Below are 112,225 nucleotides of genomic sequence, written 5' to 3'. Positions count from 1 at the left end.
ATATCGACGTTGCCGGCCTCGAGCAGCGGGATGTTCTCATTGGAGCCCTTGGTGTTGCGCGGCTCGATCGACAGCGTCGGGTCGGCCGCATTCATCACCTCGGCGAAGGCATTGCCATAGAGCGGAAAGCCGCCACCCGGCGTCGCCGTGGCGAAACTGATCGTGGTCTTGGAAATGGTCTTGCACCCCTCTTGCGCCGCCGCCCCGTCCGCGAGCAGCAGCGCGCCGGCGCACATCATAACAGCGAATTTCATCCCGAGCCTCAAGCATTCCACACGAACCCGACTATCGTCGCACGGGCGACGTCGTAGGCAAAGCCAGCGTTTTGTGAAACCATGCCGGCAACAGTCACAAGAAAATGACGGGAGAGACGATGATCCAGTTCGCGCGTGTCGCCTTGCTTGGTTTGATTTGCTGCCTCGCCTCGATTGCCCCCTCATCCGCATCCGACTATCCGAACCGCCCGGTGCGCTGGGTGATCGGGTTTGCCGCCGGCGGTCCGGTCGACATCGTCGCCCGCATCATGAGCCAGTGGCTGTCGGATCATTTCGGCCAGCAATTCATCGTCGAGAATCGCACCGGATCGGGCGGCAACATCGCCGCCGCGGCCGCTATCAACTCGCCGGCTGACGGCTATACGCTGTTGTTCGTCGCGCCCAACAATGCGATCTCGACCTCGCTCTACAAGAAGCTGCCGTTCGACTTCCTGCGCGATACCACCCCGGTCGCGAGCATCATGCAGCTCACCAACATGCTGGTGGTCTCGAACGCGATGCCGGTGAAGACCGTCCAGGAGTTCATCGACTACTGCAAGGCCAATCCGGGCAAGATCTCCTATGCCTCTTCGGGCAACGGCACCTCGGTGCACATGTCGGCCGAGTTGTTCAAGGCGATGACCAAGTGCGACATGCTGCATGTGCCGTATCGGGGATCCGCGATCGCCTTCCCCGACATCATCTCCAACAAGGTGCAGCTGATCTTCGACAATCTGCCGTCGGCGCTGGAGCAGGCCCGCGGCGGCAACGTCCGCGCGCTCGGCGTCACCTCGCCGAAACGCTGGGCGAGCGTGCCCGACGTGCCGGCGATCGCCGAGACCGTGCCGGGATTCGAGGCGGTCGGCTTCTACGGCATCTCGGCGCCGAAGGGCACCCCGCCCGAGATCGTCGATGCGCTCAACAAGGCGGTCGGCGAAGCGCTGAAGGACCCCAAGCTCGTGGCGCGCCTCGCCGAGGTCGGCGGCATCCCGAAGCCGATGGCCCCGGCCGAATTCGGCAAGCTGGTGGCCGACGAGACCGAGAAATGGCGCAAAGTCGTCGAGTTTGCCGGCGTCTCGGTGGATTGAGGCGCCGGTCGCCAGGGAAACGGAGGGCCAGGCAGGATGGCTGCCGGCCGCTGTTCCAGCGATGCCGGCCGCAAGACGTGGCTGGCCCGGCGGCGTCGGCACAGGGGTGCGGGCGGCATTGCCGAAACCGCAGTCAGCCTGTAAACGGAGCCCGCACCGTTGCCGGCCGCGCCCCGCGGCCCGCAAGGCGGCGGGGCCTGTAGCTCAATGGTTAGAGCCGGCCGCTCATAACGGTCTGGTTGCAGGTTCGAGTCCTGCCGGGCCCACCAGCAAATCAACTGTAAGTTCGTTATCGCAGCTTGCCGAGCCACAGCGCGGTGAGCGCCGAGCGATTACGCACGCCGAACTTGGCGTAGATCGACTTGACGTGGAAATGCGTGGTGTTCGGACTTTGGTCAAGCCTCTGCGCGATCTGCTTTTCCGTGTGCCCGTCGAGCAGTGCGAGCAACACCCTGCGTTCAGCAGGTGTCAGGGGTGCATTGGCGATGAGCAGGCCGTGGCTGAGCAGTTGCTGACGGTGAAACCATCTCAACCCGCGCATCACGAAGCCCAGACGCTGGCCGTCCTGTGCCGAGAAGCGAGGGGCCTCCGCATCGCGAAATACGAACAGGCGAATCCTCACGTCGTCGTTGAGCGCAATGCGCACGGAGATGCTGTCGGCGAATCCGACGTCCAGATAGTGCCGCCGATAGTGCTCGCCCTCGAACCATTCCGGCGGCAGCGCTTCGAACAGCAGGCGGACCCGGAACGGCTCATCTCCCGACATGGAAAGGATCTGAGACAGGTCGACGTCGCGGGACCAGAGCGTATCGAACTGCTTCTGCACGGATGCTGCCACCGCCGGTATCGGGTCCAGCACCCGGACGAGGCGCGGACGCCAACCGAGCAAGGGATCGGCCCGCTTCGGCGAAGGCAATCGCACGACCACACCCCATAGCACATTGCGTGCCGACAACATGGTACGCAGTGCGGCTAGCAGATGTATCAGTGCGGGCGTCGCCGTCGCCGACGGAGAACTCGGCCAGCCGATCCCAGAGTGCATAGACATCTTGATTCTGCGGATTGGTGGAATCCGTCGATAGATACATGTCCCCCCCCGAACCGAGTGCGCAGGTCACCGACCTTCGAGCAAGCATAGGAGACACCGGACCACCTTTCTAGGTAGTTCCCAGACGCATCAACTGGCGAGATATTCAGTGCGGGTGTTGGGAAGATTGGCCTTCTCACCGTCACGATATTCGGAGATTAACGATGCGCACAGCAACGGGCGCGCGCCGGCTTGACACGCCCGACGACGACCGGACGGAGCGGCGGTGGCGTCTCGGCTTTTTCATCGCCCTATTATGCGCCGTTTTGATTGCGCTCGCGGCCTTCACGCAGGAGCAACCTGCTAAAGCGTTGATCCGACCCACTGGCCCGCTGCCGGCGATCAACATTCCCTGATCGAGGCGCTGTTGGCGCACCATTTGCCAACTCCTGGAGATCATCATGCGGGCCGCTGCAATTGCTGCGATTGCAAACGCTTTTGTCCGGGTATTCCCCACATCGTCATTGCAGGCAAACGTCCTCAAGCAGACCGCGTTGCTCTGTGGAGCCGCCCTCTTGGTGTGGCTGCTGTCGGTGACTTATGGGCTGGATCTCAGTGCCGGATTCTTCTAGCCGATCAGCATCTGATTTTTGCGCTTGCTTCGGTATCCAAACCCGTTGAGCCACATGTACAGGGCTCGTCGCGCTCTTCAGGGGCAAGTTCATAGAAGGACGCGGAAATGCGCTGCTCAGATGTTTTGCTCTGCGGCTCGAAGTCCTGGGTTGAAGCCGCCGGCTATCTCGCATCTCTTCTCGTCTTCGCCACGTTTTGCATGAAGACGATGCTCCAGCTCCGGATCACGGCCATCTTGAGCAATGTCGCGTTCATCGCATACGCGTTCTTCGACGGCTTGTATCCAATCCTCATCCTTCACTCGGTTCTGCTGCCTCTTAACGCCGTCCGAACAGTCCAAATGCTCCGCATCAGGCGAGTTGTGGAGCAAGCATCCAAGGGCGAATTCACAACCGAACCGCTATGCCCGTTCATGATTGCAGGTTCGAGTCCTGCCGGGCCCAGCAATAAATCAATGGCTTGGCACTCACGATCGCCGGAGATCCTGTCTACTCCACGCAAAAAAGATGCCGCGCCCGAAGGACACGGCAAGTTTCAGGGAAGGTGAACCGGCAGACTTCCGGTGCATGCCTGAGACCCCGGCCCATCGTCAGTCAGGGCGCAATCTGAAAATCAGCGGCCGCCCACCACGGCGGTCACCATTTCAATGCGGCCGTGCGCACGGGATGATCCCAGAGCGCGGTGGTCTCGCTGTCGAGCAGGCTTACGGTGAGCGAGCAGCCCGCCATGTCCAGCGATGTGACGTAGCTGCCGACCAGCGAACGGGCGATGCGCAGGCCCCGCTCCTCGAGCATCCGGCGCGCCGTGTTGTACATCAGATAGAGCTCGATCGTCGGCGTGCCGCCGAAGCCGTTGACGAGCAGCAGCGCCTCGGAGCCCGCGGGCGCCGCGAGATCGCCGGCGATCGCTGCCGTCATTTCCGATGCGATCGCATCGGCCTCCGCAAGCTTGACGCGGCGGCGGCCCGGCTCGCCGTGAATGCCGACCCCCATCTCCATCTCGTCTTCGGCAAGTGCAAAGGTCGGCGTGCCCGCAGCCGGGACGGTGCAGCTGGTCAGCGCAACGCCCATCGAGCGCGTCTGTGCGTTGATGCGCTCGCCGAGCGCCACGCAGGTCTTGAGATCGGCGCCCTTCTCGGCCGCGGCGCCGACGATCTTCTCGACGATCAGGGTGCCGGCGACGCCGCGCCGCCCGGCGCTGTAGGTCGACTTCTCGACCGCCACATCGTCATCGGTCACGATGGTGGCGATACGACCCTCGGCGATCTCGGCTGCCATCTCGAAGTTCATGCGGTCGCCGGCATAGTTCTTGACGATGAAGAGAACGCCGGCATCGCCCGCGACCGCCTGTGCGGCCTCGACGATCTGGTCCGGCGTCGGCGAAGTGAACACCTGGCCGGGACAGGCGGCATCCAGCATGCCGTAGCCAACGAAGCCGGCATGCAGCGGCTCGTGCCCGCTGCCGCCGCCCGAGACCAGCGCGACTTTCTTCGAGTTCAGCTCGCGGCGGCGGACGAATTTCCGCTCAGGGCCGAGCATGACGAGGTCGGCATGCGCGGCGGCAAAGCCGTCGAGGCTCTCTGCGAGCACGTTGTCGACCGCATTGATGAACTTCTTCATTGTGTTCTCCCCGCTTCGTCCGTTTGGCGTTTCTCGCCTATTTTTCCCGCATGATGGCAATCAGTCGCCGCGTGAACTCCTGGAGCAGCGTGTCGAGCTCGGCGTTGCGCTTGGCGCTGCCGAAGTCTGGCAGATGCAGCGTCAGCGTCCGCTCGTGCGAGCCTTCGCTCAACCGGCCGACGCGGCGCGGATGTGCGCGCGCATAGGCGCGAAGGAAGGCTGTCTTCGCCTGTGGCGGGAAGTGGCAGACATCGAAGATCGTGTTGAGATGCTGCACCGGGATCGGCACCGGATAGGCCGGGTTGCTGATCTGGCTGACGAAGCTGCGGTTCTTTCCCATGGCATGGGCCAGCCGCAGCCGCATGCCGGACGGGCGGCTCTCAAGGACTTCCTTGAAGATGCGCTTGTAGACTGCGACCGCGCCGGCTTCGGGCGCGTCATCGGCCGCCGTGTCAGCCAAGGCCGCCTCCGCTGCTCAGCCGATCGATGGTGTGCTTGATCTGCGCCAGCGCCGATGCATTGACGGAGAGTTCGCGCAGGCCACAATTCAGCAGGGCCGGCAGGCAGCGCGGATCACCGGCCATGTCGCCGCACAGGCTGACGCTGATGCCGGCGCGGCGGCCGTGCTCCGCGGTCCGCGCGATCAGTTCGAGCACTGCGGGATGCAGAGGGTCCACCAATGGGGCGAGAGCTCCGTTGGAACGATCGCAAGCCAGGACATATTGCGCGAGATCGTTCGAGCCGATCGAGAAGAAGGCGGCCTTGAAGCTAGATACCGCAAGGGCCGCCGCCGGGACTTCGACCATGATTCCCAGCTCGGGAAGCATCGCGGCAATGCCGTCCGCCTGCAAGCGCTGCACGACATCGGCGAACAGCTTCCGTCCCGCCTCGAGCTCGTCCGCCGATGTGACCATCGGGAACATGACCTTGAGATTGCCGCGCACCGCGGCCCGCGCCAGCGCGCGGAGCTGAACCGCAAAGATCTCGGGCCGGGCGAGGCACAGGCGCAGGCCGCGCACCCCGAGGAACGGATTGGCTTCGCCGTCCACCGTGAAGCCCGGCACCGGCTTGTCGCCGCCCGCGTCGAACGTGCGAATGGTGACCGGTCGCCGGTCTGCCCAACGCAACACCGCATCATAAGCCTGAAACTGTGTCTCTTCATCGGGCAGACTACCGCGCTCCGTCAGCAGGAACTCGGTGCGCATCAGGCCGATGCCGTCGGCATATTGCGCGTCGGCATGCTCGAGATCCTCGACGCGCTGGATATTGATGAAGAGCTTGATCCGCTCGCCGCGCCAGGAGGCTGTCGGCCGCCGCAGGATTGCGCGCGCGGATGCCCTGCTCTTGAGATGGCTGTCGCGCCGCTTCTCGAAAGTACGGACCTGTTCGGCATTGGGATCGAGTTCCAGCGTCGCGCCTTCGCCGTCGAGCAACGCCATGGTGCCGATGTCTGGAATTGAACCGAGCTGCACCACCATCGGGATGCCGCGCGCCCGCGCCAGCATCGCGACATGGCTGGTCGGGCTGCCGCGCAACAGCGCCAGGCCGCCGCCGGACCAGTCGATCTCGAGGAATCGCGATGGCGGCAGATCGTCGGCGCAGACCACGCCCCCGCTCGGGACCTTCAGCGGCTGCCCCTGATCGCCACGCAGAATGTGGACCACGCGGTCGCGCAAATCCGCAAGATCGGAGGAACGCGCTTTCAGATAGTCGTCCGGTGCGGAATTGTAGTCGGCGATGTGCGCGTCGAGCGTCGAACGCCATGCGATATCGGCCGGACGTCCCTCGCCGATCGACGCGAAGATCGCCTCGATCAAATCCTCGTCCTCCAGCAGCGCAACCTGGAATTCGAGAATCTGGGCAGCTTCGCCGCCGGCGCTGGCGGCAAGATCCGCGATCTGGCCACTCGCGACGTCGATCGCATTGCGCAACGCCAGCGCCTCCTCGACCAGTGTGCCGGCCACACGCTCGCCGACCGCGCCCGCATCGACACGGACGAACGGGCCATGGGCAAAGCCGATCGAGGCGGTCCTGCCGCGGTAGGCCAGCCCTGCAGCGCCGCCCTGCATGCTATGGTGCTCCATCCGGAAAATCGCTTGCTATCAGACCGACCAACGCCGCGACCGCGGCCTCCGCATCGCTGCCGGAGGCCTTGATCTCGATCGTGCTGCCGTGTGCCGCGCGCATTGCCATGATCTTGGCCACGCTCTTGGCATTGATCCATTCAGGCGCGCCCGCGACCCGCACCGAGATCTGAGCCTGGAATTTCTTGGCGAGCTTGGTCAGCTTGACCGCGGGGCGCGCGTGCATGCCAACTGCGTGCACCAACCGCACATTGCCGGTGAAGATCTGTTCGTCCGCTTTATCAAGCATGCTCATCATCCATCATCGCTTCCCCGCCGGCTCAGTCGGCAGAGAGTTCCTCGGCCACGGCTCTGACCTGGGCCAGCGAGCTGCCGCCCGCAGCTTCCGTCGCCGCCATGACGGCGCCCTCGACGATCGGCGCGTTGCAGACGACAACGAGATCACGCCTCGCCGGCTCCAGCATTTCGACCGCCATTTCGCTGTTCGTCTCGGCGCCGCCGAGGTCGACAAGCACAGCAACGCCTTTCGACGACCAGGCATCGTTGATGGCGTCGATGATCAGCGGCACGCTGGTGCCGAGACCACCATCGGGATTGCCGCCGCAGAAGGCGACCTTGACCTCGCTGCCGACCATCTGCCGCACCATGTCCGCGGTTCCCTTGGCGATATCCCGGGAATGCGAGACGATCACGATCCCTACGGTATCGGTCATTGCCGCGCCTCCAGGCCAGCGCACACAGCGTGCAGCAGAACGCAGCTCGATCGTGCCCCCGGATCGACATGACCGACGCTGCGCGCACCGAGGAACGACGCCCGGCCCTTGGTGGCTTGCATCGGCACTGTGCGCTCAACCGCTTCAGCCGCGGTGATGCGCACCCGCTCGATCAGATCGGGCTGGCCGGCGCCCGCTTTCAGTGTCTCCAGCACCGGAACGAGCACATCGAGCATCGTCTTCTCGCCGGCCTGCGAGCGGCCCCGCGCGCTCACCGCGTCCACGCCGCTACCGAACACGTCGGCGAGATCGTCAGGCAAGTGTTTGTCTTGCGACAGCGCCTCGCCCGCGGCGAGAAAGAAACTGCCATAAAGCGGGCCGGAGGCGCCGCCGACCGTCATGACCAGGGTCTTGCCGATCGCCTTGAATGCCTCGTTGAGCGGCTGCGCCGAGATGGCATCGAGCTTGCCGAGCACGGCTTCGAAGCCGCGCTTCATGTTGGTCCCGTGGTCGCCGTCGCCGATCGCCTGGTCCAGGCTCGTGAGCTCCGGCGCGCTGGCGATGACCTGCTCGGCGGCCGCCTTGAGCAGCGACCTGAATGTCTCCGGTTGCACAGACATCTATCTGAACCTCTCGCTCCTCTATTGGACCATCGCGCCGATGCGTTGCCCCGCGCGGTCGAAACACAGCGGACGCACCAGTTGCAATTCAACCTCCTGGCCGGCCCGCAGCGGCTGATGCGGATCCGCCAGCGTCACCAGCGTTTCGCCCTTATAGTCGAGGTGAACGTGATTCTGCTCGCCGAGATGCTCGACGCGATGCACCCGACCGACCATCTGCCCGCCGTTGCGCGCGGCGATCTGGAGGTGCTCGGTGCGGATGCCGACCGTCTCCGTTTCCGGCGGTATCGCCACATCGGACAACAGCCGTGCGGGAAGGAAATTGATCTGGGGCGTCCCGAGCCGCGACGCGACGTAGCTGCTGGATGGATTTTCGTAGACCTCCCTCGGCGTGCCGAGCTGAAGCAGCCGGCCGTCCTTGATCACACCGATCCTTGACGCCATCGTCATGGCTTCGACCTGGTCGTGGGTCACATAAAGGATGGTCGCGCCGAGCTCGAGCTGGATCCGTTTCAGCTCGAGGCGAAGCTCGGCGCGAAGCTTTGCATCCAGCGACGACAGCGGCTCGTCCATCAGATAGATCGAGGGATCGCGCACCAGCGCACGGCCGATCGCGACCCGCTGCATCTCACCTCCCGACAGGCGGGTGGCACGATTATTCAGCTTGCTGGCGATGTGCAGGAGCTCCGCGGTCTGCTCGACACGCTTGCGGATCAGCGGCTCCGGCACGCGCCGTGCCGGCGAGCGCAGCGGGAATGCGAGGTTGTCATAGACCGACAGATGCGGATACAGCGAATATTGCTGGAACACGAATGCGATGTCCCGTGAACCCGGCGGATCATGCGTCACGTCGCGCCCGCCGATCATGACCGAGCCGGCGTCGGGGCTCTCGAGCCCGGTGATCAGCCGCAGCGTCGTGGTCTTGCCGGCACCGCTCGGCCCGAGCAGAACGAGGAACTCACCGTCGTTCACCGTCAACGAGAGGTCGCGCACCGCCTCCACCGCGCCGAAGCGCTTGCTGATGTTGCGCAAGCTGACGTCAACCATGGCGCCCCTCCTCCTCGCCGGCGGTCCTGATTGCAAGGCCGCTACCGGCATCGAACAGTGAGAGCCGACCGGAGTTGAATTCGAGGCCGACGGTCTCTCCGATCCGCACCGAGGCGCTCGACGGCAGCCGCGCCGCGACCCGTCCATAGGCGGTGTCGATTGTGACGATCTGCGTCGTGCCGAGATATTCCGCGCCGAACACCTCGCCGCGAACGGATCCGGCGTCGGTGAAGCGAATATGTTCCGGGCGAATCCCGAGGGCCAGCGCAGCGCTGGCGCGGTCCTCGCGAATCTCGGGCACCACGAGCCTGGTGTCGTGAAAATTGATCGCCCGGTCACCAGATCGCAGCCCGCCCTCGAAGCGCAGGAAGTTCATCGGCGGCGAGCCGATGAAGTCCGCGACGAACATGCTGGCGGGCCGGTCGTAGACCTCCTGCGGCGTGCCGATCTGTTCCACGCGCCCCTTGTTCATGATCGCAATCTGGTCGGCCATCGACATCGCTTCGAGCTGGTCGTGGGTGACATAGACCGTGGTCGCCTTGATGCGATCGTGCAAATCGCGCAGCTCGCCGCACATCAGATGACGAAACTCTGCGTCGAGTGCGCCCAGCGGCTCGTCCATCAGGAAGGCCTTCGGGCGCCGCACCATGGCTCGCCCGAGCGCGACACGCTGGCGGTCGCCGCCCGAGAGCTTCGATGTCTTGCTCGACAGCAGATGCTCGATCCGCAGCATCCGCGCGGTCTCCTGCACCCGCTCGCGAATCTCGTGCCGCGCCATGCCCTGGCACTTCAGCGGGAAGCCTATGTTCTGCCCGACATTCATGTGCGGATAGAGCGCGAACAGCTGGAACACGAACGCGATATCGCGGGCGGCGGCGCGGTGGAACGTGACGTCCTCCCCGTCGAGCAGGATCTTGCCCTCGGTCGGCAGCTCGAGGCCGGCAATCATGCGTAAGGTGGTGGTCTTGCCGCAGCCGGAAGGGCCGAGCAACGCGAAGAAAGTGCCGTCGTCGATGGTGAAGGTCGACCCTTCCACCGCGGTGAACTGATCGAACGACTTGCGAAGATTTTCGATGCGGATCTGAGCCATGGCCCTATTCCGGAAAGTGGCTGACGACGACGAAGCCTACCGTGCCGGCCAGAATCGTCACGAATGAATAGCTGTAGAGATCGATCGAGAAGGGCTGCACCAGCATGAAGATGCCGCCCCCGATCAGGGTCATCGCAACGGCCTCCCAGCGCCCGCGGCTGAAGAAGCGGTGCAATGTCCCCTTGGTTCCCTTGGCCTCCTTAACAACAGCTGAACCGCTCATTTGCGCACCGCTCCGAAGGTGATGCCGCGCAACAGATGCTTGCGGAGCAGCACGGTGAACATGACGATCGGGACGACGAACAGCGTGGTCGCGGCGGCAACCGCCGGCCAGTCCTGCCCGCCCTCACCGATGATGAAAGGGATGAAGGGCGGCATGGTCTGCGCCTCACCGCTGGTCAGCAGAACCGCGAAGGCGTATTCGTTCCAGGAGAAGATCAGGCAGAAGATCGCGGTCGCCGCGATTCCGGTGACGGCCTGCGGCAGCACCACCTTGCGCAGCGCCTGCAGTCGCGTGTAGCCGTCGACGAGGGCCGCCTCCTCGTACTCGCGTGGGATCTCGTCGATGAACCCCTTGAGCAGCCAGACCGCGAGCGAGACGTTCACGGCGGTATAGAGCAGGATCATTCCGAGCCTGGTGTCGGTCAGGTTGAGCTGCCGGTACATCAGATAGATCGGGATCGCGACCGCAACCGGCGGCATCATCCGCGTCGACAGAATGAAGAACAAGAGATCGTCGGCCAACGGAATGCGGAAGCGCGAGAAAGCGTAGGCCGCGAGCGTACCGAGGAAGACGGCGAGGAAGGTCGAACCGAACCCGATGATGAGCGAGTTGACGAAGCGCGGGACGACTTTGGACGGTCCGGCAATGACCATGTCATGCTTGCGGACCAGCTTGTCATACCAGGTCTCCGGGGGCGGCAACTTGGCGATGAAATCAGGTGTCTGGCGGGTGCGTACCGTGAACAGGTTGACATATCCTTCGAGTGTCGGCTCGAAGATCACCTTGGGCGGATAGGCGATCGCATCGCTTTGCGACTTGAAGGCGGTAGCAACGATCCAGACCAGCGGCAGGATCGTGATCAACGCATAGAGGATGACGAGAGCACCAGCGAATGCCTTGGTGCGCGGCGAGGCCTCGACGATCGAGTGTGCGCTGGATCTGGCCAGGACCGATTTGGCTACGGCAGCGGTCATCGTTGCTTCACCTTGTTGAGCGCTTTGACGTAGATGTTGGCGGCCCCGAACACGGTCACGAACAGGATGATGGCGAGCGCGGACGAATAGCCGGTGCGCCACTTCTCGAATGCCGCACGCTTCAGCGTGATCGATACGAGCTCGGTGGTCGACCCTGGTCCTCCGGACGTCAGCAGGTTGACCATGTCGAACATCTTGAAGTTCTCGATCGCGCGAAACAGCACCGCCAGCATCAGGAACGGCACCGTCATCGGCAGCGTGATCGACCAGAACTGCCGCCAGGCCGAGGCACGATCGACCTCAGCCGCCTCGTAGATGTAATCCGGGATCGAGCGCAGCCCGGCGAGGCAGATCAGCATCACGTAGGGCGCCCACATCCAGGTGTCGACGAGCACGATGGTCCATGGCGCGAGCGCGACCTGCCCTGTCATGCTGAAAGAGCTCGGCGGCACACCGGTGAACAAGCTGATCAGATAGTTGAACGGGCCGATCTGCGGCTGCAGCAGCAGCGTCCAGAAATTGCCGACGACCGCCGGCGACAGCATCATCGGCAGCAGGATGATCGTGGTCCAGAAACTATGGCCGCGGAACTGACGGTTGATCAGAAGCGCGAGCCCAAAGCCGACCACGACCTGCAAGGCGACCGAGCAGATCACGAATTGCGCGGTGGTCTGGAGCCGGAACCAGACGTCCTCGTCGTTGAGTATGTCGCTGAAATTGTCGAGCCCGACAAACCGCAGCGGCAGATAGGACATGCTGAGGTTGAGGCTGGTGAAGGACAGCCGGATCATCCAGACCAGCGGAAAGATGTTGATCGCGAGCAGCAGCGCAATCGTCGGCGCGACGAACAGCCACGCGATGGTCCGGTCGGACAGACCATGGCCGCGGCGCGCGGCGCGGGATTTGGCTGGCTCGCTCACGCCCGGGATCGTAGCATGGTCGGGTTGCAGGATCGTCGTCATCTTGTCCATCGGCTGGCTGGTTCGGCTTCCCCGAGGCTGACCTCGGGGAAGCCAGTTCAGTTGGGACGCGGCGTTCGGGCTATTGCGAGGCGACTTGCTTGCCCTGTTCCTTGAACACCTTGGTCCAGTCCTTGACCAGGAGATCGAGCGCCTGCTGCGCCGTGCCCTTGTCGGCGACGACGTAGTCGTGCACCCGCTTCTGCATATCAAGCAGCAGCTGGGCGTAGGACGGCTCGGCCCAGAAGTCCTTGACGATGCCCATCGACTCCAGGAATTGCGGCGCGAACGCCGCGCTCTTCGGGAAGTCCGGCGCGTCGACCACCGCCTTGAGCGCCGAGTAGCCGCCGATCTGCCACCATTTCTGCTGCACGGCAGGCTGCGCGAACCACTTGATATAGGCGAGCGCGTCGTCCTTGCGGTCGGAGGTCGCAACCACCGAGATGCCCTGTCCGCCGAGCTGGGTGAAGTGCCCGTTCGGGCCGGCCGGATTGACGAAGAAGCCGATCTTGTCGCCACCGACATTCGGATCCTTGTAGAGGCCGGGGAAGAAGGCGAACCAGTTCATCTGCATCGCCACCTGGCCCGACTTGAAGGCATCGAGCCCTTCCTGCATGTAGGCGTTGGTCATGCCCGGCGCGGTGCAGCACTTGTAGAGCTCCTTGTAGAATTCGAGCCCCTTGGCCGCCTCGGCGGAATTGACGATGCCCTGCATCTGGTACGGCTTCTTCGGATTGTCGTAGCTGAAGCCGTAATTGTAGAGGACGTTGGTCACGCCCATCGTGATGCCTTCGGAGCCGCGCTCGGTGAAGATGTAGGCGCCGTAGACCTTCTTGCCGTCGATCTCGCGGCCCTGGAAGAACTCCGCGATCTGCTTCAACTCGTCATAGGTTTTCGGCGGCGCCAGATCACGACCGTACTTGGCCTTGAAAGCCGACTGAATGTCGGGCCGCGAGAACCAGTCCTTGCGGTAGGTCCAACCCACGGCGTCGGCCATCGCCGGCAGCGCCCAGTAGTTCGCCGAGTTCTTTGGCCACTGCGAATAGCCGACAACGGTCGCCGGGACGAAGTCGTCCATCGAGATGTGCTCTTTGTCGAAGAAATCGTTGAGCTTGACGTACCACTTGTTCTCGGCGGCGCCGCCGATCCACTGGCTGTCGCCGATGATCAGGTCGCAGAGCTTGCCGTGGGAGTTGAGCTCGTTGAGGAAGCGATCCGCGTAGCTCGTCCAGGGGACAAACTCGTACTTCATCTCGATGCCGGATTGCTTGGTGAAATCCTTGCCGAGTTCGACCAGCGCGTTGGCCGGATCCCATGCCGCCCAGCACAGCGTGAGCTGCTTACCCTGGGCCGCAGCTTCGCCCCCGCCAAATATCCCCAGCAGCGCCGCCCCGAGAACCGTGGTGGCCGCTGAGCTTCTCAGCCAATTGAATGTCCGCATATCCGTTTCCTCTCTCGTTGAAGCGTCCAACCCGCTCAGCGCGCCCTGCCGGAGCGACGCCAAGACCCTGAAACCGAGTTTGAGGAGCGATGAGTGAAGGACGAGACGGACCGCTGCCGGAGACGGCTCCGGCATGGCTTGGGCTCCTCCTGCACATCGGCGCTCGATGCGCGATGTTTAGTTTTTTGTATTACTAAACGTAGTACTAAATTTTTTGGCCCGTCAAGTCGGTTCTCGCGACCTTGGCGAAAATATTCCCGACGCTCGCACGCGCACGCGTCGATGTTCGCAATGCAACAAATTGTCCGAGAATTGCAGCGAATGCGGCGAACAACGACTGCCGGCCTGGTCCAGCGGACGCAATTCGGCCCGTCCCGATAACAGGAAAGCCAGAAGGTCAGCCCCAGCCAGAATGTTTAGTATGTGACTTTACTGAACGTTCAACAAAGCGATTGAGCGCGCGAGCAGCCTCCGTGTCGGCCGAAATCTGCCATTGCCGCGAACTGCCGGGCCCACCATTCGTGTTATCGACCGGACACCGGGATCCTGAGGCTTGCGGTCAAAATGCACCCCATTGCCAACACCACGCCCACGCCTGCGACACAGGCGACCCATCCGAAGTGATCGAACAATTGACCAAGCACCGCGCTGCCGACCAGGCCGCCGAAGAAATAGCAGGCAAGGTAGGTGCCGCTGGCAACCCCGCGGTTTGTTCGCGCCGCTTGCCCGACGAAGCCTGTGGCGCAGGCTTGCGCAAAGAACGTGCCGATCCCCATCAGCACCATCCCCGCGAGCACGTCCGCAAGGTGCGATGAGAGCATCAGTGGCAGGCCTAGAGCGGCGATTGCGAGACCGCCCCAAAGTGATAGGCGCATGCCGAACAGTGCCACCGCTTTGCCAGCCAGCAGCGTCGTGACGACGGAGGGGAGAAATACGAAATAGACAAAACCCACCCCCATCATACCGAGCGACAGTGGGGCACGGACCAGGATGAAGTTGACGTAGGTAAAGGTGCCGATGAACGCGAACAGGATGCAGAAGCCAAGGCCGAAGGCCGCGCGTAGGGCCGGATCGTGCCAATGCTCTATCATTGCCGAAAGTGGCGATTGTGCTGGGCCGATGGAGTGCATGGGCTGGACGCGCTTGATTGTGGAGTAGACCAGCAGCGCGCCTGCGAGATTGAGCACGGCAAAGAAATAGAAATTCGTCGCCAGGCCCAGATTGTCGGACACGGACGCCGAGAGGAGACGCCCGATCAGATTGCTTGCGACGTTCCCGGTGATATAGGCGGCGAGGGCGCCGCCAGCATCCATTGCGCTGCACTGTTCGCCCAGATAGGCAAGGGTTAACGTAAAGGCTGACGCCATGCAGAGGCCCTGCATGATGCGAAGAATGGTGAAGACGGCAAGGTTCGGTGCGACGGCAAGCAAGCTCGTCGGAATCGCGAGCAGAAGCAGGCTTGCCAGAATGCCGGTCCTGCGATCGATGTGCGGGCTGAAGGATCCGACCACCAGTCCTGCGACTGCCATGCCGATCGTGCTGGCATTGACAGCGAAGCCCATCGCACCGGGCGTGACGCCGTAGTGCCGCGTCAGAGTTGGTAGAATTGCTTGAGTTGCGAACAGGTCGACGACGGTCAGGAATGCGGTGAGGCCGATCACCAGAGATCGCAGCGCCACGTCCGGCGAATGACCGTGCTCTTGCATTGGTTTCGCTGAGACTTCCATCGGCATATCAGTCATCGCCGCAGCTCCTGTGATCGAAGGGAGATGTAACGCCCGGGCGTGCGGGGCCAACACGTGGCTCCCGGGTCGTCACATCCGGTAACGAGGCGTGGGGCTGGAGCACTCGTTACATGTTGTGGTCAGTCGGATCCTTGCGGACATCACCCACGTAGAGAATGACGGTCTCTTTGCCGAGGTTCTTCCACCAGTGCGAGGTGCCGTAGACCTCCGGTCGCAGGTCGCCAGCCTTGTGCACAATTGGGTCGACGCAGTTGCTGGCGTATTCGACGACCTCGCCCTGCTGGACAAAGATCAGCGCCGGCCGATCGTCATGGCTGTGCCAGGGCACGATGCCACCGGGCTCGATGGTCAGCTTGCGGAAGCGCAGTTCGCGTCCCTCGATATGCGCGGGTTGCTTGCCGAGATCGATGGATCCAAGCGTCACGTCGGTAACACCAACCGGCTTGTAGTCCACCATCGAGCGGGCATTGGCCTTCATCTTGTCGGCGGGACATTCGCCGGCGAAAGCCGCGGATGCTGTCGCGAGCGAAATGGCAATGGCGCTCGCGACGCCGAGAGCTCGCCGGATCTTGCGCGAGGTTGCGATGTCATTGAACATGTTGTTGTCTCCTTGATGTCGCGGCCCCGAAAGGCTGGCCGGCGTGTCAGGAGCATCGCGCAAGGCCCTTGCTTCGGGAAATGCCGGTTGGCTGTTGAGTCGATAGCGGCGGGCTATGCGACTCAAGCGCGGCCGAGCATGTGCTTGATGTCGGACGCGAAGGTCGGACAGGCGGAGATGTGGTCACGAAGCTCGCTCCCGCGGGTGCCGAGTTTCATTGCAAGGCCGAACATATCTCCAAGTTCATGACCGGCATGGCCCACGATGGACATCAGGAAAGGAACGGTAGCGAATTTGCCAATTCACAGTACGTTATAGCGGGACATAGAAAACCCCTCGGGGGACGGCCATCCCCGCTCAGGCGTCCAACACGAAATGCGGGCCCGCTCTGATATCGATAGCCCAATGCTATCGTGCTTTGTGCAATGCTCCTGGCGGAGACAAAGGCGCCTCTGGTGGGCGGTCCGCGCAGGAATTGCCATCTGAAGGTCAAACATACGGGAGCAAGGGATGACATCGCTTTCCCCAGCCGACGCCGAGCGGCTCAAGGTCGCCTTTCAGCGCTGCCGGGAGATGGAAGGCACTCTCAACGAGCAGCTCCAAGCCTATGCGGCAGCAGGCCGGGAAATCTTTCCGGCCTATGGCGACGCAGTCGATCGCCTCGTTATCAGGGTCAACGAAAATGGCGGCGGCGAAAACGCGCCGCGTCCTGGCGAGCCGATGCCACCTTTCGTGCTACCCGACGAAAGCGGTCGCCTAATCGCCTTGCCCTCTCTGCTCGAGCGAGGCCCGGTGGCGGTGATGTTTTTCCGCGGCCATTGGTGCCCGTATTGCCGACTCAATGTCAGGGCCGTGATCAAGGCCTATGACCGCATCAAGGCTCTGGGGGCGGACGTCGTCGCCGTCATGCCCGAGACACAGGAATATGCGGCAGAATTCAAGTCCGAAGCCGGAGCACCGTTTCCAGTGCTGACCGATCTCGACAATGGCTATGCGCTGTCCCTCAACCTGGCGATCTGGCTTGGTGCAGAGATTGAGCGGCTTCTCTCTTATCTCGACATGCCGAGCTTTCACGGCAACGACGGTTGGGTGTTGCCGATTCCTGCGGCCTTTGTGATCGGATGCGATGGCATCGTCAAAACGCGTTTTGTTGATCCCGACTTCCGGCGCCGCATGGCGATCGAGGATCTACTCGGAGCTCTGAAGGACGCGAGGTAGGCGCTTCCGGGCGACCCGCGTGCATTGGTACTCTCACGCGGCTCGGCTCTTCTCCAAAAACTGCCGCCAATCCGTGCCACGCAGCATGCGCATGACGGCAGATGCGACCGCAGTTCGCTCGCGACCGGCGACGCCGTAGAGATTGACCGTGCGTCGGGCATCGAGTCCCTCGACCGAGGTACGTTTGAGCGTCTGCGGTATCCGCGAGGTGTCAGGAACCACGGCGATGCCGATACCGGCCTCAAGCAGCTCAATGAGATCGCGCTCGCTCGAGATTTCGTGGCAATGATCGACGTCTATGCCGTGCTCTCGCAAGACGGTGTTCAAGCGCGGGCCATACTCGCAGTATCCACGCGACAAAAGCTGTTCGGAACGCAGATCATCGAGGTCGATGCTGTCCTGATCGGCAAGCCGGTGGTCAGCGTTGACGACGAGCTGAAAGTCCTCCGTAAATAGCGGCCAAGTGTCGAGCCGCTCCCAATTCGGGTCGAGCTCAGCTGCAATTCCTAGCTCCGCCTCGCCTTTCTTCAGCATGTCTCCGACTTCGCGGCCATTGCCACGGAGAAAACGGAATTCCAGCCGATTGAACTGGCGCTTGATCTGATCGAGGAAGGGAATCAGCAGACACAGATCGATCGAGTGGGTGAGCGCGATTCTCAGCGCGCCGATCTCGCCGCTCTTGAATGACGAGGCGAGCGAGCGAGCGCCGGCGGCGGCCTCGTAGCATTGCTTCAGCAAGGGGTGCATGCGCTGACCAAGCTCGGTCAATCCGGCCGGACGCTCGCGGCGAAACAGGTCGCCGCCAAGCTCTGCCTCGAGCTGCTTGATTGCTCGCGTCAGCGATGGCTGGGTGACATTGCACTCATCAGCAGCACGCGTGAAGTTGAGCGTCCGCGCGACCGCGAGGAAGTACCGAACCTGATGCATTTCCATGGCCGAACTCCCCTGATCCGGCTCACAGTCTAGCCGATTGAGGGCCAAGGCGGCCATAGCGCGCACCTATGGTTTTGGAAGTCAAAGGGTATTTCCGTGAATCCATTTTGCGATGCAGATTTTGGGCGATCGTCGGATACCACCGACGCAAGCGGGATTGAGAAGATGAATGTCCAGATCAAATCGCATGCCGACGTTGACGCAAAATTGCTCGATGGCAGGGCCGCCCTGGTGACCGGCTCAACCAGCGGGATCGGGCTTGGCATCGCCCGCGCGCTTGCCGCGGCTGGCGCAAACGTGATGCTGAATGGCTTCGGAGCCGCGGCCGAGATCGCCAGGACGAAGGATGCGATAGAAGCCGATCATGGCGTCAAGGTCGGCTATTCAGCGGCCGATATGACGTCGCCAGATGCGATCGCCGAGATGGTCGCGGTGACGCTGGCCGACTTTGATCGGCTCGACATTCTCATCAACAATGCCGGTATTCAGCACGTCGCACCGCTCGACCAGTTTCCGGTCGAAAAATGGGATCAGATCCTTGCGATCAATCTATCGTCCGCGTTCCACACCACGCGGCTGGCACTGCCGGCGATGCGCAAACAAGGATTCGGCCGCATCATCAATGTGGCATCTGCGCATGGGCTGGTCGCCTCGCCGTTCAAGGGGGCCTATGTCGCCGCCAAACACGGCATTGTCGGCTTGACAAAGGTAGCGGCGCTCGAAATCGCCGAGGAAGGTATTACGTGCAACGCCATATGCCCTGGCTATGTCTATACCCCGCTGGTCGAAGCTCAGATCGATGGACAAGCCAAGGCGCATGGAATCTCTCGGGATCAGGTGATCCGCGACGTGCTGTTGGCCCAGCAACCGAACAAACGCTTTGCGACAGTCGAGGAGATCGGTGCGCTGGCGGTTTTCCTGGCGAGCGAAGCAGCCGCGTCGATTACCGGAATTGCTTTGCCGGTCGATGGCGGTTGGACAGCACATTGAGACGACGCTCGTAACAGAGCCGGGCGCGCTTGCGAATATTAGACCAGGCCGGAATGGGAGCACAACATGCAGGACAGAACTTCGTCGCGAAATATCAAATCGCTGGCCAAGGATCTCCCCGGCCAGGTCGTTCTGGTGTTGCAAGGCGGCGGCGCCTTGGGCTCGTACCAAGCAGGTGTCTATCAAGCCTTGCACGAAGCAGGCATCGAGCCGGACTGGATCATCGGCACATCGATCGGCGCCATCAATGCCAGCCTCATCGCCGGCAATCCGGTCGAGAACCGGCTGTCACGCCTGAAAGAGTTCTGGAAGCGGATGGAGCAAAATCCGGTCTGGAACATCCGGACGGCCTTTCCCGACTTCAATGACCGGCTATCCTACTGGGCGACCATCACCCACGGAATTCCCGGCTTTTTTCGTCCGAATGCCCTTGCTCATGCGGGTGACAGCTACCCGCTGGGTGCCGAACGGGCCGGCTATTACTCGACCGCGCCACTGGAGCAGACCCTGTGCGAACTCGTCGACGTCAAGCTACTCAATAGCTGTTCGCCGCGCCTGACGGTCGGGGCCGCCCACGTGCGGACCAGCCAGATGCACTATTTCGATAGCCGCGACGGGGAACTCACCATCAGGCATATTATGGCCTCCGGCGCATTGCCGCCGGCCTTTCCCGCCGTCCGCATCGACGGCGAGCTCTATTGGGACGGCGGTATTCTGTCCAACACGCCGACTGAAGTCGTGTTCGATGACAATCCCCGCAAGAACTCGCTGATCTTCGCTGTCCATCTGTGGAATCCTGCGGGCCTGGAGCCGACCACGATGGCGGAGGTGCTGAATCGACACAAGGATGTCCAATATTCCAGCCGCATCATGAGCCACATCGCACGCCAGCAGCAGGCGCATCGGTTGCGTCACATCATCAACCAATTGGCCGAACGGCTGCCCGACAGCGAACGCAACACCCCGGAGGTGCGCGAACTGGTCGGTTACGGCTGTCAGACACGCATGCACGTCGTGCGTCTGCTTGCGCCGCAGCTTGATCGCGAAACCCACACCAAGGACATCGATTTCAGCCCGCGCGGCATCATGCAGCGGTGGGACGCTGGTTACTCGCACACGAGAGCAGCCCTTGAACACGCGCCGTGGGTTGGCGAGTTTGATCCGCTGTCGGGCGTGATCCTGCATGAGCAGATGGAATTGATGCCGGTGGCGGCGGAATAAGGTGCGCGCCAGGAACAGGATTGCGCGATGGGGGAATTACTCGTCCGATCCAGCTTCCGCAGCGAAGAGGTCCTTGTCAGCAAGAGGGACCTCACCTAGCCACGCCGATCTCATCGCCTCGTGGACAAGCGAACCGACAGCCCACGAATAGGGCCTCCCCTTGACCGTGGTCAGGCTTATTTCCCGCCAGAACTCAGGATTGACCAGCGGGCTGGCAACGACGTCCTTATTGGATATCGAAGCTGCCGCTTTCGAGCATAGCCAGCATCCAGTCGTCTGTCTGGTGCCGGCGGGTCGGCTATTTTGACTGAAGTGTCACGACAGGTGACCACGTGTCGTCAACACCCGACTGCTCGAGGAGCTTGCAGCGGTCGAGCATCAGTTCAGTCGGCCTGTCGTGAGGACGCTGGCGCAAGACAGCCTCGAAGCAGCATATGGCGCTGGCGAAGTCGCGCTTGCGATATTCAAGTAGTCCCTGTTCGTAATCGATGATCCAGGCCGGGTAAGCGTCGCCTGCAGCCGAACCGATCAGTTCATGCACGGCGAGGCCTTCTGTCTTGCCGTAGACGGCTATGCGATCGATCTCGCGTGTGATCATCGCCCCCTGAACGAGGCGCTTGGTCTCGGCGCCGATCAGAATTTGCGTCTCATAGTGCTTGTTGGCGCCTTCGAGGCGGCTCGCCACGTTCACGGCATCGCCAATCACCGTGTAGTTCAGCCGCAATTCGGAGCCGACATTGCCAACCAGCATGCGGCCGGAATTGATGCCGATCCGGATTTGCAGGGGATGGCCCTGGTCGTCCCTGACGCCCGCGGCCTCAATGCCCTGGCGGCAGACGAGTGCTGCACGGCAACAGAGAAGGGCATGTTCGGCCTGCGCTGTCGGCGCGCCCCAGAATGCCATCACAGCGTCGCCAATGAATTTGTCGATGGTGCCGCCGTGGGCGACGATGACTTCGGAGGCGACGTCGAGATATCGCGACAACAGCGGCACAACCCGATCCCCCATGCGCTCGGAAAGCCCGGTGAAGCCGGCCACATCGATAAACATTACCGTCAGCTCCTGGATCGAGCCGCCAGGTTTCGCCTCGATGCCCTGGCGAAGGAGCGACCGGACCAGATCGGCAGGAATGAATTTGCGAAAAGCAGACAAGCCCTGCGCCATCTCGGCTATCGCGCCCGAAAGGCTCGAAATCTCGGCGAGCCGCGACGGGTGGCGGCGCACCTGTTCCAGCGCAAAACTTTCCACATGTCGGATTTCGCCGACCACACGGGCGAGCGGTGCGGCGATCACCGACCGCGCCAGCATCGCAGAGAACAGGGCGGCGAGCAGCGCACCGATGGCAAGACCGATGATGAGCCGTCGCAGCGTGGTTTCGACCGGGCCAAGAAACTCAGCCTCAGGGATCACGGTCGCCAGGCACCAGCCGGTAAATGGTAAGGGCGTCAGCCCAACCTCATAGGCTGCGCCATCGAGGGTAAGCCGCCGCCGCCAGGCTTCCTTGCGACCGTCCTCGCCGGCCAGTGTCAGAGCCATCCGCGCCAACGACAACAGATCGATCCGGCTGTGCGCGGGATGCAGTTCGTCGGCGTTCTTGTCGGGAGCCGCGATCAATTCGTCGCCGGCACCGAGGATGAAAGCCGTTCCGGTGCGGCCGACCTCGAGCTGGGCGAGGAAACGGGAGAGCCTGGTGTACTCGATGATGATCGCAAGGACGCCCTGACGTTCCTGATAGACATCGATCGGCCCCGCGAAGGCGATCGATGGGCGCGGGCCGATCGGATGGTCGACGACCCCGAACCACTGCGGGCCCTTGGCCTCCATGCCGATCTTGAACCAGTCCTGCATAGTGACGCTAAAGTCTGTGGGTTCGAAACGGCGGGATTCAAATTCGATGTCGCCGGGGATAACTTCATATTCGTCGATGCGGCGCTGGCCGACATGGTCGATCTTCGAGATCTCCATCATCTCGAGATGGCCGTCACCGAGCTTATGCGCGGCGAAGAAGGAACCGTCGGGCCACCCGAAGGCGACCCAGGAGATCGTCGCTTGCGACTGCAATTGTGATAGGAACACGAACTCGCGCTTGTCGGCCTCGCGGGTATCGAGCACGTTCTGCAGGAACAGCGTGCGCACGGCGGTGTGGGCGGCGCGCGCTTCATTGACGATCGCGGACACCTCTTTGCGAACGGCAGCAACGATCTGTTCGTTGATCGTCGAGGCGAGCTGCCGGCTGATCGATTCGGCCGTGCGCCACCAGAGCAGGCTCGAGGCGGCGGCGGTGAGCAGGATCGCCGTAAGGACCAGCGCCGAGACGGCAAGACGAATGCTGATCGTCAGCATCCTCGCCGAAGACGGTGACCGCGGTCGTTCGAGGGCGCTGGGGCGTTCAAAGGCGTTCATGTTGGCCTTCGCCGGCGGTCGGAGGGCTTGATGGCGATACGCTTGCGTCCGGCAGATTGTTACGTCCCGGAATTATGACAGGCGGAGCGTCGCCATCGCCAATGCTCGACCCGCCCGGTTTCCATAGCGACAAGGCATTGGAGGCTCCGGTCGATGCCAGCGTATTTGATCGGCACGCAGACGGCACAAGAGCCATTTGCGTGACACCTGCAGCGAAGTCACGGATTCGTGAGCTGCCAACACCGTAACGGCGGCAGCGAACGGAACGAACCTTTCGATGCGCCCCCGACGCCTCAGGAGGCGACGCAAAATAACGATGTGGAGAGATCTATGAAGAATGTCATCAGCTCGCTTGTCCTTGCCGGCGCCGTTTCGACCGCGCTTGCAACCCTTGCCACCGCCGCTCCCCTCACCAAGGCCGAGGCGGATGCAGCGACCGCGGCCCACAAGGAGAAGTGCTTCGGCGTCGCGCTGAAGGGCCAGAACGATTGCGCGGCCGGCCCCGGCACGACTTGCCAAGGCACCTCGACGGTCGACTTTCAGGGCAATGCGTGGAAGTTCGTGCAGGGTGGCACCTGCACCAGCATCCAGCTTCCGAACGGGAAGACCGGATCGCTCAAGCCGGTCTAGTCGCACCGCACGGCAGACGTTCACGATCATAGAGAAAGCGGAGAGACGACATGAACGCTGCGATCTCGTCCCGGTTGCTCGCAGCCGAGCCTCCCCGCTTTCCCGCGCTTGCCATACATGGCCTGGCTGGCACCAGCTTCAAGCCCGGGCACCTTGCTGCGATCCTTGGCGCGGGACGGCAGCGTGGCTTCTTCGAGGTGCATGCAGAGAATTACATGGGCGCGGGCGGGCCGCCGCATCGCGCGCTGGAAGCCGTGCGCCGCGATCATCCGGTATCATTGCATGGTGTGTGCATGTCGATCGGCGGCGAACGGCCGCTCGACAAGGCGCATCTGAAGCGCTTCCGCGATCTCGTCGAGCGCTACGAGCCCGCGCTGGTATCGGAACATCTCGCCTGGTCGACCCACGACACCACCTACTTCAACGACCTGTTGCCACTACCCTATACCGAAGCGACGCTCGCACGGGTCTGCGATCATATCGATCAAGTGCAAGACGCCATCTGGCGGCCGCTGCTGCTGGAAAATCCGTCGACCTATCTCGCATTCACCGAATCGACGATGAGCGAGACCGAGTTCATCCGCCGCGTCGCGGAACGCACCGGATGCGGACTGCTGCTCGACATCAACAATGTGTTTGTCTCGGCAAACAATCACGGCTTCTCCGCGCTCGACTATCTCTCCGACTTTCCGTTGTCACGCGTCGGCGAAATCCATCTCGCCGGTCATGCCGAGCAGCTCGACGATGAAGGCGACCTGCTCCTGATCGATAGCCATGACAGACCGGTCAAGGACTCGGTGTGGAAGCTGTTCGAGATCGTCATCTCGCGCTGTGGTCCCGTCCCGACGCTGGTCGAATGGGATAGCAAAATTCCGGACTGGCCCGTGCTGAAGGCCGAAGCGGCCGCGGCGCAAGCAATCCTCGACCACCACCAGCGGGAGATGCGCTATGCTGCCGCTTGAGGAGGAGCTCTCGTCCTACGCGGCGCGCTTCGCGGCTGCGCTGATCGACCCTGGGCGCGAGACGCCCTCGCTCGTCACCGGGCCGAACGGAAAGGCGGCGGTCCGGCGCTACAACGTCTATCGCAACAACGTCACGGTCAGCCTGATCGATGCGCTTGCCGCGGTCTACCCTGCGATCCAGCGCATCACGGGCGTCGAGTTCTTCCGTGCCATGGCGCGTTTCCATGTCCGGGCCTCGCCGCCAACATCGCCACTCTTGCTCGACTATGGCCGCGACTTTCCCGCGTTCATCGAAACCTACGAATATGCCTGTGCCATGCCCTGGCTAGCGGATGTCGCGCGGATCGAGCGGGCCTGGCTCGATGCCTATCATGCCGCCGATGCCGCGCCACTGTCACGGGATGCGCTCACTCTGGTTCCGCCGGAGCGGCTGGCGGATGTGGTGTTCACCGCACATCCTGCAGCAGGACTCGTCCGCTCGCCTTTCGCGGCGGTGACGATCTTCGCCACCAATCGCGGCGGAGAGATGCCGGGTCCGATCGACGCGGGAACGCCGGAAGATGCTCTGATCACCCGGCCCGAGATGGACGTCGCCGTGCGCCATCTGCCCGAGGGCGGCGCGGTGTTTCTGACAAACCTGATGTCGGGACGGCCGCTTGGCGACGCCGCAGCGTCGGCACTTCAGTCCTCGCCCGGCTTCGACATCGCGGCGAACATCGCGGGCATGATCGAGGCTGGCGCTTTCACATCAATCAATTTCGGAGAAGCATGATGGTCATCGATCAGCATTTTGGCGCCAGTGAACGCTACCGGCTGAGTCACCTCGCTGACAAGGCCGAGCGCCTGATCCAGACAGTGGCCTTGCCGTCGCTGGTTCAATTCGTGATGCGCGTGGCGCTGGCGGTGCCGTTCTGGAAATCCGGCATCCTGAAATGGACCGGCTTCCTCAAGCTTAGCGACACCGCGGTGACGCTGTTCACCGACGAGTTCATGCTGCACCTGCCAGGCGGGCCCTATCACTATCCGCTACCTGCGGTGATGGCATTCCTGTCCGGATGCGGCGAGATTACCTTTCCGGTGCTGCTGGTGCTCGGCCTTGGCACCCGCTTTGCCGCACTCGGGCTGTTGTTCATGACCATGATTGTCGAACTCACCGTGCCCGACGGCTGGCCGATCCACCTCACTTGGGCGGCGATGGCGCTCGGGATCATGGCTTGGGGACCGGGACGCATCTCGGCGGATCATCTGATACACGGATTCCTTCGGCAAGCGAACTGAGTACTCAAGCTAGCGTCCGCATCCCTTTTCCGGCCGCTCATGACGGTCTGGTTGCAGGTTCGAGTCCTGCCGGACCCACCAAGACACGTTGCGCCGTTACCATTTCAATAGGCGCGGGCGAAGTCGCCCTCCTGCTTGATGTCAGTGAATACAGGAAAGCGCGCCTTCCACGGCGTGCCCTTGGCCGTCGTCAGCTTGTTGAGCCGCTCAAGCACGCCGAGGCCGTCCTTGCGCAGGCTCGCCGAAACCGCCGCAAGGTCCGGGAAATTCTTCAGGACGGCATCGAGCCAGATGGTGCGGCCGGCCAGGAAACCGCCCGCGCCCGCGGCATAGGCGAAGTCGAGGACGCGCTCGAATTTTTCCGGCGCGGCGCCGCCCGACAGCAAGACCCAGGGAATGCTCCGCTCGCGGCAGATATCGCCGATCGCATCGAATTCCTTCTGCGCGGCCTTGGCTTCCGCGCTGCCGTCACGGGCCGGCAGACTGTTGGCCGCGAGAGGGCTCTCAAGCTTCAGGAGATCGACGCCGTATTCGGGCCTGGCAAACTCGCGCACGCTATCGATGACGAGGCCCGGCAGCTTGCCGGGCGATTCCACGTAATCGGCGGTGTGATTGGCGCTGCCAAGGAACGGATAGACCAGCAGTTCAAGAACATAGGGAACGTCGTGGCGGGCGCACTCCTCGCCAATCTCGCGCACGAAGCGCTTCTGATGCTCGTTGACCGCGGCGTCCGCATCCGGCCGATACCAGGCCAGCACCTTGACGGCGTCGCCGCCCATGGCGCGAATTTTCTCCACACTCCAGTTGGCGATCGCGCGCGACTTGCGACCGCCCGCGGTCTCCTCGACGCGATGCTCCTCCAGCGTCATGATCAGGCCGCAGCGCGGCGGCAACAGATCGATCGCTGCGGGCACGGCAAAATTCGGGTCGAACAACATCGAGCTGCAATGCGGTGCGAGGTTCTCCACGAGGAGCCGCTTGGCCGCCGTGACGTCGGAATATTCGACCTGATCCCGCGTGATTCCCTTCGCCTTCGCAATGGCATCGAACAGCGGCGGCCGCTGATCCAACGCCACCATGCGAAAGTGGCCTTCCGCGTCAGCAAGCCGTCCCAGCCCGCGGTTCTTTCCAATCGTTCTCATGGCTTCGTCCTCATGAATGCAAGACAGTCGTTGATGGTGGGGATTCCGTTGCGGCCACCGGCGTGGCGACATTTCATCGCGGCCGTGGCTGCGGAAAACGCCATGGCGTGGCCCACATCGAGGCCGACGCCGATCGCAAGGGCATAAGCGCCGTGGAAGACATCGCCAGCACCGGTGGTATCGACGACATCGACGGCATAGGCGGCGCGCCGGTGCAGCTGGCCATTCTCGTACCAACTGACGCCACCCTCGCCGCGCGTAGTGGCGATGACGCGGCAGCCGAAGCGCGCCAGTGCTGCGAGCGATTCGTCTTTGGCAGATCCGGCGAAAGAAGCGAGCGCGGGCTCGGAAAAGATCGCGTGGTCGGTCAGGGGCAGCAGTCGCTCGAATACCTCGGCATCAGCCATGTCGCCGTCGAGCACCGTCGGAATGCCGCGCGCACGCGCCTCGCGAAACAGCGTCGCGGCGCCCTCCACCCAGCGCGGATCGGCCAGCACCGAGGATGCGCGAGCGACGGCTTCAAGCGGAAGCCAATCGGCCGCTTCCGGAAACAGACCACGGAAGTTCACGATCTGCCGCTCGCCCGAACTGTCGACAATGATCCCCGAGACCGATGAGCGGCCATCGGGAAACAGCCGGAAATTCTCGACGTCGACACCTTCGGCCGCAAAAGCCGACCGCATCTCGTGCCCGGCGGCATCGTCCCCTGCCCGCCCCCAGAACGCGACGGAGGCACCGAGCCGCGCGACCGCGACCGCGGCATTGGCGGCCATTCCGCCGCCAAGGGTACCGTAGTCGATGGCCTTTATCTTCTCGCTGTTGCCCGCAAAGAGCCGATCGACGCGCCAGACCTGATCGAGCGCGGATAGCCCAAGGCAGATCACCTGGACGCCCCTGGCTCCCGACGCCACATCCGCGAGCGCCGAAAGAGCTGCTATGTTCGCCGATGCGCTCACCGCAAAACCTGCCCGTTCGCTGCATCGAACAAATGCGTCTTGCCCGGCTGCGGCCGCAAGCTGAGGCGGTCGCCGAGCTTTGGTCGCAACGACGGATCGACCCTTGCGATCGCGGAGACGCCCGCGAGATCGAAATGGATCAGCGTATCCGAGCCGAGCGGCTCGACCAGCTTGACTTTGATGGCGATGCCGTCGGCCGCATCGGTCGCGACGGCAAAATGTTCAGGACGAATGCCGAGCACGGCGTTTCCGGCCTGCCGCAGGCGGCTTGCGGCCTCGCCGTCCAGCGGCACCGCCGTTGCGCCTTGCGAGAGGATCGCGCGCTCCTCACGCCATTCGACCGGGAAGAAGTTCATGGCCGGCGAGCCGATGAAGCCGGCGACGAACTGGTTGGCCGGCCGCTCGTAGACCGTCTCCGGCGTGTCGTATTGCTGGATCGTCCCGTTCTGGAGCACCACGATCCGGTCAGCCATCGTCATGGCCTCGATCTGGTCATGGGTCACGAAAACCATGGTGGTCTTGAGCTCCTGCGATAGCGCCTTGATCTCGGCCCGCACCTGTCCGCGCAGTTTTGCGTCGAGGTTGGACAACGGCTCGTCGAACAGGAACGCCTTGGGATTGCGCACAATCGCACGGCCCATGGCGACGCGCTGGCGCTGTCCGCCGGAGAGCTGCTTCGGCTTGCGATCGAGATAGGGCTCGATGTGCAGGAGTGCGGCGGCACGCTTCACGCGCGCATCGATCTCCGCCTTTGGCGTTCCCCGCAGCTCCAATGCGAACGACATATTGTCGTAGACGCGCATGTGCGGATAGAGCGCGTAGTCCTGGAACACCATCGCAATATCGCGCTGTGCAGCTTGCACGCCGTTGACGCGCTTGTCGCCGATGTAGAGGTCACCCGACGTGATCGGCTCGAGACCCGCAATGATTCGCAGCAGGGTCGACTTGCCACAGCCGGACGGCCCGACGAAGACGACGAATTCATGGTCCGCGATCTCCAGATTGAGATCGGGGATCACGGTGAAACTGCCGTAGCGCTTGACGAGGTTGCGGATCGAGATCGAGGCCATGATCGCCTAACCCAGCGCCAGTACCGGCTTGATCAGTTCGCCCCTGGCAAAGCGGGCGAAATTCTCAGGCAGCGCCGACAGGCCGAACTCGCCGTCGACGAGGACGCGGTATTCGTCCTTGAACTTGCGCAGCAGCTCGATGTTCGGCTCGAAATCCGAGACCGGAAAGTAGAAGGTCCGGATCATGTAGAAGTCCTTGCGGCGGAACACCTTGCCCTCCTCGATGGTCCAGGGCGCGGCGTTCTCGCCGACCAGCACCAGCGCGCCGCGCGGCAGGACAAGCTCGATGCCGAGGTTGCGCGCCGCATGCGCGCCGGAGCATTCCATGATGAGAGCAAAGCGCTTCGAGGTGTCGCCCACGGGATGCGCCTTCGCGCCGAAGGATTGCGCGATCTTCAACCGCGTCGCATTGGGGTCGGCAACGTAGATGTCGTTGTAGCCGAGCGCACGGAGCGCCAGCACGACGCCGAGGCCGACCGGCCCGGCGCCCATGACAAGAACAGGTCCGGCCTCACCGGGCGGCACCACGCGGCTGACGAAACGCACGGCGTGGCCCGACGTGCCGATGGTGTCGAGCAAGAGCGGCGCAAGGCTGTCCTCGATGTCATCGGGCACCGGCAGCAGGCAATTTTCCGGCACCGGCACGTATTCGGCGTAGCCGCCCGGCCGGTTCCAGCCGATCAGGCTGGAGACCTCCAGGCACATCTGGGTATCGCCGCGCTTGCAGGCCGCGCAATGGTCGCAGTGGAGTGGAATATAGACGGCACAGCGGCGACCATGTAGCCGGTGACCGGGCTGCTCAACCACGCCGAAAATCTCATGGCCGGCGGTGAACTCTGCGCCCTTGTGCCAGAGCTTGAAGTCAGAACCGCACAGCGCGGTGCGCGAAACGCGCACGAGCACTTCACCTGTGCCGACGTCAGGCATTGCCACGCGCTCGATGGTGATGCGGTCGCCGCCGTGGAAGACCGCGGCCTGCATGATCGAATTCGGACGGGGTGACACGTTCATCAGATACCTAGCCTTTCACCGCACCGAGCGTCAGTCCGGACACCAGCCAGCGCTGAACCAGGGCAGCCAGCACCAGCGGCGGCAGTGCGATCAGCGTCGCCGCGGCCATGAGAGCGCCCCATTGCGTCGAGCCTTCGCCGATGAAGTTGAAGGCCGCCGCGATCAGCGTCTTGGTGTCGCCGTTGGAGAGCACCAGCGCAAACAGGAAGTAGTTCCATGAGAAGACGAAGGCGAGGATCGCCGAGACGGCGACGCCGGACGCCACCAGCGGCAGCGCGATGCGCCAGAGGATGCGCGTGACGCTGCATCCGTCGACCTGCGCCGCCTCGAAGACGCTGCGCGGGATGCCGTCGAAGGATGGCAGCAACACCCAGATCACGATCGGCAGCGTGATGACCGCGTGGCTCAGGATCAGCGCGGTGTAGGAGCCGATCATCCCGACCTGCCGGAACATGACGTACCACGGCAGCAGGAACAGCGTGCCCGGCGCCATGCGCGCTGCGAGCGTCAGGATCGCCGGCCATGAGATCCGTGTCCAGGAGACGGCGAAAGCGGCGGGGATGCCGAACAGTAAGCCGAGCGCCGTCGAGCCGACGGTGACGATGAGGCTGTTGAGCGCATAGCTGAGGAACGGCGTGGTCTTGGTCAGCTCGACATAATTGTCAAGCGTCGGCGTGAAGATCAGCGTCGGCGGATAGGCGGTGACCTCGAACGACGGCTTGAACGAGGACAACACCATCCAGACCGTCGGCGCCATGATGAGCACGCCGGCCAGCACGAGCTGCACGGTGTTGAGCCAGCGGATCCAGCGGTCGGTGTTGGCGGCATCCGTCATGACATCACCACGCCACAGCGCCGCGCAGGCGGTTGAAGGCGAGCACGGCGCCGAACACGATCGCCGTCAGCGTCAGCATCAGGGCGCTGGCGTAACCGATGTTGAAGAATTCGAAGCCGACCCGGAAGCCGTAGATGTTGAGCGTGTTCGAGGCGTTGCCGGGGCCGCCCTGGGTCGTGATGTAGATGATGTCGAAGAAACGCAGGAGATCGACGCTGCGCAGGATGGCCGCGGTGACGATGGTCGGCAAGAGCAGCGGCAAAGTGATGCGCTGGAAGGTCTTGAACGGCGATGCCCCGTCGATCTGCGCGGCCTCGTAGACGCTCGGCGGCAGGGATTGCAGGCCGCCCAACACGATCAAGGCGACGTAAGGCGTCCACTGCCAGCTGTCGATCAGAGCGACGGTAGGGATAACCCAGGTCGGCGACGCCAGCCAGTCCGACGGCGGCAGGCCGAACGACTGGAGGATGTAATTGGCCGCGCCCAGCGAAGGATCGAGGATCACCAGCCACATCATGCCCGCCACCACTGGCGGCATCATGAACGGGGAGATGAACAGCGAGCGCACGATTCCCGGCAAGCGCCTGGCGTGAAACAACACCAGAGCCAGCCACACGCCAAAGACGAGTTGGAGCACCAACGACAGCACATAGAGCGCTATGGTGATCCAGAGCCCGTGCCAAAACTCGTAGTCGAAGATCAGCTTTGAGTAATTGGCGAGGCCCGCAAAGGATTGCTTGCCGGTCGAGGAGAATGTCTGGAAGCCGAGCCAGATCGTATAGACGACCGGAAACGCGATCATCGCGACCGTGAAGATCACGGCCGGCGCCGAGAGCGTCGCCATTTCCAGCTTCTGCCGGTCCTGCGTGAGTGTCGCAGCCGCGTCCGACATGCGTCCGTTTCCTTGAGAGTGAGGCGCCGGCAGGCATAAGCCTGCCAGCATCAGGCGGTTACTTCTGGGCGATCAGCGCATCGAGCGCCTTGTCGGCATCAGCACAGGCCTGGTCGATGGGCTTCTGCTTCAAGATCAGGTCCTGCACGGCCTGGCCGATGAATTCGCGTGATTCCGGGTTGGCGATGATGGGATAGCCGACCTCGGAGGAGCCCTTCGTGGCCAGCACGTCGAGCGCAGCCTGCCATTCCTTGCGGACGGGTTCTTCGTCGATCCATTTACGGTACTCAGGATCCTTGGCAACCGACGGCCGCGGCGGGGCAATGCCCTGGAGCGCCATTTTCTTCTGCACCTCGGGGCTGGTTGCCCACTGCACGAAGTACCAGGCCGCGTCCGGCTGCTTGCTGTGCGAAGACACCGCCATGCCCCAGCCGATCGTGGTCGGCACCTGGCCGGCCTCGCCTGCCGGGAACGGCAACAGGCCGGTGTCCTTCAGGCGCGCGCCGCCCTCCATCACCGTGCGCAACTCGTTCGAGGATTCGAATGCCATCGCGGCGCGGCCGCTGCGGTAGAGCGCCGAAATCTGCTGGAAGCTGTAGTTGACCACACCCGGCGGACCGAAGTCGCGCAGCAGCCGGCTATAGGTGTCGAGTGCTTCCTTGCCCTTGGCCGAGCAGAGGTTCGACTTGCCGCCTGCGATGTAGCTGCCTCCGATGTTGTGCAGCATGTTGCTGAAGGTGTAGGCGACCGCGGGCTTGAGGCCACGCGAGACAAAGGGCGTGACAGCGCTGTCGCAGGTTTTGATCTTCTCGGCCGCCGCCTCGACATCCTTGATGGTCTTTGGCGCCTCGATGCCGCACTTCTTGAAGATGTCGGTGCGGTAATAGAAGATCGGACCTTCGATGTTCATCGGCATGCTGGTCAGCTTGCCCCCGAAGGTCGCAGCCTTGAGCAGGGCCTGGCTCAAGCCGGCCGGGTCGTATTCCTTGGCCACCTCGTTCTTGGCCATCGCAGTGAGATCGCCGTACCAGCCGGCCGCGGCGAACTGCTCGCCCTCGCGCGAAGGCAGCGTCATGAACACGTCGACCTCGTCGCTGTTCGCATTCATGACGGTGACCAGGCGCTGGCGCATCTGTTGTTCCTGATAGCCGTCGACCTTCAGGGTCATGCCGGTCAGCTTCTCGAAATCGGCCTTGTAGGTCAGCAGCGCCTGCGCGACGGGATTGTTATTGGCGAGAAAGGTGACGGTCCTGCCCTTGAATTTCATCCAGTCGAAATCGGCCGCATGAGCCTGCGCGCTGACGGCGACAATCGCGAGAACGGGCAACGCGACGTGCGTCGCGAGCATCCTGACCTTCATCGAACTCTCCTCCCGGCTGGCCGCCTTAAGCTGGCGGGCAATTTTGAACGCGGCTTGAAAACGGTTACAATTTAGACCTCACATCGGTTGTGTCAAGCAATGGACAAACCGGATATTCTGCGGCAAATTTACGAGATTACCGCTGCCACGCGGTTTACCCCATCGAATGTAACGTTACATTGATGCGATTGACCAACGCCAAATCCGTGAAACAGGGCATCCGCGCCGTCGCAGCCCGTGCCGGCGTCTCAACGGCCTCGGTGTCGCGCGCGCTCAACAATCCCGATGCGGTAAGCCCTTCCCTGCGGGTGCGCATCGAACAGGCCATCGACGCGCTCGGCTACATCCCGCATGCGCCGGCGCGCATCCTGTCGTCACGGCGCTCGCGCACTCTTGGCGCGATCGTTCCGACAATCGACAACACGATGTTCGCGCGCGGCATCGCCTCGCTACAGCAGTATCTCTCCTCGGTCGGATACATGCTGTTTCTCACCACGAGCGGCTACGATCTCGACGTCGAATTGCAGCAAGCGCGCAATTTGATCAGCCGCGGCGTCGATGGACTTGTGCTGCGCGGTGATTGCCATCACGAGGGACTGCGCAAGTTGCTTGCGGACAACGCGGTTCCCTTCATCAATGTCGGCATCTACCAGCCTGATCGACCCCACCCGTGCGTCGGAACCAACAACGAAGCGGCCGCCCATCGCGCCGCTGCGCATGTCATCGAGCTTGGCCACCGCCGCATCGGGATCGTCTCGGCGCTCCAGCGCAACAACGACCGCGCCAGCGCTCGCGTCGCCGGCTTTCGCCGCGCGCTCACCGAGAACGGCCTGGAGCTTCCGCCGCAATGGCATGTCGAGGTGCCCTACACGCTGGATGACGCGCGAGAAGCGGCTCGCTATCTCCTCAACCTGAAGGATCGTCCGACCGCCGTCGTCTGCGGCAACGATGTCATCGCCTACGGCGTCTTGCTCGAGGCGGAGCGCGATGGATTTTCGGTGCCGCGCGACCTGTCGGTGGTCGGCTTCGACGATCTCGACTGGAGCCGCCATTTGCGGCCGAGCCTGACCACGATCCACGTACCGACCGGAGAAACCTGGCAGCGCGCCGGGGAATATCTGGTGCGCAGCCTCGCCGGCGAGCAGACCATCATGCATCGCGAGATCGACTTCTCCCTGGTGGTCCGTGAATCGACGGCTCCCCCTCTCAAATCCTGAAGCGAGACCCCTGCAATGCGCTCAAATTTCTCTCTTGCGTCCGGCTTCCATGCCGTGGTGATCGGCGGCGCCGGCGACATTGGCGCCGCGATCAGCAATCAGTTTTGCGATCTCGGCGCGACGGTGACCGCAACGGCGGCCAACGAGACCGATCTGGCGCGCACCCTGCTGAAATCGCGCCCCGGACTCGCACTGGCGACGCTCGACGTCACGAACGACGCCGCTGTTGCGTCCTTTGCCCAACAACAAAAGCGCGTCGATGCGCTGGTCAACTGCGCGGGAATCCTCGCCCGCGACAAGGAATACGAGATCGAGACCTTCATGAAGGTGCTCGACGTCAATCTCACGGGCACTTTTCGAACCTGCATGGCGTTCCGCCCGCTTCTCGCCGAGAGCAAGGGCGCGATCGTCAATCTTGCCTCGATGAATGCGACATTGGCGCTGCCGCGAATCCCGGCTTATTGCGCCAGCAAGGGCGGTGTCGTGATGCTGACCAAGGCGCTCGCCTTGGCATGGGCCGAGCAAGGCATCCGGGTCAATGCGGTTGCGCCCGGCTATATCGAAACGGCGATCAATGCGGCCGGCCGCACCGATCGCGCGCACTATCAGCGCATCGCCGACCGCACCGCGTTCAAGCGCTGGGGTCAGCCGGAGGACATTGCGGGAGCCGTCGCATTCCTCTGCATGCCGGCATCACAATATGCGACCGGCACCGTCGTCGCGGTGGATGGCGGGTTTCTTGCCGGATGAGCCAGGAAACCAACGGATACGGCCTGCATAATGTCGCCGGAAATGTTTGGGAATGGTACGAGGACCGCCTCGCACCGTCGGGAGTCCCCTTGAATCGCGAGCCTGCACCGAACCGCTCGACGCGCGGTGAATCCTGCCTCGAGTCCCACGGCAGCCGCCACCGCTTCGCAGCGCGAAACCCGAACGCGCCGGTCGGCTCGTCGGGCACGACCGGCTTCCGTGTCGTGCGCACCGGGCAGCTGCGGGATCCGGCATAGGATGACGCTGGCGACAAATGCCGCGAAGCCGGCCCCTGCTCCCGGCACCCGTCTGTTGCCGCTGTTCTTGCGCAATTTCGTGCGCAATCGCGAGACCGGCCTCGTGCTGGTCGGCATTGTCGTCGGGTTGCTGAGCGGCGTCCTCGTTGCCGCGATCTCGGGCCTCAGCCAGGCTTCGCACGCGCTGCTGTTCGACATTCCCCTCGACGCACATCTGAGCGCCACCGGCGTGATTTCCTGGCAGCGCACGCTGCTGATCCCGGCAGTTGGCGGCCTGGTCCTGGCGCTGATCGGGCTGTACTTCGCGCGGCGCGTCAAGGGACAGCAGCTCGCCGACGCCATCGAAGCCAACGCACTCTATGGCGGCCGGGTGTCCTTCCGCGGCAGCCTGCTGATCTCGATCCAGACTCTGCTGTCCAACGGATTCGGTGGATCGGTCGGACTCGAAGCGGGATACACGCAGATCTGCTCGATGTTTGGCTCCCATGTCGGCCAGCGCCTCGCCGCCCGCCGCAACGACATGCGGCTGTTGGTGGCCTGCGGCGCGGCGGGGGCGATCAGCGCAGCGTTTTCGGCTCCGCTGGCCGGCGCCTTCTATGCCTTCGAGGTCGTGCTGGGAGCCTACACCTCGGCCGCTCTGGTGCCCGTCATCGCCAGCGCCGTCACGGCCTGGCTGGTGGCGCGGGGGTTGACGCACCAGTCCTTTCTGATGGTGCCCGGCTTCCCATCGCCCGTGTCCGTCGAGATGATCGGACAGACCGTGCTGATCGGCATCATTTGCGCATTCGTCAGCATCCTCGTCATGCTCGCGGTCGCATTCTCCGAACGTTGCTTTCAGCGCGTCACGCTCTTCAGCGGCTTCGTGCGCCCGATCCTCGGCGGCCTGCTGCTCGGCGGCCTCGCCCTGCTGACGCCGACCGTGCTCGGCGCAGGACATGGCGCAATGCAGATCCTGCTGGTCAGCAATCCGAGCTGGCTCCTGCTCACGACGACCATCGTGCTCAAGATCCTGGCATCGGCCGTCTCGCTCGGCTCCGGCTTTCGCGGCGGCCTGTTCTTCGCCTCGCTGCTGCTCGGCGCGCTGATCGGGCAGCTCTACAGCGTCGTGCTGACCGGCCCCTTCCCCACGCTCGCGCTTCAGCCCGGGACCGCCGCCATCGCGGCTCTCGCCGCACTCGGAACCGGTGTGCTCGGCGCACCGTTCAGCATGGTTTGTCTCGCGCTCGAGATCACCGGCGATTTCTCCGTGACCGTCGGGGCCGTGGTCGCATCATCGGTCTGCGCGCTGATCGTCCGCGAGTTGTTCGGCTACAGCTTTGCGACATGGCGCTTCCACCTGCGCGGCGAGGTGATCCGCGGTCCGCAGGACATCGGCTGGGTCCGTCAGATGAGCGCAGCGTCCCTGATGCGCGCCGACTTCGAGAATGCGCTGACGACCATGCCGATCGGCGAGGCGCAGAAGCTGTTCTCGCCGGCGCAGGTCCGACAGGTCGTGCTGCGCGATCCGAACGGCAGCTATGCCGGCATCGTCGCGGCGGCGACGCTGCATTCCGTCACCAATCGGGACGACGATCCGCTCGGGTCGCTGGCCCAGCAGCAGGATGAATACCTGCTTCCGACCACGTCGGTTCGCGAGATCCTGAAGGCCTTTGAACGGAGCGAAGCCGACGTCCTCGCGGTCATCGACCGTGCCGACCATCGCGTCACGATTGGCACCTTAAGCGAATCCCATGTGCTGCGCACCTATGGGGAAGAGCTCGAACGCCGGAACCAGGAGCTGTTTTCGCGGTGATGCTTGCGCGCTATGGCCTTAGATCCATATCGATCCGCACAAAGTCGCCGCGATAGGTGACTTCACCGAGATAGATCACGGTGCGATCGCTCGCCGTGAAGACACGGCGGACTTCGGCGACCGGCGAATTCAAAGGCACGCGCAGCAGCCGCGCCGCCTCGATGTCCGCGGTTCCGATGGTCAATGTCTGGCGGGCGCTGGCGATCGCCGGATCCCTGAGATCGTTGAGGATCGGGATCACCGTCTCGTTGCGAAAGCGCTTGGGAGACCTGCGAAAGATCTTCTCATCGAGATAGATGGAAATGACGCAATAAGGCTGCTTCTGGCGCGAGTGCAGACGGCGCATGAAGACATATTTCTCGGCCGGCTTGCCGTCTTCGGGAAGCAACGGCGCATCGCTCCGGCTTTCCGAGATGTTGATGATCTCCGGCGAGGTGTCGCGGTACATGTCCGCGAGATCGGACAGTGTGGTCTCGACCTTGAGCCAGCGGTCCTGTCGCACAGTCCCGGTGACGAAGGTGCCGCGGCCCTGCTGCGCCTCGATGACACCGTCGCGGGCGAGCAGTTCGACGGCCTGCCTGATGGTGACGCGCGAGACGCCGAACTCGGCCGCCAGATCCTCGTTGGCCGGCAGGCGAAAACCTTGACTCCAGACGCCGCGCGCAATCCGCTGGCGAAAGATATCGGCAATCTGCGCGTATTTGGGGACGTGACTGTCGGAACTCAATTCCATCTCGCCCTCCGGAAATCAAGCGGCCCAATCACGGCATGACAAGGGCTGCACCGCGTTCCCCGATCATCAGGCTCGCCGCATTGGTATTGGCCGAGGTGATCTGCGGCATCACCGAGGCGTCGATGACGCGCAGCCGCTCGACGCCGCGCACCCGCAGCTGCGGATCGAGTACTGCCCGCTCGTCGCTGCCCATGCGGCAGGTGCCCACGCAGTGAAACACCGTGCCGCCGGTGTTGCGCGCAAACTCCCACAGCCCGGCATCGTTACTTGCGGCCTGGCCCGGCACCATTTCGACGTCCCAGAGCGGGCGGAACGCCTTTTGCTGATAGATCTCGCGCAAGATCTTCAGGCCGGCAACAATGGTCTTGCGGTCGATCTCCTCGGCGAAATAATTGGGCGCGATCAGCGGCTGCTCGAACGGATCGGCCGAGCGGATCGCGAGCTGTCCGCGCGACCGGCCGTGGCATTGCCAGACCGAGGCCGTGAAGCCGGAATAGCTGTGGAGGGGTTCGCCGGGCTTGTCGACGGAGAGCGGCATCACGTTGAACTGCACGTCGGGACGGCCACCGACCGCATATTCGGTACAGGCCGCTCCGCCCACCTGTCCCGCCCCCACCGTCAACGGTCCCCGTCCGGCCAGCATCCATTGCAACCCCATCTTCGCGAGTTCGACAGGATGGCGGACCTGGTCATTGAGCGAGATCCGCTCCTTCAGGCGCACGATCAGCCGTGCCTGATAGTGGTCCTGCAGATTGGAGCCGACTTCGGGCGAATCGGTGACGACGGCAATACCGTGCTTGCGAAGCAGGTCGGCCGGACCAATCCCGGAAAGCTGGAGGATTTGCGGCGATTGCAGCGCGCCGCCCGACAGGATGACCTCGCGATTGGCTGTCGCGCGATGAACCTGCCCTTTGCTGATCCACTCGACGCCGGTCGCGACGCGGTCGTTGAAAGTGACTTTGCTCACCTGCGCATGCGTGATGATGGTCAGGTTGCGCCGGTCGGCAATCGGTCGAAGAAAGGCGGATGCCGAGCTGGTCCGCCAATGCCGCCCGATGCCAAGCTGATAGGCACCGACGCCAAGCGTCGTCGCGCCGTTGAAGTCGGGATTGCGCGGCAGGCCGAACTGCACGCCCGCCTCTACCCAGGCCCTCGACGCCGGGTTGTCGTTCCGGAGGTCGGAGACCTCGAACTCACCGAGGCCGCCGTGAAACTGGCTCTCGCCGCCGCGGTAGCGTTCGTAGCGCCGGAAATAGGGCAGAACGTCGCGATAGCTCCAGCCGTCGGCGCCGAGACGTTCCCAGTCGTCAAAATCCTCGTGCTGGCCGCGGATGAAGATCAGGCCGTTGATCGACGACGATCCGCCAAGCACGCGGCCGCGTGGCCAGACGATGGCGCGGCCGCCGCTTCCTTCCGACGGCTCGGTCTTGAACAGGCGCGAGAAGCGCTCGTCGTAGATGGTCCGGTAATACCCGACCGGCAGCTTGAGCCAGAAATTCCGGTCCGATCCGCCGGCTTCCAGCAGCAGCACGCGGCAGGCAGGATCGGCCGACAATCTGTTTGCGACCACACAGCCGGCCGACCCCGCACCGACGATGATGTAGTCGTAGCCAAGCCCCGACATCAGGCGGTCCGGTATTGTTCGATCGAGGCAAGATCGGGCGCAATGCCGAGACCCGCCTCGTCGCCGAGCTCGATCATTCCATCGCTGACGTGAAGCACGGGGCCGCAGAATTGATCCCGCAGCGGGTTCTCATTGCTGTCCACCTCCAGCAGTCCCTCGCCGCCGACGCCCGCCAGAAGATGCGCCGACGCCAACAGGCCGATGCCGGCGCCGAGATAGTGCGGACAGAACATCTTGCCTGACGTCAGGATGTCGCGGGCGATGCCGGCGCAAGCCGAAAGCCCGCCCCACTTGGCGATGTCGGGCTGGACGACACCGAGAACCGGCTCGCTCAGCACCTCGGCAAAGCCAGCGTGGCTCGCGATGTTCTCACCGGCCGCGAGCCGAAAACGGATCGTCTCGTGCAGCTGCTTCCATTCCTGCCGCGGACGGTCCGCGCGGATCGGCTCCTCGAGCCAGGCAAGGCCGAACGGCTCGAGCTGCGGCGCACGCTCGATCGCCTGCGCGATGGTCCAGCCCTGGTTGACATCGGCCGCAAGCATGCCATCGCCGACGAGGCGGCGCAGCGCGGCGAGATTGGCCCGGTCGCCTGCCGGATCGAAGCCGATCTTCAGCTTCAACGCGCGATAGCCGCGGCCGAGCGCTGCTTCCGCCGCCCGCTCCGATCCGACCGGATTGATGCCGCTGGCATAGACCTTGATCCGGCTCCGCGATCCGCCGAGCAGTTTCCACAACGCTACGTTCCGGCGGCGCGCATGGAGATCCCAGACGGCGAGATCGATGCCGGCGATCGACTGCGCGAATGGGCCCGCTTCGCCGGATTGCAACGCGAGCACCGAAGTTCCCTGCGTCAGCCGCTCGAATGCGGCACCAGGTTCGCTTGCCCTGAATCCGACAAGCGCCGGTGCCAGGACCTCATTGACCAGCCGAACACGATGCTCGGCGCCCGGCGCGGGAAAGTTGCACCAGACCTCGCCCCAGCCCACGTAACCGTCCGTGTCCTCGACCCGAACGAACACGGCAGGCCGGTCCCCCATCCGCCCGAACGAGGTGATGACCGGTGTCGTCAGAGGATAGCGAAAGCCAAAGGCCTGGACGCTCCGGATGTTGAAAGGCGGCGATGTCATGCGCGGAAAAGCCTGCGGCGCCTGCGACCAAAGCGGCGCTTGTATGGTCATCCTATTTATAATATGACTTGGGCAAACATCAACTGCAATCTGGGTGGACGCGTCGAATGGACGGAGCTGGCGTGAGACGCTTTGGTCTCGGGTTGATACCGTGGGTCGGTGCGATCCTGCTCTGGTATGCCGTGCGCTGGAGCGGCTTCGTCAACGCATCGCTGATCCCCGCCCCGCACCAGGTCGCCGCGAAATTCGTCGAGCTTCTCACCAAGGAAGGCCTCCTGATCGACATCTTCGCCTCGACCAGGCGCGTCTTTTTCGGCGTCTCGCTTGGAATTCTGGTCGCGGTGCCGGTCGGCTTTCTGCTCGGATGGTATCGCCCGGCCCGCACTTTCGCCGACCCCATGATCAATTTCTTCCGCGCGCTGCCGCCGATCGCGCTGATCCCGCTTGTCATCGTCTATTTCGGCGTCGACGAACTCGCAAAGCTCGTCATCCTGTTCTACGCCTCGTTCTTCTCCGGCGTGATCGTCATGTATGAGGGAGTCTCGCAGATCACGCCGCTCTATATCCGCGTGGCGCAGACGCTTGGCGCCAATCAGGCGGAAATCTTCCGCAAGGTGATCATTCCCCTCACCGTTCCGCACATCCTCACCGCGCTGCGGGTCGCGCTTGGGGTAGCCTGGGCGACGCTGGTGGCATCCGAACTGATCGCGGCCCAGCGTGGGCTTGGCGCCATGATCCAGAATGCATCGACCTACTTCCTGCTCGACGTCATCTATGTCGGCATCATCTGCATCGGCCTGATCGCGCTGATCATGGACATGATCCTGCGCAAGATCACGGCCCGGTTGCTGGTCTGGCAGGATCGGGCCATCGCATGACCACGCGTGCACAGTTCGACAAGGTTTCGCTTGCCTTCGAGACCCCGAAGGGACGCCTCAACGTCGTCGAGGATGTCAGCTACGATATCAACGATGGCGATTTCATCGCGGTGATCGGCCCTTCAGGCTGCGGCAAAACCACGATGATGAGCATGCTCGCGGGCTTCCAGAAGCCGACAACCGGAAGCGTGCTGTTCGACGGGCGGCCCGTCACGGGTCCTGGTCCCGAGCGCGGCGTCATCTTCCAGGAATATGGCGTCTTCCCGTGGCTGACGGTGAAACAGAACATCGCTTTCGGCCTGACGCTCCGAGCCAATCACGTCGCGGCCGGCGAGCGTGATTCGATCTGCGATCACTATCTCGGCCTGATGGGGCTGTCCGACTTCGCCAACTCCTATCCGAAGCATTTGTCCGGCGGCATGCGGCAGCGGCTCGCGATCGCGCGGGCTTACGCGGTCAAGCCGCAGTTCCTGCTGATGGACGAGCCGTTCGGTGCGCTCGACGCCCAGACCCGTTCCAACATGCAGAACCTGCTGCTCAAGGTGCTCCAGACCGAAGGCAAGACGGTCATGCTGATCACCCACTCCGTGGAGGAGGCGATCTATCTCGCGTCCCGTATCGTGGTGGTGACCGCGCGGCCGGCGCGGATCAGGCAGATCATCGACGTGCCGTTCGCCTATCCGCGCGATGAATCGATCCAGGAACGGCCCGAATTCGGCGAGCTGCGAAGCCATATCAAGCATCTGGTGATGGACGAGTATCGCGCCCAGCAGGCGCAGATGCGTCCGGTCTCATTCTCGGAATAACAACACAGCGGAGGACGACCTATGGATCGGCGACAATTTCTGACCACGACGGCCGGGCTTGCCCTGGGGTCCTTCACCGCCGCAGCCCCTGCGATTGCTCAGGCAAAAACAAAAGTTCGTGTCGGCTATCTGCACACCGTTGCCGTCGACGGCCAGATCTGGACCGGCATGGACCGCGGTTCCTTCGAAAAGCAGGGACTGGATCTCGAGCTGCGGCAGTTCAATACCGGCCTCGAAATCTTCCAGGCGCTGATCGGCGGCAGCCTCGACGTGCTGGCGACGGGCGCCGTGCTCTCGAACTTCCCCGCCCGCGGCCAGGGCAAGGTCTTCCTCATCAACGACATCGAGGTCGCGACCGCACAGCTCTGGGTGCGCGGCGATCAGGGCATCAAGTCATTCGAGGACCTGAAGGGCAAGCGGATCGCAACTGCGACCGGCACCACCGCGCATGTGTTCCTGGACACCGCGCTGCGCGCGAACAAGGTCGATCCCAAACAGGTCGAACTCGTCAACCAGACCATGCCGGCCGCCGTAACCGCCTTCATTTCAGGCGCGGTGCCTGCCGTCGCGCTCTGGGTGCCTTTCAACGTGACGGTTCGCGACAAGGTGCCGGGCGCGGTCAAGCTCGCCGACGCCTCAGCCTATTATCCAAAGGCCGCGATCATCGGCGGCTGGGCCGCGGCCAACGACTATTACGAGCCCAACAAGGAAACGCTGGCGAAGCTGATCCGTGGCTGGGCCGATGCCAATGACTACATCATCGCGAACAGCACCGAAGCGATGGAAAAGCTGCAGAAGGGCCATTACAGCCAGACGCCGATGGCCGACATCGACGAATCGTTCAAGGCGCAGAAGATGTTCTCGTCGCGGGACTGGAAGCGGATGTATTCCGACGGCACGGTCACCAACTGGCTGCAGCAATCGACCGACTTCTTCATGGCCAATGCCGGCATCAAGGACTTTACCCCGGCAAGCAAATATTTCGATCCGAGCCTGTATTTGAAAACGATTGCGTGACGCACCTGGACGCAAATCGCGTCCTAGAGGTAGCTCTCGAACGCGACCCGCTGCGCGGGCGTCAAGTGCAAGCCGTGCTTGGTGCGCCGGTCCAGGAAGTCGGCAGGCTGCCTTGCCCACTCATTCTCGCGGAGATACACCGCTTCGCATTCATAGAACTCGCCGCCGAAATGACGGCCCAGGTCTGCGGCGCTGCGGACCGGACCCAGCAGCTGGCGCGCGCGCGTCCCATAAAGACGGGCATAGTGATGAATGAGCGTTCGCGGCAAATCGGGATAGTCGCGTGCCAGCCGATTCGCGAATTCATCGAAACTGCCGCCGATGTCGCCGCCCGGCAGCGGCCGATCCGCGGTCCAGGCCGACGACAGCTTCGGAAACCACGGCGCGAGGCGCTGCAGCGCCTGCTCCGCCAGCCGGCGGTAGGTCGTGATCTTGCCGCCGAAGATCGACAGCAGCGGCGGCACGCCCTGCGCGCCATGAACCTCGAACACATAGTCGCGCGTCACGGCCGACGGATTGTCGGCGTTGTCGTCGTAGAGCGGCCGGACCCCGGAGAACGCATGCACGATCTCGCCGGCCTGCGGCGGCGTTCGGAAATAGCGGCGCAAGACCTGCAACAGGTAATCGGTCTCGTCCTCGCCGATCGCGACGTCCTCGGCGCGGCCGTGATAGGGAATGTCTGTGGTGCCGATCAATGCGAGATCGCCCTCATAGGGGTTGACGAAGATCACCCGGCGATCGCTGTTCTGCAGCAGATAGGCCTGCGGCCCGCTCCAGAATTTCGGCACCACGATATGGCTGCCCTTGACCAGCCGGACGCTCTGGGCCGAGTTCAGGCCCGCCACGCCCTGGATGACATCCTGAACCCACGGCCCGGCGGCGTTGACCAGCGCGCGCGACCGCACGACCTGCGTTGTGCCGTCGTCGCCGCGCATGTCGAGCAGCCAGGTCTCGCCGTCGCGGCGCGCGCGCACCGCCCGCGTGCGCGGCAGGATGCAGGCGCCGTTCTGCGCGGCATCGATCAGATTGAGGATCACCAGCCTGCTGTCATCGACCCAGCAGTCCGAATATTCGAAGCCTCGCCGGAACTCCTGACGCAGCGGCGCGCCCTCCGGAGCGCGGGACAGATCCAGGCTGCGGCTCGCCGGCAGCTGCTTGCGACCACCGAGATGGTCGTAGAGCAACAGCCCGGTGCGGACCAGCCACGCCGGCCGCTGCTCCGGCGAATGCGGCAGCACGAAGCGCATCGGCCAGATGATGTGTGGCGCCGACGCGAGCAGCACCTCGCGCTCGATCAGCGCCTCGCGCACCAGGCGGAACTCGTAATATTCGAGATAGCGCAGCCCGCCATGGATCAGCTTGCCCGAGCGCGACGAAGTGCCCTCGGCGAAATCATCCTTCTCGCACAGCAGCACCTTCAGGCCGCGGCCGGCGGCGTCGCGGGCGATGCCGGCACCGTTGATGCCGCCACCGATGATCGCGATATCGACCAGCCCGTGATCCGTACCTGCGACCGGCGCAGTGCCCGTCATCGCTTGCTGCTGCGCCGTTTCTCGGCGCGGCGCGGCGCTGCCTTTGCCGTTGCGCGCGCCTTGTTCGGCTTCGGCGCCTGCAGACCGTAAGTGGAGAATCCCTTCGCGGTGTCGGCAATCTCCTCGTCGGTCAGGATGACGCGCGAATCGAGCGCCAGCGAGAGGTAGTACTGACGCGCGATGGTCTCGAGCTCGACCGCGAGCCACATCGCCTTGTCGAGATTGGCGCCGAGCGCGATCATGCCGTGATTGGCGAGCAGGCAGCCATTGCGTCCTTCGAGCGCCGCGATCGCATGATCGGACAATTCCTTGGTGCCGTAGCGCGCGTAGCCGGCGCAGCGGATCTCGGTGCCGCCGAACGCCGCCATCATGTAGTGGCAGGCCGGGATCGGCTTGCGCGCGATGGCGAGCACGGTCGCGTAGGTCGAGTGAGTATGGACGATGGCGCCGACATCGGGCCGGGCGCGCGTGATGTCGAGATGGAAGCGCCATTCGGTGGACGGCTGCAGCGGCCCCTCCCACGCACCATAGTCACCCTCAAGCGGCATCGAGGCGATCATCTCCGGCTTCATCGAATCGTAGGGCGTCGCCGATGGCGTGATCAGCATCCGGTCCTTGTAGCGGGCGGAGATGTTGCCCGATGTCCCCTGGTTGAGACCCGACGCATTCATCCACCGGCACTTGGCGATGATCGCCTCGCGCAACTGTCGTTCCTCACGGGTCATACGAACTGCCTTTCTCTTCAGCACGGATTGCGTGGCGGCTCGCCGGCCAGGAAGCGGCGAACCTCTTCGGCCGCCTGCACGGCGGCCACGGTGACGGTACGCACGGAGGCGCCCGCGATGTGCGGCGTCAGCGTGACGTTGGGAAGTCGCAAGAGCGGCCAGTCCGCCGGAACCGGCTCGACCGCGAAGGTGTCGAGCATGGCGCCGCCGAGATGCCCCGATGCCAGCGCATCATGCAGCGCGTCGTAGTCGACCAGCGGACCGCGCGCGGTGTTGATCAGGAACGCGCCCGGCTTGATCCGCGCCAGCGCCTCGCGCCCGATGAAACGGGTGGTCTCCGGCGTCACCCGGGCGTGCAGTGTGACGACGTCAGCGCGGCCGAGCAATTCGCCGAGCGCGACATGCTCGACGCCGTCATTGCGGTCCTGGGCGCTGAGCTGGACATAGGGGTCGGCGACCAGGATCTTGCAGCCGAAGGCCTTCAGCAGCTTGACCACGCGGCTGCCGATCGCGCCGTAGCCGACGATGCCGACCGTCATCTCGCCGAGCTCGCGCCCGGTACGGTCGGCGCGATAGAGATCGCCGCGCCATTCCCCGCCACGCAGCGCCTCGTGACCGCTGCGGATCAGGCGCGTCTCGGCGAGGATCGCGCCGATGGTGAACTCCGCGACCGCACCCGCATTGCGGCCGGGCGTATTGACCACCAGCACGTTGTGGTCGCGCGCCGCCTGCATGTCGATGTTGACCGGGCCGCCGCGCGACACCGCGATGAACTTCAGCTTCGGCAGCCGCTCCAGCATCGACCGCGAGATCGGCGCCAGATGGGTGACGAGCAGTTCGGCATCGCCGATGAAGCCGATGATCTCGTCGGGCTGCCCCATGAATTCCTTCAGGCCGTCGAGCTTCGAGCCGGCGTAACCGTGCTCCATCGGCTCGTCCGGCCAGGGCTGCTCCAGGGTGCGGATATCGACGCCATCGCCGCAGGCTGATCGGATGTGCTCGGCGAACACCGAGGGCAGCATGAAGCGGTCGCCCACGATGGCGATGGACTTAGACATGATCGCCTCCAGCGCGCAGCGCGGCGAGTTGCTTCCAGACCGGCCGCGACGCCAGCCTTGCCTCGAGATAGGTCGGGAAGATGCTGGCATAGCGCTTCGCCAGCGCGGCGTCCGGCGATTGCGGCGCACTTAGATGCGGCGCGACCCACTGCTCGGCACAGGCGCGCATGTCGGGATAGGCATCGATCGCGACCGCCGCGATCATCGCAGCGCCTGCGGCGCCGGCCTCGGCGCGGCTGCAGATGCGGACGTCGCAATCCAGTGCGGCCCCGAGGATGGCGCCGAGCGCACGGCTCTTCGCCGCGCCGCCTGTGATCCTGACATCGCGCGGCAGCGACCCCATCGCCGCGTAACAATCCCGTGCGGCGAAGGCCAGGCCCTCCATCACGCCGCGCATCAAGTCGCCATAGCGGTGGCGCGAGCGCAGGCCGAAGAATTGCGCGCTGGCCTCATGCGCGACGAACGGACCGCGCTCGCCGGCATCGGAAATGAACGGGTGGAACAGCACCTCGCCGGGCCTGGCCCGGAGCACCTGATCGTCGAGCCGGCGGATCAGCTCGGCGCGTGTGCGCGTCACGCCTTCCGCCGCCAGCATGTCGCAGGCGAGATCGAGCATCCAGTCAATGTTCAGCGTCGCCGCCATGTTGGACTGCATTTGGGCATAATGACCGGGCACGGGGAACGGCATGGTGTAGCCGGTTGCCTCCCGATTCAGTGTCACCGCGTCGGCGCTCGGTACCAGCCGCATATGCATGCCGGTCGAGCCGATGATGGTGCAGCCGACATCGGGCGACGGATCGTAGAGCCCGGCGCCGAGCGCATTGCAGATCACGTCCACATAGCCGAGGCAGACCGGCACACCTTCCGGCAGGCCGATCTCGATGGCGGCGGCCGCGGTCAGCGGATGCGTCATGACCGCGCCGTCAACGACCGGCGGGAACAGGCGCGTCAGGTCGGCGATACCGATCAACCGCGCGGTCTCTGCGTCGAATGCTCGCTTGCGGAAATCGCCGCAGGAGAACGTGGCTTCCGACGGATCGGTTGCGCGTTCACCGGTGAGCAGGAAATAAAGCCAGTCCTTGCAGTGGAAGGCCGTGGTCGCGCTGGCGATCGTGTCGGGCATGTGGGCCTGCAGCCAGGCCAGTTGCGGCCCTTGCTGGCAGGCATTGAGCCCGGAGCCGGTTCGACGGTAAAGGATCGCGTTGTGCTCGCTGCCGCGAATCGCCTCGACCAGCCGCCCGGCGCGCGAGTCGAGCCACAGCAGCGCCGGCGCGACCGGCCGGCCGTCGTCATCGATCAGCCAGGTGCCGTCGCCCTGCCCGGTCACCGCGACGGCCGCGATCCGCGCCGACAGGTCAGGCACGGACTTCGCCAGCGCACGAATGACCGCGACCGTATCGCTCCAGGTCCGCGCCATGTCCTGCTCGACATGGCCGCTGGCCGGGCTAACGTAGGCGTTCGGCCGCGAGACATCGGCTAGTTGCTCGCCATTCAACGTGAACGCCACCGCCTTGATCAGGGAGGTGCCGGCGTCAATGCCGATGATCACGTCGCGGCTGGCGGAAGCGGTCATCGTCACGCTCCCTCCGCATGACGAATGCAGGTCCCGTCCCCGCCGAAGATGTGCAGGTGACGCGACTCCAGCGTGAACGAGATGATCTCTCCCGGCCGCGCGGCGACGCGGCCCGGCGTCACCGCGATCAGCATGCGGCCGCCGCAATCGCCGGCGACATGCGATTGATCGCCGAGCCACTGATTGGAGACGACCTTGACCCTGACGTCACCGATCCCGACCACGATCTTCTGCGGACGAATGCCGATCCGCACCTGCGGCGTGGCCGCGAGCGTCTTCGCCGCCTCAACGTCGAGTCCGGCGCCGGCGATATCGAAACGCATGTCGGTTCCGACCGACAGGCGGAAGCCGCCATCCGACCGCGTCACCTCCGCCTCGAGCAGGTTCATCGGCGGCTCGCCGATGAAGCTTGCAACGAACAGATTGGCGGGCCGGCCCTTCAGCTCCTTCTCGCTGGCGAACTGCTGCAGCACGCCGCCTTCCATGACAGCGATGCGGTCGGCCAGCGCGCTCGCTTCGGTCTGGTCGTGGGTGACGAAGATCGCGGTCATGCCGCGCTCGGCAAGCATGCTCTTGATCCGGCCGCGCAGCACCGCGCGCAGCTGCGGTTCGAGCTGCCCCATCGGCTCATCGAGCAGATAGAGATCGGCGTCGCGCACCAGCGCCCGCGCCAGCGACACGCGCTGCTGCTGGCCGCCTGAGATCGCGCGCGGATAGCTGTCGAGAATGTCCTCGATCTCGACCAGGCGGGCGATCTCGTCGACGCGACGCGCCACCTCGGTTCGCGGCAACTGGGCGGATTTCAGCGCGAACGCGATGTTCTCGCGGACCGTGAGCGGCGGATAGAGCGAGTAGCCCTCGAACGCCATCGCGACCTTGCGCCGCGCCGGCGGCAGCTCGTGGATCCGCCGCCCGCCGAGCGCGATCGACCCGGCAGAGACGTCCTCGAACCCTGCGATCATACGCAACGTCGAGGTCTTGCCGCAGCCGGACGATCCCAGCAGCGCGACGATTTCGCCCTTCTCGACCGCCATGTCGAGCGCGCGCACCGCATGCACTGGCTCCTTGCCGCGGCTGCGATAGACCTTGTCGATGCCTCGAAGCTCGAGCATGTCCATGACCATCCGCTCCTATGCCGCCTTGAGCCGGTGCGACGCCCCGATCCGCAGCCCGGTCGCGCGATCGAACAGCATCGCGGCGTCAAGCGCGAAGCGAACGAAAACGGCATCGTCAGCCGCGCCTTGCGGTGCATCCGGCGGCAGCGCCGCCAGCCATTCCGTTCCGTCGGCAAGCCGGAGCAGCAGCACCGCCTTCTCGTGCATCGGCGTGATCGCGAGAATGCGCGCCGGGACGGCGTCGTCGGTGGATGCGGACGAGACCGCGAGATCCTCGGGCCGGACGCCTAGCCAACATGCACCGGCGGGTGCTGCGCCATCGGCCGCGCCGAGCCGCATCCTGGCGCCGGCGACGTCAGCCGACAACATGCCGTGCTCCGCTACTGGCAAGACATCCGCGAGGTTGATGGTTGGATCGCCGAACAGGCGCGCGACCGCGACCGATGCGGGTTGGGCATAGATATCGGTCGGCGTTGCGACCTGCGCGAGCCGGCCGTCGATCAAGACCGCGATGCGGTCGGCGATCGCCATCGCCTCGCGATAGTCCTGGGTGACGTAGAGCACGGCGGCAGTGCCGCGGCGCAGCAGGTTCGGCAGCTCGAGCCGCATCTCGTAGCGCAGCTTGGCGTCGACATTGCGCAGCGGATCATCCAGCAGCAGAACATCCGGATTGCCGATCAGCGCCCGCGCCAGCGCCGTGCGCTGCTTCTGTCCGTTCGACAATTCGCGCGGCGCGTGACCGAGCACGTGCTCGATCTTGAGCAGCCTGCTGATCGCGGCAACGCGGCCGGCGACATCGCCGCCGCCGGCCCTGGCGCGCAGGCCGCTTGCGATATTGTCGCGGGCGGTCATGTGCGGGAACAAGGCAAAGTTCTGGAATGCCATGCCGATCCCGCGCCGCTCGGGCGGAGCACCGACCACCGAGCGGCCGCCGACCAGGATGTCGCCGTCGTCGGGCTCGAACATGCCCGCGATCATGCGCAGCAGCACGGTCTTGCCGCTGCCGGACGGTCCGAACACCGCCACGATCTCGCCGGGCTCGACAGCCAGCGACAATCCGTCGGCGGGCCGTGCCGCACCGAACGCCTTGCTCACCGAATTGATTTCGAGACGCGCCATCGGATCAGCCTTTCACCGCGCCGAGCGAGAGACCCTCGACCAGATAGCGCTGCGCATAGAGCGCAAGCAACAGCGTCGGCGTCACCGACAGCACGATCGCCGCCGCGATCTGGCCGTACTGAATACCGGACGCGGTGACGAAGGCGAGCGCGCCGACCGTCACCGGCTGCTTGTCGGCGGAGGCCAGGATCAGCGCGAAGACGAAATTGTTCCAGCAGAAGATGAACGACAGCAGTCCCGCCGCGGCGATCCCCGGTCCTGCCAGTGGCACCGCGATCCTGGTGAAGGCCTCGCGCCAGGAATGCCCGGCGAGCCGGTAGGCATGCTCGATATCAGGGCTGATATCTTCGAAATAACCGCGCACGATCCACAGGATCAGCGGCAGCGCGATCAGCTGGTAGACCCAGACGATCCCGAAGTAGGTGTCGTTGAGGCCGAGCTCCTGATAGTACAGCGACAGCGGCAGCAGCACGAGCAGCGGCGGCGCGAAGCGGAACGACAGCAGCGTGAAGGCGATGCTCTCGCCGAGGCGGAATTTGAAGCGCGCAAAGGCGTAGGCCGCCGGCACGCCGAGCAGCAGCGCCAGCAGCACCGCCGCGCTCGACAGCACGACGCTGTTGAACAGATTGCGCATGAAGGAGATCTGCAGATTGCCGGCCGCGGTGCGCAGCTGGCCGGAGATCAGCGCCTCGTAGTTGGCAAGCGTCGGCTCGAACAGGATACGCGGCGGGATCCGCAGGATCTGCTCGTTGGTCTGGAACGACATCAGGAAGATCCAGACGATCGGAAACATGAAGAAGATCAGGATCAGCGTGAGCGCCACACCGCGGAAGATGCGACCGGCAAGGCTGGAATGTTCCATCGCGCCCCTCCCCGTCACGCGTGGCCGTGCGCACGCGCGCGCAGCCGCAGCCAGTTCTTGATGAAGATGTTCGACAGGATGTTGGTGATGAGCCAGAGGATCATCAACAGCGCCGCCGATCTGCCGACATTGGTGTACTGGAAGAACTCCAGATAGGCCTGCACCTGGAACACCATCAGCCGGTCGCCCGGCCCGCCCTGCGTCATCGCATAGATGATGTCGAACTGCTGGATCGAATCGAGCAGCCGGAACAGCGACGCCGTGATGATGTAGGGCGCCAGCATCGGCAGCGTGATGCGGAAGAACACGAAGCTCGCCGGCACGCCGTCGAGTGCCGCGGCTTCGAACGGCTGCCGCGGCAGCGAGCGCAGCCCCGCCAGCAGCAGGATCATGATGAACGGCGTGTAGACCCAGACATCGACCAGCACGACCGTGAACAGCGCACTCGATGGATCAGAGGCCCATTTGAAATCGGTGACGCCGAACAGGCCGACCAGATAGGACAGGATGCCGAAGCTCGGATTGGTCATCAGCTTCCACATCAGCGCGGCGATCGCCGGCGCCGTCATCAGCGGCAGCAGCAGCATGATCGACACCGCGTTGTGGAAGCGGGTCGGCCGGCGCAGCAGCAGCGCGATGCCAAGACCGAGCAGCAGCTCGAGCACGACCGTGACCACGGTATAGGTGATCGAGACGCGGAACGTATTCCAGAACGCCGGGTCGGACAGGAAGTCGATGTAGTTTCCGGCGCCGATGAAGCCGCGCAGATGAGGCAGGTTCAGCCGGTAACGCTGCAGCGAGTAGACCGCCGCGGTCACGAACGGAACCAGGATCGCCACGCAGACGAGCAGCGCCGGCAAGCTGAGCAGATAGGGCAAGAGGCGCACGCGCGGCCTTGGTTTGGCCGGCGCTGCCTGCGCGTTCGTCTGGAGGAGTTGGACCATGCTCATGATGATAAGAGATCGCGTTCGGCTGGCAAACGCCGCCGGCTCGGATGGGACAAGGGTCCGAGCCGGCGGATGGGTGCGGTGCGGGGGATCAGGCACCGCACAGTTGATCCGTCAGCCGAGACCGGCCTGCTTGAGCTGGCGGTTGATGCTGTCGGCGAGCTTGTCGAGCCCTTCGTCGACGCTGACCTCCTTGGCCACCATCTTCTGCAGCGAAGCGGCCCATTCCGTCGTCAGGTCGAAGAACAGCGGCTGCGCCGTGAAGTAGATCTTGGCGCCGGGCGACGACATGTCGTGCTGCTCGAGATAGCCGGGATAGGATTTCGCGATGCGGTCGCGGAATTCGCTGTCCTTCCACACCGATGCACGCACCGGATTGACGAAGTCCATCTTGCGCGCGCCGAACAGATCGTGCTCGACGGATGCCGCCCACTGCATGAACAGCCAGGCCGCCTCCTTCTGCTTGGAGAAGCTCGACATCGCGAGCGACCAGATCCAGACGTTCGGGGTCGGCGCCTTGGCGGCCGGATTGGCCGCGAACGGCGCATAGCCAAGATGCCCCTTCTCCTTGTTGTCGCCGCCGTTCATGAAGTAGCCGAGGATGTCGGCGTCGAAAATCATGCCCGAGGCGCCGGCGCCGAGATCGGTGCCGACCTGGTACCAGGTGTAGGTCGACCAGTTCTTCGGGCCCGAGGTCTGGATCATCTTGACCCACTTGTCGTGGAAATCCTTCGAGGCCTTGGTGTTCATCGCGGCCTTCAGCTTGCCACCCTCCATCACGAAATCCTTCTGGCCGAAGTTCGAATAGGCCGACAGGAAGCCGGGATGGATGGTCGCCCAGGAGCGCGAGCCGCGCACGCCGACGCCGTAGGGACCGCCGGCGTCCTTGGTGATCTTGGCCGCGACCTCCAGCATCTCGTCGAGGTTCTTCGGCGGCTTGACGCCCACCTTGTCGAAGACGTTGCGGTTGTAGGTGATGTTGTTCAGCTCATAGCCCCAGGGGATGCACCACTGCTTGGCCTTGCCCGAGCCAAGCTCGGAGCCGGCGACGCCGTCCCACGCGGTCGAGGCGCGCAGGCCCGGCAGCACGTCGTCCCAGGCGAAGGCCGGATTGGTCTTGGCGGGGTCCTTGATGTAGGTGTTGAGGTCTTCGATCCAGCCCGCCGGACCATAGGTCCAGGTCATGTAGGCGCCGGTCATGAAGGCATCGTACTGGTCCGACTTCGACGACAGCGCCGCCGTCACCTTGTCGAAATAGACGTCCTCCGGGAAGATGTCGTAGGTGACGTTCATGCCGGTGAGCGTCTTGAACGCCTCGATGTCGCCGATCATCGCGTCGACATAGGGGTGCTTGTTGAGCAGCAGCTTGACGCTCTTGCCGCTCTGGGCCTTCCAGTTGAAGTCGGCGGCCATCGCCTTCGACATCGAGGAGGCGAAAGCGGCGTTGGCGGCGATCCCCGCGATGCCGAGCTTGGCGGCGCCGTCCAGGAGATCGCGGCGGCTGATGCGTTTGGCAGCGTAGGAGTCGAACAGATTCTTCTCGCGATCGAACATGTATTTCCTCTCCTTGTTGACGCTTTGTTTTATGTGTCCTTCCGGGTCTTGCTTCTTGTCTTGCCGGATGTGATCTCCGGCTTGTCGGTGGCGAGCGCCTTTGCGGTCGCTTCGTCGATGATGAGGCCGTGCAGAACGCCGCCGCGCAGCACGCCGCGCAGCGCGGTCACCTTGGCCGGCCCGCCGGCGATGGCGACGATCCGGTGCTTCCTGAGGTCGGGCATGCTCATGGAGGTAGCGCGGGCCGACAGATCGGTGTCCAGCACCGTTCCGTCGGCGCTGAAGAAATGCCCGAGCAGGTCGGCGCAGGCGCCGACACGCTTCAGCTCGACGACCTCGTCGGGCTTGATCATGCCGCTCGACACCAGGAAGCCGTCACGGCTGACCTGGCCGATGCCGACGAACAGCAGCGAGGCCTTGCGCGCCAGCGCGAACACGTCGGCGATGCCGAATTGCTGCATCAGCACGGCGCGGTCGGCGACCGAATTGGCGAACACCGGCACCGGCAGCAGATAGGCTTCCGCGCCGGTGCGCTCGGCGAGCTTGTGAATCACGTCGAACGGATTGGCGGCAAATTTCCGCGTCAGTCCGCCGAGCAGTGACACGAACTGCGCGTCGCGCGCCGGCGTCTGCGGCATCTGCTCCACGACCGCCGCGAGCGTGCGGCCATGGCCGAAGCCGATCACCTTGTCCTGGCCGCGCTCCAGGATCTGGCGCAGGAAGCTCGCGCCTTCCAGCGCCAGCGCCTTCAGCGGCAGCTCGCCCTCGCCGAGATCAGGCGCGACGCGGCAGAACGAGAGGCCGAAGCGCTGCGCGAGATCGTTCTCGAGCGCGACGCATTCGGCGACCGGCCCCTCGACGAACACGCGGATCATGCCCTCGCGGCTGGCGCGCGCGATCAGGCGATGCGCCTTGGTGCTCTGGATGTTGAGGCGGTCGGCGACCTCGGACTGGGTGAGCCCCGCCGCGAAATACAGCCACGCCGCGCGCGTCGCGAGCGACGCCTCGCCGTCGATCACCGGCAGCCTGTCGGGCGGGGGTGCCATATCAGGAAAAGTCCGCTTGCAAATTTCTTCACGTCCTGCAAAAAATTGCAGAGGCCGAACGGGGCGTCAATCCCCCAAACGTGCTGCAGCGCAACCAATGTCGACGCGCGCGCACCTGAGAGCGATGAGGTCGCATGGGAGGTTTGTATCTCGGTATCGATGTCGGAACCGGAGGCGTGCGCGCTTGTGCCATCGATGCGCAGGCCGCCATCCGCGGCTTCGCGTCCGTCGCGCTGCCCGCACCGCGCGTCGACGGCAACGCCATCGACCAGACACCGGAGCTGTGGTGGCAGGCCGCGACGGCGGCCATCCGCAAGCTCGGCGAGACCGTCGCTCTCGGCGACGTCACGCGCATCGTCGTCGACGGTACATCGGGCACGCTGCTGCTGGTCGACGCCGCCGGCCGCCCCTGCTCGCCCGGGCTGATGTACAATGATGCACGCGCCACGCGTGAGGCGACGCGCGTCGCGGCGGTCGCCCCGCGCGAGAGCGGCGCGCACGGCGCGAGCAGCGGGCTCGCCAAGCTGCTCTATCTGCAGAATGACGGCTATGTCGGCGATGCGCGCCACGCCGTTCACCAGGCGGACTGGATCGCCGGCCGGCTCGCGAACCATCATGGCATTAGCGACGAGAACAACGCGCTGAAGCTCGGCTACGACCCGATCGCGCGCGCCTGGCCATCCTGGCTGGAACAGCTCGGCGTGCGCGACGATCTGCTCCCCGAAGTGCTGGTGCCGGGCACGCCATTTTCCGAGATGGATCCGCAGGTCGCGCGGTCGCTGGGACTGCCGCCCACGGCGCAGGTCGCCGCCGGCACCACCGATGGCGTTGCGGCCTTCATCGCGACGCGCGCCGACCAGCCTGGCGACGCTGTCACATCGCTCGGCACCACGCTGGTGGTGAAGCAGCTTGCGACCCAGCCGATCTTCGCGGCCGACCAAGGCGTCTATTCGCACCGGCTCGGCGAGCGCTGGCTTGCCGGCGGCGCCTCGAACTCCGGCGGCGCCGCTTTGCTGGTGCATTTCACCGCCGCCGAGATGGAGCGGCTGACACCGCAGCTGACGCCGGACCAGCCGACCGGGCTCGACTACTATCCGCTGCCAAAACCCGGCGAACGCTTTCCGATCGCCGATCCGGCGTTGGCCGCGCGGGTCACGCCGCGTCCGGCGGAAGATTGCCGCTTCTTCCAGGGTCTGCTCGAGGGCATCGCCTCGGTGGAAGCCCTCGCCTACCGTCAGCTGGCGCGGCTCGGTGCGCCGCGCCTGCGTCGCGTCATCGGCATCGGCGGCGGCGCGAAGAACGACGCCTGGACCAGGATCCGGCACCGCGTTCTCGGCGTTCCCGTCTCGGTCGCCGAGCAGACCGAAGCATGCTACGGCGCCGCGCTGCTCGCGCTGAACGGAGGCCCGTCATGAAGGCCGACGCGACCGCGATCGCCGGCCTTCACGCCATCGCCGACCGCTTCGATCATGTGCTGCTCGACCAGTGGGGCACGCTGCATGAGGGGCTGGCGGTGTTCCCCGCGGCGCTGGAGTGCGTGGCGCGGCTGCGCGAAGCCGGCAAACGGATCCTGATCCTGTCCAATTCCGGCAAGCGCGCCGGCAGCAACCAGCGGCGGCTCGCGACGCTCGGCCTGCCGCCCGATGCCTATGACGGCGTGTTGTCCTCGGGCGAGGTCACCTGGCGCGGCCTGCATGCGCGCGAGCAGGCGCCCTTTGCCGAGCTCGGACGCGCCTGCTTCCTGATCTCGCGCGACGGTGACCGCTCGATCGTCGACGGCACCGACCTTGTGGTGGTCTCGAATATGCGCGAGGCCGATTTCATCCTGCTCGGCGGTCTCGACGATGACGCGGCCGAGCCCGAGCGATGGTGTGAGCCGCTGGCAACCGCTGCCGCACGCCAACTGCCGATGCTGTGCGCCAATCCCGATCTCGTGATGTTCGGCGTCGCGGGCCTGATCCCCGCGCCGGGCGCGCTCGCCGCATTCTACCATTCGCTCGGCGGCACCGTGCTGTTCGTCGGCAAGCCGCATCCGCCGATGTTTGCCGCCGCGCTCGATCAATTGGGGCATCCGCCGCCGGAACGGATCCTCGTCATCGGCGACTCCCTCGATCACGATATCGCCGGTGGACGCACCGCCGGCATGCTGACCCTGCTGATCGGCTCCGGCGCCCACCGCGCGACGCTTGCGCAGGCGAGCGATCTGCCGCGGGCGATCAAGACCGTGGCCGGCACCGCGGCGCGGATGCCGCACTGGACGATGGACCATCTGACCTGGTGAGAACAGCCCCGATGCGACCGCCTCAAATGCTGGATGAACTGCGCCGCATGTCGGCACGCGTCGGCAGGAATATCCTGCTGGTGCAAGGCGCCGGCGGCAACTCGTCGGTCAAGGATGGCGACGTGCTGTGGGTGAAGGCGTCAGGCACCTGGCTCGCCGATGCCGAGGACAAGGAGATTTTCGTGCCGGTCGCGTTGTCGGCCGCGCGCGCGGCGCTGATGCATGGCGACGAACGCGTGCCGCTGGCGCCGAACGCCGGGACGACGCTGCGCGCCTCGATCGAGACCTCGCTGCATGCGCTGATGCCGCAGCGGATCGTGCTGCACGTCCATTCCGTCAACACCATCGCATGGGCGGTGCGCACCGACGCCCGCGACGAATTTGCCCGGCGCCTGGACGGACTGGCGTGGCGTTACCTCGACTATCATCACCCGGGGCTGCCGCTCGCGCGCGCGGTTAGCGCGGCGATCGCCGATGATACGGTGGACGTTCTGATCCTCGGCAATCACGGCCTGGTGGTCGGTGCGGCTAGCTGCGACGCCGCCGAGGCTTTGGTCGCCGAGGTCGAGCAACGTCTCGCCCTCGAGCAGCGTAGCGCGCCGGCGGCAGATCATGACGCGCTCCGCACGATCTGCGTGGGCACCAACTATCGCCTGCCGCGGGATCCTCGCGGCCACGACATTGCCACCGACCGCTACAGCCGCGCGATCGCGACCAGCGGCTCGTTGTATCCTGATCACGTCGTCTTCCTTGGCCCGGGCCTGCCGGTCCTGGAGCATCGCGAGAAGCTGAGCGCCATGATCGCACAGACCACTGCGAACGGACTGCCGCCGCCGGTTGCCCTCCTCGTCCCCGACCTCGGCAGCCTTATCCGCGACGATGCGAGCGACGGCGCGGAGGCCATGCTGAGCTGCCTCGCACTGGTCACCTGCCGCCTGCCCCTGACCGCACGGGTCAATTATCTGACGGCAGAGAACGAGCATGCGCTGCTGAATTGGGACGCCGAGCGCTATCGCCAGCAATTGACGGCCGATCGCTGACCGCTGGTCGACAGAGCCGCTCGGCGCTTCATCCCTTCTCGGCGGAGAGAAACAGGCGATAGGCCGGATTTTCGCTCTCGTTCCAGTAGGGATAGCCGAGCGCATCCAGCGCTTGAACGAACCGAGCGCGCTCGTGAGGCTTGACCTCGATCCCCGCCAGGATGCGCCCATAGTCGGCGCCGTGATTGCGATAGTGGAACAGCGAAATATTCCAGTCGGGCGCCAGGCTCTCGAGGAATTTCAGCAGCGCGCCCGGACGCTCCGGAAACTCGAAGCGGTAGATGACCTCGTCCTTGAGCAACGGAGCGCGACCGCCCACCATGTAGCGCACATGGTCCTTGGCCATCTCGTTCTCGCTCAGATCGAGGATCGGATAGCCTTCGCGCCGAAGCAGCTCCATGACTTCCCGCTTCTCGACCTCGCCGCGGCTCAGCGCGATGCCGACGAACAGTTGCGCCGGCGCGGTGGTCTCGGCAAAGCGGTAGTTGAATTCCGTGATCGCGCGCGAGCCGAGGATGCGGATGAAGTGCCGATAGCTGCCCGGCTTCTCCGGCACGGTCACGGCAAGCAGCGCCTCGCGATGTTCGCCGACCTCGGCGCGGTCGGCAATGGTACGCAGCCGGTCGAAATTCAGATTGGCTCCGCTGTTGACGGCAATCAGGCTTCCGTCGCTGAGCGCGCCGCGCTCGGCGTAGGCCTTGAGGCCGGCCAGCGCCAATGCGCCGGAGGGCTCGGCGACCGATCGCACGTCGTCGAAGATGTCCTTGATGGCGGCGCACATGGCGTCGGTGTCCACCGTGACGACTTCGTCGAGCAGATCGCGGCAGAGCCGGAAGGTCTCGGTTCCCACCTTGCGGACCGCGACGCCGTCGGCGAACAGTCCGACCTGATCCAGCGCGACGACGTTGCCCTTGGCGAGCGCGGCCGCCATCGACGCGGCGTCCGCCGGCTCGACGCCGACGACCTTGATCGACGGGCTGAGGAATTTCACGAAAGCGGCCACGCCGGCCGCCAGCCCGCCGCCGCCGATCGGCACGAAGATCGCCTCGATCGGATCGGGATGCTGGCGCAGGATCTCCATCCCGACCGTTCCCTGGCCGGCGATCACATCGGGATCGTCGAACGGATGCACAAAGGTCAAGCCACGCGCAGCCTCGATCTCCCTGGCCTTGGTTTGCGCGTCGTCGAACGTATCGCCATGCAGGACAACATCACCGCCCAAACGCCGGACGGCCTCGACCTTGATAGCGGGCGTCGTCCTCGGCATCACGATCGTCGCCGGAATGCCGAGCTTGCGCGCCGACAGCGCGACGCCCTGGGCATGATTGCCCGCCGACGCGCAGATCACGCCCAGCCTGCGCTGCGCGTCCCGCAGCCTGACGATCTTGTTGTAGGCACCGCGAAGCTTGAACGAGAAGATCGGCTGGAAGTCTTCCCGCTTCAGCAACACCGTGCGCGACAATCGTTCGGAGAGCCGCGGCATCGGATCGAGCGGCGTCTCGACCGCCACGTCGTAGACCCGTGCGGTCAGGATGCTTTGGGCGTAGTCGCGGAGCGCGTTAGCGGTCATCGGGTCGCTTCTGTCGATGGGAGGCAATCCTTATCGGTTGCACCTGCCCATCGTCGGCGCCGACCTGGCGAGCAGACGGCACGGAGCCGCCGCTACATCCGGCTCGAAGCATCGCATGGCCGGAGGCTGGAGTGAAGCAAAGACAGCCGCTACCAAAATATCGAAAACAACCCCATGCAAAGGGGCCGGCGGCGGCCGGCATCGACCGGGCCAGGCATCGACCGGGCCACTGCATCGACCGGGCCACTTGACACGTCGGGCAACTCAGAGATATATTTCTAATATTCCGAAGTTCGGGCGCTGACCGCTTCACGCCATGAGACGCGATGAATTCCATCCCCTGCCATGGTCACCGGGCGCCTCCCAGCCCACCTCGGAGACTATCAGCGTGTCCTCGAGCTTGACGTAACCGCGCGCCGGATGCAGCAGCGCGGTCTCGATCGAGATCACCATCCCGCGTTCGAGCGGCCGATCAGCGTCATACGGCGAATAAGGCACCGGACCTGTCGCAGTCAGGCGCGGCGCTTCGTGGCTGACGAGCCCGATGCCGTGTGCGGTGAAGTCGAGCACGGCGCGATGCGGCGAGGCTTTGACGGCCGCCTCGCCCGCCGCGATGATGTCGCCACCCATGGCGCCCGGCCGGATCGCGCGCCGGGCCAACTGCTGGACGTCCTCGATTTCCTGTAGCAACTCGCGCAGCTCGCTGTCGGGTTCACCCAGGATGCCCATGCGGCTGAGGTCACCGATGTAGCCCCGGTAGTTTCCGCCGGAATCGATCGAGATCACGTCGCCTTGCACGAGACGCTGGCTGGAAGGCGCGCGGTTATGGCTCTTGCCCGCGGCAATCAGGCAATATTCGAAGACGAGATCGCGCTCCTGCTCCTCGCGGCGCAGACGGGCGACGACGTCGTGCTTGGTCATGCCCGGTGCGCAGCCACTGAACGTGGCCATCATCGCGTCGACGACCCGTTCGGAAGCCTCTCTGATGAGGTCCAGTTCGGCGAGAGACTTTACGGCACGCAGACGTTCCAGCGAGAAATGGGCCTCGCGGAACTCGACGTCGCCAAGGCCGGCATACAGATGATCCCTGGCGTCGGCCGGCAGGAAGCCAGCCTCGATGCCGACGCGCCTGGCCGAGCCCGCGAGCTTCTTCACATGATCAATCGCGAGGCCGATCGCATCGATCATTCCCCACGCCTCCGCCTTGACAACCGGCGTCCATATCCGTCCGAGCGCGTGCTCGAATTTTTCCATGCGGTTGCCGATGTAGGCGGAATTTTCCGGGTGTCCTTTCTGATAGACGAACACCGGCAGATAGCGGCTGGTGCCAATTGCCTCCATGACGTCGAAGAAGAAGAAACGATATCCACCGAGCAGATACTGCACATTGTGACGCGAGGTGACGATCAGGACGTCCAGCCCCGCTTGATCCATCAACCGATCGAGCTTTGCAGTATCGAACGGCGCCGCCGTTGCAATCGTGTCGAAAGCGTTGTCCATGGTATGACCTTTCGTCTTTCACTGTCCCGCTGCCGGTTTTGCGGCCAGCGATTTCGGTGCGGCGCTCGCGCCCGCGTTTTCGCCAAACAGAACCACCGGGCGCCCGTGCGGCTCGACGCCGAGGAACGTAAAGGCAAGGCCGATCAGGAGGCCCGCGCCAGCAAGAAAGCAGAACGCCGGCATCACCGCCGCAGCGGTCGCACTCGGATGCACGAGATTGTCAGCACCGGCGATCAATGCGAGACACAGGGGACCGACGATCTTGCCGATCCCGTTCGAGAGTTGGGCAAGGCCGACCGCGCGTCCCGACAGCTGAACCGGGAAGATTTCCGCCGGATAGGGCCCGATGTTCGAAAATCCACCGTCGAAGAACACGGCGCCGACGATCAGGAAGACCAGGAACAGCGGCACCGAGCCGGCAAAGTCGTTGTGAAAATAGGCGGCGAGAGCCAGCGACGCCGCGGTGCCATAGCCCATCAACTGGCCGCAGGGCTTGCGCCCGATCCGATGGGCGAGGAAGGCGAAGCCGGTCCGGCCGAACACGCCGGCGAGGCTGACATAGATGAACATCTTGGCTGCATCCTGGGGAGAGACGCCAAGCAGCAGCGCCACGATCGTCGGCCCCCACAGGAACACACCGTAATTCGCCGTGCTGGCGCCGAACCAGATCAGGACGGTCAGCCAGAAGCGCCGCTGCTCGGCAAAGAGATCGGCAAATGTCGCCGGGCTCGCCGGCGGCGGCGTGGGCAGAACAAACTCATCGCCGCCGACCCGATAGAGTTTTCGGATGCTCGCCTGCGCCTCGCGGACGCGGCCCTTGCTGATGAGCCAGCGCGGCGATTCCGGCATGATGATCATGGTCAGAATCCCGAGGATGATCGGCAGGAATCCGACCGCTGCCAATCCGCGCCAGCCGACCAGTGGCAGCAGGAAGCTCGCCGTCACCGACGCCGACAGCACGCCAAAAGCGACCGGGACGACCACGAGACTCGTGACCAGCGTGCGATGGCGGGTCGGCGCGAATTCGACGATAGCAGGAACCGCCGCCGCCGCGCCGGCGGCAAGGCCGAAGCCGACGAAGAAGCGCAGGATCGCAAACGCAACCCAGCCGTCTTCCGGAATGAACGCAATCGCACCCGAGGTCAGGCCGCAGAGCAGAACGCCTGATATCGCCAGCGGCTTGCGCCCGAAACGATCCGCGAGGACGCCCGCGACGAACGCCCCCAGCATCGCCCCGATGCCGGCGCTCATCAGCATGATCGAGGTCTGCCCAAACGTCAGGTGCCATTTCGGCGCCAGCACCGAGACCAGGAAGCCGACCACAAAGAAATCGAAGAAATCGACCACGCCGGTGACGGCGAAGATGATGATCGATAGCCAATAGCGCGTCGTTACCGGCGCTTCGTCGAACGGCACTGCGCTCGTTTGCTCCGCCATGGTCTCCCCCTGTTGTTGTCAAGCCGCCTTCTCGTTTGAATTCAGAAATGCCGTCACCGCCTCCGCCACCCGCTCGGGGGCCTGGATCGACGCGACATGGCCGACGCCTGCGATGGTCCTCGTCTCGACGCGCGCAAGATCGCGGGCGAGCGCAAATGTTTCGACATTCGGGATCAGGCGGTCATCACCGCCCGCCAGCAAGAGCGTCGGGCGATCGAAGCCGGTCAGATCGGCGGCGACAGGCTGCGCAAGCAAGGCGGCGCGGCGCGCCTTCTGTCCCTCGTCGCGGCTCGAGCCACGGAAGATCTCGATCAGCTCAGGCCTCGTGCGCAGGTATGCCGGCGGAAAGAAGAATTCGGAAATCTTCGACGCATTGGCGATGGTATCCGCGCGCCAGGAAGCGAGCTTGCGGAACACATCCGCATTGACGTCGAGTGGACTTCTGTTGACCTTCCAGGTGCTGCTCAGGATCAGGCGGTCGATGCGATCGGGATGACGGGCCGCCAGCACCTGCGCGATCTGCCCACCCAGCGAGGTTCCGAAGACATGGGCACGATCGTAACCGAGCCCTCCGACCAAGGCCGCGGCGTCGTCGGCCAAATCGGCCAGCGAATAGGACGACGGAGGGTTTCGGGTGGCACCGGAGTCGCGCTGGTCATAGGCGATCACCGTGAAGTTCGCCGCAAGGACAGGCGCAAGGCCGTCGAACATCGCATGATCGGCCTCGCCGCCATGCAGCAGCACGATCGGCTCGCCGCGCCCGGTTTTCTCAAACGCCGTGACGACGCCGTTGGACTCGAACGATTGCATCGGGGTCCCCGCTAATGCAGCAGCGTTGAAAGCGCGCCGGCCAATTCCTTCGCCGGATCCGACGGCAGCCACGGCATTCGCCAGGCCACGTGTCCATCGGGGCGCACCAGCACGGCGCCGCGCATGCCCAGTTGGAATCCGTCCGCCGGATCGGCCGACGGCAACTGTTTCAGCGACAGCGGCAAGGCGGTCTTCTCCGACACCTGCTTCCCCGCCTCCAGCCACTCGCCGCCGAGCGGCCCCGTGACGACGGTGAACTGCTTGTCGAACCAGTCGAGCGTCGATTTCTTGCGCGAAGGTTCGAGCCACATATGCGGAAATCGCGCGCCGGGACGATCCGTCGGCGTGTAGTAGCGGGAGTTCAAGGCCTTCGCGACGGTGCCATCGGGGATCACCGCGCCCTCCTCGTAATTGTGGCCGAGGTTCTGCCCGATGCTGTGCAGGTGATTGTCCATGTCGTTGATCCAGAACCTGATCCGGTCCGGATCGCGCGATCGCACGGCGTCATCGGTCAGCCCGAATCTCAGCCGATTGCCGTAGCTGAAATTGGCATTGGATTGCGCGATCGGACGTCGCTCGCTGGAATAGCTGTCGAGCAGCTTTTCGTTCGCAAAGCCCTTCAGCACGAAGGCCAGTTTCCACGCGAGGTTATGCGCGTCCTGAACGCCGGAGTTCAGGCCGAAACCGCCGGTCGGCGGAAAGCGGTGTGCGCAGTCGCCGACCAGAAACACCCGGCCCTTTCGAAAGGTCTCGGCCACCTGCATGCTGACCCGCCAGATCGAGCGGTTCAAAAGCGTGACATCGAGATCGGGAATGCCGACATGGCCGCGCGCGATCTCGATGAACTCCTGGTCGGTCCAAGGCCGCTCGCGATCGTCCTTGGTCAGGCCGATTTGCGTCACGGTCAGCCAGCGATCCCGGCCATTGGTGTTCAGGATGCCGGCGCGCGGCAGGTCGGGCTTGTCCGGGACGATGATGAAGCCGGCGGCCTCGCGCGCGATCGGCAGCCGCGACAGATCGGCACGCCAATACTCGTTCGACATCACCGCAAGCGTCGAGGGCCCGACCATCTCGATCCCGGCGCTGCGCCGCGTCTGGCTGCCCGCGCCATCGGCGGCGATCAGGTAAGTCGCCATCCATCGCGTCACCTCGCCGGTCTTTTCGCAACGTGTCGTGACGTTGACGCCGCTGTTGGTCTCCTCGAACGATTCACAGGCCGTGTTGAACAGGACCGTGGCGTGTTTGGACTTTTCGACCACCCGCAGGATTTCCTCCTCGACGGCGTCCTGGGCGACCAGGCTCTTCCAGGCGGGGGTATGACCGACATTCGGTTCGGGACGGGTGCGGCCGAACTCGTGGCCCGCGATGCTGTCGAGGAACACGAACATGTCGGAATTGTCCTGCAGACCGCGGTCGCGGATCGCCTGCTCGATCCCCCACTGCCGGAAGATCTCCATGGTGCGGACCCAGCAGCCGCGCGACTTGGGATGATCCGTCGTCGTCGGGCTCTTCTCGACCACCACGCAGTCGATGCCGAAGCGATCGAGCAGCAGCGACATCGCAAGGCCGACCGGCCCGCCGCCGGCAATGAATACGGACGTCTGGCGTGCCTCATCGGTGGCGATGCCCATCCTCGTCTCTCCTCCGTTTGATCGTTGCGAGGAGACTGCGCCTTTTTTGGTATCTCACAAGAATATGTTTGATATGGTATCCATCTCGATTTGAGATGGAGCGCCCGTCATGGACCTGCGGCAGATCCGCTATTTCGTCGCCGTCGCCGAGCGTGGCGGCTTTGCCGCCGCAGCGAGCACGCTGAACGTCGCCCAGTCGGCACTCAGCCGCCACGTCAAGGAACTCGAGGAGGAATTGGGCGGCGCCTTGCTCGAACGCGGCGCGCGCGGTGTCTCGGTCACGGAATCCGGCAAGGTGCTGCTCGCGCGCGGGCGCTGGCTGCTCGGTACCATCGACGACATCAAGGCCGAAGTGCGTACGGAAAACCGCGAGCCGAGCGGTACGGTGCGGATCGGTGCGCCGCCGAGCCTCGGCGATATCCTCTACCCGCCGCTGGCCCAGACCTTCGTAAGGCAGTTTCCACGCGTGAGGCTCGAACTGAGCGAGGGCCTGACTGAGAACGCGTCCGAACGCCTGCTGCGTGGTGAACTCGATCTGGCGATCGTGACGACGCCATCCCCCAACGACCATCTCGACTATGAGACGCTGGTCGTCGAACAGGTGTTCCTGATCGGACCGTCGCGCGACCCGCTGCTGAAGCGCGGCCGGCTGACCCGCAAGGAATTCGACGCCCTGCCATCCGCGGTGGCCCCGCTCAGCCGCAACCCATTCCCGTCAACCATGCTCTGCGCGGTGCGGGTCGACAACAGCACACCGATGAAACGCATGGTGGCATCTGGCCTCGGCTACGCGCTGCTACCATTCTCCGGCATTCACCAGGAGGTGGCTGCCGGCGTGCTGTCGGCGGCGCTGTTGCCGTGGATGCGCGCCGAGCGCGTGCTGGCGCTGCCGCGCGGACGGCCCGTGAGCCGGGCCACGCGTGAAGCGATTGCCGCCTTGAAGAAGATCTGTCGCGCCCTGATCGATGAGGGAATTATCCTGACTGCACCGGCGCGCAAGACCTGAGTACGCCACTCCAAACGATCGGCTGATTCCGCGCTGTACGCGCGGGCCTCATTCGCTGCATCCGGCCGCCCGTTCCAGACGGTCGGCCCGTCCACCGCGTCCGGCTCCGACTTCCCGGCCCGCCAATCCGTCTTGACCATAGTTGTCATGACAACTATAGAGTCATTCCAAGATTGGCGATCAAGCCGGCTGTTCCCGCCGTGAAAAGACGCGAGCCGTGAGCGGCTCTGCGGGCGACTTTTCGCGGCCGGCGGTTAGTCGAAGGGAGGACGTTATGAACGCTGCTTCGCAGACCCATGCGGCAAGGCTGAGCGAGATTTCCCGGCTCATCGACGACCGCCCCGGCGAACGCATCTTTGAAGTCGATCGCCGGATATTCACCGATCCGGACGTGTTCGACGCCGAACTGCGATATATCTTCGAGGCCACGTGGAATTTCATCGGCTTGGAATCCCAGGTCGCCCGTCCCAACGACTTCGTCACCACCCATATCGGCCGTCATCCAATCCTGGTGATGCGGAGCACTGAGGGCAAAGTCGGCGCCTTCCTCAACACCTGCCGGCATCGCGGAACGATCGTCTGCCCGTTCAAGCAGGGCCGGCAGAAATTCCATGTCTGCCGCTATCACGGCTGGGCCTACGACTCGGGCGGGCGCAACATCTCCGTGACGGAGGAAGCGAGCGGCCAATATCCGCCGTCCTTCTCGAACAGCAATCACGACCTTCTTCCGGTCGCGCGGCTGGGCTCGTATCGCGGATTCCTGTTCGCGAGCCTCTCCGCCGACGTTCCGGCGCTGGAGGAATTTCTCGGCGACACCCGCGCGTTCCTCGACCTCATCATCGATCAGAGCGACAGCGGTGAGGTCGAGTTCGTGCCGGGCGCCAGCACCTACACGTTTGATGGAAACTGGAAGCTGCAGTTCGAGAACGGTCTCGACTACTATCACTTCGCGACCACGCACAGCTCCTACGTCGATATCCTGAAGAAGCGCAATGCAAGCGCCGGTCCGGATGCCGGATTCACCGTCGAGCCGGAAGGCGAGCAGGAAGGGCAAGGCAGCTTCAGCTTCGATTACGGCCACGCCGTCAACTGGTCGATCAAGCGCACGCAGCTCTATGGCCGGCCGCTCGGCATGGATCCGGCGCGTCTCGACGCGGTGCGGCAGCGCGTCGGCAGCACCCGCGCCAAATGGATGCTGCGCCAGCGCAACCTCACGATTTTTCCGAACCTGCAGGTCATCGACATCCTGTCGGCGCAGGTGCGAACCTGGCGGCCGCTGGCACCCGACAAGACCGAGATGGTGTCGCATTGCCTTGCTCCGGTCGGCGAAAGCGCCGCGGCGCGCACGCTTCGCATTCGCAACTACGAAGATTTCTTCAATGCCTCCGGGCTGGCAAGCTCGGACGACAACGTCATGTATGAGTTCTGCCAGACCGGCTACGACGCGACGACCGCCGCGCCCACGCAAGGTTATCTGCGCGGCGTCGCGGAGGTCGGCCACGGCGAGAGCGCGCACACGCGCGAGCTCGGCATCACCCCAACCGAATGGTCGTTCGGTCCCACCAGCTTCGGCGGCGAGACGAATTTCCATCCCGGATATCGCGAGTGGCGCAGGCTGCTGCAGCACGCCGCCGGGGAGACGGCGTGATGGCGGCCAACGCAATCAGGGAAACCGATGCCCGCGCGGTCGCAGCCGCGGTCATCTTCCGCGAGGCCCGCCTGCTCGACACCGGCGAATGGGCCGACTGGGTCGCGATGTACAGCGAGGACGCCGTCTATTGGGTGCCGGCCTGGCTCGACGAATACACCACCACCAATGATCCCGACACGCAGGTCTCGTTGCTCTACCACGATGCGCGGCGCGGACTGGAAGAGCGGATCGCGCGCATCGAGTCGCGCAAATCGATCACCGCGCTGCCGCTGCCGCGCACCGTGCACCAGATCTCGAACCTGGAAGCGTCGGAAACCGGCGCTGATCAGATCACCTGCCATTCGGTGTTCTCGGTCCACGTCTACGACCCGCGCATGGCCAAGGAGCATCTGCGGCACGGGCGCTATGAGCACACGCTGCGGCGTGACGGCGAGACCTGGAAGATCGCGCGCAAGGTCATCACGCTGGTCAACGACCGCGTCCCGACCGCGCTCGATTTCTACAGCATTTGAGAGGCACATGACGGACGATCAGGGAACCTGGCACGAAGCGGCCGCACTCAGCGCGCTGAACGAAGGCGAGCCGTACGGCATCGAAATCGGCCGCCACCACATCGCGCTCTATCGCGTCGGCAATGAGTACTACGCCACGAGCAACATCTGCACGCATGCGGAGGCGCTGCTGTCCGACGGCATTCTGGAGGGCTGCGAGATCGAATGCCCGCTGCATATGGGCCGCTTCGACATCAGGACCGGCGAGGCGCTGACCAGCCCGGTCGAGATCGACATCCGGACCTATCCGGTACGCGTGGCGGGTGACAGGCTCGAAGTCTGCCTGCCCGCATAAGAGAACCATCAAAAATCGAGAATCGGGGGAAACAGGGATGACCGAAGTCGTGATGGACAAGGCGGCGATGACGACCGCCGATCCGCAGATCGAACGCACCACAATCCGCAAGGTCGCGCTGCGCCTGATGTGGTTCGTCATGGCGATGTACTTCCTCGCCATTCTCGACCGCGGAAACATCTCCTTTGCCGCGCTGCAGATGAACAAGGAGCTCGGGCTCAATGCCGAGAAGTTCGGCATCGCGGTCGGCATCATGTACTTCACCTATTCGATCTTCGAGATCCCGAGCAATCTCATCCTCAGCAAATACGGCGCGCGCATCACGCTGACGCGGATCGCGATCCTGTGGGGCATCGCCACGATGCTGATGGCATTCACGCAGGGCCCGCTCAGCCTCTATGCATTCCGCGGCTTCCTCGGCTTTGCCGAGTCCGGCCTGTTTCCCGGCGTGATGCTGCTGCTGAGCCTCTGGTTTCCGTTCAGCTACCGCGCCCGCTACAACGCGATGTTCAACTATGCGGTGCCGATCTCCTATATCTTCGCCTCGCTGATCTCCGGCGCGATCCTCGAGCTGAACGGGGTGTTCGGCATCTCGGGCTGGAAATGGCTGTTCATTCTCGAAGGCCTGCCGCCCGTCATTCTCGGGATCGTCGGCATCTTCTATCTGACCGACCGCCCGCATCAGGCGAGCTGGCTGTCGACGGCGCAGCGCAACTGGCTGACCAGCGCGCTGGAGCGCGACGCCAAGGCGACCGGGGTGGTGCATGCCGAAGGCGTGCTCCGGACCATCACCAAGCCGATGGTGCTGCTGTTCGGCCTGTGCAATTTCGGCCTGTTCTGTGGCCTGGCTTCGCTGTTTCCCTGGCTGCCGCAAATCATCAAGTCGTTCGGGCTGCCGAATTCACAGGTCGGTTTCGTGACCGCGATCCCGCCCGTCGCCGGCCTGATCGGCATGATCGCGTTGTCGCGGCACTCCGACCATATCGGTGAGCGCTTCTATTATGCGGCCATGACCTTCGTGATCGCAGCGGCCGGCTTCGCGATGGCGGCCTTTTCAACATCGCCGGTTTGGATCATCATCGGATTCATGGTTGCCAATGTCGGTGTCTATGGTACGCAGGCCGTGTTCTGGACTATTCCCCAGTCCTACATGTCGCGGCAGAGCGCGCCGGGCGCGATCGGCCTGGTCAGCACCATCGGCAGCATCGGAGGCGCCACCATCCCGATCGTGATCGGACGCGCCAAGGATGCCTCGGGCAACTTCACCACCGGCTTCCTCGTGGTAACAGGCGTTCTCCTGCTCGCGGCGGCGTTGGTCTTGATCGCACGCACCCAACTCGTGAAAGAATGAGCAGTCGGACCGCCACAAACCGTACCAAGACCCCTGCCCCGCGCCGCGCCGCCCAAGAGGATGCGCGCTCGGAACTGGTGATCGATTTCGAGCGCTACGTACCCACGGTGCTGTCCAGCCTGGTCGCGAAGTTGCGCGCCAATGCCAATGCCTTCTTCCCGCAGGCTTACGGCGTATCGCTCGCGGAATGGCGGGTGCTGTCCTTTCTCAGGGAGCATGAGCCGGCAAGCGCCTACGACATCTGGACCAATGCGCAACTGGACAAGGCCGTCGTCAGCCGCGAGACGACCTCGCTGAAGAAAAAGGGCCTGATCGAGCTGACGCCGGTGCGAGGCAGCGCCCGGAACCGGACCGAGATCCGGCTGACATCGCAGGGCGTGGCGCTGCTCGACCGCAGTCTGGATGAAATCCTGCGCCGGCACAGCAACCTCACGGCCGGTCTCGACGCCAAGGCGCTGGAGAGTTTCTTCCGGGTCGTGGCGCATATCGAGCACCGCATTCCCCACATGGCCGACCAGACCTCGAATGCCGTGCCGGCCCATGCGCCGGTCAAACGCATTGCGAAGCGGAGGCCGCCGACCGGCGCCTAGCGACACTTGTCCGGTGAGGAACCCCGCGTAATTTATGTTTCAGTAAGCAAGTTGTAGCTAGGATCGATCAGTGAGTTGCGTATGGGAGACTTCCAGTGATCGACTTTGACGAACTTCGTAGTATCGCCGCGGATGTTCGTATCTTTATCGACGCGTCGGAAGACAAGGGTGGCGCCTTGAAGGCCATCATCGAGGCCTACGACGTCGTTCTGGGGATTTTCCCGGCCGGCCAGGGAATGGATCTTCACGTGGTCAAGGGCAACGAGGTCCTCAATCATATCGCGCAGACCCAGGCCTCGTCGGGCTTTACCCACACCGCCATCGCATTCCAGACCCGTGAGCAAGCTGTTGCGCTTCAGCAACTGATGGCGGCCTAGCCACCGGCGTTACGCGCCCCTGTTGCGCGGGCGGCCGAAACGATCGCATCGGCGATCGCGCGACCCGATCGATGACCGAAGCGGCCCTGGAAGATCGAGGTCGGATCAAAATTCCTCACCCTGCATCTCAGGGCACGGGTAGATCAAGCAACGGTTGCAGAACCGCATTGCGCAGCCGTTCAGCGTGGTATTGCGCGACGCAATCCCAGGGGTACTCGACCAGGAAATCAGCAATGCGCAGCGCCGCCGCGGCGGGCTCCGCGTACCGGATCGAACTGTAGACGGCTTCCCAGCGCGCGCAGAACGTCAGCTCCGAATCGCCGCGTTCGCCGCACAGCTCGTAGACCGTGATCGCGTCGGCAAAGCCCTTCGGCCGGATCTGGTCGACGCTGCGGAACGCGAATCTGTGTTCGGCACGCGCCTTCACGGCTGCACTCACCAGGACCTGCGTGCCGTAGTTCTTGTTGAGGCCTTCGAGACGCGAGGCCAGATTGATGGTGGCGCCGAGCGCGGTGTAGCTCATGCGGGCGGCGGAGCCGACATTGCCGACCACGGCATCGCCGAGATGCAGGCCGAACCGCGTGCCATAGGCCGGCCAGCCTTCGCTGCGGAAAGCCCGGTTGAGCTCGGCATTGCGCTGAATGCAGTCCAGCACGGCCTCGCAGGCATGAACGACGTGGTCGGGATCCTCGTCCGGCGCGTTCCACAGCGCCATCACGGCATCGCCGATGAACTTGTCGATGGTGCCATGGTGCTTCATGATCGCCTCCGACATCGCGGCGAAATAACGCGAGGTGAAGATCATGACCTGCGACGGGTCCGCCTTCTCGGTCTTCGCGGTGAAGTCGGCGACGTCGGTGAAGAGAACCGTGACCTCGCGCCTGATGCCGCCGAGCTGCAACGAGGCTCCGGACTGCATCAGCTGACGGACGATCGGCTGCGGAATGAAGCTTGAGAAGTTGCGTACGACGGTGCGCATCGTAAACACCGAGCGGCCCAGTTCATCGATCTCGTCGATGGCCGATTGCATCCGCGGCCGGTCGGCGAGCTGAAAGCGCTGGATCTCGTCGGTCTGCCGCGCCAGCTCGCGCAGCGATCGGGCGAGCAGCGAGCCGAGCCAGAACGCGAACGGCAGCATCGCGATCACAAAGCCGAGCGCGACGGCGAACAGGGCGCGCCGCTCCGAGATGATCTTGGCAAAAAACTCGTCGAGCGGGGCGACCACCGCGAGGTGGATGTTGGCCGCACCGGCCGTCTCGATGCGGTGAAAGGCCGCGACGAGGGTCCGTCCGTCGGCATCGGTGAAGAACTGCTGGGCGAGCCCGTCGGTGCGCCAGACCTGGATCGCCGCGGACAGGCCGGGAAGCTTGAGGACGTCGATCCGGGGCAATGCGTCGCTGCGTTCCGTCATCAGCTCGCGCATCTCGGGATGCCCGACGATACGGTCGGCGTCGTTGAACAGGAAGGCCAGCCCGGATTTTCCGAGCTTTTGCCGGGCTCAGCATCTCCTCGAGGCGATTGAGCAGCAGGTCGGCGGCCACCACCCCGCGGCGGCCCTCCCTGAGCGGCGTGCGCAGCGTGTAGCCGGGCTCCCCGGTCGCGTAGAACACATAAGGCCCGGTGAGCAGCGTCTTGCGATCCTTGAGGGCATCGACATACCAGGGACGCTGCCGCGGGTCGTAGCTGTGCGGCCCCGCCACCTTCGCGACCTGGGTCAGGTTTTCCGACAGGAACAGCGTCACCGGCGCCGCGGCGGCCGCCCCGGAGCCGGCAATGACGACGACGCGGTAGACAGCATCCGCGGCGACATTCAGCGCCGTGCGGAATTGCGGCTTGGCGCGATCGATGACGTCCATCTCAAGGAAGGAGCCGTCTTCATAGCCGACATAGAGGTTGAAGATCTGCGGATTGTTGCGCAGCATCGAGGCCAGCAGGGCGTAGAGCCTGACATTGTCGGCGACGTCGGCCTCCTGGATGGCCGGAATTCCCGCCAGGATCTCGAGGTTGTCGCGCACATTCTTGAACTGCGCGTCGATGCGATAGGCGCCGATTTGCCCCACCTTGTCGATGAAGGTACTCGCAGCCATCTGCGTGATCGACGAGACCCACCTGAAGCTGAGATAGACCAGCGTCAGTCCGACCACCAGCACCGCGGCGATGACCACCGTGATGATCGATGTACGGAAGCCGATACGAACCGGCCCCCGGCCGGTCTCGCGCGCATCACTCATCGAGCTCGTCGTTCGCCTCCGCTAATATTTGCGCACGATCGGCTTGGTCGGTGTAGCAGCCGGCGCGGCCGGCGAGAGCTGGAACGTCACCCAGGCCGTCCACCCTTCCGGCCGATTCTCGGCGGCAAAATCCTTGTAGCCACGAAGGTTCAGATAGCCCTGGTAGCCGTCGGCCACCGGAAAGATGAAGCCGACCTGCGGGCCGATGCCGGCGACGCGTCCCTTGAAATCACCGAGCTTCGCGCCGGCACCGCTGTCTCCGGTGAGCTGCTGGAAATAGTAGCCGGCGACACCGACATGCACATTCTTGGCGACGAACTTCGAAAGTCCCCAGTCGACGTGGAAGTCGATGCCGTTCTGGTACTGCAGATCCTTGTTCATTCCGTTGTAGGTGACGCCCGCCAGCACCGAGAACTCCTGACCGGTTTCCGGATTGAGATAGGTATAGGCGCCGCCGACATCGATCGCCGTGAATCCGAAGCTGAGATTGGCGAGGCGGCTGCTGTCATAGGTCCCGCTCGGGATGTTGCCGAAGATGTAGACCATCTCGTTGTTGACACCCTGATTCCATTTCAGCGTGCCCTGGTAGAAGACGTCGGAGACCGTGTTGCGGTTGTCGGTTGCGACGCCCGAGACGGTATTGCCTCGGGGCCCCGTCAGCGTCGCGTCCACGCCGACACCGACATTTCCCGGCGCAGTAAGGAAGGTGACCGCCGCCTGTCCGCCAAGGACCGACTGGGCCCAGGTGTAGGTAAATCCTTCCACGAGAACGTCTGCATGCGCGTTGAGACCGGCGACGACCGATCCGGGCACCCGGTTGCCGATCACGAAATTCTTGCCCGCGTTGGCGCTTTGGTCGAGGTGAATGTAGATCGTCTCATACGCCCAGCCGGGCATGGCCGGTGCCGCGGTCAGGCTTGCGAATGCGCCGGGGAGCCAGAAGCTCAATCCGCCGGCGTCGGCCAGCGCCGCGCGCGGCGCTGCCGATAGTACGAGTGCGCCAGCTATGCCCAGTGCGGCGCACCTGTGATTCTTGACCATCCTCATCCTGATCTCCCCACTTCGTTCAAGGCATCGTAGCGGATTCGTACGCGCTTCAGTTAACCGCCTGCGCCTCCGGAAACTTCCATTTGCCGTTCAGGATTTCCGCCCGCGGCCGGTAGAGCCGGACCGTGTAGTTCCAGCCCTTGGTGATCGGCAGGCAGTTCGGGATCTTGCCGTCGCAGCCGCCGAACTGGACCGCGACGGAGCCGTCCGGGCCCTTCGCGCCGGTGATATTGTTCAGCGTGTAGGCGTCGTAGGGATTCTTCTCGAAATATCCCTTGGCGTTGTAGACGCTGATCGACCAGAACGCGTCGACAGGGACGTCGCGGACGGTCAGCTTGTAGACCGTCGTGCCATCATTCTTCGTAGGCGTGATGCTCAGATAGGTGGCGTCCTTGTCGGGATTGCCGCCCCAGCCGGCGGCCGTGCCGATCAGATGCCTGACAGGATCGACGTGCCCCTTGGGTCCGAAAGCATGCGCAAAGCCTCCGGTGTAATCATTGAGCGCAAGCAGCGCTTCGCGAATGGCTTTCTGGCTGGCGGGGTCCCAGTTCGGAAGTTCGAGCTTGCCGGTACCTTTCTGGCTGACCTTGATGGCATCCTGCAGCGCGTGGACCTGTTCGAGATCCTTCGGATCGTTTGGATTGACGAGCGTCCGAATTCCGACCACCGCGTAGCGCGTGCCGACGTTGTCGCGCGTCAGCGTGCGCTTGCCGGCACCGTAATAGACCGCGGGCACATAATGATCCTCGCTGATCACCTGCAGTGCCATATAGCGCTTGCCAGGGTCCGGCATCGTGATCGTCACCGGCCCGGCGTCGAGGTCGAACACCCCTGATGTATAGAGCGTATCGCGGTTGAGCCGGATGACGGTCTGGTTGTCGATGCTGGCCGGCTCGCGGCGATGGTTGAGCTTTCCGAGGCCGACCCCCTTGGCGAGATTGCCCAGATAGAGATCGGACTCGGCACGGGCAAAATTGTCGACCGTGACGGGCACCGGCGATTGCGCGAGCGATGCGCTCTGGCCCGCGAGGCAAAGGACACCGGTCAACAGATATCTGAGCTTCACTGCTTCGCTCCATTTCCGACCGTGGCATTGATTTTTTCCACGTCGGGCAACTTCCACACCTTGTCGAAAAATTCCTTCTTCGGCGCGTAGAAGCGCGCCATCAGCTCGAACTTGCGCGCGGGGTCGGTCGGCAGCCAGTTCGTCTCCTGCCCGGCCGGAGCCGCCGGCCCGATATAGATGTCGACTGAGCCATCCGGGTTCTTCTTCAGGTCGGGGATTTGCGAGGACCGGCTGGCCCGAGCGACGTTCTTGATTAAGGCATGGGTCGCGCGATCGTAGGCGGTCACCGACCAGTATTGTTCGACCGGAACATTGGCCGGGACGTTGAGGCGGTATGTCTTGCTGCCGTCGAAGGCATCGCCCGCCTTGTCGCGGATCGAGATCGCATAGAACTGACCGGCGCCCAGGCGCTTGATGCCGATATAGGCGTAGCTGTAAGCGAGAGCGCGGCTGTCGGTCGGGTATGCGTTCAGATCGGCGAACCCGTCGGAGTAGGCCTTGACGACGTCCGGCGGCGCCGGGAACGTCCAGCGGCTGGTCTCAGAGAAGAACGGCGGCAGGCCGGCGTCGTATTTCGCCGCCAGCCAGGCACCCGCCTCCTTCGCCGCCGAAGCAAGCACCGTCTTCATCGCCTCGGACGGAGCGAACGGCCTTCCCTTCTCGATGCCGATCGACTTGAGGCTATCGATCATCACCCGATCCCGGTCGATCCACGGCTCGTCCTGTACGATCCGGTTCAGATGCTCGAAGAAAGCCGCGTCGTAGCGAATGGTGGAATCGAAATCGGTGTCCTTCACGTCGCTGAACACCATCGGCGGCGGGCTGGCCGCCTGCGCCAGGGGATAGACCTTCATGCGCTTGCCGTAGGCGATCGCGGCCTGGACGTCGGCATCGCCGTGGCTCTTGAGGTTGGAGCGCAGAAGCATGTAGCCGCCGAACGTGTCGGACTGCAGCGCGATGTAGCCGTCGGGCTTCGGGCCGTTGTAGCCCGGCGGCAGAATCAGGAACTTGCCGCCGGCACCCTTGTCGACGCCGAGCAGGCCGGCATCCTCGAGCGGCATCTGCCATACCGTGACGATATTGCCGTTGAATGAACCGTTCGCATCGCCAGGCGGGAGATCGAGCACGATCGGACCATTCCGCGTGTCGAAGAACGTCATGAAGTACAGCGCGTCCGGATTCGGCGTCAGCGTCTGGTTGTGCCAATCAAGCGGACGCCCCCAATAGATCACCTGCCCCACCTTGCCCGGCGTCCTGGTCAGCATCTCCTGCCGCATCAGATCGGTGTTGACCGCGGGAATGCCCCAGATCACGGCCTCGACAGCGCGGCGTTCGATCAGGCGGCGATTCAGATCATCGCTGGACGGCGTTTGGGCATACGCCGATGCAGTCGACATCATCAGCGCAAGTCCTCCGGCGATCAATGGCTTCATGACAATCTCCATCACTCAAAACGGATTCACATAATTGACGATCGCGAGCTGCCGCAGGATCACGCGGCGCACGACGTGGGTCGGCTTCAGATGGTCGGTGTAGATCGCCGCCGTTCCGGTCGAGCCGGCCGGCAGGCGGTTGGCGAACGCGGCATCGTCGAGCTTGACGCGCACGACAAACGGCACCGCCTCGATCGCCTTCGGGAGGACGGCGGTGCCCGAGGTCGTGGCCTGGCCGGTCGCGACCGCCTGCAGCACGCTTTCGACCTTCCCCGAGTAGATCTGCCCGGGCGCGAACTTGAAGGTCACCTCGACCTCCTGCCCGGGCGCAACGTAGCGCGCATCGATCTGGTTGATCTCGACGCCGATGATGGTGTTCGAAGTGTCGATGAACGCCATCACCGGCGACAGCGGCAGGTTCGCGACCCGCGCGCCCTTGCGCAGCGCGAGGTTGGTGACGTAGCCGTCGGCCGGCGCGCGTACCACCGTCTTGTCGCTGTTCCACTGCGCGGCTTCGAGCTGGCCGCTGAGCTGATCGACTTCGGACTGCCGCTGCTCGACGTCGAAGCCGCGCCCCGCATCGCGCTCATAGAGCGTCGTCATCTGCGCCAGCCGCGTCTTCGACAGCTTGAGCTGCGCCGTGATCGCCTTGACCTGTGCGTCATAAGGCGTCGGATCGATCTTGAACAGAACGTCGCCGGCCTTCAGCGGCACGTTGGCGACGACGGGCACCTCGGTCACCTCGCCGGCGACGTCGGGCACGATCGACACCGCGTTGCGCACCACCAGCGCCGAGCCTTGCGGCGCGCCCCAGCCCATCGGCACCAGCAGGCCGAACAGCAGCAGCACCAGCACGATGAAGGGAGACGCCTTCCAGAACAGGTTGAAGCGCACGATCTTGAAATGCACCAAGAGGAACAGCAACGCCAGATAGACGTTGAAGATCGCGACACCCATCACGCATCTCCCGTCCGGCGGGGCGCCGGCACATCGACATAGGCCCAGATGAACGCGAGCGGCCACAGCGCAAAGCCGCAGATCAGGGTGATCCAGCCGGCGACCATCACGGCCTGCGCATGGGGGTGGTTGCGCGATTTCGCGATGTGCCCGGGCAGCCAGCCGGCGATGCAGAACACGCCGATCGCGCTCGCGACCAGGATGACGAGCACGATCCAGGCGAAGATGTCGTAGCCGCTCATGGCTTCGCCTCCGTCGCGGCGCCGGTTAGAGGCGGAAAGATCTCCTTCCAGTCCTGCTTCATGTCGACCACGGTCCAGCCGCCCGCGGCAGCTGCGTCGAGCGCCTTGTCGAGCTTGCCGACCTTCGATTGCCGGTCGTAGGCGTATTCGCGAACCTCGTCGGTATGATGCACGATGCCGGCGAAGCGCGTGCCCGATCCCGCCATGGTCCATTGCAGCATCTGCAGATCGCCATCGGAGTTGCCGAACGCGAAGATCGGACGGCGGCCGATGAACCGGTTGATGCCGACCGGCTTGCCCGGGCCGTCATCGATGAACTCGACCTTGGCTTCTTTCATCAGGACGGGCTTGCCGTCGGCGCCGATCTGGAATTTCACCACGCCGGACGAGCCGACCACCTGCTCCGGCGGGATGCCGTACACCTTCTCCATCCATGGCCGCATGAATTCGACCCCGCCGCCGGAGACGACAAAGGTCTTGAAGCCGTTGACCCTGAGATAGGCGAGTAGCTCCAGCATCGGCTGGTAGACCAGGCTGTCATACGGCCGGTTGAAGCGCGGATGCCTGGCGGTCGCGAGCCAGTCGCGCACCAGATTTGCGAACGCATCGGTGGTCATGCCGGCATGCGTCGCCATCACGATCTGCAAGAGGCCCTTCTCGCCGCTCGCGGCCAGCGCCTTGGTGTCCTTCTCGATAAGCGCCTTGAAGGGTTGCCGCGTCTTCCAGTCCGGATGCTCCGGCGCCATCGCCTTGACGCGGTCGAACGCGAAGGCGAGCTGGAAGTAGAACGGCTGCTCGGTCCACAGCGTGCCGTCATTGTCGAACGTCGCGATCCGCTCGGCCGGCGGCACGAAGTCTCGCCCGCCCTGTGTCGTGACGCGCGCGACGAAATCGACGATCGCCGATTTCGCCGCGCCGTCTTTCCAGGACGGTAAGGGATCGACCTGGCTCAGCGCGCGCGCCGGCGCCAGCGCGCTGAGCGGCAGGGCGATCAACGCGATCAGCAGCAATCTCTTCGAGACGGCAAAGGCACCAACATCGCGGCTCATCTCGCAGGCCTCCTCTGCCGGTTGAGCGACAGCACACGATCGTCAACCGGATTGAGTTGTCCCGGCGCCCTGTGCCTTGCGGCGCGCGCCGTCTCGTGTCGTATGCTGCGCCGGGCACCGCCGATGTGGCGTAGCAGACGGCGCGGTGACCAGCGCGCCGCGCCGGCAGACGGCGCGAACAGCTCGCGCTCGACCGCGCCGATCTCGTCATCGAGCGCGGCATCATCGGCAACGGCCCTGAACGCCTCGACCGTGTGCTGCGGCGCGACCGGCTCGAACCGCTGCAGCCAGTCGAGCAGCGCGAAGTAGACCGCCTTGGCGTCGCCATGGCGCGCGGCGCGCCGCAGCTCCCTGAAGGCGAACGCTTCCGAGCGTAGATAGGCTTCGCGATGCCGGCGAAGATACGCCGCGATCGCGCGGACCGTCCGCGGCATCAGCCAGCCGAGCCCGGCAAGCGCCAGCAGCACGGCTACGGTCGACTTCCAGTGATCGGCGATGACATCGCGCAGCGCACCCCATGACCGGCGTGCGCCGGAGCTGCCGATTGACGACGCACCGCCGGCTGCGGGGTTCGCCTCCACGTGCAGCGTCACCGGGTCGAGATGCGCCACATCGATGCGCTGCGCGTCGATGTTCCACCAGCGCAGGTCGATCGGCGGCAGCACGTAATCGCCGGCCTTCTCGAGCATGTAGACGCCGCTGTCGGTGCGGGCCGAGGACAGCACATCGGTGCGCCCGTCGGTCTTGTCCTGGAGCGACGGCTGGGCGGGGTACAGCTTGAGCCCGTCGAACGCGGCGAACTTCACCGGCGGCAGCAGCATCGCCGGAATGCCTTCGGCCTTGATGGTGACGGTCCGGGTCACGGCATCCCCGGTCTTGAGCTGATCCGACGAGCGGTTGACGGTCTGCTCGATCGACAGATTGCGCGCGGCCAGGAACGGCTGCAGGGCGGAGGCCGCGTCCGGGATGAAGGCCTCAAATGCGATCGGCGGCAGCGCGAGCGTGGCCTCGCGTGTCGCCGGCGGCTCGGCGGCGTATTTGATGGTGATCGCCTGGCCGGCGATCGCGTAGCTGCCCGGCTCCTGTGGATGGATAGCGAATTCGAACCGGACGCCGGCATAGGTGACGCCGTCCCGCTGCTCGTTCTCGTTGATGCTCCGCAACTGACGGGTCACGGCGTTGCGGACCTGGAAGTCGGGCAGCTCGGGCGGCGCCGTCATGTAATTCGGCGCCAGCACGTCGATCCGCAGCGTGGCCGCCTGCCCCACCACGACGCGCGGCGGATCGATCGTCACCCGCAGGATCGGCTCCGGCACGCTTTGCTGCGCGAGTGCCGCGCAGGGCATCAGCAGTCCGAGCATCAGGGCTGCGGCGGCGAGCGGCTGCCTCATGGCTTCGCCCCCGCCGGCCGCGCCGCGTCCTGAATCGCGAATTTCAGCTTGAGGAAGTCAGCCGGCGTGGTCTGGACCTGGCGCATCCAGGCTTCGGCGGCGCCGGCCGTGGTGAGATCCGTCGGCTTCACCTCGATCCGCTTGTCGCCCTTCTGGGTCGGGTCGACCCGCATCTCGTCGGCCTTCTCGTCCGGCGGCGCGCTGTCGTCCTGCTCCTGCTTCTTCCGCTTCTCCTCTTTCGCCTTCAGCGCCGCCACCACGATGCCACGGTTGGTCTTCGCCGCGACGTGGCCGGGCGCGATCTTCAGAACCTCGTCATAGGCGGCGATCGCCTTCTCATAGGCGTGGTTCTGCGCCTGGGCGTTGCCCAGCGCGAAGCGTCCCTCGAGCGTATCGACATGCGCAAATTCCTGCGCGGCCGTCAGGAAGTCGAACGCACGATAGGCGGCGATGCCGCGCCACATCGGATCGGAGAAGCGCTTGGCCGCGGTCGCATAGTCACCGCGATCGAACGCGATGCGTCCTTGCTGATCCGGCGTCAGCCACAGGTCGGCAAAACGGCGCGGCCCCTCCGCCCTCGCGGACGACACGTGCGACAGACAGACGAAGGCGACAACCCAGGCCACCGTCGTGCCGCGCCGGAACCAGAGCAGGCTGAGCAGTGCAATCGGCAGCAGCAGCCAAAAGCCCTCATCGCGCCATTGCGTACCGAACGCGTCACCCTGCGCGGCCTGATAACGGGTTTCGATCCGGCGCTCGAGCGCCGCGATGTCAGCGTCGTCGATGCTGACCTGTACGACGTCCGAACCGAGCGCGAACCTTTCGCCCTTGTTCGGCGTGACGCTCAGCTTGACCAGGCCGTTCCGTCCGGCGGCCTGGCGAACCGCTCCCTCTTCGTCGCCACCGTCGTCGGCGACAAGCAGGATCGTGCCGGGAACGGTTTCGGTCGCGAGCGCTTCTGCGGCGAGCGCCACCGCCGCGACGGCGTTCTTCCCGGGCGACGGCATCAGGCCCGGGGCAAGCGCGGCGAGGAAGGGTTCGATGACGGCGCGATCGTCGGTCAGCGGCATCACCAGATGCGCGCTGCCCGCATAGGCGATCAGCCCCGTGCGCGCGCCGGCGCGCGCCGCAAGCAGATCCCTGATCTTCTGCTTGGCGCGTTCGAGCCGCGTCGGCGCGACGTCGCTCTGCCCCATCGTTGCGTCGAGCGACAGCGCGATCATCAGCGGCGCCTTGTCCTCGACGAAGGGCGGCAGCTCACGCCGCCAGGTCGGGCCCGACAACGCGACGATGCCAAGCGACAGCGCGGCGGCGACCAGATAAAGCGGGCTGACGCCGCGTCCCGCCCCCGGCTGCACGATGAGATGGTTGAGCAGATGCGGCGCGATCACCCCGCCCCATTGCGCCTGCGGGCTCTGCCGCCACCGCACCCATGCGAAGACGGCAGCGACGGGAATCAGCGCGAGCAGCCACAGCGGCCGCAGCAGATGGAAGGGAATCGCGGCCGCGTCATGCATGGCCGATCGCTCCCCTTCGTCCCAGCCCGCTTTCCAGCGACAGGCCGAGCCACAGCAGCAGCGACAGCACCACGGCGGCGCCGAGCGGCCACTGGAACAGCGGCTGCTTCGGCCGCCATGACAGCGTATCGAGCTTGGCCGGCGCGAGACGGTCGATGTCCGCGTAGATCGCCTGCAACTGCGCACCGTCCTCGGCACGGTAGAAATGGCCGCCGGTCGTGGCGGCGACCGACCGCAGGACGCCGAGATCGACGCGGTTCTCGCCGGTCGCGGCCGGATCGCCGACGCCGATCGTGTCGATCACGAGGCCGTTCTGGCGCGCGATGTCGGCGGCATGCTCCGGAGGGACGCGGCTCGCCGTATCGTTGCCATCGGTGAGCAGGACGAGAAGCTTTTGTCGCGCCTTGCTTGCCTCGAAGGTCTTGATCGCAAGCCCAATGGTGTCGCCGATCGCGGTCTGCTGTCCGGCCAAGCCGACCTCGGTCTGCGCCAGCAGCGCGGTCGCGGTCTGCAGATCCTGCGTGAACGGCACCTGCACATAGGCCCTGGTGCCGAACAGCACCAGCGCGACGCGGTCGCCGTGCCGCCGCGCGATGAAATCCGCGACCACACGCTTGACGCCGTCGAGCCGCGTCAGCACCGCGCCGTCGCTGCCGCGGAAATCGCGCTGGTCCATCGAGCCGGAGATGTCGATCGCGAGCATGAGATCGCGCGCCGAAACCTCGCGCGTGACGGGATCGCCGACCCATTGCGGCCGCGCCAGCGCCGCGACAATGAGCGCCCAGATCAATGCGGCCGTCACCATCTGGATGCGCCGCCGCTGCAGCACGACGGCGCCGCGCTGCGGGGTCTGTCCGGTTGCCGCCGCAAGGCGGTCGAAGAACGGCACCATCACGGACGCCTGCCGCGCGCGATACGGCGGCAACAGCCACCACACGAGGATCGGCAGCGGCAGGAGCGCGAGCATCCAGGGCCATGCGAACTCAAACATGGTGCCCCCTGATCCAGCGCCGCACCAGATCCTGCAGCGCCGTTAGATCGCCGGCATCCGCCGTCGTCCGCCCGTACGGCGCGGTCGCGACCAGCCGTCCCGCGCCGTGCGAGAATTCGTCCCCGCCATAGCTGCGGTCGAGGAACGCAAGCCAGCCCGCGCCGGCAAGTGGCGCAATGGTTTCACGCGGAAAGGCATCGAGCGCGGTCTGCCGCACCAGCAGCGCGAGGCTCGCGGCCATTCCCTCAGGGACGCCGCCTTGTGTCTGCAGCAGCCGGTCAAGCTCCGCGAGCGCCGCGCGCCGATAGCGGTTGGCGCGGAAATGTCGCAGCAGGCGCCACGCCGCGACGGCGACCCCTGCGGCAACCAGCACGATCACGATCCGCGACGCCCATGTCGCCGGAAGCAGGCCCACCGACGGTGGCAGCGGGATGTCGATCAGGCCCGCGACGGGATCCACAATGACGGGTTGGGGATCAGCCAAGAGCCGCCTCCGCTCGGGCGTGACCGCCACCGCGTCCGTGCCGGGCCGGCAGCCCGCCCAGGAGACGCCGGATTTGCGGCGCCGTTTCCTCGGCTGTGCTCAGCGGCAGCACCGGAATGCCAAGCTCGCGCGTCCACGCGAATACGCCGCGCAGCCGCTCCTGCGACGCCTGCGCGATACTCTTGCGGACGCTCTCGCGGCCGACTTCGAGCTGAATCTGCAGCTCGCCATCGGTGACGGTCATCCGGCTCGAGGCCGGCAAATCGCTTTGCAAGGGATCGTGGACCAGCACCGCGACCACGTTGTTATGCCGGGCGATCGCCCCGATCATCCGGCGCGTCGCGCTATCGGCGCCATCGAAATCGCTGATCAGGATCACGGTTGCGTCATGCATCGTCCGCCGCTCGGCATGTTCGAGCGCCCGGTTGAGCATGCCTGACGCCGGAACGATGCCTCGGCCGACGCCGAGCGCCTGGTTCTGCGCGACGATGGTGGACAATATCTGCAACACCGTCGCGCGACTGCGCCGCGCCGCCAGCTCGACGACATCGCTGTCATTGAAGACGATCGCGCCGATCCGGTCGCCGACGCCGAGCACACGCCAGGCGCCGATCGCGGCGGTCTCGGCCGCGGTGACCGACTTCATGGCGCGCCGGCTGCCGAAGAACATCGACAGCCGCTGATCGACCACGAGCAGAGCCTGACGGTCGCGCTCCTCGTTGAAGACGCGCACATGCGGCTTCTGCAGCCGCGCCGTGACCTTCCAGTCGATCTCGCGGACATCGTCGCCCGGGCGATAGTCCCTGATCTCCTCGAAGTTCAGCCCGCGGCCGCGCATGCGCGAGGCGAACCGGCCCGACAGCAGACTATGCACCGGCTGGCGCGGCAGGAACGAAACCCTGCGATCCCTGAATTCGAGCGCGATCAGATCGTCGAGGCTGACGTAGACACCGGGCGTTCTGGCTGATGTCTCCGTCATCACGGCCCTCACGCTGCAGCGACAAGCTCGGTGATCTTGTCGATCACCTGGTCGGGGCTGATGCCCTGCGATACGGCCTCGTAGCTCAGGATCAGCCGATGCCGCAGACAGTCATGGATGACGGCGCGGATGTGGTCGGGCGTGACGAAGTCCTGCCCGTCGAGCCATGCGCGCGCCCGCGCGCAGCGGTCGATGGCAAGGCTGCCGCGCGGGCTGGCGCCGATCTGGATCCATTTGCTCAGGGGTTCGCCGTAGCGGCCGGGAAACCGCGTCGCATAGATCAGGTCGACGATATATTTCTGTGCGAGGTCGGAGACGAAGATGCCGTCGAGCTCGCCGCGCGCATCGAGGATCGCCTGCTGCGGCACCGGCGGCGGCTCGGCAGCTCCGGCTTCCGGCTTCCGCGCATTCTCGGCGCGATTGAGCTTGATGATCTCGCCTTCCGTCGCCTCGTCGGGATAGGTGATCACGACATGCATCAGGAAGCGGTCGAGCTGCGCCTCGGGAAGCGGATAGGTGCCTTCCTGCTCGATCGGATTCTCGGTGGCGAGCACCATGAACAGGTCAGGCATCTTGTAGGTCTTGCCGGCAACGGTGACCTGACGTTCCTCCATCGCTTCCAGCAGCGCCGACTGCACCTTGGCCGGCGCGCGGTTGATTTCGTCCGCGAGCACGAGGTTGGCGAAGATCGGCCCCTTCTGGAACTGGAACTGGCCGCCCTTCTCGGTCTGCAGGTAGATCTCCGCGCCGGTCACGTCCGACGGCAGCAGGTCCGGCGTGAACTGCACGCGCGACAGGTCCGCGGCGAGATTCTTCGCCAGCGTCTTCACCGCGCGTGTCTTGGCTAGTCCCGGCAGGCTTTCGATCAGAAGGTTGCCGTTGGCCAGCAACCCGATCAGCATGCTCTCGACCAGATGATCCTGCCCGAGCACCGATCTGCCGATGCGCGCCTTGAGATCGAGCACGGCCTCGCGCGCCGCGGAGTCCTTGGCAGTTCGCCGCGCCGGGGCGGCCGCTGACTGAGTTGCGGCGTGGTCTGACATTGCACTACGGCTCCTTGGACCCCGTAAACCACCTGTAATAGGGGTTTCGCCTCGCCGCTTGGCTCAGGCTCGCCATCTCGCGCGCGTAAGCCTGCCTGTTGCCCGCATAGGCGCTGAGGCCGGCACGATAGAACGCATCAAGATCTCGCCTTTCGCTCAGCAGCGAGGCGGTGAACTGCTCGTCCGCTCCCTTGAGCGGCGGTTCGCTACGGTACTGCCAGATGTGCGAAATCGTCCGGCTGAACTCGTCCGGACGAACCCATGTCGCGTATTCGATCCGCGGCCTGTCGTCCGTCACCGCCGGCGCGTCCGCCGCGTAGCGCACGAGCCCGTCGCGGTCGGTGATCCAGGTTGCGATCAGCGCCGCGACCGAGTTGACGCCGACCGCGGAAAGCGCCGCAGACGTCTCGGGCTGATTGAATCTCGCGCTGATGCGCTCCGCATCCAACAAAATCGGACGGCGCGACCCGACGAGCAACATTTCATGCAGCTCCGATGTCCACAGCGACGCGTACGGAAACACATCGATGAAGCTGCGAACCAGTGCGCGCGTGTCCTCATCGTTCTGTGTTGGCAGCGGCAACCACTGCGCGACAATCCCGTCGTCGTTCAGCCGCGACGATGCCAGGCGATAAAAATCGCGAGAATAGAGATTGACGACGCCCACCGCCGATGGCGGCGGCGGCTCCAGCGTGATCAGGTCGTAGGTCTGGCTCTCGCGCTGCAGGAGACGACGGCCGTCGCCCAGGCGCTTTTCCAATCCCGGGTCGGACGCGGCGTTGAAGGTGCCGTCGAATATCGGAGCCGCACGAAGGACCGCCGGGAGCAGCTCACCCACCACCCTCCTGTCGAGAGCAGGGAATTGCGAGACAGCGCCGGCCGTGATGCCCGTGCCGTAGCCGATCACCAGGGCTGATTTCGGCTCGCCATTGTGAATGATGAGAGGCAGGAGTGCTTGCAGCCGCATATAGCGCAGCGACGGCATCGCGTCGCCGGAATTGGATACGCCCTGGATATAGAGCCGGCGGAAGCGGCCGGTATTGACCACCGCGACCGTCCCACCCGGGCTCTCCTCATAGAACATGATTTTTCCCGACCGCGCTGCCGGCAACAATTGGGCAAATCGGTCGGACGGCGTGGCGACCGCAGCGACGATGCAGGCTGCGCCGACCGCGAATGCCAGTCCAAGACCGGTGCGGCTCGAGCGACCACCCCAGCAGGCCAAGACACCCAGCAGGCCGGCGCCGATTGCGAGCAATGCAAGGGTGTGGACCAGCCCGAGCCAGGGCAGAAGCACGAAGCCGGTGAGAAGCGCGCCCCCCACACCGCCCAGCGTATTGACCGCCACGACGGCACCAACGTCCTGCCCGATATGCGCATCCCGCACCACCAGACGCAGCGCCACCGGAAAGGCCGCCCCGAGCAGCAAGGTCGGCAGGAATACGATGCAGAACGCTGCCACCGCGAAGCGGGCGCACATGCCGGCGAACTGGTTTTCGGTAAGGCGGAGCACGAACGCCTCGGTCGCTGTCTGCGCGACCACGAGCCAATGGCCAAGTGCCGCGATCTCGATCAAGGCCAGGAAGCCGGCGGCGGCGATCAGAAGGCCAAAGACGCTCCAGGGATCGCGGATCCGGTCGATGACCCGCGCAACGATCGCGGCGCCCGCCGCAAGTCCCGCGAGGTACGTGGCAAGCACCACGGAAAACGCGAAACTGCGCGTACTCATGAACTGAACGATGGACTGGGACCAGACGACCTCATAGCCGAGGGCAATTGCGCCGGCGGCGGCATAGAGGGCAACGGCCAATCCGACCCGGCGCGGTTGATGCGCCGCCGCGCGGCCGGCAGGCTTGATCCTCGCCGACGCCAGGGGAATCCGGCCGAGCACCGTTGCCCCCGCCGCCGCGAGGACATTGAGTGTCGCCGCCGCGATCGAGGTCCCCTGCACCCCGAACAGCGGAATGAGGACAAACATCGGCAGCACAGCGCCAAGAATCGCGCCGGCCGTGTTGGCGGCGTACAGCCGGCCACCGACGCGGCCGGCATCGCCGGAATTCCGCAGCACCGCACGCACAAGGACCGGTAGCGTCCCACCCATCAGAAGCGGGGCGATGCCGACCAGAACGAACACCATGGCCCATGCGAGCAAGCCGCTCGTGCTCTCGATCGCCACGAAGGCCGGCGCAATATTCGCCAGGATCAATGTGGTGGCGACGCCGGTTACGCCGATGCCGATCTCGATCGCGATGTAGAGTTTCGCCGGCTGGCCGGCGCGGTCGGCCCTTCCACCAAAGATCAGGCCGCCCAACGCCAGGCCGGTAAAGAAGGCGCTCACGGCGGTCGTGATGGCATAGACATCAGCGCCGACGACGAGCGAAAGCTGCTTGATCCAGATCACCTGATAGACCAAGCCGGCGGCACCCGAGACGAACGCCAGCGCCGCTGCGACAAGCCTCCGGCTCGCACCGGCATCCAGATTCTTTCGGTGTGCTCGGGTCGCGGTCGATGCAGACCCTATGCTCGATCGAGCATCCATCCGCTAGTCCCCTCGGATACAGCGCGAGACAGGCCGATACCACTGGCCTGTCTCGCAGGGCCTCGCGACTATTCGAGACCGCGCTTCTTGAACGACTCGTCGACCTTCTTGTCGACCTGCCTGCGAACCTGATCGATGCTAAAGCTCGCCGGCCGCTGGCTCGGGGGATATTCGGCAAACGTCTGGAGGAAGGCCGCCGACCTCATAACCCCTTGAGCAACGAGATAGGCATTTTCCACACGCCACTGGTCGTAACCGCTGCCCGAGATCTCAGCATGCTCGTATGGGTCCATGCGCAGGTTGAACATCTTCGGAACGCGCAGCGGCTTGAAGGGATTGGCCCAGACATCCATTTGTCCAGGCTGCTCCTGCTTCTCGTAGACGAATTTCCAGTTGTCAAAACGCGTGGCAACGAGATCGCCGTCGTCATTGAAGTAGAAGAACTCGCTGCGTGCACTCTTGTCCGTCTTGCCCGTGATGTAGTCGAGCTGATTGAACCCATCGAGGTGATCTCGGAAGGTGGTCGGGTTGCCCTGGGGCTGCCAGCCATTTAAGAGGCGTTCCTTGACGGATGTATCGCCGGCCGCGGCAAGCAGGGTCGGGAACCAGTCGAGACCCGAAACGATGCCGTTGGCTGTCTCGCCGGCCTTCACGCGGCCCGGCCAACGAATCATCGCCGGAACGCGGAACGCGCCTTCCCAGTTGGTGTCCTTCTCCGAACGGAACGGCGTGGTCGCCGCATCCGGCCAGGTGAAGGCGTTCGGACCGTTATCGGTCGTGAAGATGACGATCGTGTTGTCGGCGATCTTAAGATCGTCGAGCATCTTCAGCAGCTTGCCTACATTCTGGTCCATCTCCCACATGCCGTCGGCATACTCGTTGCCGGGCATGCCGCTCTTGCCGCGATATTCCGGCCGAACATGCGTGAAGATGTGCATGCGAGTGAAGTTCATCCAGGTGAAGAAGGGTTTGTTGGCCCGCGCCTGCCGCTGCATGAAATCGATCGCGGCGCCCGTCGTCTCGTCATCGACAGTTTCCATGCGCTTGCGCGTGAGCGGCCCGGTGTCTTCGATCTTGCCGTCGGCGGACGACTTGATTACGCCGCGCGGCGAATAGGCTTTGACGAAGGCCGGATCGTCCTTCGGGAAATAGGGGCGCTCCGGCTCTTCCTCGGCATTGAGGTGATAGAGATTTCCGAAGAATTCGTCGAAGCCGTGCGCCGTCGGAAGATACTCGTCCCGGTCGCCGAGATGGTTCTTGCCGAACTGTCCGGTAGAATAACCAAGCGGCTTGAGCGCTTGGGCTATCGTCATGTCGCCCTTCTGGAGTCCAACCGGTGCGCCGGGTATGCCGACCTTGCAGAGTCCGGTACGCAAACAGGCCTGCCCGGTGATGAAGGTCGAGCGTCCCGCCGTGCAGCTGTTCTCGGCATAGTAGTCGGTGAAGATCATGCCTTCATTGGCGATCCGGTCGATGTTCGGCGTCCTGTAGCCGACCACACCGCGCGTGTAGGCGCTGATGTTGGATTGGCCGACATCGTCGCCGAAGATCACGAGGATGTTCGGCTTGGCCGCGTTCGGCTGCTGCGCTGACGCGGGAGACCCGGCAAATGGCGCCAGGCTTGTCGCGACCAACGCCGCCGCGAACAAGCCACGAAGCAACCCTCCGCGACTACCGGACTGCCTGGTCACGATATTGCTCTCATCGCTCATTCTGACGCTCCTTGCTTGTCGAACGGTTTTTGTGACGATTGAGAATCGGGTCGGCGCACCACGCAACGAAAGCCGACATGGCTGGTCGAGGTGTCGACCGGCTCGGCATGACGGGCGGCAGGGCGATACCGGCGGCAGTAATTCGGTGCGCACAGATGCGAGCCGCCCTTGAGGACCTTGCGCGGGATCTTGATGGCGGGCTGGGCGGGATCGTAGCTCGCCTCCTCGCGGCCGCCGCGCGGATTCTGCGGGATGCAGCAGGGCTTCGCGGCGTCGGCCTCATGACGGGCGGACCACCAGTCGGCGGTCCACTCCCAGACATTGCCGATCATGTCGTGGACGCCGTAGCCATTGGGCGGAAACGCGGTCACCGGCGAGGTCCGGTCGAAGCCGTCCTCGCAGAGGTTCTGAATCGGGAAATTGCCCTGCCATGTGTTGGCCATGTGCTTGCCGCCGGGCGTCAAGGCGTTGCCCCAGGCGAACTCCTCGGCCTCGAGCCCGCCGCGCGCCGCGAACTCCCACTCCGCTTCGGTCGGAAGTTCCTTGCCGGCCCATTTGGCGTAGGCGAGCGCATCCGCATAGGCGACGTGGACCACCGGATGGCTGCCGAGCACGTTGATGTTGCTGCGCGGGCCGTAGGGGCGGCGCCAGTTCGCGCCCTTCATCAAGGTCCACCATTGGCTCCAGTCGCGCAGGGTGGTGACGCGGCGCGGCGGCTGAAACACCAGCGAGCCGGCGTAGAGCATATGCGGCAGCGCCCCCGGATATTGCGCAGGATCGGGCGGTCGCTCGGCGACCGTGATGTGCCCGGTCTCCCGCACGAATTCGCGGAATTGAGCGTTGGTCACCGGCGTGCGGTCGATCCAGAAGCCATCGACCGACGCCCGATGCGCCGGCGCCTCCTCGGGATAGTGATGGTCGGAGCCCATGCGGAACGTGCCGCCGGGAATCCAGACCATGTCGTCGGTCTGGACGCGGTCGTCACGCTCTCGCTCAGCGGAGGCGATCTCTACCCGGGACATGGCGATGCACCTCTTTGGGCATTACCGCGAGCAGTAGTCCCAGAAGCCCTGTGTTCGAGACGGGTCGGTGTAGTACCAGCACATGCCCGCTGCCGGCGCCGGTCCCGCCCAGGCGGCTGCGCTCGCCGCGCTGACGAACCCGATCGCTGCGCCGGCCGCGACCGCGCCCCCGACCGGCCAGCCGTACCAGCCGGGCCGCGCCCAACCTCCCGGCCGCGGTCCGACCCAGCGCGTTCCGCCGCCGTGCCAGCCGGGGCGAACGCCCGGCCCCACCACCGTCCGGCTCCGGTAAGCTACCGCACCGCCGCGCGGTCCGACGGCAACGCCGCCCCGGCGCGCGACAGCGCGCACCTGCACAACGTTACCGCTGCCTTCCTGCTGTGTGATGATCGGCAGTGAAGCGGAAGAGCCGATGCTGACCGCCGACGCCGGGCCTGCTTGCGCGACGATCGCGGCTGCTCCAACGAGCGCCAGACGGAAAATCCTGTTGAAGATCGGAGCCTTATGATCTCGGTGACCGAACGTCGTGCATGATTGCGTCGTGCCTGAGTGCATTGTCGCGCCCTTCCATTCTTCTGTGCTGCACTTTTCGGCAGCGTTGATCCGTCAGGCCTTCTTCCCTTTTCTCCTCCGTTGCCAATCCATGTGCACATTTGCGTGCACAGGATTCTCCACCGTGACTCGTTCCACTGGACGTTGTCACGAGCGAATTCTGCTGTCAGTTCAAACGATAGCGGAACGCACTATACGAGGGATGTGCACTTTGTGCCAATCTCAACCCCGAGGCGTGCAGGCTTAACGAAAGATGCTCCAATTCGATCAATCCGATCCGGTCGGCCTTATTGCTTTCTCGGAAAAACAAGCGAAAATCCGCGCGTTTGCAAATCCGCATCACGATCTCGCCATGCGAATCGAACCAATCTAAGCACATTGTCGCGGGGCACATTTTTTGTACCGACTTCAAGCATTTGGTTTTAGTAGATTAATCGCGCTGCAGTTGTGAACGTGGATATGGGCCAACACCTGACGGTCAGCACCGGCGAGCTTGACGGCTTCGAGGGACTCCACGATGCCGTCAAAGGCTCGCATGTCGATGTCATGCAGCTGGAGCGCGGCAAGCTGCGCGGCACATTGTCTCACGTCGGGATCGGTGATTTTTCGCTCAGCATCGGCGCGTTCAATGTCGGCGTCCGCACCCAGCGCGTCTCGACCGATCCCAAGCTGATCATCGGAATGCTGCTCAACGCGACCGACCGCGTCACGCATTGGGCGTTCGACATGCAGCCGGCCGATGTGCTGGTGATTCCGCCGTCGGTCGAGCATGACGGGGTCTTTCACAGCGCTTCGTCCTACGCGGCCATCCGCTTCGACCTCGCCGATCTGCCCGACATATTCGGCGGCGAGCCGCGGCTCGCCGACGCCGAGACCTGGCAGGCGAAGAACCACTTTCGCGCCGATCCCACGATCGGCATGGGCGCGGCGGACAAACTGCCGCGGATCGTCGCGCACCTCGCGCGCTATCCGGACGCCTTGACGGACGCGTCGGCCGGCTTCTGGAAGCGCGCGATCGTCGACTGCGTGACCGCGACGGTTGTGACATCGTTGCCTCCCGACGGGACGAGCTATCTACCGTCGGCGATGCGCCTGGTGCGCCACGTCGAGGACTATCTGCACGCCGCGGGCACTCGCCCGGTCCATGTCTCGGAAATCTGCAGCGAGCTTCGGCTGTCGCGACGCAGCCTGCACCGCGCCTTCCACGAGGTGTTCGGGGTCGGCCCGGTAACGTTCCTGCGCTACAAGCGGCTCTGCGCGATCCGTTCGATCCTGCGCGAAAGCACGCCCGACCAGACAACCGTCTCCAAGGTTGCGATCGAACAGGGCTTCATCGAGCTCGGGCGCTTCTCGCAATATTACCGCACGATGTTCGGGGAATATCCGTCGCAAACGCTCGGCTACGCCGGGTAGAGCGTTTTCGAGCGAAGTGGATACCGGTTCGCGTGAAGAAAACGCGTCAAAATGAGAATCTAGAGCCCCGTTCCGATTCAATCGGAACGGAAAAGGCTCTAGCGCGATCCAGCCGCTGCGCGCGCAAGCTTATTTTGGTCGCCCCGGATCGCCATTGCCCGACAGCACCTGCGCGGCGCCGCCGATGCCGCGGCGGAAGGCTTCATCGAAGGTGACGCCGCGGAACTGCCATTTGTAATCCTTGCCGTGCCAGGCCATCCGCCATTGCGTGGCCCAGCCGAGATCCTTGTCGTCCCAGACCAGCCGACCGAGCAGGGTGGCCTCGCCGCCTTGCGGCGCGACGATCGAACTCAGCTTCGCCGGCGGCGTCTTCAGCAGTTCGGCGGCGGTGATGTTGGCGCTCGTCAACGCGGTTGTATCAGGCAGCACGAAGCGCATGCCGCGCTTGCCGGCCGCAGCCGCAAGCGCATCGCGTTGCAGGTCGGACTGCATCCCGTCGGATGTGACAATGTAATCCTTTGGACCGTGCTGCATCTCGGCGAAGACGCCGAGCACCGGCCGCTGTGACCGCCACGGCTTGAGACCGATCCTGGCGAGAATGCCGTCGATCTTCTTCTCGTCGAAATCCACCGTCAGGTCGTACGGCCGGTCGCGGGTGCCCTGCTCGTCATGATGCGGCTTGCCGGCGTATTGATCGTGATAGTCGAAACTGCTGACGAACTCCCCCGCCTTCGATTTGTAGGCGGCAAGCCGGCGGTCGCCTGCCAGCATTGGCTGACCGGAAACCTTGATCAGCACATCCTCCAGACATGCCCCAAAGCCGATGATGCGGTTCGGCTCGCCCTGGCCGGTGACGACGGTCCGCGCGCGGTAGAGGCTGTCGTCTGCTGCGGCCATCGCACCACCGCAAGCGACCCATGCAGCGGCAAGCAGCACGCGAACCGCGCCGCGTGCGAGCGTTGCGATCAGATCGCGCTTCGTCTCAAGCAAGGCAGCCATGGTCACCTCCGCTCGGTCACTTCATTGACGACTCAGATTGGCGGTATTTCCCGGTCGCGCGCCAGCGCGTTCGGGCATGGGCGCCATTCCATCAACCCCACTGCGCGCTATGGCCACGCGCGGCAGGCCTGACATATGCTCGGCGCATGCGCGGCGGCGCCGCGAGCGCTGCCCAACACAAGTGCACCGAGCAGGAGACGTTCCGTGAAATGCTATGAGTTGCAAGGCCCCGGCGGCGTCGACGCGCTGGCGCTGGTCGACAAGCCTGTTCCGCAAGCCGGCCCGGGCGAGGTCCTGGTGCGGCTGAAGGCGGCGACGCTGAACTATCGCGACCTGCTCACGGTCAAGGGCGGTTACGGCTCGCGCCAGAAATTTCCGCTGGTGCCGGTCTCCGACGGCGCCGGCGTGGTCGAGGCGGTCGGCGCCGGCGTCAGGACCTTCGCACCCGGCGATCGCGTGATCGGCAGCTTCTTCGAAAGCTGGCTCGCCGGCGAGCCGAGCGAGGCGCGGATGCGCGCGGCGCTCGGCGGCAGCGTCGACGGTGTGCTGACCGAGTACCGGGTCTTCCCCGCGCATGCGCTGGTGCGCACGCCGGATCATCTGAACGACATCGAGGCCGCGGCACTGCCATGCGCCGGCCTCACGGCGTGGAGCGCGGTGGTCAAGCTCGGCGACCTCAAGCCGGGGCAGACGGTGCTGACCCAGGGCACCGGCGGCGTCTCGCTGTTCGCGTTGCAATTCGCCAAGATGTGCGGCGCCCGCGTCATCGCGACATCCTCCAGCGACGCCAAGATAGCGCGGCTGAAGCAGCTCGGCGCCGATGTCACGCTCAACTACAGGTCCACGCCCGATTGGGGCAAGAAGGCGCGCGAGCTGACCGGGCGCGGTGTCGATCTCGTCGTCGAGGTCGGCGGCGTCGGCACGCTGAACGAGTCGATCCGCGCCACCAGGATCGGCGGCACCATCGCCTTCATCGGCGTGCTCGCAGGTCCCGCCGCGTCCGACACGCGGCTGCCGCTGATGGTGATGCAGCAGCAGCGGCTGCAAGGCGTCACCGTCGGCTCGATCGAGGACCTGCAGGCGCTGTGCGACGGCATCAGCCTGCACGGCGTCAAGCCCGTGATCGACAAGGTGTTCGCGTTCGACCAGGTCAAGGCAGCGTTCGCCCACATGGCGAGTGGCGCGCATTTCGGCAAGATCGCGATTGCGATCGGCTAGCACGCGCACGATCAAGGCCTGGAGCATCCTGAGATTGCGCCGAACAGCGACGGCGCTGCGCTCCCTCGCCCCGTTCTTACGGGGAGAGGGTTGGGGTGAGGGGCTGCCTCCGCATATGTCTGGTGATAGCTGTATTCGCGGAGACTCCCCCTCACCCGGAACGCATCGAACGATGCGTTCCGACCTCTCCCCGCACGCGGGGCGAGGTGAAGCGGAGCCCGCCGCTCGATTTAGGTAAGCTCATCCCGCTCTAGCGTCCCGTGAACTGGGCCTTGCGTTTCTCGACGAAGGCCTGGCGGCCTTCCTTCGCGTCGGCGCTCTCGCGGATCACCTGCTGCAGCTCGATCTCGCGGCGGAACTGATCGGCGTAGCTGGCGTGCTCGCTCTCCTCGAGCAGTTGCCGGGTCGCGACCAGCGCGCGCGTCGGTCCGTCGGCGAGACGGCCGGCGAGCGCCTTTGCCTCGTCGAGCAGTTTTGCATCGTCGACCACGTCGCGCACCAACCCCCACTCCTTGGCCCGCTCGGCCGGCAGCGGCTCGTTCAGCAGCATCAGGTCGAGCGCGCGCTGGCGGCCGATCAGGCGCGGCAACAGCCAGGTCGAGCCGAGATCGGGCACCAGGCCGATCCGGCTGAACACCTGGATGAAGCTCGCCGAGCGCGCCGCCAGGATGATGTCGCCGGACATCGCGAGGCTGAAGCCGCCGCCGGCCGCGACGCCGTTGACCGCGACCACCACCGGCACGCGGCATTCGCGCAAGGCCTGCATCGCCGGCCAATAATGCCTCATCACGCCGGTGTAGATATTGTCGCCGAGCGACTGGAACGCCTTGAGGTTCTGCCCGGAGCAGAAGCCGCGTCCCTCCCCGGTCAGGACCAGCGCGCGGATGTCCGGGTCGAGGCTCATCTCGCCGACGGCGCGCGCGAGATCGCCGAGCAGTTCCGGCGTCATGGCGTTCAGGCTCGCGGGATCGTTGAGCGTCAGGATGCCGACCTTGCCGTCCCGTTCACGCTTCACACCAGTCATTTTCCGCTCCCTGAAATTGGTTCTTGTTGTTGCACTGACAGTGCCATGCTTGGCATGCTACGCCAACGTGTCCCACCCGCAACAAGAACAGCGAAAGCAACGCCATGTCCGACCAGTTCTCCAACTCGCAAGTGATCCGCAAGCCGGCCGTCAGCGCCAAGGGCGGCATCGTCGCCGCACAGTCGCGCAAGGCGGCCGAGGTCGGCGCGGAGGTATTGGCTGATGGTGGCGATTGTGTCGACGCCGTGATCGCAACCACCTTCGCGCTTGGCGTCGTGGAGCCGTGGATGAGCGGCGCCGGCGGCGGCGGCGCGATGGTGCTCTATCGCGCCAAGGAGAACCGCGTCGAGGTGATCGACTACGGCATGCGCGCGCCCGACGGCCTGCGCATCGAGGATTATCCGCTGACCGGCGGTGCGGCCTCCGACCTGTTCCCCTGGGCGCGGGTCAAGGACGACCGCAACCTGCACGGCCCCGGCTCGATCGCGGTGCCCGGCGTCGTTGCCGGCATGGAGGAAGCGCATCGCCGCCACGCCAAAATGGCGTGGAAGGATCTGCTGGCGCCGAGCGTCAAGCTCGCCGGCGAGGGCCTTTTGGTCGATTGGTGGACCACCGCGATGATCGCAAGCTCCGCGGCCGATCTGCGGCGCTATCCCGCCAGCGCGGCGGCGTATCTGCAAGATGGCCTGCCGCCGAATGCGCAATGGGGCATCAGGTCGGTGGTCCGCATGCCGCAGGACAGGCTGAAGGCCACGATGGCGCAGCTCGCCGCGGCCGGCCCGCGCGATTTCTACGAGGGCGATCTGGCGCGCAGCATCGCCGACGACATCCAGGCCGCCGGCGGCGCGCTGTCGGTGCGCGACCTCGCCGCCTTCCGTGCCCATCTGCGCGAGCCGTTGAAAATTCCCTATCGCGGCGGCACGGTCTATGCGACGCCGGAGCTGACCGCGGGTCCGACCATGGCGCGCACGCTCGGCCTTTTGCAAAAGGCGCTGGCGCCCGCGCAGGGCGGTCCGGATGCGGCGGCCTACGCAGCCTATGCCGAGGCGCTGCAAGCCGCCTATCGCGAGCGGCTGAAGGACATGGGCGACGTCGATGGCCGGCGCGCGCTCGGCGCCGAAGCAATCGCGCCAAGCTGCACCACGCATTTCTCCGCGGTCGACCGTGACGGCAACATGGCCGCGGTGACGCAGACGCTGCTGTCGACCTTCGGCTCCAAATTCGTGACGCCGAACACCGGGCTGACAATGAACAACGGCATCATGTGGTTCGATCCGACGCAAGGCAATCCGAACTCGCTCGCGCCCGGCAAGCGCTGCCTGACCAACTACACGCCGGTCGTGGCGCAGGCCGCCGACGGCCGCACGCTTGCCGCCGGCGCATCGGGCGGCCGCCGCATCCTGCCGGCAGTGTCGCAACTGCTCTCCTTCGTGATGGATTTCGGCATGGATCTCGACGCCGCGATCCACCAGCCCCGGATCGACGCCAGCGAAGGCGCCGTGGTGATCGGCGACAAGCGCCTGCCCGCGAGCGTGCGCGAGGCGCTGCGCGGCCGCTTCGACTTCGAGGAAGCCCGCATCCAGACCCTGCCGATGAAGTTCGCCTGCCCGAGCGTCGTGCTGCGCGACGGCGCCACCAACAGCGGCGTCACCGAGCCGTTCCAGCCCTGGGGCGACGCGGTCGCGGAGGGGTGAGTTATACGCACGACTCCTTCTCCACCGTCGTCCCGGCGCAGGCCGGGACCCATACGCCGCAGCGAGAATTGTGGATCGCGCTCGTCGTTCCAGCATCGCGAAACAACGACCATCGGTGGTTATGGGTCCCGGCCTTCGCCGGGACGACAGTGAATGTGTTGCACGACCTGTGAGTCACACGCTCGCATTCTCGCGACACGATCTGCCCGCGCTTTGCTCTTCGTTCCGCCCCTCTTGATCGGAGAGCGCAGGGAAAGCCAGGTGCCGATCGCACCCATGGGCCTCGTGCAAAAGGTCGGGCCACTCAGTGATTTGCCGCCTTTCGCCACCCGCGCCCGCGGACATTGCATGAGCCGAACGGGCTGATACATTTGGACCGACAACAATTGCGGTGACCGGCTTGAGTGAAGCAAGCACAAACGTGCCGCCCGGCGCGCGACTTCTTGGACGCGAGTGGCTGGGCTTCGACGGTGAAATCGCCACAGTCCGCTTCGAGGCGCAACCCTCGTTCACCAACCGCCACGGAACGATCCAGGGCGGTTTCCTTGCCGCGATGCTGGATTCAGCCACCGGTCTCGGCGCCCTCGCAGCGCTGCCCGCAACGCGGACCGTCGTGACGAGGACCCTCACCACGCGGTTTCTCAAACCGGCGCGCATCGGCCCGATCACGGCCAAGGCGAAGGTCATCTCGCAGACCGACCGCGACATGATCGTCGAAGCCGATCTGATCGACGCCAGCGATGTGACGGTCGCCAGCGCCACGGCCGAGTTGCGGATTCTGGACAAGCGATAGTCCGCAGCCCGATCAGCGATCCCTACATCGCGCCAGCAGGGTGACTTCGTTCAGTCCGTAGCCGTCGATGGTCTCGACGGTGCAGCCAAGCTCGCGTTCGCAATAATCGATCCACGGCTCGGGGCTGGTGCAATAGAGCTGCACCGGCGACGCATCCGCATCCGCGGTGGCTGCGGCCTCCCCGGTGACGAAGTTGACGCTGAAGCCACGCAGGCTGGCGCGGCGCAGGTCGGCCAGCATCCCGGCGACAAATGCCTCCCAGGATCGGCGGCAGCCGCCGACATCGACATTCATGATGCCGCTCGCGACCGAATAGGTCGCGCGACGCAGGCTGCCCTTGCCGACCTTGAAGCGGCGCCCCGGCGCCGAGAAACGGCGGCGCGCGCGGCTGATCATGGCGAGCGACAGGTCGATCCCGAGATAGTCGATCTCGGCTTGCGGATGGCGCCTTGCGAGATAGGCGCACAGCGCGCCGTATCCGCAACCGATGTCGTTCAGGCTGAACGGTGCGGAGAAGTCGCAGAGCTTCAGCAACTGGACGAAGCGCAGGTCCTGGGTGGCCTGGCAGGACCAGTCCACCCCGCGCGGGGTGGCGCCGTATTTGGCGACCCGCGCGCTGTAGTAGGATTCGACATCGGCATAGAGGTCGGAGAACCGCGCCCGGTCGCCTTCGGCGCCGACACCTGCGGTCTCCGCTGCGATGCTCACGTCTGGCTCATTTCTTGGCTTTGGCCCGCCGCTGCTTCGCCATCGCGGCAAGCTCCTTGCGGGCGACCTGGCTTGGCTTGGTCGGGATCGACAGAACCCGATACGACTGGGTCGAGTAGATCAGCGGCGTATGGCCATCGGCTGCAAACGTCACCTTCGGATTTTCCTTCATGGCGTGAACGCTAACCAGCACCGGCAGATACGGACCCTGCGTGAGCGCCTGTCGGAACGCCTGGACCACCCGCTTGTATCCGCTCACATTGGGCTGATCGGAAGGATAGTCCTTCAGCGTGCCGAGGAAAGTATACCAGCGCTTCCGCTCGACCCGGTCGGCCGGCTCGATCCCGATCAGCCGGAACGACTGTTCGAGGGGATGATTGGGAGAGAAGATGTCGAACTCCTTTTGCAGCTCCACCATCTCCATGATCCCGCCGGGACCAAACCGCTTGTTCAGCAGATCAAGGACATCGCGCGTCGTATCGTCTTGAATCATCCGTCCCATTAAAACCCCCTCAGTACCTTGTTTCCAGAAATGAAAAATCGTCGCGTCTAGCGTCGCTCAAGATGCAATCGAAGCTGATCGAGTTGTGGTGTGAAATAGACTGCCCCCGAGACATCGAGCAGATTCTGAGCGCCGCCGACAATCTCGTCAAGCTCCTCATGTGACGTGCTGCCCAAGGCGCAAACGATCAGGCCGCGCAGCACGGTCGCGTGCAATTCGGCGATGCGATCGGTCCTTCGCCGCGCGACCGTCAGCGCCTCGTCCACCGCTTGCAGGGCCGCATGGTGGTCGGCGGCGCGATAGAGCGCTTCGGCCAGATCCGCCAGCATGCGCGCCTCGAATTCGAGGCCGGCTCGCGCAGAGCGCGCAAAGTCGATCGCTTCCTGAAGCTGGGCGGCGGCAACCTTGAAATCGCCCGCGGCGCCGCTGGCGAGGCCGGCGCTGGCGAGCGCCGCGACCCGCAGATAGGGCGTGCCGGACTGCTCGGCCAGTTCGGCGATCCTCGCCGCATGCGGCTTGGCCAGTTCCGGCCGGCCGCGGCTCCAGCCCATCTCCACCATCGCAAAATGCGGAATGAACTGCACGACGGCGGCGAAGCGCTCCGGCTCGGCCCGCAGCACCTCGGCGATCCGCCGTTCGGCTTCGTCGAACCGGCCGAGCCGCACCAGAATCCTGGTGCCGAGACACCTGATCCAGTGCTCGACGTCGAAGCCGAGAATCTGGTTCGGGTTGAGGCCGAGTGTGACGTTGTTGTGAAAACCGCCCTGCTCGGCAATCGCGGCAACCGCCACCTGCCCGGCGTCGAGCGCCTCGGCAAGACGGCCCGACAGGAAGAACGCCTGGCTCAGCATGGCATTGACCGTCGCAAACCGTCCGACGTCCCCGGTGCCGGAAGTGAGCTTCAAGGCGTCCTGCACGAGATTGACATAGTCGTCGGCGGCCGCGGTCGCGGCCAGGATCCTGCCGTAGGCGCCGAGCAGGATCGGCTCGTGCACCGGGTCCGCCGCGCGTGCGTATTTGATCGCCTCTTCGGCGTAGGGCTTGACCTCTTCGGCGGACATCCCCTCACGCCAGCCGAAGTTGAGGATCTGGCCGCTCGACATCGCCCGCAGCCGGTCGACATATTCGGACTGGGGCTGGTCCTGCAGCAGGGCGCGAACCTTTTTCCAGCTTTTCATTGCCTCGGCGGAGTTGGTCTTGCCGATCCAGCGCGCCGCACGCTGCAAATGGGTGACCGCCTCCAGCGGCTGGCCCGCGGCCTCGTAGTGATAGGCGAGCAGCCCGGCAAACTCGTCGAGCTTGCCCCAGTCGAAGCCCTCGATGGCCTTGGCGACAGTCGCATGCAGCGTGGTCAGCCGCGACCGCAACTGGGTTGCGTAGGCGACCTCCTGGATCAACGGATGGCGAAACGCCAGCAGTCCCTTGTCGTAGGGCGGCAGGTCGTACAGCAGCTCGGCCTGGCGCAGCTGCGCGATGGCGTTCTGCAAATCGTCGTTCGGCAGCGCCGCGACCGGGCGCAGCACCGACATCGCGACCAGCCGGCCGATCACCGCCGCCGTCTCGAGCACCTGCTTGGCGATATCCTCGAGGTGATCGATGCGGGCGGCCACGACAGCCTGCACCGTTGCGGGCAGCGGCACCGCATCGACGCCATGCTTGAGCCGGTAGTTGCCGCGTTCGCCCTCGACATTGCCGCGCTCCACGACGGTGTTGGCAAGCTCCTCGATGAAGAACGGATTGCCCTGCGCGCGTTCGATGACATTGCTGCTCAGCGAGGCCAGCGAGGGATGCCTGCCGAAATGCTCGCGGAGCAGCTCGTTCGAATCGGACCACGGCAGCGGCGGTATTGCGATCTGACGGTAGTGCGAACGCTGCATGAAAGGTGCCGTGAAGCCCGGCCTGAAATTGACCACCAGCAACGTCGCGGTGCCGACGATGGCATCGACCAGCGTCTCGACGAACTCTTCGCTCGCGGCATCGATCCAGTGCAGGTCCTCGATCATGACAACCGCCGGCGTGTCGCCGGGGCGCGCATGCACCAAGGTTCGAACGAGATCGAGCAGTTGCAGCCGCAGCGCGCGCGGATCGAGCTTCGGGGCCGGATACGCCGGATCAGCCAATCCGAGGAATTCGAGCAGCACCAGCAGTTCCTGCTCCGATGCGGCCATCTCGGCGAAGCGGTCGATGACGCGACGTCGGGACGTCTCGATCGGCTCCTTGGCGCGGATGCCGAAGATGTCGCGCAACAGCTCGAGCACGGGCTGGAACGGTGTTGCGCGGCCATGCGCCAGCACGCGGGCCTCATAGACGCGAATGCCCTTGCGGCGGCAGTTTTCGGCGAACTCGAAGCAGAGCCGGCTCTTGCCGATGCCGGCGTCGCCGACCATGCCGACGACCCGGCCGTCGCCGCCAACTGCACGCGACAGCTCATGCTCCAACGCCGCCATCTGCTCGGTCCGGTTGACCATCGAGGTCAGGCGGCGGCCGCTGCGGAAAACGTCGCTGGCGGGCGCGCTGAGCAGCCCGGTCAGCCGAAAGACCTCCACTGGCATGGAGATGCCGCGAATGGTCTGCATGCCGAGCGGCATGACCTCGACGAATTGCCTGGCGCCGAGATAGGTGTCCCGCGTGATGAGGATCGCCCCCTCATCGGCCATCTGCTCCATCCGGTTGGCGATATGGACGTTGGCGCCGGCGGCGTCGTAGGTCTGATAGATTGTGTTTTCCACCGTTTGAACGACGACTTCGCCGGTGTGCAGCCCGACCCGGATCTGCATGCCGGGATCAGCGAGCCTGGCCACCGAATCCTGCATGGCGAGCGCGGCGAGACAGCCGCGGACCGCATGATCTTCATGCGGGCGCGGCGGCGCGCCGAACAGCGCCATGACGCCGTCACCCTGGATCTTGTTGACGATGCCGTCGTAGCGGTGGACGGCTTCCTTCATCAGGTCGAGCACCGGCTCCAGCCGCCGCATCCCGAGTTCGGGATCGCCGAGGCTGTCGATCAGATTGGTCGAGTTGCGGATATCGGCAAACAGCAAGGTGAGGTTCTTGCGTTCGCCGCCCTTGGTGCTGAGCGAACGCAGCAGCCGCTGCGAGGGCGCGTCGGGACGGACGCTGCCCGCGGCGAGCGCGGTGCCGCAGCGGCCGCAGAAGCGGCTGGAGGGCCCGTTCACATGCTGACAGGAGTCACATTTGAGGCCTAATGGCGCACCGCAATCTTCACAATAATCGTTGCCAGCCCGGTTTGCGCGGCCGCATCGCTCGCACTGCATGAACAGCCTTCCAGTAAAGACTGCGAATATATCCGACGCGCGAGATTAGCCCAGCACATTCTGTAATTGTGTTAAATGCCTCACACACCGAGGTAGTCCCGCACCCGGCCGGTCAGCACGGCCGTGGTGACGCCGACCCGCCAGAAGGCGTGCATCGGGATCGGTTTGATACCGGTCACGGGCATGTCGATCTCGGCCTTGGGGCCGCCGATCAGCCGGCGCGCCAGCTGTGCGCCCATCGCGGTCGAGAGCGCGACGCCGCGGCCGTTGCAGCCGAGCGAGATCAGCAAATTCTCCGCGGGCTCATGGACATGCGGGTAGTGATCGGCGGTGATGGCAAGACGGCTGTTCCAGCCGTGGGTCCAGCTGACGCCCTTGAGCTGCGGCCATAGCCGCTCGGCGTAGCGGATCAGATAGGCGACGTCGGTCGGCTTGCTGATCCAGCGCATCGGGCCGCGGCCGCCCATCAAGAGCCGATTGTGCTGGTCGACGCGGTAATAGACCGTGATGTGGCCGCTTTCGTAGAGCACCGGCCGGGTCGGCATGATCGCGCGCGCGATCGCCTCGGACAGCGGTGCCGTCGCCGCGATCGACGAGAACACCGGCACGATGCTGCGGCGAAGCGCCGGCCAGAGATCATCGGTAAAGCCGTTGGTCGCGAGCAGCACCTTGTCGGCGAGCACGACCGCGCGCGGCGTCTCGATCCGCCAGCGGCCGCCGTCGCGGCGCAGCCGCAGCGCCGGGGTCTCGCCATGGACGGCGGCGCCGGCCCCGATCGCGGCGCGCGCAAGACCCCGCGCATAGCTCAGCGGATGCAGGTCGCCGCCGCGCGCATCCAGCATGGCGCAGAGGTAACGGTCGCTGCCGGTCATCTGGCGCATCTCGGCGGCGTCGAGCAGCTTCACCGGCATGCCGCGCCGGATACATTGCTTTGCCGTGGTCTCGATCGCCGCTGCGCTGGCTTCGTTGTAGGCCGCGCGCAGCGTGCCGTTCTGCCTGGCCTCGCAGGGGATCTGGTAGCGGCGGATCAAATCATGCGTGAAGTTGGTGGTGCCATAGGAGAATTCGATCATGCGGCGGCCGAGATCAGCGCCGAAATCCGCTTCGATCTGGTCCGGGTCGTGCTTCAGTCCGGGATTGGTCTGCCCGCCATTGTTGCCGGAGGCACCCCAGCCCGGCTCCTGCGCTTCCAGCACGGTCGCAAGCACGCCCTGCTCGGCGAGGTGCAGCGCGGTCGACAGGCCGGTGAAGCCGCCGCCGATGATCGCCACCGGCACGCTCTTGTCCGATGTGAGCTGAGGCGTCGGCGTCGCCTGCACCGCGGTGTCGGCATAGAGGCTCGGCGGCAGCGGCAGGCGGATTGGCGCGTTCATTTCAAGTGACCTGCTCACAGCGGATGCAGCACGCGGCGCAGGAAATCCTGGGTGCGCGGGTGCTGGGGTTGGTTGAGGACGGATTTGGCGGCGCCCTGCTCGACGATGACGCCGCCGTCGATGAACAGCACGCGGTCGGCGACGTCGCGGGCAAAGCCCATTTCATGGGTGACGACGACCATGGTCATGCCGTCGTCGGCGAGCTTGCGCATCACCGACAGCACCTCGCCGACCAGCTCCGGATCGAGCGCGGAGGTCGGCTCGTCGAACAAGATCGCCTTCGGCTGCATCGCCAGCGCCCGCGCGATCGCGACGCGCTGCTGCTGGCCGCCGGAGAGTTTTGGCGGGTGCACCTCGGCCTTGTCGGCGAGCCCGACCTGCGCGAGCAGCGCGCGGCCGCGGGCGATCGCCTGCTCGCGCGGCTCCTTCTTCACATAAAGCGACCCCTCGATGACGTTCTCGAGCGCGGTGCGATGCGGGAACAGGTTGAAGCGCTGGAACACCATCGAGACCTGGGTGCGGATCGCCACGATCGAGCGGTCATTGCTGTCGACGCGTGCGCCCTCGACGCTGATCTCGCCGCGATCGTAGCTCTCGAGCCCGTTGATGCAGCGCAGGATGGTCGACTTGCCGGAGCCGGACGGGCCGATGATGCAGACTACCTCGCTCCTGGCGACGGAGGCGGTGATGCCCTTCAGCACCTCGACCTTGCCAAAGCTCTTGTGGACGTCGTTGAGCTCGATCATTTGCGGTTCGCCTTGTTCTCGAAGTGCCGAACCAGCAGGATGAGCGGGATGCTCATGGTGAGATACATCAGCGCCACCAGGGTGAACACGCTGGTGTTCTTGAAGGTCGAGGATGCGATCAGCTTGCCCTGCAGCGCCAGTTCGGCGACCGTGATGGTGGACGCCTGCGAGGAATCCTTCAGCATCATGATCATGATGTTGCCGTAGGGTGGCAGGATGATCCGAACCGCCTGCGGCAGCACCACGCGGCGCATGGTGAGCCACCAGCCCATTCCGATGGTCTGCGCTGCCTCGATCTGCCCCTTGTCGATCGCCTCGATGCCGGCGCGGAAATTTTCCGCCTGATAGGCCGAATAGGCGATGCCGAGCCCGATGATCGCGGCCTGCAGCGCCGACAGCGCGATGCCGAAATCTGGCATCACGAAGTAGATGTAGAACAGCAGCACGATGATCGGGATGCCGCGGATCACGTTGATCAACGAGGCGCTGAGCCCGACCAGGACGCCGATGCCGGACACCCGCATCAAGGCCCACACCAGCCCGAGCACGGTCGACAGCAACAGCGAGCCGATGGTGACGACGATGGTCAGCCAGACACCCTGCAGCAGGATCGGCACGAACTCGACGGCGTCATGGAAGAATTTTTGCATCGGCTCAAACGTATCCAGTCCCGACACTATTCGAACGTTACCTCCGTCATCCTGAGGAGCGGCGTCTTCGCTGCGTCTCGAAGGATGTACGGCCCGGCTGGTGGCCGTCGACCCTTCGAGGCTCGCTTCGCTCGCACCTCAGGGTGACGGATCACTTCGGGACATGAATACTCACGATGCGTTGGCCTTCTGGCCCCACTTTTCTAAGATCTTGGCGATCGTGCCGTTCGCCTTCAGCTTGGCGAGCGAGGCATTGATCTTCGCGAGCAGCTCCGTGTCGCTCTTGCGGACACCGATCGCGACGGTGCCGACGGTGACCGGCTTGTAGCCGTCGACCAAACGGACGTCGGCGAAATTGCCCTGCTGCAGATTGTAGGCGAGGATCGGATAGTCGGCGAAGCCGGCCTTGAGGCGGCCGGCATTCACGTCGCGCAGGATGTCGGGAATGGTATCGTAGACCTTGACCTCGCTGAACAGCCCGGTCTTCTTCAGCGCATCGACGAACGCCGTGCCGACCTGGGCGCCGACCACGGTGCCCTTCAGATCCTCCTGCGAGGCATAGGCCTTGGTGTCGGCCTTCGGCACCACCAAACCTTCACCATAGGTGTAGACCGGCTCGGAGAAGTCGATCACCTCCTTGCGCGCGGCGGTGGCGAACATCGCGGCGGCAATGATGTCGATCTTGTTCGCGGTCAGCGAAGGGATCAGCGCCGAGAACTGCATCGGCTCGATCTGCACGGTAAAGCCGGCATCCTTGCCGATCTCGGTGGCGAGATCGACCATGATACCCTGGATCGAATTGGTCTTGGTGTCGAGGAAGGTGAAGGGAATGCCGGTCGGGGTCGAGCCGACCTTCAGCACCTGCTGCGCCCCTGACGGCGCGCTCAAGGCAAGGGCAAGCGCCGCCACCGCGGCCTGGACGAGACGCTGAAACGACATCGCAACACCTCCCGAAGCTGGCCTTGGCGCCGCATCGCCCGCGCGTTTCGGGCTTTTGGTTGCGGTCGACGCCGTTCCGGCCTATTTTCACCAATATGAAATTGTGGTCACGAAACCGCGGCCAATGCAAGCGGTTTTCATGCACATGAAGGAAGCGGACTGACGTGAGCGGCGGCAAGAGAATGCGTAAAGGCGCGGCAGCGAAGCCCGCAACGGCACGCCGCGCGGCCAAGAAACCGGCCAGGAAACCGGCCGGCAAGCCGGCGGAGCCGGCGATGGATCTCGCGGTCGGACGCCGCATCCGCGACCTGCGCCGCAGCAAGGAAATGTCGCTGGAGGTGGTCGCCGCGCGCACCGATTTGTCGATCGGCTTCATCAGCCAGATCGAGCGCGGCCTGTCGTCGCCCTCGCTGCGCGTGCTGGCGACATTGGCCGACGTACTCGGCGTCGGCATCGCCGCGCTGTTCGGCTCGACGCCCAGGGATGACGGCGCCGGCGGCATCGTGACCCGCGAGGTGCAGCGCGCCGAGCTGAAGCTGTGGCGCACGGGAATTTCAAAGCAGCTGCTGAGCCCGGCCGGCAGCGAGAGCCGGCTCAACCTGTTCCTGGTGCATCTCGAGCCCGGCGGCAACACCGGCGACGAGTTCTATACCCATGACGGCGAAGAGGCCGGCCTCGTGCTCCAGGGCGAGATGACGCTGACGGTGGACACGGAGACCTGGACTCTGAAGCAAGGCGACAGCTTCAGATTCGCGAGCCGGAGGCCGCACCGGTTCTCCAATCCCGCGCGCGATGCGAAGGCCGTGGTGCTGTGGGTGAATTGCGTGACGGCGGCGGGGTGACGGCCCATCTCCCTCCGCCGTCGTCCCGGCGAAAACCATCCAGCGTCGTCCCGGCGAAGGCCGGGACCCATTACCACCAATCTTGATTGTCGAAGGGGAAGCGGCCCCAGCGTCCTGCCATAACTCACATTCGTGGTTATGGGTCCCGGCTTTCGCCGGGACGACACCTGTTATTACGGAGCCCTCACGTCGAGCCGCATCACCTCAACCCCATCACCACTTCCTCGATCTTGATCGGGAAATTCCGCACGCGGATGCCGGTGGCGTGGAAGACGGCGTTGGCAACGGCGCCGGCGCTGCCGGTGATGCCGATCTCGCCGACGCCCTTGATGCCGAGCGGGTTCACATGGGGATCGTGCTCGTCGACCGTGATCACCTCCATCGGCGGCACGTCGGCATTCACGGGCACATGATACTCGGCAAGGTTGGCATTCAGGATGCGGCCGGACCGCTTGTCCATCACCGCCTCCTCGTGCAGCGCGAAGGAAAGGCCCCAGATCATGCCGCCGCGCAGCTGGCTCTGCACCATCAACGGATTGATGATGCGCCCTGCGGCGAACGCGCCGACCAGCCGCGTGGCGCGGATCTGGCCGAGCTCCGGATCAACCTTCACCTCGGCAAAGACAGCGCCATGCGCGTGCATCGCATATTGCGATTGCGCCGCCGGATCGGCCGCACCCGTGCCGGAGGCCTCGACCTCGGCAACGCCGGCGCGCGCCAGGATCTCGGCGTAGCTTTCGCTGCGCGCATCATCGTCGCGGCGATGGAGCCGCCCGGCCCGCGCCACCACGCCGGCATTGCCGGCGCCGAACAGCGGCGAGCGCTTATCGGAGGTCGCAAGCTCGGCGAGTTTTGCGATCACCGCCGCACCGGCATTGTGGATCGCGGCACCGACCGTTGCGGTGTGCGCGGAGCCGCCGGCGATGCCGGCATCCGGCAGGTCCGACGTGCCCGACAGGAACGAGATCTGCTCGAGATCAAGCGCCAGCGCATCGGCCGAGATTTGCGTGAGCGCGGTCCAGGCGCCCTGCCCCATGTCATGCGCGCCGCTCTCCATCACGCCGCGTCCGTCGGCGCGGATCACGGCCCGGGCATTGCCCTGGAACATCAGCGCCGGGAATGTCGCGGTGCCTATGCCCCATCCGATCAGAAAGCCGTTCTCGTCACGCATCTGCCTTGGCTGCAGCGGACGCCCCGCCCAGCCGAAACGTTCGGCCGCCTTGGCGTAGCACTGCCGCAGCGCTTTGGAGGAAAACGGCTTGCCGGTGGTCGGCTCGACCTCGGCATAGTTCTTCAGCCGGAATTCCAGGGGATCGATGCCGCAGGCGAACGCCGCCTCGTCGACCGCGCTTTCCAGCGCGATCGATCCGGTGGCCTCGCCCGGCGCGCGCATGAACAGCGGCGTGCCGGTGTCGACGCGCACCGCCTCATGCGCGGTGCGGATCGCCGGGCTGGCATAGAGCGTGTGCGAGGCGTCCGCCGCAGGCTCGTAGAAATCGTCGAAGCTCGACGTCGTGACGCGCGCCTCGTGATCAAGTGCGGTCAGCACGCCGTTGTCACCAGTGCCGATCCGGATGCGCTGGCGGGTCTGCGGACGATGGCCGACCGGGCCGTACATCTGGCTCCGCCGCAGCACCAGCTTGACCGGACGTCCGACCAGTTTCGCCGCCATGACGCCGAGCACCTGCGGCCCGGAGACCAGGCCCTTGGAGCCGAAGCCGCCGCCGAGGAACGGGCTGTTGATGTGGATGTTGCCGGGCGGAATGCCGAACAGGCCGCCGATCCGCATCTGCGCCATCGCCATGCCCTGGCTCGGCGTGTCGAGGAACAAGCGATCGCCGTCCCACACCGCGACGATCGCGTGCGGCTCCATCGCGTTGTGATACTGCGCCGGCGTCTCGTAAGTTGCGTCGATCCGCTTCGATGCCGCGGCAAGGCCAGCATCGATATCGCCGTGCCGGACTTCGGCGGGATTACCGATGCCGACCACCGGCGGCGCGTAGGCTTCGCCGGCGTCGAGACCGACACGCGCGATCTCGACCTGATAGCGCGGCGACAGCAGCGCGGCGCCTTCGGTGGCGGCCTCCAGCGTCTCGGCGATCACGACCGCGATCGCCTGGTTGGCGTAGCGCACCTCGTCGCTCTGCAAGAGCTCCATGCGGAAGGCGAACGGATTGCCCTTGGCGTCGGGGTCTTCGGCGAGCTCCGGCTTGTGCGCCGGCGTCATCACGTCGATGACGCCGGGGTGGCGCTTGGCGGCGGCGACGTCGAGCGCGGTGACGCGGCCGCGCGCGATGCAGCTGGTCGCGATCACGGCATAGACCATGCCGGGCGGATGATTGTCGGCGGCATAGCGGGCCTTGCCGGTCACCTTCAGCGTGCCGTCGGTGCGGGTCAGCGGCTGGCCGATATTCGAGCCGTGCCTGAGATGGGCGGGGTCGCGGGTCAGATTGAGTTCAGCCGTCATGCGTTACGCTCCTGCAACGGATGAGAAGGGAGAGCCCGGCAGCGCGGGAATCCGGTCCGGCGTGCCTGCGGCAGCAAGGGTGAGCGCGCGCACGACGATGCGCTGCGCGAGCTCGATCTTGAAGGCGTTGTCGCCAGACGGCCTTGCATCGGCGAGCGCGGCGCGCGCCGCCTCGCGGTAGGTCGCCGCGTCCGGTGCGGCGCCCACGAGCACCTGCTCGGCCTCGCGCGCCCGCCACGGCTTTGCCGCGACGCCGCCGAGCGCCAGCCGCGCCTCGCGGACTTTTCCATCCTCGATGCGCAAGCCGGCCGCGGCCGAGACCACGGCGAACGCATAGGACGTGCGCTCGCGCACCTTGATGTAGCGCGCATGCCCGGAGAAGCCTTGCGCTTCGGCCGGCAGCCGCAGCGCGACGATCAGGTCGCCGCGCTCCAGCGCGGTCTCGCGCTCCGGCGTCTCGCCCGGCAGACGGTGCAGCGCCTCCAGCGGCAGCTCGCGCCGGCCGGTCTTGCCCTCGATCTCGACGACGGCATCGAACGCGACCAGCGGCACGCAGAAATCCGACGGATGGATTGCGATGCAGCCCTCGCTCCAGCCGAGCACCGCGTGCAGGCGGTTCTCGCCCTTCAGCGCGTCGCAGCCGGCGCCCGGCCAGCGCCGGTTGCAGGCGCTGCCGGCGTCGTAGAAATAGGCGCAGCGCGTTCGCTGCATCAGGTTGCCGCCGACGGTCGCGGCATTGCGCAGCTGGGCGGACGCGCCCGACAGCAACGCCTCGGCGACCGCCGGATAGTTGCGCGCGAACTCAGCGTCATGCGCGAGATCGGCATTGCGCACCAGCGCGCCGATCCGCAAGCCGCCGTCGGCCAGATGCTCGATGCGGTCGAGCCCCGGCAGACGCGTGACATCGACGAGACGGCTCGGCCGGCTGACGCCGCCCTTCATCAGGTCGAGCAGATTGGTGCCGGAGGCGAGATAGCTCGCGCCCTTCTCGGATGCCGCCGCGACCGCGTCCGCGACGCTGGCCGGCCTGACATAATCGAAGTTCATCATGCGGAGCGCCTCTGCTTGGTCGCGTTAATGTCGGCCTGCGCCTCGAGCACGGCCTCGGTGATTCCTTGATAGGCCCCGCAGCGGCACAGATTGCCGCTCATGCATTCCCGCACGCGCTCCGGATCATCGCCGGCCTGGCCTTCCTGGATCAGGCCGATGCCGCTCATGATCTGGCCCGGCGTGCAGAAGCCGCACTGGAAGCCGTCATGGGCGATGAAGGCGGCCTGCACCGGATGCAGCTGGTCGCCGCGCGCGACGCCTTCGATGGTTGTGATCTCGGCGCCGTCATGGCTGACGGCAAGCGCGAGGCAGGAATTGATGCGGCGACCGTCGACCAGGACGGTGCACGCGCCGCACTGGCCGCGGTCGCATCCCTTCTTGGTACCGGTGAGGTCGAGGCGCTCGCGCAACAGGTCGAGCAGGGTAACGCGGGGGTCGTCGAGGGCAATTTCCCGGCGGACACCGTTGATGGTGAGGCTGAGTGGGAGATTCATGCAGGGCTCCGATCCGTGTATGGTCGGGTTGAATCGAGGCAACGGAAGCCCGTGGCCGCCGATGCAGGATCGGCGCGCCTTGTCAGGTCCGGTGCTGGTCGCCATATACGGAGGCGTCCTCCGTTTACAAGGGAGGGTGAAAAGAAAAAGCGATGGCCGGTCGATCACCAGAAATTGCACGCAAGCCCCGCGCCGACGCCGTGCGCAATCGCGAGCGCGTGCTGGAAGCGGCCAAGGCCGTGTTCTCGGCCGGCGGCAGCGAGGCGAGTCTCGAGGCGGTGGCGCGCCATGCCGGCGTCGGCATCGGCACGCTCTATCGCCACTTCCCAACGCGCGAAGCGCTCTATGAGGCGGTCTACCGCCGCGAGGTCGAGCAGCTCGGCGATCTGGCCGAGCAACTGCAATGCGCGCCCGAGCCGGTCGAGGCGCTGCGGCGCTGGCTGCGCGCTAACGTGGAATTCGTCGCCACCAAGAAGGGCATGGTCGCAGCACTGGCGCTGGTCGCTCACGGCTCGACCGAGCTGCACGCCTATTCGTTCGACCGCCTGACCAAAGCGATCGGCACCCTGCTCGCGCGCGCGGTCGCGGCCGGTGCGATCCGTGGCGACATCAGCGCCGAGGACGTGCTGCGGGCGCTGATCGGCATGTGCTACATGCACGACCAGCCCGGCTGGCAGACCACTGCGCTCCGGCTGCTGGACGTATTCGTGGACGGCTTGCGGGTGCAGCCGGTCGGCACAACGGCAAAGCCTGCGAAGAAAGCCAACCCAAAGCCGTCGCGCTGACCTTACCCATCGTAGCCCGCATGAGAGCAGCGACATGCGGGACCGACTGCCCCGGATGTCGCGGAGCCTGTCATCGGCGGGCCATCGCGCGACCCGTTGGCTCAACGGGCTATGCTTGTTCAGGCTTCCATGTTGAAGAGGATGCCGAGCGGCAGCCGG

109 protein-coding genes and 1 tRNA gene (2 of these 110 running past the window's edge) are annotated in these 112,225 nt (G+C 64.8%); 36 read left to right on the top strand and 74 right to left on the bottom strand.

Features of this window, described 5'->3' with window-relative positions; genetic code table 11:
* On the bottom strand, positions 1 to 254 hold the beginning of the coding sequence (locus ACVIYL_RS19620) for a TAXI family TRAP transporter solute-binding subunit (protein WP_456779525.1). 715 nt of this gene lie to the left of the window's left edge; the window shows 254 of its 969 coding nt (coding positions 1-254); the start codon lies at positions 252 to 254; the stop codon falls past the left edge of the window.
* Between the two features lie 119 nt (positions 255 to 373).
* Between ACVIYL_RS19620 and ACVIYL_RS19615 the strand changes: the two genes are divergently transcribed.
* Both ACVIYL_RS19615 and ACVIYL_RS19610 read left to right on the top strand, forming a co-directional pair.
* Positions 374 to 1,342, top strand: a complete 969-nt coding sequence (locus tag ACVIYL_RS19615; RefSeq protein ID WP_057015085.1) for a Bug family tripartite tricarboxylate transporter substrate binding protein — start codon at positions 374 to 376, stop codon at positions 1,340 to 1,342.
* 193 nt (positions 1,343 to 1,535) lie between these two features.
* A tRNA-Ile gene (locus tag ACVIYL_RS19610) sits at positions 1,536 to 1,611 on the top strand.
* A gap of 20 nt (positions 1,612 to 1,631) precedes the next feature.
* Here the strand turns inward: ACVIYL_RS19610 and ACVIYL_RS19605 are convergent.
* Complete coding sequence (locus ACVIYL_RS19605; RefSeq protein ID WP_456779524.1) at positions 1,632 to 2,300, bottom strand: helix-turn-helix transcriptional regulator; 669 nt, start codon at positions 2,298 to 2,300, stop codon at positions 1,632 to 1,634.
* A 293-nt stretch (positions 2,301 to 2,593) separates the two neighbouring features.
* On the opposite strand from ACVIYL_RS19605, the gene ACVIYL_RS19600 reads away from it, so the two are divergent.
* The 3 genes from ACVIYL_RS19600 to ACVIYL_RS19590 all read left to right on the top strand — a co-directional run bounded on the left by ACVIYL_RS19600 (position 2,594) and on the right by ACVIYL_RS19590 (position 3,549).
* Complete coding sequence (locus ACVIYL_RS19600; protein WP_092085983.1) at positions 2,594 to 2,785, top strand: hypothetical protein; 192 nt, start codon at positions 2,594 to 2,596, stop codon at positions 2,783 to 2,785.
* 45 nt (positions 2,786 to 2,830) lie between these two features.
* Entirely contained in the window at positions 2,831 to 3,001 is a 171-nt protein-coding gene (locus ACVIYL_RS19595) for a hypothetical protein (RefSeq protein WP_456779523.1), read from the top strand.
* A 107-nt stretch (positions 3,002 to 3,108) separates the two neighbouring features.
* Positions 3,109 to 3,549 carry a hypothetical protein gene (locus tag ACVIYL_RS19590; protein WP_456779522.1) on the top strand — a complete coding sequence of 147 codons (441 nt, stop codon included), beginning with the start codon at positions 3,109 to 3,111 and terminating at the stop codon, positions 3,547 to 3,549.
* An 88-nt stretch (positions 3,550 to 3,637) separates the two neighbouring features.
* Here ACVIYL_RS19590 and dhaK read toward each other — a convergent pair whose 3' ends face one another.
* The 14 genes from dhaK to ACVIYL_RS19520 form a co-directional block, all read right to left on the bottom strand.
* Positions 3,638 to 4,621, bottom strand: a complete 984-nt coding sequence (gene dhaK / locus ACVIYL_RS19585; RefSeq protein WP_456779521.1) for a dihydroxyacetone kinase subunit DhaK — start codon at positions 4,619 to 4,621, stop codon at positions 3,638 to 3,640.
* Positions 4,622 to 4,658: 37 nt separating this feature from the next.
* Positions 4,659 to 5,081: a hypothetical protein gene (locus ACVIYL_RS19580; RefSeq protein ID WP_310881834.1), complete on the bottom strand. Its 423-nt coding sequence runs from the start codon at positions 5,079 to 5,081 to the stop codon at positions 4,659 to 4,661.
* On the bottom strand, positions 5,074 to 6,690 hold the full coding sequence (gene ptsP, locus ACVIYL_RS19575) for a phosphoenolpyruvate--protein phosphotransferase (protein WP_456779520.1): 1,617 nt from the start codon (positions 6,688 to 6,690) through the stop codon (positions 5,074 to 5,076). The genes ACVIYL_RS19580 and ptsP overlap by 8 nt, the downstream gene beginning before the upstream one ends.
* 1 nt (position 6,691) lies before the next feature.
* Positions 6,692 to 6,994, bottom strand: a complete 303-nt coding sequence (locus ACVIYL_RS19570) for an HPr family phosphocarrier protein (protein WP_456779519.1) — start codon at positions 6,992 to 6,994, stop codon at positions 6,692 to 6,694.
* Positions 6,995 to 7,025: 31 nt separating this feature from the next.
* Positions 7,026 to 7,418: a dihydroxyacetone kinase phosphoryl donor subunit DhaM gene (dhaM, locus tag ACVIYL_RS19565; RefSeq protein ID WP_028163196.1), complete on the bottom strand. Its 393-nt coding sequence runs from the start codon at positions 7,416 to 7,418 to the stop codon at positions 7,026 to 7,028.
* On the bottom strand, positions 7,415 to 8,038 hold the full coding sequence (gene dhaL / locus ACVIYL_RS19560) for a dihydroxyacetone kinase subunit DhaL (RefSeq protein WP_456779518.1): 624 nt from the start codon (positions 8,036 to 8,038) through the stop codon (positions 7,415 to 7,417). Before dhaL ends, dhaM begins: the two co-directional genes overlap by 4 nt.
* Positions 8,039 to 8,059: 21 nt before the next feature.
* Positions 8,060 to 9,085 (bottom strand): ABC transporter ATP-binding protein, encoded by a 1,026-nt coding sequence (locus tag ACVIYL_RS19555; RefSeq protein ID WP_076823867.1) that lies wholly within the window; start codon positions 9,083 to 9,085, stop codon positions 8,060 to 8,062.
* Positions 9,078 to 10,175, bottom strand: a complete 1,098-nt coding sequence (locus ACVIYL_RS19550; protein WP_456779517.1) for an ABC transporter ATP-binding protein — start codon at positions 10,173 to 10,175, stop codon at positions 9,078 to 9,080. The genes ACVIYL_RS19555 and ACVIYL_RS19550 overlap by 8 nt, the downstream gene beginning before the upstream one ends.
* A gap of 4 nt (positions 10,176 to 10,179) precedes the next feature.
* Complete coding sequence (locus ACVIYL_RS19545) at positions 10,180 to 10,398, bottom strand: hypothetical protein (protein WP_057021016.1); 219 nt, start codon at positions 10,396 to 10,398, stop codon at positions 10,180 to 10,182.
* Complete coding sequence (locus ACVIYL_RS19540; RefSeq protein WP_016843403.1) at positions 10,395 to 11,372, bottom strand: carbohydrate ABC transporter permease; 978 nt, start codon at positions 11,370 to 11,372, stop codon at positions 10,395 to 10,397. The genes ACVIYL_RS19545 and ACVIYL_RS19540 overlap by 4 nt, the downstream gene beginning before the upstream one ends.
* A complete protein-coding gene (locus tag ACVIYL_RS19535; protein WP_456779516.1) occupies positions 11,369 to 12,343 on the bottom strand; it encodes a carbohydrate ABC transporter permease in 975 nt (324 codons plus the stop codon). The genes ACVIYL_RS19540 and ACVIYL_RS19535 overlap by 4 nt, the downstream gene beginning before the upstream one ends.
* 70 nt (positions 12,344 to 12,413) lie before the next feature.
* Positions 12,414 to 13,772 carry an ABC transporter substrate-binding protein gene (locus ACVIYL_RS19530; RefSeq protein ID WP_028335636.1) on the bottom strand — a complete coding sequence of 453 codons (1,359 nt, stop codon included), beginning with the start codon at positions 13,770 to 13,772 and terminating at the stop codon, positions 12,414 to 12,416.
* Positions 13,773 to 14,296: 524 nt separating this feature from the next.
* Positions 14,297 to 15,514, bottom strand: a complete 1,218-nt coding sequence (locus ACVIYL_RS19525) for an MFS transporter (RefSeq protein ID WP_456779515.1) — start codon at positions 15,512 to 15,514, stop codon at positions 14,297 to 14,299.
* 109 nt (positions 15,515 to 15,623) lie between these two features.
* Complete coding sequence (locus ACVIYL_RS19520; RefSeq protein ID WP_225159961.1) at positions 15,624 to 16,115, bottom strand: cupin domain-containing protein; 492 nt, start codon at positions 16,113 to 16,115, stop codon at positions 15,624 to 15,626.
* A gap of 510 nt (positions 16,116 to 16,625) precedes the next feature.
* On the opposite strand from ACVIYL_RS19520, the gene ACVIYL_RS19515 reads away from it, so the two are divergent.
* On the top strand, positions 16,626 to 17,333 hold the full coding sequence (locus tag ACVIYL_RS19515) for a peroxiredoxin-like family protein (protein ID WP_225645767.1): 708 nt from the start codon (positions 16,626 to 16,628) through the stop codon (positions 17,331 to 17,333).
* 33 nt (positions 17,334 to 17,366) lie between these two features.
* Here the strand turns inward: ACVIYL_RS19515 and ACVIYL_RS19510 are convergent, their stop codons facing one another.
* On the bottom strand, positions 17,367 to 18,266 hold the full coding sequence (locus ACVIYL_RS19510; RefSeq protein ID WP_253607387.1) for a LysR family transcriptional regulator: 900 nt from the start codon (positions 18,264 to 18,266) through the stop codon (positions 17,367 to 17,369).
* Positions 18,267 to 18,431: 165 nt separating this feature from the next.
* Between ACVIYL_RS19510 and ACVIYL_RS19505 the strand changes: the two genes are divergently transcribed.
* Both ACVIYL_RS19505 and ACVIYL_RS19500 read left to right on the top strand, forming a co-directional pair.
* Positions 18,432 to 19,256 carry a 3-hydroxybutyrate dehydrogenase gene (locus tag ACVIYL_RS19505; RefSeq protein WP_456779514.1) on the top strand — a complete coding sequence of 275 codons (825 nt, stop codon included), beginning with the start codon at positions 18,432 to 18,434 and terminating at the stop codon, positions 19,254 to 19,256.
* 66 nt (positions 19,257 to 19,322) lie between these two features.
* Positions 19,323 to 20,477 (top strand): patatin-like phospholipase family protein, encoded by a 1,155-nt coding sequence (locus ACVIYL_RS19500; protein WP_456779513.1) that lies wholly within the window; start codon positions 19,323 to 19,325, stop codon positions 20,475 to 20,477.
* A 298-nt stretch (positions 20,478 to 20,775) separates the two neighbouring features.
* On the opposite strand, the gene ACVIYL_RS19495 is transcribed toward ACVIYL_RS19500, so the two are convergent.
* A complete protein-coding gene (locus ACVIYL_RS19495; protein ID WP_456779512.1) occupies positions 20,776 to 22,614 on the bottom strand; it encodes an adenylate/guanylate cyclase domain-containing protein in 1,839 nt (612 codons plus the stop codon).
* Between ACVIYL_RS19495 and ACVIYL_RS19490 the strand changes: the two genes are divergently transcribed.
* The 5 genes from ACVIYL_RS19490 (at position 22,607) to ACVIYL_RS19470 (ending at position 25,751) form a co-directional block, all read left to right on the top strand.
* Positions 22,607 to 22,912, top strand: coding sequence for a hypothetical protein (locus ACVIYL_RS19490; RefSeq protein ID WP_456779511.1), 306 nt, complete (start codon positions 22,607 to 22,609; stop codon positions 22,910 to 22,912). The two genes, ACVIYL_RS19495 and ACVIYL_RS19490, sit on opposite strands and share 8 nt — an antisense overlap.
* Positions 22,913 to 23,211: 299 nt before the next feature.
* Positions 23,212 to 23,511, top strand: coding sequence for a BufA1 family periplasmic bufferin-type metallophore (locus tag ACVIYL_RS19485; protein WP_038377692.1), 300 nt, complete (start codon positions 23,212 to 23,214; stop codon positions 23,509 to 23,511).
* Between the two features lie 50 nt (positions 23,512 to 23,561).
* Complete coding sequence (gene bufB / locus ACVIYL_RS19480; RefSeq protein ID WP_456779510.1) at positions 23,562 to 24,473, top strand: MNIO family bufferin maturase; 912 nt, start codon at positions 23,562 to 23,564, stop codon at positions 24,471 to 24,473.
* Positions 24,460 to 25,245, top strand: coding sequence for an HvfC/BufC N-terminal domain-containing protein (locus ACVIYL_RS19475; RefSeq protein ID WP_456779509.1), 786 nt, complete (start codon positions 24,460 to 24,462; stop codon positions 25,243 to 25,245). Before bufB ends, ACVIYL_RS19475 begins: the two co-directional genes overlap by 14 nt.
* Positions 25,245 to 25,751, top strand: coding sequence for a DoxX family protein (locus ACVIYL_RS19470; protein WP_456779508.1), 507 nt, complete (start codon positions 25,245 to 25,247; stop codon positions 25,749 to 25,751). The genes ACVIYL_RS19475 and ACVIYL_RS19470 overlap by 1 nt, the downstream gene beginning before the upstream one ends.
* 104 nt (positions 25,752 to 25,855) lie before the next feature.
* Here ACVIYL_RS19470 and ACVIYL_RS19465 read toward each other — a convergent pair whose 3' ends face one another.
* The 7 genes from ACVIYL_RS19465 to ACVIYL_RS19435 are packed head-to-tail and all read right to left on the bottom strand — an operon-like array spanning position 25,856 to position 33,017.
* Entirely contained in the window at positions 25,856 to 26,893 is a 1,038-nt protein-coding gene (locus tag ACVIYL_RS19465) for a tagatose 1,6-diphosphate aldolase (RefSeq protein ID WP_456779507.1), read from the bottom strand.
* Positions 26,890 to 27,849, bottom strand: coding sequence for a sugar kinase (locus ACVIYL_RS19460; RefSeq protein WP_310881846.1), 960 nt, complete (start codon positions 27,847 to 27,849; stop codon positions 26,890 to 26,892). The genes ACVIYL_RS19465 and ACVIYL_RS19460 overlap by 4 nt, the downstream gene beginning before the upstream one ends.
* On the bottom strand, positions 27,846 to 28,919 hold the full coding sequence (locus tag ACVIYL_RS19455; RefSeq protein ID WP_456779506.1) for an ABC transporter ATP-binding protein: 1,074 nt from the start codon (positions 28,917 to 28,919) through the stop codon (positions 27,846 to 27,848). The genes ACVIYL_RS19460 and ACVIYL_RS19455 overlap by 4 nt, the downstream gene beginning before the upstream one ends.
* 6 nt (positions 28,920 to 28,925) lie before the next feature.
* On the bottom strand, positions 28,926 to 29,930 hold the full coding sequence (locus ACVIYL_RS19450) for a zinc-dependent alcohol dehydrogenase family protein (RefSeq protein ID WP_253607375.1): 1,005 nt from the start codon (positions 29,928 to 29,930) through the stop codon (positions 28,926 to 28,928).
* 7 nt (positions 29,931 to 29,937) lie between these two features.
* Positions 29,938 to 30,765: a carbohydrate ABC transporter permease gene (locus ACVIYL_RS19445; RefSeq protein ID WP_028335651.1), complete on the bottom strand. Its 828-nt coding sequence runs from the start codon at positions 30,763 to 30,765 to the stop codon at positions 29,938 to 29,940.
* A 4-nt stretch (positions 30,766 to 30,769) separates the two neighbouring features.
* Positions 30,770 to 31,657, bottom strand: a complete 888-nt coding sequence (locus ACVIYL_RS19440) for a carbohydrate ABC transporter permease (RefSeq protein WP_456779505.1) — start codon at positions 31,655 to 31,657, stop codon at positions 30,770 to 30,772.
* 58 nt (positions 31,658 to 31,715) lie between these two features.
* Entirely contained in the window at positions 31,716 to 33,017 is a 1,302-nt protein-coding gene (locus tag ACVIYL_RS19435) for an ABC transporter substrate-binding protein (protein ID WP_198400206.1), read from the bottom strand.
* Positions 33,018 to 33,199: 182 nt separating this feature from the next.
* Here ACVIYL_RS19435 and ACVIYL_RS19430 point away from each other — a divergent pair, with 182 nt between their 5' ends.
* From ACVIYL_RS19430 to ACVIYL_RS19415, 4 genes are read left to right on the top strand one after another with little or no spacing between them, the layout of a single operon-like run.
* Positions 33,200 to 34,234, top strand: coding sequence for a LacI family DNA-binding transcriptional regulator (locus ACVIYL_RS19430; protein ID WP_456779504.1), 1,035 nt, complete (start codon positions 33,200 to 33,202; stop codon positions 34,232 to 34,234).
* 15 nt (positions 34,235 to 34,249) lie between these two features.
* Positions 34,250 to 34,984 carry an SDR family NAD(P)-dependent oxidoreductase gene (locus ACVIYL_RS19425; protein WP_456779503.1) on the top strand — a complete coding sequence of 245 codons (735 nt, stop codon included), beginning with the start codon at positions 34,250 to 34,252 and terminating at the stop codon, positions 34,982 to 34,984.
* Entirely contained in the window at positions 34,981 to 35,241 is a 261-nt protein-coding gene (locus ACVIYL_RS19420) for an SUMF1/EgtB/PvdO family nonheme iron enzyme (protein WP_253607371.1), read from the top strand. Before ACVIYL_RS19425 ends, ACVIYL_RS19420 begins: the two co-directional genes overlap by 4 nt.
* A gap of 1 nt (position 35,242) precedes the next feature.
* The gene (locus ACVIYL_RS19415; protein ID WP_456779502.1) at positions 35,243 to 37,033 is read left to right on the top strand and encodes a chloride channel protein; all 1,791 of its coding nucleotides are present in this window, start codon (positions 35,243 to 35,245) and stop codon (positions 37,031 to 37,033) included.
* Between the two features lie 10 nt (positions 37,034 to 37,043).
* Here the strand turns inward: ACVIYL_RS19415 and ACVIYL_RS19410 are convergent, their stop codons facing one another.
* From ACVIYL_RS19410 to ACVIYL_RS19400, 3 genes are read right to left on the bottom strand one after another with little or no spacing between them, the layout of a single operon-like run.
* Positions 37,044 to 37,766 carry a GntR family transcriptional regulator gene (locus ACVIYL_RS19410; protein ID WP_028335658.1) on the bottom strand — a complete coding sequence of 241 codons (723 nt, stop codon included), beginning with the start codon at positions 37,764 to 37,766 and terminating at the stop codon, positions 37,044 to 37,046.
* Positions 37,767 to 37,794: 28 nt separating this feature from the next.
* Positions 37,795 to 39,390 (bottom strand): GMC family oxidoreductase, encoded by a 1,596-nt coding sequence (locus tag ACVIYL_RS19405; protein ID WP_456779501.1) that lies wholly within the window; start codon positions 39,388 to 39,390, stop codon positions 37,795 to 37,797.
* Positions 39,390 to 40,517 (bottom strand): mandelate racemase/muconate lactonizing enzyme family protein, encoded by a 1,128-nt coding sequence (locus tag ACVIYL_RS19400; protein WP_456779500.1) that lies wholly within the window; start codon positions 40,515 to 40,517, stop codon positions 39,390 to 39,392. Before ACVIYL_RS19400 ends, ACVIYL_RS19405 begins: the two co-directional genes overlap by 1 nt.
* 122 nt (positions 40,518 to 40,639) lie before the next feature.
* On the opposite strand from ACVIYL_RS19400, the gene ACVIYL_RS19395 reads away from it, so the two are divergent.
* Genes ACVIYL_RS19395 through ACVIYL_RS19385 form a run of 3 tightly spaced genes read left to right on the top strand, consistent with a single transcriptional unit; the run spans position 40,640 to position 43,218 of the window.
* Positions 40,640 to 41,395 (top strand): ABC transporter permease, encoded by a 756-nt coding sequence (locus ACVIYL_RS19395; RefSeq protein ID WP_225163506.1) that lies wholly within the window; start codon positions 40,640 to 40,642, stop codon positions 41,393 to 41,395.
* Positions 41,392 to 42,201, top strand: a complete 810-nt coding sequence (locus ACVIYL_RS19390) for an ABC transporter ATP-binding protein (RefSeq protein WP_456779499.1) — start codon at positions 41,392 to 41,394, stop codon at positions 42,199 to 42,201. Before ACVIYL_RS19395 ends, ACVIYL_RS19390 begins: the two co-directional genes overlap by 4 nt.
* A gap of 21 nt (positions 42,202 to 42,222) precedes the next feature.
* Complete coding sequence (locus tag ACVIYL_RS19385) at positions 42,223 to 43,218, top strand: ABC transporter substrate-binding protein (RefSeq protein ID WP_028335663.1); 996 nt, start codon at positions 42,223 to 42,225, stop codon at positions 43,216 to 43,218.
* A 23-nt stretch (positions 43,219 to 43,241) separates the two neighbouring features.
* On the opposite strand, the gene ACVIYL_RS19380 is transcribed toward ACVIYL_RS19385, so the two are convergent.
* From ACVIYL_RS19380 to ACVIYL_RS19335, 10 genes are all read right to left on the bottom strand, one after another.
* Positions 43,242 to 44,750 carry a glycerol-3-phosphate dehydrogenase gene (locus ACVIYL_RS19380; RefSeq protein ID WP_456779498.1) on the bottom strand — a complete coding sequence of 503 codons (1,509 nt, stop codon included), beginning with the start codon at positions 44,748 to 44,750 and terminating at the stop codon, positions 43,242 to 43,244.
* Complete coding sequence (locus ACVIYL_RS19375) at positions 44,747 to 45,475, bottom strand: class II aldolase/adducin family protein (RefSeq protein WP_172647311.1); 729 nt, start codon at positions 45,473 to 45,475, stop codon at positions 44,747 to 44,749. Before ACVIYL_RS19375 ends, ACVIYL_RS19380 begins: the two co-directional genes overlap by 4 nt.
* Positions 45,476 to 45,492: 17 nt before the next feature.
* Positions 45,493 to 46,533, bottom strand: coding sequence for a 2-hydroxyacid dehydrogenase (locus tag ACVIYL_RS19370; RefSeq protein ID WP_456779497.1), 1,041 nt, complete (start codon positions 46,531 to 46,533; stop codon positions 45,493 to 45,495).
* Complete coding sequence (locus ACVIYL_RS19365) at positions 46,526 to 48,106, bottom strand: FGGY family carbohydrate kinase (protein WP_456779496.1); 1,581 nt, start codon at positions 48,104 to 48,106, stop codon at positions 46,526 to 46,528. The genes ACVIYL_RS19370 and ACVIYL_RS19365 overlap by 8 nt, the downstream gene beginning before the upstream one ends.
* Before the next feature lie 2 nt (positions 48,107 to 48,108).
* Positions 48,109 to 49,224: an ABC transporter ATP-binding protein gene (locus tag ACVIYL_RS19360; protein ID WP_456779495.1), complete on the bottom strand. Its 1,116-nt coding sequence runs from the start codon at positions 49,222 to 49,224 to the stop codon at positions 48,109 to 48,111.
* A gap of 12 nt (positions 49,225 to 49,236) precedes the next feature.
* The gene (locus ACVIYL_RS19355; RefSeq protein WP_456779494.1) at positions 49,237 to 50,340 is read right to left on the bottom strand and encodes an ABC transporter ATP-binding protein; all 1,104 of its coding nucleotides are present in this window, start codon (positions 50,338 to 50,340) and stop codon (positions 49,237 to 49,239) included.
* Positions 50,341 to 50,344: 4 nt separating this feature from the next.
* Positions 50,345 to 51,202, bottom strand: a complete 858-nt coding sequence (locus ACVIYL_RS19350) for a carbohydrate ABC transporter permease (RefSeq protein ID WP_018273209.1) — start codon at positions 51,200 to 51,202, stop codon at positions 50,345 to 50,347.
* A 14-nt stretch (positions 51,203 to 51,216) separates the two neighbouring features.
* Entirely contained in the window at positions 51,217 to 52,146 is a 930-nt protein-coding gene (locus ACVIYL_RS19345; RefSeq protein WP_210262648.1) for a carbohydrate ABC transporter permease, read from the bottom strand.
* A gap of 117 nt (positions 52,147 to 52,263) precedes the next feature.
* A complete protein-coding gene (locus ACVIYL_RS19340) occupies positions 52,264 to 53,703 on the bottom strand; it encodes an extracellular solute-binding protein (protein ID WP_028335671.1) in 1,440 nt (479 codons plus the stop codon).
* A gap of 29 nt (positions 53,704 to 53,732) precedes the next feature.
* On the bottom strand, positions 53,733 to 54,749 hold the full coding sequence (locus tag ACVIYL_RS19335) for a sugar-binding transcriptional regulator (RefSeq protein WP_456779493.1): 1,017 nt from the start codon (positions 54,747 to 54,749) through the stop codon (positions 53,733 to 53,735).
* 134 nt (positions 54,750 to 54,883) lie between these two features.
* Here ACVIYL_RS19335 and ACVIYL_RS19330 point away from each other — a divergent pair, with 134 nt between their 5' ends.
* The 3 genes from ACVIYL_RS19330 to ACVIYL_RS19320 are packed head-to-tail and all read left to right on the top strand — an operon-like array spanning position 54,884 to position 58,070.
* Positions 54,884 to 56,164 carry an FGGY-family carbohydrate kinase gene (locus ACVIYL_RS19330; protein ID WP_456779492.1) on the top strand — a complete coding sequence of 427 codons (1,281 nt, stop codon included), beginning with the start codon at positions 54,884 to 54,886 and terminating at the stop codon, positions 56,162 to 56,164.
* Positions 56,161 to 57,030 (top strand): TIGR01459 family HAD-type hydrolase, encoded by an 870-nt coding sequence (locus ACVIYL_RS19325; RefSeq protein WP_456779491.1) that lies wholly within the window; start codon positions 56,161 to 56,163, stop codon positions 57,028 to 57,030. The genes ACVIYL_RS19330 and ACVIYL_RS19325 overlap by 4 nt, the downstream gene beginning before the upstream one ends.
* 11 nt (positions 57,031 to 57,041) lie before the next feature.
* A complete protein-coding gene (locus tag ACVIYL_RS19320; protein ID WP_456779490.1) occupies positions 57,042 to 58,070 on the top strand; it encodes a class II aldolase/adducin family protein in 1,029 nt (342 codons plus the stop codon).
* Between the two features lie 28 nt (positions 58,071 to 58,098).
* Here ACVIYL_RS19320 and ilvA read toward each other — a convergent pair whose 3' ends face one another.
* The 5 genes from ilvA to ACVIYL_RS19295 form a co-directional block, all read right to left on the bottom strand.
* Positions 58,099 to 59,640, bottom strand: coding sequence for a threonine ammonia-lyase, biosynthetic (gene ilvA / locus ACVIYL_RS19315; protein WP_456779489.1), 1,542 nt, complete (start codon positions 59,638 to 59,640; stop codon positions 58,099 to 58,101).
* 309 nt (positions 59,641 to 59,949) lie between these two features.
* The gene (locus ACVIYL_RS19310) at positions 59,950 to 61,140 is read right to left on the bottom strand and encodes a M24 family metallopeptidase (RefSeq protein ID WP_456779488.1); all 1,191 of its coding nucleotides are present in this window, start codon (positions 61,138 to 61,140) and stop codon (positions 59,950 to 59,952) included.
* A gap of 18 nt (positions 61,141 to 61,158) precedes the next feature.
* On the bottom strand, positions 61,159 to 62,577 hold the full coding sequence (locus tag ACVIYL_RS19305; RefSeq protein WP_456779487.1) for an MFS transporter: 1,419 nt from the start codon (positions 62,575 to 62,577) through the stop codon (positions 61,159 to 61,161).
* An 18-nt stretch (positions 62,578 to 62,595) separates the two neighbouring features.
* Positions 62,596 to 63,387, bottom strand: a complete 792-nt coding sequence (locus ACVIYL_RS19300; protein WP_456779486.1) for an alpha/beta fold hydrolase — start codon at positions 63,385 to 63,387, stop codon at positions 62,596 to 62,598.
* An 11-nt stretch (positions 63,388 to 63,398) separates the two neighbouring features.
* The gene (locus ACVIYL_RS19295) at positions 63,399 to 65,018 is read right to left on the bottom strand and encodes an FAD-dependent monooxygenase (protein WP_229190479.1); all 1,620 of its coding nucleotides are present in this window, start codon (positions 65,016 to 65,018) and stop codon (positions 63,399 to 63,401) included.
* 109 nt (positions 65,019 to 65,127) lie between these two features.
* Between ACVIYL_RS19295 and ACVIYL_RS19290 the strand changes: the two genes are divergently transcribed.
* The 7 genes from ACVIYL_RS19290 to ACVIYL_RS19260 all read left to right on the top strand — a co-directional run bounded on the left by ACVIYL_RS19290 (position 65,128) and on the right by ACVIYL_RS19260 (position 70,839).
* Positions 65,128 to 66,024, top strand: coding sequence for a LysR family transcriptional regulator (locus ACVIYL_RS19290; RefSeq protein ID WP_229190480.1), 897 nt, complete (start codon positions 65,128 to 65,130; stop codon positions 66,022 to 66,024).
* Between the two features lie 274 nt (positions 66,025 to 66,298).
* A complete protein-coding gene (locus ACVIYL_RS19285; RefSeq protein ID WP_456779485.1) occupies positions 66,299 to 67,672 on the top strand; it encodes an aromatic ring-hydroxylating oxygenase subunit alpha in 1,374 nt (457 codons plus the stop codon).
* On the top strand, positions 67,672 to 68,187 hold the full coding sequence (locus tag ACVIYL_RS19280; RefSeq protein ID WP_456779484.1) for an aromatic-ring-hydroxylating dioxygenase subunit beta: 516 nt from the start codon (positions 67,672 to 67,674) through the stop codon (positions 68,185 to 68,187). The genes ACVIYL_RS19285 and ACVIYL_RS19280 overlap by 1 nt, the downstream gene beginning before the upstream one ends.
* Before the next feature lie 7 nt (positions 68,188 to 68,194).
* On the top strand, positions 68,195 to 68,521 hold the full coding sequence (locus tag ACVIYL_RS19275) for a non-heme iron oxygenase ferredoxin subunit (protein WP_456779483.1): 327 nt from the start codon (positions 68,195 to 68,197) through the stop codon (positions 68,519 to 68,521).
* Between the two features lie 37 nt (positions 68,522 to 68,558).
* Complete coding sequence (locus ACVIYL_RS19270; protein ID WP_456779482.1) at positions 68,559 to 69,872, top strand: MFS transporter; 1,314 nt, start codon at positions 68,559 to 68,561, stop codon at positions 69,870 to 69,872.
* Positions 69,869 to 70,462 (top strand): MarR family winged helix-turn-helix transcriptional regulator, encoded by a 594-nt coding sequence (locus ACVIYL_RS19265; RefSeq protein ID WP_244978730.1) that lies wholly within the window; start codon positions 69,869 to 69,871, stop codon positions 70,460 to 70,462. The genes ACVIYL_RS19270 and ACVIYL_RS19265 overlap by 4 nt, the downstream gene beginning before the upstream one ends.
* Positions 70,463 to 70,557: 95 nt before the next feature.
* Positions 70,558 to 70,839 (top strand): hypothetical protein, encoded by a 282-nt coding sequence (locus ACVIYL_RS19260; protein WP_057021052.1) that lies wholly within the window; start codon positions 70,558 to 70,560, stop codon positions 70,837 to 70,839.
* Between the two features lie 127 nt (positions 70,840 to 70,966).
* Here ACVIYL_RS19260 and ACVIYL_RS19255 read toward each other — a convergent pair whose 3' ends face one another.
* The 18 genes from ACVIYL_RS19255 to ACVIYL_RS19170 form a co-directional block, all read right to left on the bottom strand.
* The gene (locus tag ACVIYL_RS19255) at positions 70,967 to 71,758 is read right to left on the bottom strand and encodes an adenylate/guanylate cyclase domain-containing protein (protein ID WP_456781857.1); all 792 of its coding nucleotides are present in this window, start codon (positions 71,756 to 71,758) and stop codon (positions 70,967 to 70,969) included.
* 82 nt (positions 71,759 to 71,840) lie between these two features.
* Positions 71,841 to 73,070: a cache domain-containing protein gene (locus ACVIYL_RS19250; RefSeq protein WP_456779481.1), complete on the bottom strand. Its 1,230-nt coding sequence runs from the start codon at positions 73,068 to 73,070 to the stop codon at positions 71,841 to 71,843.
* A gap of 21 nt (positions 73,071 to 73,091) precedes the next feature.
* The gene (locus tag ACVIYL_RS19245) at positions 73,092 to 74,117 is read right to left on the bottom strand and encodes a SphA family protein (protein ID WP_456779480.1); all 1,026 of its coding nucleotides are present in this window, start codon (positions 74,115 to 74,117) and stop codon (positions 73,092 to 73,094) included.
* A gap of 49 nt (positions 74,118 to 74,166) precedes the next feature.
* Complete coding sequence (locus ACVIYL_RS19240; RefSeq protein ID WP_456779479.1) at positions 74,167 to 75,183, bottom strand: DUF1254 domain-containing protein; 1,017 nt, start codon at positions 75,181 to 75,183, stop codon at positions 74,167 to 74,169.
* Positions 75,180 to 76,616, bottom strand: coding sequence for a DUF1254 domain-containing protein (locus ACVIYL_RS19235; protein WP_456779478.1), 1,437 nt, complete (start codon positions 76,614 to 76,616; stop codon positions 75,180 to 75,182). The genes ACVIYL_RS19240 and ACVIYL_RS19235 overlap by 4 nt, the downstream gene beginning before the upstream one ends.
* A gap of 15 nt (positions 76,617 to 76,631) precedes the next feature.
* On the bottom strand, positions 76,632 to 77,573 hold the full coding sequence (locus ACVIYL_RS19230) for an HlyD family secretion protein (protein ID WP_456779477.1): 942 nt from the start codon (positions 77,571 to 77,573) through the stop codon (positions 76,632 to 76,634).
* Positions 77,573 to 77,815: a DUF3302 domain-containing protein gene (locus tag ACVIYL_RS19225; RefSeq protein WP_456779476.1), complete on the bottom strand. Its 243-nt coding sequence runs from the start codon at positions 77,813 to 77,815 to the stop codon at positions 77,573 to 77,575. Before ACVIYL_RS19225 ends, ACVIYL_RS19230 begins: the two co-directional genes overlap by 1 nt.
* Positions 77,812 to 78,864, bottom strand: coding sequence for an HAD family hydrolase (locus tag ACVIYL_RS19220; protein WP_456779475.1), 1,053 nt, complete (start codon positions 78,862 to 78,864; stop codon positions 77,812 to 77,814). Before ACVIYL_RS19220 ends, ACVIYL_RS19225 begins: the two co-directional genes overlap by 4 nt.
* Positions 78,861 to 80,255, bottom strand: coding sequence for a BatD family protein (locus ACVIYL_RS19215; protein WP_456779474.1), 1,395 nt, complete (start codon positions 80,253 to 80,255; stop codon positions 78,861 to 78,863). Before ACVIYL_RS19215 ends, ACVIYL_RS19220 begins: the two co-directional genes overlap by 4 nt.
* Complete coding sequence (locus ACVIYL_RS19210; protein WP_456779473.1) at positions 80,252 to 81,772, bottom strand: VWA domain-containing protein; 1,521 nt, start codon at positions 81,770 to 81,772, stop codon at positions 80,252 to 80,254. The genes ACVIYL_RS19215 and ACVIYL_RS19210 overlap by 4 nt, the downstream gene beginning before the upstream one ends.
* A complete protein-coding gene (locus tag ACVIYL_RS19205; RefSeq protein ID WP_456779472.1) occupies positions 81,765 to 82,763 on the bottom strand; it encodes a vWA domain-containing protein in 999 nt (332 codons plus the stop codon). The genes ACVIYL_RS19210 and ACVIYL_RS19205 overlap by 8 nt, the downstream gene beginning before the upstream one ends.
* Positions 82,756 to 83,247, bottom strand: a complete 492-nt coding sequence (locus ACVIYL_RS19200; protein WP_456779471.1) for a DUF4381 domain-containing protein — start codon at positions 83,245 to 83,247, stop codon at positions 82,756 to 82,758. The genes ACVIYL_RS19205 and ACVIYL_RS19200 overlap by 8 nt, the downstream gene beginning before the upstream one ends.
* On the bottom strand, positions 83,240 to 84,226 hold the full coding sequence (locus tag ACVIYL_RS19195) for a DUF58 domain-containing protein (RefSeq protein ID WP_310881887.1): 987 nt from the start codon (positions 84,224 to 84,226) through the stop codon (positions 83,240 to 83,242). Before ACVIYL_RS19195 ends, ACVIYL_RS19200 begins: the two co-directional genes overlap by 8 nt.
* 8 nt (positions 84,227 to 84,234) lie before the next feature.
* Positions 84,235 to 85,269, bottom strand: a complete 1,035-nt coding sequence (locus tag ACVIYL_RS19190; protein WP_310881888.1) for an AAA family ATPase — start codon at positions 85,267 to 85,269, stop codon at positions 84,235 to 84,237.
* A gap of 4 nt (positions 85,270 to 85,273) precedes the next feature.
* The gene (locus ACVIYL_RS19185; RefSeq protein WP_456779470.1) at positions 85,274 to 87,682 is read right to left on the bottom strand and encodes a fused MFS/spermidine synthase; all 2,409 of its coding nucleotides are present in this window, start codon (positions 87,680 to 87,682) and stop codon (positions 85,274 to 85,276) included.
* A 194-nt stretch (positions 87,683 to 87,876) separates the two neighbouring features.
* On the bottom strand, positions 87,877 to 89,520 hold the full coding sequence (locus ACVIYL_RS19180) for an arylsulfatase (protein WP_456779469.1): 1,644 nt from the start codon (positions 89,518 to 89,520) through the stop codon (positions 87,877 to 87,879).
* Entirely contained in the window at positions 89,517 to 90,542 is a 1,026-nt protein-coding gene (locus ACVIYL_RS19175; protein WP_456779468.1) for a formylglycine-generating enzyme family protein, read from the bottom strand. The genes ACVIYL_RS19180 and ACVIYL_RS19175 overlap by 4 nt, the downstream gene beginning before the upstream one ends.
* Positions 90,543 to 90,563: 21 nt before the next feature.
* A complete protein-coding gene (locus ACVIYL_RS19170; protein WP_253607333.1) occupies positions 90,564 to 91,097 on the bottom strand; it encodes a hypothetical protein in 534 nt (177 codons plus the stop codon).
* Positions 91,098 to 91,553: 456 nt separating this feature from the next.
* Here ACVIYL_RS19170 and ACVIYL_RS19165 point away from each other — a divergent pair, with 456 nt between their 5' ends.
* Positions 91,554 to 92,507, top strand: coding sequence for a helix-turn-helix domain-containing protein (locus ACVIYL_RS19165; protein WP_253607332.1), 954 nt, complete (start codon positions 91,554 to 91,556; stop codon positions 92,505 to 92,507).
* Between the two features lie 129 nt (positions 92,508 to 92,636).
* On the opposite strand, the gene ACVIYL_RS19160 is transcribed toward ACVIYL_RS19165, so the two are convergent.
* The gene (locus ACVIYL_RS19160) at positions 92,637 to 93,506 is read right to left on the bottom strand and encodes a DUF2066 domain-containing protein (RefSeq protein WP_456779467.1); all 870 of its coding nucleotides are present in this window, start codon (positions 93,504 to 93,506) and stop codon (positions 92,637 to 92,639) included.
* A gap of 204 nt (positions 93,507 to 93,710) precedes the next feature.
* Between ACVIYL_RS19160 and ACVIYL_RS19155 the strand changes: the two genes are divergently transcribed.
* Positions 93,711 to 94,724 (top strand): zinc-dependent alcohol dehydrogenase family protein, encoded by a 1,014-nt coding sequence (locus ACVIYL_RS19155; RefSeq protein ID WP_456779466.1) that lies wholly within the window; start codon positions 93,711 to 93,713, stop codon positions 94,722 to 94,724.
* Between the two features lie 250 nt (positions 94,725 to 94,974).
* Here the strand turns inward: ACVIYL_RS19155 and ACVIYL_RS19150 are convergent, their stop codons facing one another.
* A complete protein-coding gene (locus tag ACVIYL_RS19150) occupies positions 94,975 to 95,748 on the bottom strand; it encodes an enoyl-CoA hydratase-related protein (RefSeq protein ID WP_026193208.1) in 774 nt (257 codons plus the stop codon).
* Positions 95,749 to 95,852: 104 nt separating this feature from the next.
* Here ACVIYL_RS19150 and ACVIYL_RS19145 point away from each other — a divergent pair, with 104 nt between their 5' ends.
* Both ACVIYL_RS19145 and ACVIYL_RS19140 read left to right on the top strand, forming a co-directional pair.
* Positions 95,853 to 97,442 (top strand): gamma-glutamyltransferase, encoded by a 1,590-nt coding sequence (locus tag ACVIYL_RS19145; protein ID WP_253607329.1) that lies wholly within the window; start codon positions 95,853 to 95,855, stop codon positions 97,440 to 97,442.
* 421 nt (positions 97,443 to 97,863) lie between these two features.
* Positions 97,864 to 98,235, top strand: a complete 372-nt coding sequence (locus tag ACVIYL_RS19140; RefSeq protein ID WP_456779465.1) for a PaaI family thioesterase — start codon at positions 97,864 to 97,866, stop codon at positions 98,233 to 98,235.
* Positions 98,236 to 98,247: 12 nt separating this feature from the next.
* Here the strand turns inward: ACVIYL_RS19140 and ACVIYL_RS19135 are convergent, their stop codons facing one another.
* The 7 genes from ACVIYL_RS19135 to ACVIYL_RS19105 form a co-directional block, all read right to left on the bottom strand.
* Positions 98,248 to 98,943 (bottom strand): class I SAM-dependent methyltransferase, encoded by a 696-nt coding sequence (locus ACVIYL_RS19135; RefSeq protein WP_456779464.1) that lies wholly within the window; start codon positions 98,941 to 98,943, stop codon positions 98,248 to 98,250.
* Between the two features lie 7 nt (positions 98,944 to 98,950).
* Positions 98,951 to 99,445 (bottom strand): hypothetical protein, encoded by a 495-nt coding sequence (locus ACVIYL_RS19130; RefSeq protein WP_057015167.1) that lies wholly within the window; start codon positions 99,443 to 99,445, stop codon positions 98,951 to 98,953.
* Between the two features lie 47 nt (positions 99,446 to 99,492).
* Positions 99,493 to 102,720, bottom strand: coding sequence for an AAA family ATPase (locus ACVIYL_RS19125; RefSeq protein WP_456779463.1), 3,228 nt, complete (start codon positions 102,718 to 102,720; stop codon positions 99,493 to 99,495).
* Between the two features lie 80 nt (positions 102,721 to 102,800).
* Positions 102,801 to 104,093, bottom strand: coding sequence for an FAD-dependent oxidoreductase (locus tag ACVIYL_RS19120; protein WP_456779462.1), 1,293 nt, complete (start codon positions 104,091 to 104,093; stop codon positions 102,801 to 102,803).
* A gap of 14 nt (positions 104,094 to 104,107) precedes the next feature.
* Positions 104,108 to 104,839, bottom strand: a complete 732-nt coding sequence (locus tag ACVIYL_RS19115) for an amino acid ABC transporter ATP-binding protein (RefSeq protein ID WP_456779461.1) — start codon at positions 104,837 to 104,839, stop codon at positions 104,108 to 104,110.
* The gene (locus ACVIYL_RS19110) at positions 104,836 to 105,489 is read right to left on the bottom strand and encodes an amino acid ABC transporter permease (protein ID WP_253607323.1); all 654 of its coding nucleotides are present in this window, start codon (positions 105,487 to 105,489) and stop codon (positions 104,836 to 104,838) included. Before ACVIYL_RS19110 ends, ACVIYL_RS19115 begins: the two co-directional genes overlap by 4 nt.
* A gap of 171 nt (positions 105,490 to 105,660) precedes the next feature.
* Positions 105,661 to 106,428 carry an ABC transporter substrate-binding protein gene (locus ACVIYL_RS19105; protein ID WP_253607322.1) on the bottom strand — a complete coding sequence of 256 codons (768 nt, stop codon included), beginning with the start codon at positions 106,426 to 106,428 and terminating at the stop codon, positions 105,661 to 105,663.
* A 182-nt stretch (positions 106,429 to 106,610) separates the two neighbouring features.
* On the opposite strand from ACVIYL_RS19105, the gene ACVIYL_RS19100 reads away from it, so the two are divergent.
* Positions 106,611 to 107,270, top strand: coding sequence for a cupin domain-containing protein (locus ACVIYL_RS19100; RefSeq protein ID WP_456779460.1), 660 nt, complete (start codon positions 106,611 to 106,613; stop codon positions 107,268 to 107,270).
* A 199-nt stretch (positions 107,271 to 107,469) separates the two neighbouring features.
* Here ACVIYL_RS19100 and ACVIYL_RS19095 read toward each other — a convergent pair whose 3' ends face one another.
* From ACVIYL_RS19095 to ACVIYL_RS19085, 3 genes are read right to left on the bottom strand one after another with little or no spacing between them, the layout of a single operon-like run.
* On the bottom strand, positions 107,470 to 109,737 hold the full coding sequence (locus ACVIYL_RS19095; RefSeq protein WP_456779459.1) for a xanthine dehydrogenase family protein molybdopterin-binding subunit: 2,268 nt from the start codon (positions 109,735 to 109,737) through the stop codon (positions 107,470 to 107,472).
* 3 nt (positions 109,738 to 109,740) lie between these two features.
* Positions 109,741 to 110,787 (bottom strand): FAD binding domain-containing protein, encoded by a 1,047-nt coding sequence (locus tag ACVIYL_RS19090; RefSeq protein WP_456779458.1) that lies wholly within the window; start codon positions 110,785 to 110,787, stop codon positions 109,741 to 109,743.
* Entirely contained in the window at positions 110,784 to 111,281 is a 498-nt protein-coding gene (locus tag ACVIYL_RS19085; RefSeq protein WP_057015174.1) for a (2Fe-2S)-binding protein, read from the bottom strand. The genes ACVIYL_RS19090 and ACVIYL_RS19085 overlap by 4 nt, the downstream gene beginning before the upstream one ends.
* A 152-nt stretch (positions 111,282 to 111,433) precedes the next feature.
* Between ACVIYL_RS19085 and ACVIYL_RS19080 the strand changes: the two genes are divergently transcribed.
* Positions 111,434 to 112,066, top strand: coding sequence for a TetR/AcrR family transcriptional regulator (locus ACVIYL_RS19080; protein WP_456779457.1), 633 nt, complete (start codon positions 111,434 to 111,436; stop codon positions 112,064 to 112,066).
* A 119-nt stretch (positions 112,067 to 112,185) separates the two neighbouring features.
* On the opposite strand, the gene ACVIYL_RS19075 is transcribed toward ACVIYL_RS19080, so the two are convergent.
* Positions 112,186 to 112,225, bottom strand: the 3' end of a protein-coding gene (locus ACVIYL_RS19075; RefSeq protein ID WP_456779456.1) for a hypothetical protein. The gene runs 560 nt beyond the window's last position; only the last 40 of its 600 coding nucleotides appear in the window; the start codon falls outside the window, past its right edge; it ends in the stop codon at positions 112,186 to 112,188.

This window comes from Bradyrhizobium sp. USDA 3315 (genome assembly GCF_054056795.1).
This window is presented reverse-complemented; position numbering and strand designations above follow the sequence as displayed.

Coding starts and splice junctions, on each gene's coding strand:
- ACVIYL_RS19280 (WP_456779484.1), top strand. CDS start 67,672: ATGGCGGCCAACGCAATCAGGGAAACCGATGCCCGCGCGGTCGCAGCC.
- ACVIYL_RS19190 (WP_310881888.1), bottom strand. CDS start 85,269: ATGTCAGACCACGCCGCAACTCAGTCAGCGGCCGCCCCGGCGCGGCGA.
- ACVIYL_RS19590 (WP_456779522.1), top strand. CDS start 3,109: ATGCGCTGCTCAGATGTTTTGCTCTGCGGCTCGAAGTCCTGGGTTGAA.
- ACVIYL_RS19265 (WP_244978730.1), top strand. CDS start 69,869: ATGAGCAGTCGGACCGCCACAAACCGTACCAAGACCCCTGCCCCGCGC.
- ACVIYL_RS19150 (WP_026193208.1), bottom strand. CDS start 95,748: ATGACTGGTGTGAAGCGTGAACGGGACGGCAAGGTCGGCATCCTGACG.
- ACVIYL_RS19175 (WP_456779468.1), bottom strand. CDS start 90,542: ATGTCCCGGGTAGAGATCGCCTCCGCTGAGCGAGAGCGTGACGACCGC.
- ACVIYL_RS19335 (WP_456779493.1), bottom strand. CDS start 54,749: ATGGCACCCCCGCCCGACAGGCTGCCGGTGATCGACGGCGAGGCGTCG.
- ACVIYL_RS19515 (WP_225645767.1), top strand. CDS start 16,626: ATGACATCGCTTTCCCCAGCCGACGCCGAGCGGCTCAAGGTCGCCTTT.
- ACVIYL_RS19105 (WP_253607322.1), bottom strand. CDS start 106,428: ATGTCGTTTCAGCGTCTCGTCCAGGCCGCGGTGGCGGCGCTTGCCCTT.
- ACVIYL_RS19390 (WP_456779499.1), top strand. CDS start 41,392: ATGACCACGCGTGCACAGTTCGACAAGGTTTCGCTTGCCTTCGAGACC.
- ACVIYL_RS19545 (WP_057021016.1), bottom strand. CDS start 10,398: ATGAGCGGTTCAGCTGTTGTTAAGGAGGCCAAGGGAACCAAGGGGACA.
- ACVIYL_RS19320 (WP_456779490.1), top strand. CDS start 57,042: ATGCGACCGCCTCAAATGCTGGATGAACTGCGCCGCATGTCGGCACGC.
- ACVIYL_RS19340 (WP_028335671.1), bottom strand. CDS start 53,703: ATGTTCGATCGCGAGAAGAATCTGTTCGACTCCTACGCTGCCAAACGC.
- ACVIYL_RS19485 (WP_038377692.1), top strand. CDS start 23,212: ATGAAGAATGTCATCAGCTCGCTTGTCCTTGCCGGCGCCGTTTCGACC.
- ACVIYL_RS19080 (WP_456779457.1), top strand. CDS start 111,434: ATGGCCGGTCGATCACCAGAAATTGCACGCAAGCCCCGCGCCGACGCC.
- ACVIYL_RS19450 (WP_253607375.1), bottom strand. CDS start 29,930: ATGAACGTGTCACCCCGTCCGAATTCGATCATGCAGGCCGCGGTCTTC.
- ACVIYL_RS19555 (WP_076823867.1), bottom strand. CDS start 9,085: ATGGTTGACGTCAGCTTGCGCAACATCAGCAAGCGCTTCGGCGCGGTG.
- ACVIYL_RS19300 (WP_456779486.1), bottom strand. CDS start 63,387: ATGCAATCGTTCGAGTCCAACGGCGTCGTCACGGCGTTTGAGAAAACC.
- ACVIYL_RS19165 (WP_253607332.1), top strand. CDS start 91,554: ATGGGCCAACACCTGACGGTCAGCACCGGCGAGCTTGACGGCTTCGAG.
- dhaK (WP_456779521.1), bottom strand. CDS start 4,621: ATGAAGAAGTTCATCAATGCGGTCGACAACGTGCTCGCAGAGAGCCTC.
- ptsP (WP_456779520.1), bottom strand. CDS start 6,690: ATGCAGGGCGGCGCTGCAGGGCTGGCCTACCGCGGCAGGACCGCCTCG.
- ACVIYL_RS19255 (WP_456781857.1), bottom strand. CDS start 71,758: ATGCAGTCCGGAGCCTCGTTGCAGCTCGGCGGCATCAGGCGCGAGGTC.
- ACVIYL_RS19600 (WP_092085983.1), top strand. CDS start 2,594: ATGCGCACAGCAACGGGCGCGCGCCGGCTTGACACGCCCGACGACGAC.
- ACVIYL_RS19295 (WP_229190479.1), bottom strand. CDS start 65,018: ATGGGCATCGCCACCGATGAGGCACGCCAGACGTCCGTATTCATTGCC.
- ACVIYL_RS19465 (WP_456779507.1), bottom strand. CDS start 26,893: ATGAGAACGATTGGAAAGAACCGCGGGCTGGGACGGCTTGCTGACGCG.
- ACVIYL_RS19420 (WP_253607371.1), top strand. CDS start 34,981: ATGAGCCAGGAAACCAACGGATACGGCCTGCATAATGTCGCCGGAAAT.
- ACVIYL_RS19170 (WP_253607333.1), bottom strand. CDS start 91,097: ATGCACTCAGGCACGACGCAATCATGCACGACGTTCGGTCACCGAGAT.
- ACVIYL_RS19470 (WP_456779508.1), top strand. CDS start 25,245: ATGGTCATCGATCAGCATTTTGGCGCCAGTGAACGCTACCGGCTGAGT.
- ACVIYL_RS19275 (WP_456779483.1), top strand. CDS start 68,195: ATGACGGACGATCAGGGAACCTGGCACGAAGCGGCCGCACTCAGCGCG.
- ACVIYL_RS19430 (WP_456779504.1), top strand. CDS start 33,200: ATGCGATTGACCAACGCCAAATCCGTGAAACAGGGCATCCGCGCCGTC.
- ACVIYL_RS19530 (WP_028335636.1), bottom strand. CDS start 13,772: ATGCGGACATTCAATTGGCTGAGAAGCTCAGCGGCCACCACGGTTCTC.
- ACVIYL_RS19415 (WP_456779502.1), top strand. CDS start 35,243: ATGACGCTGGCGACAAATGCCGCGAAGCCGGCCCCTGCTCCCGGCACC.
- ACVIYL_RS19615 (WP_057015085.1), top strand. CDS start 374: ATGATCCAGTTCGCGCGTGTCGCCTTGCTTGGTTTGATTTGCTGCCTC.
- ACVIYL_RS19510 (WP_253607387.1), bottom strand. CDS start 18,266: ATGGAAATGCATCAGGTTCGGTACTTCCTCGCGGTCGCGCGGACGCTC.
- ilvA (WP_456779489.1), bottom strand. CDS start 59,640: ATGACCGCTAACGCGCTCCGCGACTACGCCCAAAGCATCCTGACCGCA.
- ACVIYL_RS19500 (WP_456779513.1), top strand. CDS start 19,323: ATGCAGGACAGAACTTCGTCGCGAAATATCAAATCGCTGGCCAAGGAT.
- ACVIYL_RS19095 (WP_456779459.1), bottom strand. CDS start 109,737: ATGACGGCTGAACTCAATCTGACCCGCGACCCCGCCCATCTCAGGCAC.
- ACVIYL_RS19090 (WP_456779458.1), bottom strand. CDS start 110,787: ATGATGAACTTCGATTATGTCAGGCCGGCCAGCGTCGCGGACGCGGTC.
- ACVIYL_RS19345 (WP_210262648.1), bottom strand. CDS start 52,146: ATGGTCCAACTCCTCCAGACGAACGCGCAGGCAGCGCCGGCCAAACCA.
- bufB (WP_456779510.1), top strand. CDS start 23,562: ATGAACGCTGCGATCTCGTCCCGGTTGCTCGCAGCCGAGCCTCCCCGC.
- ACVIYL_RS19540 (WP_016843403.1), bottom strand. CDS start 11,372: ATGACCGCTGCCGTAGCCAAATCGGTCCTGGCCAGATCCAGCGCACAC.
- ACVIYL_RS19410 (WP_028335658.1), bottom strand. CDS start 37,766: ATGGAATTGAGTTCCGACAGTCACGTCCCCAAATACGCGCAGATTGCC.
- ACVIYL_RS19380 (WP_456779498.1), bottom strand. CDS start 44,750: ATGACGGGCACTGCGCCGGTCGCAGGTACGGATCACGGGCTGGTCGAT.
- ACVIYL_RS19245 (WP_456779480.1), bottom strand. CDS start 74,117: ATGAGGATGGTCAAGAATCACAGGTGCGCCGCACTGGGCATAGCTGGC.
- ACVIYL_RS19550 (WP_456779517.1), bottom strand. CDS start 10,175: ATGGCTCAGATCCGCATCGAAAATCTTCGCAAGTCGTTCGATCAGTTC.
- ACVIYL_RS19220 (WP_456779475.1), bottom strand. CDS start 78,864: ATGAGCCGCGATGTTGGTGCCTTTGCCGTCTCGAAGAGATTGCTGCTG.
- ACVIYL_RS19235 (WP_456779478.1), bottom strand. CDS start 76,616: ATGAAGCCATTGATCGCCGGAGGACTTGCGCTGATGATGTCGACTGCA.
- ACVIYL_RS19445 (WP_028335651.1), bottom strand. CDS start 30,765: ATGACGGATGCCGCCAACACCGACCGCTGGATCCGCTGGCTCAACACC.
- ACVIYL_RS19130 (WP_057015167.1), bottom strand. CDS start 99,445: ATGGGACGGATGATTCAAGACGATACGACGCGCGATGTCCTTGATCTG.
- ACVIYL_RS19570 (WP_456779519.1), bottom strand. CDS start 6,994: ATGCTTGATAAAGCGGACGAACAGATCTTCACCGGCAATGTGCGGTTG.
- ACVIYL_RS19160 (WP_456779467.1), bottom strand. CDS start 93,506: ATGGCTGCCTTGCTTGAGACGAAGCGCGATCTGATCGCAACGCTCGCA.
- ACVIYL_RS19250 (WP_456779481.1), bottom strand. CDS start 73,070: ATGAGTGATGCGCGCGAGACCGGCCGGGGGCCGGTTCGTATCGGCTTC.
- ACVIYL_RS19125 (WP_456779463.1), bottom strand. CDS start 102,720: ATGCAGTGCGAGCGATGCGGCCGCGCAAACCGGGCTGGCAACGATTAT.
- ACVIYL_RS19310 (WP_456779488.1), bottom strand. CDS start 61,140: ATGGACAACGCTTTCGACACGATTGCAACGGCGGCGCCGTTCGATACT.
- ACVIYL_RS19525 (WP_456779515.1), bottom strand. CDS start 15,514: ATGACTGATATGCCGATGGAAGTCTCAGCGAAACCAATGCAAGAGCAC.
- ACVIYL_RS19145 (WP_253607329.1), top strand. CDS start 95,853: ATGTCCGACCAGTTCTCCAACTCGCAAGTGATCCGCAAGCCGGCCGTC.
- ACVIYL_RS19120 (WP_456779462.1), bottom strand. CDS start 104,093: ATGAACGCGCCAATCCGCCTGCCGCTGCCGCCGAGCCTCTATGCCGAC.
- ACVIYL_RS19195 (WP_310881887.1), bottom strand. CDS start 84,226: ATGACGGAGACATCAGCCAGAACGCCCGGTGTCTACGTCAGCCTCGAC.
- ACVIYL_RS19305 (WP_456779487.1), bottom strand. CDS start 62,577: ATGGCGGAGCAAACGAGCGCAGTGCCGTTCGACGAAGCGCCGGTAACG.
- ACVIYL_RS19405 (WP_456779501.1), bottom strand. CDS start 39,390: ATGTCGGGGCTTGGCTACGACTACATCATCGTCGGTGCGGGGTCGGCC.
- ACVIYL_RS19535 (WP_456779516.1), bottom strand. CDS start 12,343: ATGGACAAGATGACGACGATCCTGCAACCCGACCATGCTACGATCCCG.
- ACVIYL_RS19230 (WP_456779477.1), bottom strand. CDS start 77,573: ATGGGTGTCGCGATCTTCAACGTCTATCTGGCGTTGCTGTTCCTCTTG.
- ACVIYL_RS19355 (WP_456779494.1), bottom strand. CDS start 50,340: ATGGCGCGTCTCGAAATCAATTCGGTGAGCAAGGCGTTCGGTGCGGCA.
- ACVIYL_RS19425 (WP_456779503.1), top strand. CDS start 34,250: ATGCGCTCAAATTTCTCTCTTGCGTCCGGCTTCCATGCCGTGGTGATC.
- ACVIYL_RS19365 (WP_456779496.1), bottom strand. CDS start 48,106: ATGACCGCTTCCGCCAGCCGCGACGTGATCATCGGCATTGACGCCGGC.
- ACVIYL_RS19400 (WP_456779500.1), bottom strand. CDS start 40,517: ATGACATCGCCGCCTTTCAACATCCGGAGCGTCCAGGCCTTTGGCTTT.
- ACVIYL_RS19215 (WP_456779474.1), bottom strand. CDS start 80,255: ATGAGGCAGCCGCTCGCCGCCGCAGCCCTGATGCTCGGACTGCTGATG.
- ACVIYL_RS19375 (WP_172647311.1), bottom strand. CDS start 45,475: ATGACCCGTGAGGAACGACAGTTGCGCGAGGCGATCATCGCCAAGTGC.
- ACVIYL_RS19605 (WP_456779524.1), bottom strand. CDS start 2,300: ATGTTGTCGGCACGCAATGTGCTATGGGGTGTGGTCGTGCGATTGCCT.
- ACVIYL_RS19115 (WP_456779461.1), bottom strand. CDS start 104,839: ATGATCGAGCTCAACGACGTCCACAAGAGCTTTGGCAAGGTCGAGGTG.
- ACVIYL_RS19475 (WP_456779509.1), top strand. CDS start 24,460: ATGCTGCCGCTTGAGGAGGAGCTCTCGTCCTACGCGGCGCGCTTCGCG.
- dhaL (WP_456779518.1), bottom strand. CDS start 8,038: ATGTCTGTGCAACCGGAGACATTCAGGTCGCTGCTCAAGGCGGCCGCC.
- ACVIYL_RS19330 (WP_456779492.1), top strand. CDS start 54,884: ATGGGAGGTTTGTATCTCGGTATCGATGTCGGAACCGGAGGCGTGCGC.
- ACVIYL_RS19455 (WP_456779506.1), bottom strand. CDS start 28,919: ATGGCCTCGATCTCGATCCGCAACCTCGTCAAGCGCTACGGCAGTTTC.
- ACVIYL_RS19595 (WP_456779523.1), top strand. CDS start 2,831: ATGCGGGCCGCTGCAATTGCTGCGATTGCAAACGCTTTTGTCCGGGTA.
- ACVIYL_RS19100 (WP_456779460.1), top strand. CDS start 106,611: ATGCGTAAAGGCGCGGCAGCGAAGCCCGCAACGGCACGCCGCGCGGCC.
- ACVIYL_RS19385 (WP_028335663.1), top strand. CDS start 42,223: ATGGATCGGCGACAATTTCTGACCACGACGGCCGGGCTTGCCCTGGGG.
- ACVIYL_RS19505 (WP_456779514.1), top strand. CDS start 18,432: ATGAATGTCCAGATCAAATCGCATGCCGACGTTGACGCAAAATTGCTC.
- ACVIYL_RS19225 (WP_456779476.1), bottom strand. CDS start 77,815: ATGAGCGGCTACGACATCTTCGCCTGGATCGTGCTCGTCATCCTGGTC.
- ACVIYL_RS19360 (WP_456779495.1), bottom strand. CDS start 49,224: ATGGACATGCTCGAGCTTCGAGGCATCGACAAGGTCTATCGCAGCCGC.
- ACVIYL_RS19350 (WP_018273209.1), bottom strand. CDS start 51,202: ATGGAACATTCCAGCCTTGCCGGTCGCATCTTCCGCGGTGTGGCGCTC.
- ACVIYL_RS19270 (WP_456779482.1), top strand. CDS start 68,559: ATGACCGAAGTCGTGATGGACAAGGCGGCGATGACGACCGCCGATCCG.
- ACVIYL_RS19290 (WP_229190480.1), top strand. CDS start 65,128: ATGGACCTGCGGCAGATCCGCTATTTCGTCGCCGTCGCCGAGCGTGGC.
- ACVIYL_RS19210 (WP_456779473.1), bottom strand. CDS start 81,772: ATGCATGACGCGGCCGCGATTCCCTTCCATCTGCTGCGGCCGCTGTGG.
- ACVIYL_RS19180 (WP_456779469.1), bottom strand. CDS start 89,520: ATGAGCGATGAGAGCAATATCGTGACCAGGCAGTCCGGTAGTCGCGGA.
- ACVIYL_RS19370 (WP_456779497.1), bottom strand. CDS start 46,533: ATGTCTAAGTCCATCGCCATCGTGGGCGACCGCTTCATGCTGCCCTCG.
- ACVIYL_RS19285 (WP_456779485.1), top strand. CDS start 66,299: ATGAACGCTGCTTCGCAGACCCATGCGGCAAGGCTGAGCGAGATTTCC.
- ACVIYL_RS19085 (WP_057015174.1), bottom strand. CDS start 111,281: ATGAATCTCCCACTCAGCCTCACCATCAACGGTGTCCGCCGGGAAATT.
- ACVIYL_RS19440 (WP_456779505.1), bottom strand. CDS start 31,657: ATGTCGGACGCGGCTGCGACACTCACGCAGGACCGGCAGAAGCTGGAA.
- dhaM (WP_028163196.1), bottom strand. CDS start 7,418: ATGACCGATACCGTAGGGATCGTGATCGTCTCGCATTCCCGGGATATC.
- ACVIYL_RS19205 (WP_456779472.1), bottom strand. CDS start 82,763: ATGTTTGAGTTCGCATGGCCCTGGATGCTCGCGCTCCTGCCGCTGCCG.
- ACVIYL_RS19435 (WP_198400206.1), bottom strand. CDS start 33,017: ATGAAGGTCAGGATGCTCGCGACGCACGTCGCGTTGCCCGTTCTCGCG.
- ACVIYL_RS19325 (WP_456779491.1), top strand. CDS start 56,161: ATGAAGGCCGACGCGACCGCGATCGCCGGCCTTCACGCCATCGCCGAC.
- ACVIYL_RS19520 (WP_225159961.1), bottom strand. CDS start 16,115: ATGTTCAATGACATCGCAACCTCGCGCAAGATCCGGCGAGCTCTCGGC.
- ACVIYL_RS19110 (WP_253607323.1), bottom strand. CDS start 105,489: ATGCAAAAATTCTTCCATGACGCCGTCGAGTTCGTGCCGATCCTGCTG.